Annotated in this window: 112 protein-coding genes, 1 tRNA gene, 1 other RNA gene, 1 pseudogene and 1 riboswitch (1 of these 116 only partly in view); of the genes and pseudogenes, 73 read left to right on the top strand and 42 right to left on the bottom strand. The window is 57.8% G+C overall.

Annotation, left to right across the window (positions count from 1 at the left end):
- A protein-coding gene (locus BN4575_RS02385) for a formate--tetrahydrofolate ligase (RefSeq protein WP_068976988.1) crosses the window boundary here: on the bottom strand, positions 1-457 show its beginning. Its footprint begins 1,274 nt before the window's first position; 457 of the gene's 1,731 nt are visible here — the first part of the coding sequence; its start codon is at positions 455-457; the stop codon falls past the left edge of the window.
- Between the two features lie 67 nt (positions 458-524).
- Between BN4575_RS02385 and BN4575_RS02380 the strand changes: the two genes are divergently transcribed.
- The gene (locus BN4575_RS02380) at positions 525-941 is read left to right on the top strand and encodes a hypothetical protein (protein ID WP_068976987.1); all 417 of its coding nucleotides are present in this window, start codon (positions 525-527) and stop codon (positions 939-941) included.
- A gap of 52 nt (positions 942-993) precedes the next feature.
- Here BN4575_RS02380 and BN4575_RS02375 read toward each other — a convergent pair.
- Positions 994-1,872: pseudogene (locus BN4575_RS02375) on the bottom strand (LysR family transcriptional regulator); the annotation flags it as partial.
- A gap of 109 nt (positions 1,873-1,981) precedes the next feature.
- Here BN4575_RS02375 and BN4575_RS02370 point away from each other — a divergent pair.
- The 4 genes from BN4575_RS02370 (at position 1,982) to BN4575_RS02355 (ending at position 4,985) form a co-directional block, all read left to right on the top strand.
- Complete coding sequence (locus tag BN4575_RS02370) at positions 1,982-2,542, top strand: YceI family protein (RefSeq protein ID WP_068976986.1); 561 nt, start codon at positions 1,982-1,984, stop codon at positions 2,540-2,542.
- Positions 2,542-3,279, top strand: a complete 738-nt coding sequence (locus BN4575_RS02365; protein WP_068976985.1) for a hypothetical protein — start codon at positions 2,542-2,544, stop codon at positions 3,277-3,279. The genes BN4575_RS02370 and BN4575_RS02365 overlap by 1 nt, the downstream gene beginning before the upstream one ends.
- A 195-nt stretch (positions 3,280-3,474) precedes the next feature.
- Entirely contained in the window at positions 3,475-4,599 is a 1,125-nt protein-coding gene (locus BN4575_RS02360; protein WP_068976984.1) for an adenosylhomocysteinase, read from the top strand.
- A gap of 77 nt (positions 4,600-4,676) precedes the next feature.
- Positions 4,677-4,985, top strand: coding sequence for a SelT/SelW/SelH family protein (locus BN4575_RS02355; RefSeq protein WP_068976983.1), 309 nt, complete (start codon positions 4,677-4,679; stop codon positions 4,983-4,985).
- Between the two features lie 138 nt (positions 4,986-5,123).
- Here the strand turns inward: BN4575_RS02355 and pepT are convergent, their stop codons facing one another.
- The gene (gene pepT / locus BN4575_RS02350) at positions 5,124-6,347 is read right to left on the bottom strand and encodes a peptidase T (protein ID WP_068976982.1); all 1,224 of its coding nucleotides are present in this window, start codon (positions 6,345-6,347) and stop codon (positions 5,124-5,126) included.
- 957 nt (positions 6,348-7,304) lie between these two features.
- Between pepT and speA the strand changes: the two genes are divergently transcribed.
- Positions 7,305-9,209, top strand: coding sequence for a biosynthetic arginine decarboxylase (speA, locus tag BN4575_RS02345; protein WP_068976981.1), 1,905 nt, complete (start codon positions 7,305-7,307; stop codon positions 9,207-9,209).
- Between the two features lie 123 nt (positions 9,210-9,332).
- On the opposite strand, the gene BN4575_RS02340 is transcribed toward speA, so the two are convergent.
- The 3 genes from BN4575_RS02340 to BN4575_RS02330 form a co-directional block, all read right to left on the bottom strand.
- Entirely contained in the window at positions 9,333-9,623 is a 291-nt protein-coding gene (locus BN4575_RS02340; RefSeq protein ID WP_068976980.1) for a hypothetical protein, read from the bottom strand.
- 262 nt (positions 9,624-9,885) lie between these two features.
- Positions 9,886-11,892, bottom strand: a complete 2,007-nt coding sequence (locus tag BN4575_RS02335; RefSeq protein WP_068976979.1) for a methyl-accepting chemotaxis protein — start codon at positions 11,890-11,892, stop codon at positions 9,886-9,888.
- A gap of 225 nt (positions 11,893-12,117) precedes the next feature.
- Positions 12,118-13,413, bottom strand: coding sequence for a hypothetical protein (locus tag BN4575_RS02330; protein WP_083220976.1), 1,296 nt, complete (start codon positions 13,411-13,413; stop codon positions 12,118-12,120).
- A gap of 251 nt (positions 13,414-13,664) precedes the next feature.
- Between BN4575_RS02330 and BN4575_RS02325 the strand changes: the two genes are divergently transcribed.
- From BN4575_RS02325 to BN4575_RS02310, 4 genes are all read left to right on the top strand, one after another.
- On the top strand, positions 13,665-14,048 hold the full coding sequence (locus tag BN4575_RS02325; RefSeq protein WP_042058012.1) for a Rid family detoxifying hydrolase: 384 nt from the start codon (positions 13,665-13,667) through the stop codon (positions 14,046-14,048).
- Positions 14,049-14,069: 21 nt separating this feature from the next.
- Positions 14,070-15,359, top strand: a complete 1,290-nt coding sequence (locus tag BN4575_RS02320; protein ID WP_068976978.1) for an L-cysteine desulfidase family protein — start codon at positions 14,070-14,072, stop codon at positions 15,357-15,359.
- A gap of 64 nt (positions 15,360-15,423) precedes the next feature.
- Entirely contained in the window at positions 15,424-16,077 is a 654-nt protein-coding gene (locus BN4575_RS02315; protein WP_042021179.1) for a helix-turn-helix transcriptional regulator, read from the top strand.
- A 154-nt stretch (positions 16,078-16,231) separates the two neighbouring features.
- On the top strand, positions 16,232-16,819 hold the full coding sequence (locus BN4575_RS02310; RefSeq protein ID WP_068976977.1) for a histidine phosphatase family protein: 588 nt from the start codon (positions 16,232-16,234) through the stop codon (positions 16,817-16,819).
- Between the two features lie 302 nt (positions 16,820-17,121).
- Here the strand turns inward: BN4575_RS02310 and BN4575_RS02305 are convergent, their stop codons facing one another.
- Positions 17,122-17,868, bottom strand: a complete 747-nt coding sequence (locus tag BN4575_RS02305) for a LexA family transcriptional regulator (RefSeq protein ID WP_083220975.1) — start codon at positions 17,866-17,868, stop codon at positions 17,122-17,124.
- A gap of 408 nt (positions 17,869-18,276) precedes the next feature.
- On the opposite strand from BN4575_RS02305, the gene BN4575_RS02300 reads away from it, so the two are divergent.
- The 12 genes from BN4575_RS02300 to BN4575_RS02245 all read left to right on the top strand — a co-directional run bounded on the left by BN4575_RS02300 (position 18,277) and on the right by BN4575_RS02245 (position 24,865).
- Complete coding sequence (locus BN4575_RS02300) at positions 18,277-20,490, top strand: DNA-binding protein (protein ID WP_068976975.1); 2,214 nt, start codon at positions 18,277-18,279, stop codon at positions 20,488-20,490.
- A 42-nt stretch (positions 20,491-20,532) separates the two neighbouring features.
- The gene (locus BN4575_RS02295; protein ID WP_058059563.1) at positions 20,533-21,255 is read left to right on the top strand and encodes an AAA family ATPase; all 723 of its coding nucleotides are present in this window, start codon (positions 20,533-20,535) and stop codon (positions 21,253-21,255) included.
- A 45-nt stretch (positions 21,256-21,300) separates the two neighbouring features.
- A complete protein-coding gene (locus BN4575_RS02290) occupies positions 21,301-21,903 on the top strand; it encodes a hypothetical protein (RefSeq protein ID WP_148610685.1) in 603 nt (200 codons plus the stop codon).
- Positions 21,887-22,438 (top strand): transcriptional regulator, encoded by a 552-nt coding sequence (locus tag BN4575_RS02285; RefSeq protein ID WP_068976974.1) that lies wholly within the window; start codon positions 21,887-21,889, stop codon positions 22,436-22,438. Before BN4575_RS02290 ends, BN4575_RS02285 begins: the two co-directional genes overlap by 17 nt.
- Positions 22,439-22,494: 56 nt before the next feature.
- Positions 22,495-22,743, top strand: coding sequence for a hypothetical protein (locus tag BN4575_RS02280; RefSeq protein WP_005353401.1), 249 nt, complete (start codon positions 22,495-22,497; stop codon positions 22,741-22,743).
- 19 nt (positions 22,744-22,762) lie between these two features.
- Positions 22,763-22,942: a hypothetical protein gene (locus tag BN4575_RS02275; RefSeq protein WP_068976973.1), complete on the top strand. Its 180-nt coding sequence runs from the start codon at positions 22,763-22,765 to the stop codon at positions 22,940-22,942.
- A gap of 10 nt (positions 22,943-22,952) precedes the next feature.
- On the top strand, positions 22,953-23,573 hold the full coding sequence (locus BN4575_RS02270; protein WP_068976972.1) for a DUF3164 family protein: 621 nt from the start codon (positions 22,953-22,955) through the stop codon (positions 23,571-23,573).
- Between the two features lie 12 nt (positions 23,574-23,585).
- Positions 23,586-23,780, top strand: a complete 195-nt coding sequence (locus tag BN4575_RS02265) for a hypothetical protein (RefSeq protein WP_068976971.1) — start codon at positions 23,586-23,588, stop codon at positions 23,778-23,780.
- Between the two features lie 7 nt (positions 23,781-23,787).
- Positions 23,788-23,857, top strand: an RNA gene (locus BN4575_RS02260) — hammerhead ribozyme type II.
- Between the two features lie 45 nt (positions 23,858-23,902).
- Entirely contained in the window at positions 23,903-24,160 is a 258-nt protein-coding gene (locus tag BN4575_RS02255; protein WP_068976970.1) for a hypothetical protein, read from the top strand.
- Positions 24,147-24,413: a hypothetical protein gene (locus tag BN4575_RS02250; protein ID WP_068976969.1), complete on the top strand. Its 267-nt coding sequence runs from the start codon at positions 24,147-24,149 to the stop codon at positions 24,411-24,413. The genes BN4575_RS02255 and BN4575_RS02250 overlap by 14 nt, the downstream gene beginning before the upstream one ends.
- Positions 24,413-24,865 (top strand): gp16 family protein, encoded by a 453-nt coding sequence (locus tag BN4575_RS02245; protein ID WP_068976968.1) that lies wholly within the window; start codon positions 24,413-24,415, stop codon positions 24,863-24,865. The genes BN4575_RS02250 and BN4575_RS02245 overlap by 1 nt, the downstream gene beginning before the upstream one ends.
- 12 nt (positions 24,866-24,877) lie before the next feature.
- Here BN4575_RS02245 and BN4575_RS02240 read toward each other — a convergent pair whose 3' ends face one another.
- The 4 genes from BN4575_RS02240 to BN4575_RS02225 all read right to left on the bottom strand — a co-directional run bounded on the left by BN4575_RS02240 (position 24,878) and on the right by BN4575_RS02225 (position 27,178).
- Entirely contained in the window at positions 24,878-25,363 is a 486-nt protein-coding gene (locus tag BN4575_RS02240; RefSeq protein WP_068976967.1) for a preprotein translocase subunit SecB, read from the bottom strand.
- The gene (locus BN4575_RS02235) at positions 25,356-25,883 is read right to left on the bottom strand and encodes a type II toxin-antitoxin system MqsA family antitoxin (protein ID WP_068976966.1); all 528 of its coding nucleotides are present in this window, start codon (positions 25,881-25,883) and stop codon (positions 25,356-25,358) included. The genes BN4575_RS02240 and BN4575_RS02235 overlap by 8 nt, the downstream gene beginning before the upstream one ends.
- A 578-nt stretch (positions 25,884-26,461) precedes the next feature.
- Positions 26,462-26,845: a hypothetical protein gene (locus BN4575_RS02230; RefSeq protein WP_068976965.1), complete on the bottom strand. Its 384-nt coding sequence runs from the start codon at positions 26,843-26,845 to the stop codon at positions 26,462-26,464.
- 27 nt (positions 26,846-26,872) lie between these two features.
- Positions 26,873-27,178 carry a hypothetical protein gene (locus BN4575_RS02225; RefSeq protein ID WP_068976964.1) on the bottom strand — a complete coding sequence of 102 codons (306 nt, stop codon included), beginning with the start codon at positions 27,176-27,178 and terminating at the stop codon, positions 26,873-26,875.
- A 113-nt stretch (positions 27,179-27,291) separates the two neighbouring features.
- Between BN4575_RS02225 and BN4575_RS02220 the strand changes: the two genes are divergently transcribed.
- The 11 genes from BN4575_RS02220 (at position 27,292) to BN4575_RS22400 (ending at position 34,155) form a co-directional block, all read left to right on the top strand.
- Positions 27,292-27,717, top strand: a complete 426-nt coding sequence (locus BN4575_RS02220; RefSeq protein WP_068976963.1) for a Mor transcription activator family protein — start codon at positions 27,292-27,294, stop codon at positions 27,715-27,717.
- 427 nt (positions 27,718-28,144) lie between these two features.
- Positions 28,145-28,720 carry a glycoside hydrolase family 108 protein gene (locus BN4575_RS02215; protein WP_068976962.1) on the top strand — a complete coding sequence of 192 codons (576 nt, stop codon included), beginning with the start codon at positions 28,145-28,147 and terminating at the stop codon, positions 28,718-28,720.
- A complete protein-coding gene (locus tag BN4575_RS02210) occupies positions 28,717-29,049 on the top strand; it encodes a hypothetical protein (RefSeq protein ID WP_068976961.1) in 333 nt (110 codons plus the stop codon). The genes BN4575_RS02215 and BN4575_RS02210 overlap by 4 nt, the downstream gene beginning before the upstream one ends.
- Complete coding sequence (locus BN4575_RS02205) at positions 29,042-29,263, top strand: hypothetical protein (RefSeq protein WP_005353373.1); 222 nt, start codon at positions 29,042-29,044, stop codon at positions 29,261-29,263. The genes BN4575_RS02210 and BN4575_RS02205 overlap by 8 nt, the downstream gene beginning before the upstream one ends.
- A gap of 167 nt (positions 29,264-29,430) precedes the next feature.
- A complete protein-coding gene (locus BN4575_RS02200) occupies positions 29,431-29,658 on the top strand; it encodes a TraR/DksA C4-type zinc finger protein (RefSeq protein WP_068976960.1) in 228 nt (75 codons plus the stop codon).
- A gap of 50 nt (positions 29,659-29,708) precedes the next feature.
- Complete coding sequence (locus BN4575_RS02195; protein WP_016350122.1) at positions 29,709-30,023, top strand: DUF2730 family protein; 315 nt, start codon at positions 29,709-29,711, stop codon at positions 30,021-30,023.
- Between the two features lie 79 nt (positions 30,024-30,102).
- On the top strand, positions 30,103-30,399 hold the full coding sequence (locus BN4575_RS02190; protein WP_058059547.1) for a VpaChn25_0724 family phage protein: 297 nt from the start codon (positions 30,103-30,105) through the stop codon (positions 30,397-30,399).
- 2 nt (positions 30,400-30,401) lie between these two features.
- Positions 30,402-30,977, top strand: a complete 576-nt coding sequence (locus BN4575_RS02185; protein ID WP_068976959.1) for a DUF3486 family protein — start codon at positions 30,402-30,404, stop codon at positions 30,975-30,977.
- Positions 30,977-32,536: a terminase large subunit domain-containing protein gene (locus BN4575_RS02180; RefSeq protein ID WP_068976958.1), complete on the top strand. Its 1,560-nt coding sequence runs from the start codon at positions 30,977-30,979 to the stop codon at positions 32,534-32,536. Before BN4575_RS02185 ends, BN4575_RS02180 begins: the two co-directional genes overlap by 1 nt.
- Positions 32,536-33,834, top strand: coding sequence for a DUF935 domain-containing protein (locus BN4575_RS02175; protein WP_068976957.1), 1,299 nt, complete (start codon positions 32,536-32,538; stop codon positions 33,832-33,834). The genes BN4575_RS02180 and BN4575_RS02175 overlap by 1 nt, the downstream gene beginning before the upstream one ends.
- Positions 33,835-33,975: 141 nt before the next feature.
- Complete coding sequence (locus tag BN4575_RS22400) at positions 33,976-34,155, top strand: hypothetical protein (RefSeq protein WP_256028861.1); 180 nt, start codon at positions 33,976-33,978, stop codon at positions 34,153-34,155.
- 290 nt (positions 34,156-34,445) lie between these two features.
- On the opposite strand, the gene BN4575_RS02170 is transcribed toward BN4575_RS22400, so the two are convergent.
- Both BN4575_RS02170 and BN4575_RS22030 read right to left on the bottom strand, forming a co-directional pair.
- The gene (locus tag BN4575_RS02170) at positions 34,446-35,111 is read right to left on the bottom strand and encodes a hypothetical protein (RefSeq protein WP_068976956.1); all 666 of its coding nucleotides are present in this window, start codon (positions 35,109-35,111) and stop codon (positions 34,446-34,448) included.
- A 43-nt stretch (positions 35,112-35,154) separates the two neighbouring features.
- Positions 35,155-35,298 (bottom strand): hypothetical protein, encoded by a 144-nt coding sequence (locus tag BN4575_RS22030; RefSeq protein ID WP_172953945.1) that lies wholly within the window; start codon positions 35,296-35,298, stop codon positions 35,155-35,157.
- 172 nt (positions 35,299-35,470) lie between these two features.
- On the opposite strand from BN4575_RS22030, the gene BN4575_RS02165 reads away from it, so the two are divergent.
- Positions 35,471-35,788, top strand: coding sequence for a phage virion morphogenesis protein (locus BN4575_RS02165; protein WP_068976955.1), 318 nt, complete (start codon positions 35,471-35,473; stop codon positions 35,786-35,788).
- A 198-nt stretch (positions 35,789-35,986) separates the two neighbouring features.
- Here BN4575_RS02165 and BN4575_RS21105 read toward each other — a convergent pair whose 3' ends face one another.
- Entirely contained in the window at positions 35,987-37,834 is a 1,848-nt protein-coding gene (locus BN4575_RS21105) for an ATP-dependent nuclease (protein ID WP_083220974.1), read from the bottom strand.
- A gap of 138 nt (positions 37,835-37,972) precedes the next feature.
- On the opposite strand from BN4575_RS21105, the gene BN4575_RS02155 reads away from it, so the two are divergent.
- The 6 genes from BN4575_RS02155 (at position 37,973) to BN4575_RS02130 (ending at position 42,438) form a co-directional block, all read left to right on the top strand.
- Positions 37,973-39,193 (top strand): phage protease, encoded by a 1,221-nt coding sequence (locus BN4575_RS02155; protein WP_068976953.1) that lies wholly within the window; start codon positions 37,973-37,975, stop codon positions 39,191-39,193.
- A gap of 167 nt (positions 39,194-39,360) precedes the next feature.
- A complete protein-coding gene (locus tag BN4575_RS02150) occupies positions 39,361-40,269 on the top strand; it encodes a Mu-like prophage major head subunit gpT family protein (protein WP_029300337.1) in 909 nt (302 codons plus the stop codon).
- 70 nt (positions 40,270-40,339) lie between these two features.
- Positions 40,340-40,819, top strand: a complete 480-nt coding sequence (locus tag BN4575_RS02145; protein WP_068976952.1) for a Rho termination factor N-terminal domain-containing protein — start codon at positions 40,340-40,342, stop codon at positions 40,817-40,819.
- Complete coding sequence (locus BN4575_RS02140; RefSeq protein ID WP_227274043.1) at positions 40,785-41,246, top strand: gp436 family protein; 462 nt, start codon at positions 40,785-40,787, stop codon at positions 41,244-41,246. The genes BN4575_RS02145 and BN4575_RS02140 overlap by 35 nt, the downstream gene beginning before the upstream one ends.
- A complete protein-coding gene (locus BN4575_RS02135) occupies positions 41,243-41,689 on the top strand; it encodes a phage tail terminator protein (protein ID WP_068976951.1) in 447 nt (148 codons plus the stop codon). Before BN4575_RS02140 ends, BN4575_RS02135 begins: the two co-directional genes overlap by 4 nt.
- Entirely contained in the window at positions 41,689-42,438 is a 750-nt protein-coding gene (locus BN4575_RS02130; RefSeq protein WP_068976950.1) for a phage tail tube protein, read from the top strand. Before BN4575_RS02135 ends, BN4575_RS02130 begins: the two co-directional genes overlap by 1 nt.
- Positions 42,439-42,918: 480 nt before the next feature.
- Here the strand turns inward: BN4575_RS02130 and BN4575_RS02125 are convergent, their stop codons facing one another.
- From BN4575_RS02125 to BN4575_RS02115, 3 genes are all read right to left on the bottom strand, one after another.
- Complete coding sequence (locus tag BN4575_RS02125; protein ID WP_068976949.1) at positions 42,919-43,359, bottom strand: hypothetical protein; 441 nt, start codon at positions 43,357-43,359, stop codon at positions 42,919-42,921.
- A gap of 185 nt (positions 43,360-43,544) precedes the next feature.
- A complete protein-coding gene (locus BN4575_RS02120; protein WP_068976948.1) occupies positions 43,545-43,829 on the bottom strand; it encodes a hypothetical protein in 285 nt (94 codons plus the stop codon).
- Positions 43,830-44,561: 732 nt separating this feature from the next.
- Positions 44,562-45,233 carry a hypothetical protein gene (locus tag BN4575_RS02115; RefSeq protein WP_068976947.1) on the bottom strand — a complete coding sequence of 224 codons (672 nt, stop codon included), beginning with the start codon at positions 45,231-45,233 and terminating at the stop codon, positions 44,562-44,564.
- An 86-nt stretch (positions 45,234-45,319) separates the two neighbouring features.
- On the opposite strand from BN4575_RS02115, the gene BN4575_RS22025 reads away from it, so the two are divergent.
- A complete protein-coding gene (locus tag BN4575_RS22025) occupies positions 45,320-45,463 on the top strand; it encodes a hypothetical protein (protein WP_176716410.1) in 144 nt (47 codons plus the stop codon).
- 120 nt (positions 45,464-45,583) lie between these two features.
- Here BN4575_RS22025 and BN4575_RS02110 read toward each other — a convergent pair whose 3' ends face one another.
- Complete coding sequence (locus BN4575_RS02110) at positions 45,584-46,279, bottom strand: hypothetical protein (protein ID WP_068976946.1); 696 nt, start codon at positions 46,277-46,279, stop codon at positions 45,584-45,586.
- 57 nt (positions 46,280-46,336) lie between these two features.
- The gene (locus BN4575_RS02105) at positions 46,337-46,666 is read right to left on the bottom strand and encodes a hypothetical protein (RefSeq protein WP_068976945.1); all 330 of its coding nucleotides are present in this window, start codon (positions 46,664-46,666) and stop codon (positions 46,337-46,339) included.
- Positions 46,667-46,875: 209 nt separating this feature from the next.
- Between BN4575_RS02105 and BN4575_RS02100 the strand changes: the two genes are divergently transcribed.
- From BN4575_RS02100 to fabV, 9 genes are all read left to right on the top strand, one after another.
- The gene (locus BN4575_RS02100; RefSeq protein ID WP_068976944.1) at positions 46,876-48,171 is read left to right on the top strand and encodes a hypothetical protein; all 1,296 of its coding nucleotides are present in this window, start codon (positions 46,876-46,878) and stop codon (positions 48,169-48,171) included.
- Positions 48,168-48,536: a hypothetical protein gene (locus BN4575_RS02095; RefSeq protein WP_068976943.1), complete on the top strand. Its 369-nt coding sequence runs from the start codon at positions 48,168-48,170 to the stop codon at positions 48,534-48,536. The genes BN4575_RS02100 and BN4575_RS02095 overlap by 4 nt, the downstream gene beginning before the upstream one ends.
- A complete protein-coding gene (locus tag BN4575_RS02090) occupies positions 48,533-52,126 on the top strand; it encodes a curculin (mannose-binding) lectin protein (RefSeq protein WP_068976942.1) in 3,594 nt (1,197 codons plus the stop codon). The genes BN4575_RS02095 and BN4575_RS02090 overlap by 4 nt, the downstream gene beginning before the upstream one ends.
- Before the next feature lie 39 nt (positions 52,127-52,165).
- Positions 52,166-53,371: a hypothetical protein gene (locus BN4575_RS02085; protein WP_068976941.1), complete on the top strand. Its 1,206-nt coding sequence runs from the start codon at positions 52,166-52,168 to the stop codon at positions 53,369-53,371.
- A 3-nt stretch (positions 53,372-53,374) separates the two neighbouring features.
- Positions 53,375-54,547 (top strand): hypothetical protein, encoded by a 1,173-nt coding sequence (locus BN4575_RS22395; RefSeq protein WP_052449366.1) that lies wholly within the window; start codon positions 53,375-53,377, stop codon positions 54,545-54,547.
- A 2-nt stretch (positions 54,548-54,549) separates the two neighbouring features.
- Entirely contained in the window at positions 54,550-54,954 is a 405-nt protein-coding gene (locus BN4575_RS02075; protein WP_068976940.1) for a hypothetical protein, read from the top strand.
- A gap of 12 nt (positions 54,955-54,966) precedes the next feature.
- Entirely contained in the window at positions 54,967-56,916 is a 1,950-nt protein-coding gene (locus tag BN4575_RS02070; RefSeq protein ID WP_068976939.1) for a hypothetical protein, read from the top strand.
- Positions 56,913-57,137 carry a hypothetical protein gene (locus tag BN4575_RS02065; RefSeq protein WP_068976938.1) on the top strand — a complete coding sequence of 75 codons (225 nt, stop codon included), beginning with the start codon at positions 56,913-56,915 and terminating at the stop codon, positions 57,135-57,137. Before BN4575_RS02070 ends, BN4575_RS02065 begins: the two co-directional genes overlap by 4 nt.
- Before the next feature lie 229 nt (positions 57,138-57,366).
- Positions 57,367-58,560, top strand: a complete 1,194-nt coding sequence (fabV, locus tag BN4575_RS02060) for an enoyl-ACP reductase FabV (protein ID WP_068976937.1) — start codon at positions 57,367-57,369, stop codon at positions 58,558-58,560.
- 195 nt (positions 58,561-58,755) lie between these two features.
- On the opposite strand, the gene BN4575_RS02055 is transcribed toward fabV, so the two are convergent.
- Positions 58,756-59,970 (bottom strand): pyridoxal phosphate-dependent aminotransferase, encoded by a 1,215-nt coding sequence (locus BN4575_RS02055; protein ID WP_068976936.1) that lies wholly within the window; start codon positions 59,968-59,970, stop codon positions 58,756-58,758.
- 393 nt (positions 59,971-60,363) lie between these two features.
- Here BN4575_RS02055 and BN4575_RS02050 point away from each other — a divergent pair, with 393 nt between their 5' ends.
- On the top strand, positions 60,364-60,585 hold the full coding sequence (locus BN4575_RS02050; protein ID WP_068976935.1) for a DUF1653 domain-containing protein: 222 nt from the start codon (positions 60,364-60,366) through the stop codon (positions 60,583-60,585).
- A 253-nt stretch (positions 60,586-60,838) separates the two neighbouring features.
- Positions 60,839-61,528 (top strand): aquaporin Z, encoded by a 690-nt coding sequence (aqpZ, locus tag BN4575_RS02045; protein ID WP_068977118.1) that lies wholly within the window; start codon positions 60,839-60,841, stop codon positions 61,526-61,528.
- A gap of 83 nt (positions 61,529-61,611) precedes the next feature.
- Here the strand turns inward: aqpZ and BN4575_RS02040 are convergent, their stop codons facing one another.
- Positions 61,612-62,349, bottom strand: a complete 738-nt coding sequence (locus BN4575_RS02040; RefSeq protein WP_068976934.1) for a lytic transglycosylase domain-containing protein — start codon at positions 62,347-62,349, stop codon at positions 61,612-61,614.
- Between the two features lie 340 nt (positions 62,350-62,689).
- Between BN4575_RS02040 and BN4575_RS02035 the strand changes: the two genes are divergently transcribed.
- Positions 62,690-63,130, top strand: coding sequence for a GNAT family N-acetyltransferase (locus BN4575_RS02035; RefSeq protein WP_042021371.1), 441 nt, complete (start codon positions 62,690-62,692; stop codon positions 63,128-63,130).
- A gap of 4 nt (positions 63,131-63,134) precedes the next feature.
- Here the strand turns inward: BN4575_RS02035 and BN4575_RS02030 are convergent, their stop codons facing one another.
- On the bottom strand, positions 63,135-63,677 hold the full coding sequence (locus BN4575_RS02030; RefSeq protein ID WP_042021372.1) for a DUF1439 domain-containing protein: 543 nt from the start codon (positions 63,675-63,677) through the stop codon (positions 63,135-63,137).
- 97 nt (positions 63,678-63,774) lie between these two features.
- Here BN4575_RS02030 and cls point away from each other — a divergent pair, with 97 nt between their 5' ends.
- Both cls and BN4575_RS02020 read left to right on the top strand, forming a co-directional pair.
- Positions 63,775-65,256 carry a cardiolipin synthase gene (cls, locus tag BN4575_RS02025; protein ID WP_042021374.1) on the top strand — a complete coding sequence of 494 codons (1,482 nt, stop codon included), beginning with the start codon at positions 63,775-63,777 and terminating at the stop codon, positions 65,254-65,256.
- A 107-nt stretch (positions 65,257-65,363) separates the two neighbouring features.
- Complete coding sequence (locus BN4575_RS02020) at positions 65,364-66,626, top strand: DUF945 family protein (RefSeq protein WP_068976933.1); 1,263 nt, start codon at positions 65,364-65,366, stop codon at positions 66,624-66,626.
- A gap of 79 nt (positions 66,627-66,705) precedes the next feature.
- Here BN4575_RS02020 and purU read toward each other — a convergent pair whose 3' ends face one another.
- The gene (purU, locus tag BN4575_RS02015) at positions 66,706-67,542 is read right to left on the bottom strand and encodes a formyltetrahydrofolate deformylase (RefSeq protein ID WP_068976932.1); all 837 of its coding nucleotides are present in this window, start codon (positions 67,540-67,542) and stop codon (positions 66,706-66,708) included.
- A 259-nt stretch (positions 67,543-67,801) separates the two neighbouring features.
- A riboswitch (FMN riboswitch) is annotated at positions 67,802-67,958 on the top strand.
- Between the two features lie 104 nt (positions 67,959-68,062).
- Here purU and ribB point away from each other — a divergent pair.
- A complete protein-coding gene (ribB, locus tag BN4575_RS02010; RefSeq protein ID WP_068977117.1) occupies positions 68,063-68,716 on the top strand; it encodes a 3,4-dihydroxy-2-butanone-4-phosphate synthase in 654 nt (217 codons plus the stop codon).
- Positions 68,717-68,941: 225 nt separating this feature from the next.
- A complete protein-coding gene (locus BN4575_RS02005) occupies positions 68,942-69,184 on the top strand; it encodes an Lpp/OprI family alanine-zipper lipoprotein (RefSeq protein WP_005334342.1) in 243 nt (80 codons plus the stop codon).
- Between the two features lie 153 nt (positions 69,185-69,337).
- On the opposite strand, the gene BN4575_RS02000 is transcribed toward BN4575_RS02005, so the two are convergent.
- Both BN4575_RS02000 and BN4575_RS01995 read right to left on the bottom strand, forming a co-directional pair.
- Positions 69,338-70,186: a tetratricopeptide repeat protein gene (locus tag BN4575_RS02000; protein WP_068976931.1), complete on the bottom strand. Its 849-nt coding sequence runs from the start codon at positions 70,184-70,186 to the stop codon at positions 69,338-69,340.
- Positions 70,183-70,905 (bottom strand): 4'-phosphopantetheinyl transferase family protein, encoded by a 723-nt coding sequence (locus BN4575_RS01995; protein ID WP_068976930.1) that lies wholly within the window; start codon positions 70,903-70,905, stop codon positions 70,183-70,185. The genes BN4575_RS02000 and BN4575_RS01995 overlap by 4 nt, the downstream gene beginning before the upstream one ends.
- Before the next feature lie 275 nt (positions 70,906-71,180).
- Between BN4575_RS01995 and BN4575_RS01990 the strand changes: the two genes are divergently transcribed.
- The 4 genes from BN4575_RS01990 (at position 71,181) to BN4575_RS01975 (ending at position 75,420) form a co-directional block, all read left to right on the top strand.
- Positions 71,181-71,669 (top strand): C40 family peptidase, encoded by a 489-nt coding sequence (locus BN4575_RS01990; RefSeq protein WP_042021200.1) that lies wholly within the window; start codon positions 71,181-71,183, stop codon positions 71,667-71,669.
- Positions 71,670-71,817: 148 nt separating this feature from the next.
- The gene (gene rlmF, locus BN4575_RS01985) at positions 71,818-72,789 is read left to right on the top strand and encodes a 23S rRNA (adenine(1618)-N(6))-methyltransferase RlmF (protein WP_068976929.1); all 972 of its coding nucleotides are present in this window, start codon (positions 71,818-71,820) and stop codon (positions 72,787-72,789) included.
- 244 nt (positions 72,790-73,033) lie between these two features.
- Complete coding sequence (locus BN4575_RS01980; RefSeq protein WP_068976928.1) at positions 73,034-73,759, top strand: MaoC family dehydratase; 726 nt, start codon at positions 73,034-73,036, stop codon at positions 73,757-73,759.
- 245 nt (positions 73,760-74,004) lie between these two features.
- Entirely contained in the window at positions 74,005-75,420 is a 1,416-nt protein-coding gene (locus tag BN4575_RS01975; RefSeq protein ID WP_068976927.1) for an SLC13 family permease, read from the top strand.
- A gap of 120 nt (positions 75,421-75,540) precedes the next feature.
- Here the strand turns inward: BN4575_RS01975 and BN4575_RS01970 are convergent, their stop codons facing one another.
- Together BN4575_RS01970 and BN4575_RS01965 are read right to left on the bottom strand one after the other, a co-directional pair.
- Positions 75,541-76,527 (bottom strand): DUF481 domain-containing protein, encoded by a 987-nt coding sequence (locus tag BN4575_RS01970; RefSeq protein ID WP_068976926.1) that lies wholly within the window; start codon positions 76,525-76,527, stop codon positions 75,541-75,543.
- Between the two features lie 69 nt (positions 76,528-76,596).
- Entirely contained in the window at positions 76,597-77,472 is an 876-nt protein-coding gene (locus BN4575_RS01965) for a L,D-transpeptidase family protein (protein WP_141689700.1), read from the bottom strand.
- A gap of 521 nt (positions 77,473-77,993) precedes the next feature.
- Between BN4575_RS01965 and BN4575_RS01960 the strand changes: the two genes are divergently transcribed.
- Positions 77,994-78,083 (top strand) — tRNA-Ser (locus BN4575_RS01960).
- A 211-nt stretch (positions 78,084-78,294) separates the two neighbouring features.
- Here the strand turns inward: BN4575_RS01960 and punR are convergent.
- Positions 78,295-79,212: a DNA-binding transcriptional activator PunR gene (gene punR, locus BN4575_RS01955; RefSeq protein ID WP_068976924.1), complete on the bottom strand. Its 918-nt coding sequence runs from the start codon at positions 79,210-79,212 to the stop codon at positions 78,295-78,297.
- Between the two features lie 120 nt (positions 79,213-79,332).
- Here punR and punC point away from each other — a divergent pair, with 120 nt between their 5' ends.
- The 4 genes from punC (at position 79,333) to BN4575_RS01935 (ending at position 87,376) form a co-directional block, all read left to right on the top strand.
- The gene (gene punC / locus BN4575_RS01950; protein ID WP_068976923.1) at positions 79,333-80,520 is read left to right on the top strand and encodes a purine nucleoside transporter PunC; all 1,188 of its coding nucleotides are present in this window, start codon (positions 79,333-79,335) and stop codon (positions 80,518-80,520) included.
- Positions 80,521-80,705: 185 nt separating this feature from the next.
- Positions 80,706-81,431 (top strand): CBS domain-containing protein, encoded by a 726-nt coding sequence (locus BN4575_RS01945; RefSeq protein WP_068976922.1) that lies wholly within the window; start codon positions 80,706-80,708, stop codon positions 81,429-81,431.
- Positions 81,432-82,063: 632 nt separating this feature from the next.
- Positions 82,064-82,918 carry a patatin-like phospholipase family protein gene (locus BN4575_RS01940; RefSeq protein WP_068976921.1) on the top strand — a complete coding sequence of 285 codons (855 nt, stop codon included), beginning with the start codon at positions 82,064-82,066 and terminating at the stop codon, positions 82,916-82,918.
- A 594-nt stretch (positions 82,919-83,512) separates the two neighbouring features.
- Positions 83,513-87,376 carry a DEAD/DEAH box helicase gene (locus BN4575_RS01935; protein ID WP_068976920.1) on the top strand — a complete coding sequence of 1,288 codons (3,864 nt, stop codon included), beginning with the start codon at positions 83,513-83,515 and terminating at the stop codon, positions 87,374-87,376.
- A gap of 142 nt (positions 87,377-87,518) precedes the next feature.
- Here the strand turns inward: BN4575_RS01935 and BN4575_RS01930 are convergent, their stop codons facing one another.
- Positions 87,519-88,412 carry a DNA replication terminus site-binding protein gene (locus tag BN4575_RS01930; RefSeq protein ID WP_068976919.1) on the bottom strand — a complete coding sequence of 298 codons (894 nt, stop codon included), beginning with the start codon at positions 88,410-88,412 and terminating at the stop codon, positions 87,519-87,521.
- Positions 88,413-88,934: 522 nt separating this feature from the next.
- On the opposite strand from BN4575_RS01930, the gene BN4575_RS01925 reads away from it, so the two are divergent.
- Both BN4575_RS01925 and astE read left to right on the top strand, forming a co-directional pair.
- A complete protein-coding gene (locus BN4575_RS01925) occupies positions 88,935-89,144 on the top strand; it encodes a DUF1127 domain-containing protein (protein WP_042021218.1) in 210 nt (69 codons plus the stop codon).
- Positions 89,145-89,437: 293 nt separating this feature from the next.
- Positions 89,438-90,463, top strand: coding sequence for a succinylglutamate desuccinylase (gene astE / locus BN4575_RS01920; protein ID WP_068976918.1), 1,026 nt, complete (start codon positions 89,438-89,440; stop codon positions 90,461-90,463).
- 158 nt (positions 90,464-90,621) lie between these two features.
- Here the strand turns inward: astE and BN4575_RS01915 are convergent, their stop codons facing one another.
- Positions 90,622-92,184 (bottom strand): lytic transglycosylase, encoded by a 1,563-nt coding sequence (locus BN4575_RS01915; protein ID WP_068976917.1) that lies wholly within the window; start codon positions 92,182-92,184, stop codon positions 90,622-90,624.
- Positions 92,185-92,254: 70 nt separating this feature from the next.
- On the bottom strand, positions 92,255-93,019 hold the full coding sequence (gene gloB / locus BN4575_RS01910) for a hydroxyacylglutathione hydrolase (RefSeq protein ID WP_068976916.1): 765 nt from the start codon (positions 93,017-93,019) through the stop codon (positions 92,255-92,257).
- A gap of 72 nt (positions 93,020-93,091) precedes the next feature.
- Between gloB and BN4575_RS01905 the strand changes: the two genes are divergently transcribed.
- A complete protein-coding gene (locus tag BN4575_RS01905) occupies positions 93,092-93,814 on the top strand; it encodes a methyltransferase domain-containing protein (protein WP_042021223.1) in 723 nt (240 codons plus the stop codon).
- On the opposite strand, the gene rnhA is transcribed toward BN4575_RS01905, so the two are convergent.
- The gene (gene rnhA / locus BN4575_RS01900; RefSeq protein ID WP_042021226.1) at positions 93,802-94,266 is read right to left on the bottom strand and encodes a ribonuclease HI; all 465 of its coding nucleotides are present in this window, start codon (positions 94,264-94,266) and stop codon (positions 93,802-93,804) included. The two genes, BN4575_RS01905 and rnhA, sit on opposite strands and share 13 nt — an antisense overlap.
- A 75-nt stretch (positions 94,267-94,341) precedes the next feature.
- On the opposite strand from rnhA, the gene dnaQ reads away from it, so the two are divergent.
- Together dnaQ and BN4575_RS01890 are read left to right on the top strand one after the other, a co-directional pair.
- The gene (dnaQ, locus tag BN4575_RS01895) at positions 94,342-95,076 is read left to right on the top strand and encodes a DNA polymerase III subunit epsilon (RefSeq protein WP_068976915.1); all 735 of its coding nucleotides are present in this window, start codon (positions 94,342-94,344) and stop codon (positions 95,074-95,076) included.
- Positions 95,073-96,344, top strand: a complete 1,272-nt coding sequence (locus BN4575_RS01890; protein ID WP_068976914.1) for a TIGR03503 family protein — start codon at positions 95,073-95,075, stop codon at positions 96,342-96,344. Before dnaQ ends, BN4575_RS01890 begins: the two co-directional genes overlap by 4 nt.
- A 149-nt stretch (positions 96,345-96,493) precedes the next feature.
- On the opposite strand, the gene mltB is transcribed toward BN4575_RS01890, so the two are convergent.
- The 10 genes from mltB to BN4575_RS01840 form a co-directional block, all read right to left on the bottom strand.
- Positions 96,494-97,576, bottom strand: a complete 1,083-nt coding sequence (mltB, locus tag BN4575_RS01885; protein WP_068977116.1) for a lytic murein transglycosylase B — start codon at positions 97,574-97,576, stop codon at positions 96,494-96,496.
- A gap of 143 nt (positions 97,577-97,719) precedes the next feature.
- The gene (locus BN4575_RS01880) at positions 97,720-98,334 is read right to left on the bottom strand and encodes a CDP-alcohol phosphatidyltransferase family protein (protein WP_068976913.1); all 615 of its coding nucleotides are present in this window, start codon (positions 98,332-98,334) and stop codon (positions 97,720-97,722) included.
- Positions 98,335-98,350: 16 nt separating this feature from the next.
- Positions 98,351-99,001, bottom strand: coding sequence for an ATP-binding cassette domain-containing protein (locus BN4575_RS01875; protein WP_068976912.1), 651 nt, complete (start codon positions 98,999-99,001; stop codon positions 98,351-98,353).
- A 26-nt stretch (positions 99,002-99,027) separates the two neighbouring features.
- Complete coding sequence (locus BN4575_RS01870) at positions 99,028-100,659, bottom strand: ABC transporter permease (protein ID WP_141689697.1); 1,632 nt, start codon at positions 100,657-100,659, stop codon at positions 99,028-99,030.
- A gap of 77 nt (positions 100,660-100,736) precedes the next feature.
- Positions 100,737-101,948 carry an ABC transporter substrate-binding protein gene (locus BN4575_RS01865; RefSeq protein ID WP_068976910.1) on the bottom strand — a complete coding sequence of 404 codons (1,212 nt, stop codon included), beginning with the start codon at positions 101,946-101,948 and terminating at the stop codon, positions 100,737-100,739.
- A 17-nt stretch (positions 101,949-101,965) separates the two neighbouring features.
- Complete coding sequence (locus BN4575_RS01860; protein WP_068976909.1) at positions 101,966-104,119, bottom strand: FAD-dependent oxidoreductase; 2,154 nt, start codon at positions 104,117-104,119, stop codon at positions 101,966-101,968.
- Positions 104,119-104,700, bottom strand: coding sequence for a carboxymuconolactone decarboxylase family protein (locus BN4575_RS01855; protein WP_068976908.1), 582 nt, complete (start codon positions 104,698-104,700; stop codon positions 104,119-104,121). Before BN4575_RS01855 ends, BN4575_RS01860 begins: the two co-directional genes overlap by 1 nt.
- A gap of 25 nt (positions 104,701-104,725) precedes the next feature.
- Entirely contained in the window at positions 104,726-105,400 is a 675-nt protein-coding gene (locus tag BN4575_RS01850; RefSeq protein ID WP_068976907.1) for a DUF1499 domain-containing protein, read from the bottom strand.
- A 179-nt stretch (positions 105,401-105,579) separates the two neighbouring features.
- On the bottom strand, positions 105,580-105,858 hold the full coding sequence (locus BN4575_RS01845) for a peptidylprolyl isomerase (protein WP_005334269.1): 279 nt from the start codon (positions 105,856-105,858) through the stop codon (positions 105,580-105,582).
- A 133-nt stretch (positions 105,859-105,991) separates the two neighbouring features.
- A complete protein-coding gene (locus tag BN4575_RS01840) occupies positions 105,992-106,366 on the bottom strand; it encodes a hypothetical protein (RefSeq protein ID WP_043818464.1) in 375 nt (124 codons plus the stop codon).
- Positions 106,367-106,880: 514 nt separating this feature from the next.
- Between BN4575_RS01840 and BN4575_RS01835 the strand changes: the two genes are divergently transcribed.
- Both BN4575_RS01835 and BN4575_RS01830 read left to right on the top strand, forming a co-directional pair.
- Positions 106,881-108,656 (top strand): autotransporter assembly complex protein TamA, encoded by a 1,776-nt coding sequence (locus tag BN4575_RS01835; protein WP_068976906.1) that lies wholly within the window; start codon positions 106,881-106,883, stop codon positions 108,654-108,656.
- Positions 108,657-108,717: 61 nt separating this feature from the next.
- Positions 108,718-112,542 (top strand): autotransporter assembly complex protein TamB, encoded by a 3,825-nt coding sequence (locus BN4575_RS01830; protein WP_068976905.1) that lies wholly within the window; start codon positions 108,718-108,720, stop codon positions 112,540-112,542.
- The last annotated feature ends 180 nt before the right edge of the window (positions 112,543-112,722 follow it).

The following is a 112,722-nucleotide window of genomic DNA, read 5'->3' as shown; positions in this document are numbered from 1 at the left end:
GTTTTTGCTCGTGGAACAGGCGGGCATCGAGGGCTGCCGCCGCCAGATTGTGGGCCGCCGTCAGGGCGTGGAAATCGCCGGTGAGGTGGAGGTTCATCTCCTCCATCGGCACCACCTGGGCGTGGCCGCCACCGGCTGCGCCCCCCTTGACCCCGAATACCGGCCCGAGGCTTGGCTGGCGGATAGTGGCGATGCTGGGTTGGCCGATATGGTTGAGCCCCATGGAGAGGCCAAGGGTGGTCACCGTCTTCCCTTCACCGAGCGGGGTGGGGGTGATGGCGCTTACCAGCACCAGCTTGCCTTTCTGTTTGGGCTGAGACTTGAGCAGGTCGAGGCTGAGTTTGCCTTTGTAGTGGCCGTGAGGGCTGAGCAGGTGCTGGGGGATGGCGAGGCGTTCGGCCAGCGCGTGAATGGAGAGACGGGGGGACTGGCGGGAGATCTCGATATCGCTTAGCATCAGCACCTCGTTGGCATATCGGGGTAAAATATGCGGCGCAGTCTAGTGGAATATAACGGGTAATCCAATGACGAAAACGATTTTATTTGGTGAGGGCGAGGTTAGCCAGAATCCTGTTCTGCTGGATCTCAACGAACTCTATCATCCCCCCAAGCAGCCGATGACGGCGCTGGGGATCGTCAGTGCGCTGGTGCCGCTGTTCGGTTTCGGCTGGCAGGCGATGACTCAGGATCCAGAAAGCCAGCTGCGCCACGAGATCAGCAAGCGGGTCAACAAGCACAGAACCGACGAGGCGAACCTCATCCTGATCCTGCAGTTGGCCGCGATGTTTGACTGCAACGAGCTGGAGGTGGCGCTCCCCTATGTCCTCAGTGAACAGCAGTTGTCGGTGATCCGCACCCGTCTGCCACGCTGGCAATTGATACTCGAACAACAGCAGTTGCTGGCGAAGTTCATCCCCGCCGCGGCCACCGGCAAAAGCTAGGGTTTAAGCCGAACAGTCCGCGCTGGCCATCAGGCGGGCGCATCCCACTTTGCGGGGCGAGATAGCGCTCCTGCACGAACTCGATAAAGCAGCGCACCTTGGCCGAAACGAAGCGGCGGTGCGGATAGACTGCATAGAGCCCCACCTCCCCCTTGTCCCACTCCGGCAGCAGGCTTACCAGTTGCCCTGCCCGCAGGGCTTCCCCCACGATAAAGGTGGGCTGCAATATGATGCCCTGATCATCACAAGCGGCGCGGGTCAGCGCCACCCCGTTGTTGGCCCGCAGCGGCCCCTGCGGCCGGATACTTTGCGCCTCGCCCCCCTGTTTGAAGTGCCACTCCGGCTGGGTCAGGGTATAGACCAGACAGTCGTGCTGCTTGAGATCCTCCGGGCTTTGCGGTGTGCCCTTGCGAGCCAGATAGGCGGGGCTGGCGCAGAGCGCCAGCTTGATGGTGGCCAGCTGGCGCGCCACCAGCGAAGAGTCACTGAGATGGCCGATACGCAGCGCCAGATCGAACCCCTCTTCCACCAGTGCCACCCGCCGATCGCTGTACTCGATGTCGAGTTTGAGATCGGGAAAGCGCTGGCGAAACAGCGGAAGGGCGGGGGAGAGATGCAGGTAGCCAAAATCCATTGGCACCGAGAGCTTGAGGGTGCCGTGGGGTTGCTGGTTGTGGTGGGTCAGCTGGCTGTGGGTCTCTTCCAGCTCTGCCAGCAGGGCGAGGGAGCGCTGGTAGTAGAACTGGCCCGCCTCGGTGGGATTGACCTGACGGGTGGTGCGCGACAGCAGCCGGGTGGCGAGGGACTCCTCCAGCTGCTGCATCAGTTTGGAGGCCATGGCGACCGAGATGCCGAGCTGGTTGGCGGCCTTGGTAAAGCTCTGGCACTCCACCACCTTGATAAAGGTGCGCATGGCGGCGATCTGGTCCATTTTCCATCCTCAGTAAATAATGAATTTAATAAATCACTGATTATTCATCTTCAGAACGAGGTTAGCATTTTGGCCACTGATGTGAACCCCAAGATGAAGGAACGAACGGATGAAAATGACCAAGGCTCTGCTGGCCTCCTGCCTGTTTATGGCAACCCCTCTGATGGCGGCGGATTACGATGTGGATGCGGCGCACACCACGGTGCAGTTCAAGGTGGGTCACCTGGGCTTCTCCGAGCTGGTGGGTCACTTCAACACCTTCAGCGGTACCTTCAGCATGGATGACGCCAACCCGGCGGCGGCCAAGGCGAGCTTTGAAGTGGATGCCGCCAGCGTCGATTCCAACCACGAGGCCCGCGACAAGCACCTGCGCAGCCCTGACTTCCTCGATGTGAAGCAGTATCCCAAGATGACCTTCGTCAGCTCCGCTTACGAGGGCACCAAGGATAAAGGCGTGCTGAAAGGGACCCTGACCCTGCACGGCGTTTCCAAGGAAGTGGCCTTCGATCTGGTCAAGATCGGTGAGGGCAAGGATCCCTGGGGCGGTTACCGCAGCGGCTTCAACGCCTCCACCACCATCAAGCGCAGTGACTTTGGCGTGAGCTACATGCTGCCCGGCATCCCGGACCAGATGAACATCAACCTGTTTGTCGAAGGCGTGCGCAAGTAATGGGCGCGGAACTTCTGCTGCAAACCCTGGCGGCTCCTCTGGGAGCCGCTTTGCTATCGTGGCGCTGGCCGCGACTGGGGTATCTGTGGGGGGCGCTGGCGCTCTGGCTGGTGGGATCCTTGCTCGGCGGCCTCTATGGCATCCCGGCCAAGGCGTGGCAGTGGCTGCCGCTGACCTTGCTGGTGCCTGCCATCGCGGCTCAGGTAAGCGACCTGCGCGGCTCGCTGCTGCTCTTTGCCGTTATCAGTGCGCTGGTGTGGTGGCAGGGATTGGCCTCGGTACTGGCCAGCGAGCCGATGATCTGGCTGGCGCTGCTGCCCGCCATCCTCTGGTTTGGCTGGAGCGGTCTGCGTGGTGACAGCCACGAGGGGCTTGGCTTTGCCCTCGGCTTTATCTGGCTGGCGCTGGTGATCGGCATCGATGGCAGCCTGCTGATTGCCCAGCTGGCCGGTGCGCTGGCGGCTTTCGCCGGTTTTCGCGTCCTGCTCGCCACCTTTGTTGGCATCAAGGTGGCCCCCGCCGGTCTGGCGCTGGCCCTCGCTTTTGTCCAGATGCTCGCCTGGCAATATGTGGAGGTGCCGCTGGTGGTGTTGCTGCCGGTCTGGCTGCTGCCGCTGCTGGAGTGGGCTTTGCGTGACAAGCGGTTGCCGCTGCGCTGGGGGGCACTGATCCTGCTCGCTGCCGCGGGAACCGGACTGAGCCTGTGGTGGGTGTGGCCTGCTGCTTCTTTGTACTGATTTTTGCATGAAAAACAGGCAATTACAGTCATTTTTGCATACCCGCTCATACTCTTGGCAGATAATGATTGAGCCCCCTATGTGTTTCAGATAAAAAGGATTTTCAATTTATTTGGACACACACAGAACCCGGTTATGCCGGGTTCTGTGTGTTTGCTTGCAGCACACTCTTTGCGGCACATAAGGAGGCCACAGTTGCGCAGTCAAGGATCTGAGCATCTGTTTTTTCGCCATTTCACCGGACAGGGACGCATCGACGGGCTCTGCATTCTGCTGGTCACTCATCTGCTGCCCGATCGCCCCCGTTTTATCGACGCCCTCGGTCAAATTGGACGGATCGGCGCCATTTTGCCCAAACCGAAATCGGTACATGGCCCGACCCTGGAGTGGGTATCCCAGCACTATCCGGTGCTGCCCCTCAACCGGCACTGGACCAATGATCCCGACAGCCTCATCCAGCAGATTGCCCCGCTGGTGGCCCCCCACGAGCGGTTGCTTATCCTCGATATCGGCGGTTACTTCGCCAGAACCCAGATGATCTTGAGCGAGTATTTCGGTCCCCGTTTCCTCGGGGTGGTAGAGATGACCGAGAACGGCCATCAGCGCTATGAGCAGGAGGTGCTGGCGACCCCGGTGGTGTCGGTGGCACGCAGCCCCCTCAAGCAGGCTGAGGATATCCAGATTGGTCTGAGCGTGGTCTACTCCGCCGAGTCGCTGGCGCGCACCCTCAACCGCACCTTCAACGTCTGCGAAGCCGTGCTGTTTGGCTATGGCAAGGTGGGGCGCAGCATTGCCCGCGACCTGCGTGGTCGCAACCTCCATCTCGGGCTGGTGGAGACCGATGTGCTGCGACAGGTCGAGGCGCTCTCCCACGGTTTTCGCTTGATCACCAAGGCCGAGGCCCTCGGCCGTGCCGAGCTGGTGATCTGCTCCACCGGCAACGGCTCGCTGGACTTGGCGGATCTGCAAGCGCTGCGCCCCGGCACCATGGTGGCCTCGGTCACCTCGGCTGACGACGAGTTTGCCTTCTCGCTGGCCCAACTGCCGTGGCCGAGCGAAGAGGTGTGCCCCCACGTGCTGGCCCTCAATCGGCCGGATGGCACCCAGATCTACCTGCTCAACCGGGGCGAGGCGGTCAACTTCGTCCATGGCGCCGTGATTGGTGAATATGTCTATCTGGTGCTGGCGGAGATCATGGAAGGGATCCGGATGCTAGCGGCAGGCCCCCTTGCCCCCGGCCTGTTCGAGCTGCCAGAATCGGCGATGCGTACCATTGCCCGCCATTGGCTGGCCGATTTTCATGGTGTTGACCAGCACTGATTTGACCAAACCGGGAGCGGCCATTGGGCGGCGGTACGCCACTTCCTGCCATTGGCCGATTTTTTATGGAGTCCCTCATGACCGAATCCGAAACCCTGATCAGCAAACCCCGCATCGAGATCCGCTACTGCACCCTCTGTCGCTGGATGTTGCGCGCCGCTTGGCTGGCGCAGGAGCTGCTTTCCACCTTCGACAGCGATCTGGGGGAGGTGGCGTTGGTGCCGGCCAGCAAGGGGGAGTTTCGCATTCTGGTCAACGGGGTGCAGGTGTGGGATCGGGTGGTGGATGATGGCTTCCCCGAGGCCAAGGAGATCAAACAGCGGGTGCGTGATGTCATCGCCCCTGATAGGGATCTCGGCCACTCGGATCGCAAGACGGCCGAGTAGCAGCTGACGCGTCGTCAGCAAAACAAAAACAGAAAAGGAGAGGGAGGCCATGGCCTCCCTCTCCTTTTTTAGTTTCCCGCCTGCGGGGATGGTCTATCCGGGCGGGTTGTCCGGCTCCGCCATTCTGTAGCCAAGGCGCTATGCGCGCCAAGCAGCGGTCAGGCGCACCAGCTCCACCAGAGTGGCGACCGATTTTTCCATGGATTGCAGCGGGATGAACTCGTGCTTGCCGTGGAAGTTGTGGCCACCGGTGAAGAGGTTGGGGCAGGGCAGACCCATAAAGGAGAGGCGGGCGCCATCGGTACCGCCGCGAATGGGCTTGATCTTCGGCACCACGTCGGCGGCCTCCATGGCCGCCTTGGCCAGCTGGACTATGTGCATGTGCGGCTCAATCTGGCTGCGCATGTTGCGATAGCTGTCGGTCAGGGTCAGCTCGATGCGGGCCTTGGGATACTCGGCCTGCATGGCGGCCACCCGGCTCTCCATTTCGGCCTTGCGCGCGGCGAACTGCTGGTCGTCGAAGTCACGGATGATGTAGTGCAGGGTGCTCTCCTCCACGGTGCCGCTCATCTGGGCCAGATGGAAGAAGCCCTCATACCCTTCGGTACACTCCGGGGTTTCGGCGGCGGGCATGGCGGCGTGGAAGCGGGCGGCCAGGGTCTGGCTGTTGATCATGCTGCCCTTGGCGGTGCCGGGGTGGACGTTGTTGCCGACAAAACGCAGGTTGGCGCTGGCGGCGTTGAAGTTCTCATACTCCAGCTCCCCCAGTTCGCCGCCATCCACGGTATAGGCCCACTTGGCCGGGAATCTGTCCAGCGGGAACAGGTTGGCGCCGCGGCCGATCTCTTCATCCGGAGTGAAGCCGACCCAGATATCGCCGCGCGGGATCTCGGGGTGAGCCTGCAGGTGGTCGATGGCGGTAAGGATCTCGGCAATGCCTGCCTTGTCGTCGGCGCCCAGCAGGGTGGTGCCGTCGGTGGTGATGAGATCCTGACCCAGATAGTTTTTCAGGAAGCGGTAGTCACGGATGGCGAGCACCTCGTCACCCTTGCCAAGGCAGATGTCGCCGCCCTGATAATTTTCAATGAGCTGGGGTACCACGTGCTCCGCCTCGTAGTCGGCGGTATCCATGTGGGCAATCAGGCCGATGGCGGGGGCATCTGGCTGGTTGCCTGGCAGGCAGCCGGTGAGGTAGCCGTGCTCATCCAAAGTGACTTGGGTCAGCCCCAGCGCTGTCATCTCCTCCTGCAGGGCACGGGCAAAGATCAGCTGGCCTTCGCTGCTGGGGCAGGCAGGATTGGTCTCATCGGAGCGGGTATGAAAAGTCACGTAACGCAGAAAACGCTCAAGCAGGGTATCCATTAGTCAGCCTCTAACCGATTGTGAGCGGTCATTGTGGCCAATCCGTGTCGGCCACTCATTGCGTCAGCGCAGGTTTTTCCCATTTTTTGACGCACAGCGCGGCGGTGCACCGAATGGCCGTCGGGTACCCGTGGCGTGCCGGTGCGCATAAAATGTGGCGTTATCGCGATATTTAGGCGCTTGGGGTGGGGGTGAAATTCCCCCCAGCCACCGCACGGCAAGGCGTCAGCCTTGCCGTGTCGTTTTAACACACTTTTCAAGGGGAAATAGCCGCATCGCATAACCAGTGCCACCCCAGAGCCCGCCTGCCCGCCAGCAAGATTTCATCCCTTGGTTAAAAGGGGATTTTGAGCACTCTTTTTTATTGTCACTGCCTGCGGTAAGTGTGTACACTCCGCGCCGATCCAAGGGCAACTCTGAAGCAGGCAGCGCCGCCAGATACCCGACCGATCATACGCCTATAGGGCGAGGCACGCAGAAACGACAGACACTGCTGGGCATGGTTTCTTTAATACCGGTTAGGCTCCGGTATCAGGGAGAGCAACAGACTCTCATCGTTCATTTGACCGAGTGGGCCAATGGCTCATCATCTTCCCTTGTCATGGGTGGTCACTTGATGTGAGCTGGGCTGTGGTTGTTGTCGTCTATCAACACGCATGCGTGCTGGCGTCTTCGCTTCTCTTCCTTGAAACCCTCTCCTTCTGTCGTGATGGCTGCCGAATGATGAACTGACGGCGTGGCTGATGTTGTCTGTCATCAAAGTACCGCGGCGCCCCGTTTCAGGTGGCACCGCATACCGTTGAGCTTGATGTAAAGCCACCAGCCCCACATCAAGACTCGTTACTTCCCAAAATCCACCAGACAGCGTTGGCTTGCCACGATGTAAAGAAAGAGGGTCTGGATGTGATAGAGGGTAACGAAGGCGACTTCTGGTCGCTCATTTGCGAGGCATAGCCCATGACTAACTGGTCCAGCAAGGACTCCTTGAAGGTCTACAACGTTCCCTACTGGGGTGCGGGTTTTTTCAATATCAATGACGCCGGTCAGGTGACCGTTGCTCCCGACAAGTCACGCCCTGATGCACATATTGTCATCTCTGATGCCATCGAACAGCTGCGTCAATCCGGGCTGACTACCCCCGTGTTGCTGCGTTTCCCCGACATCCTCAAGAGCCGGGTCGATGCACTGTTCAACGCCTTTGGTCAGGCCATCGAGAAGTCAGGCTATCAAGGGGAGTACCTCTGCGTTTACCCGATCAAGGTAAACCAGCAGCGTCGCGTCATCGAGACCATCAGCCAGTCCTACAGCGACAAGCCCCGGCTTGGCCTGGAAGCTGGGTCCAAACCGGAACTGCTGGCCGTGCTGTCCCATCACCATGATCAAGGATCGGTGATCGTCTGTAACGGTTACAAAGACCGCGAATATATTCGCCATGCCCTGCTCGGCAACCTGATGGGCCACAAGGTCTACATCGTGGTAGAGAAGCCCTCCGAGCTCGAGATGGTGCTGGACGAGTCAGCTCGCCTCAACATCAAGCCCAACATCGGGGTGCGCGCCAAGCTTGCCTCCACCGGCTCCGGCATGTGGGAATCGAGCGGCGGTTCCATGTCCAAATTCGGCCTCTCAGCCTCCCAGATCCTGGCGCTGGTCGAGCGTCTGCGCAGCCTGGACAAGCTGGATTGCCTGCAACTGCTGCACTTCCATCTGGGCTCCCAGATCGCCAACATCCGCGACATTCAGGGCGGGATCCGCGAGTGCGGCCGCTTCTATTCCGAATTGCGTCGTTTGGGTGTGCCCATCGATGTGGTCGACGTTGGCGGCGGTTTGGGTGTGGACTATGAGGGCACTCGCTCCCAGAGCCACTGCTCCGCCAACTACAGCCTCTCCGAGTACGCCAACAACGTGGTATGGGGCATCGGTGATGTCTGCCGTGAGTTCGACCTGCCGCACCCCACCATCATCAGCGAGTCTGGCCGTGCCCTGACCGCTCACCACGCCGTTCTGGTCACCAATCTGATTGGTGCCGAAGGGGTGGAGATGAGCGATATCAGCGCGCCGGACGAAGATGCCCCCACCATTTTGCAGAACATGTGGAAAGGTTGGCTGGATCTGCGCAGCGAAGATCCCTCCCTGCTGGAAATCTTCCACGACTCGGTGGCAGATCTGGGCGATGTGAACACCCAGTACACCATGGGCCTGCTCAACCTGGAGCAACGTGCCTGGGCCGAGATGCTGCACCAGAACACCTGTCTGGCACTCAAAGAGCTGCTCAACCCGGTCAACCGCAACCACCGTGCGCTGGCGGACGAGCTCTCCGAGAAGCTGGCGGACAAGTGCTTTGCCAACTTCTCCCTGTTCCAGTCCCTGCCAGATGCCTGGGGTATCGGTCAGGTGTTCCCGGTGATGCCGCTGACCGGGCTTGAGCGTCCGCTCACTCGTCGTGGCATCCTGATGGATATCACCTGCGACTCTGACGGTCAGGTGGAGCACTACGTCGACGGTCTGGGGGTCGAGAGCACCCTGCCGATGCCGGAGTATGCCGAGAACGAAGTGTGTCACGTCGGCTTCTTCCTGGTCGGTGCCTATCAGGAGATCCTCGGCGATCTGCACAACCTGTTCGGTGATACTCACTGCGCCGAAGTATGGTTGGATGACGAAGGCAAGATGGACATTCGCAACATAGTGCGCGGCGACACCGTCGACCAGCTGCTGCGTTACGTCAACATCGATCCGTCAGTGATCCGCGAGAGCTATCAGCGGATCTCCGCCCATCCGGCGCTGGACGAGGCCACCCGCAAAGCCCTGCTCGACGAGCTGGAGCTGGGTCTGCAAGGCTACGCCTATCTGGAAGACGAAGAGTAAAGTCTTTGGCTTGTGCTTCCGCAGTCGCGGGGATGAAAAAACGGCGCCTTCGGGCGCCGTTTTTGTTGGTGGCTATCGCCACAGGGAACAGGGTGATGCCAGTATTGTGACTACGGATTTTTGTCAACGGCGGGTCTTGCGGCCCCATAGCCCCTTACCGATCTCCAGCATTGCGACGGCTGCGGCGTAGGTGCTATCGGACTTGCCTATCTCATCCGCCACATAGAGAAAATTGGATTGGTACTTCTCGACGGCCTCTCGCGGGCTGGTTGCGTCAATAAAGTCCTCCTCCACCTCAAACCCTTGCGTCAGCAACGCCGCCTTTTCACTCAGAAAAGTCGGGGATGCCATGTCGATAAAGGTGTATTGCTGCCGATTGGATGCCGGAATGGTAAAAAACTGGTATCTGGCCATGGGTAAATCCTTGTCTGAAGCGGGTGATAGATGAAGTGACGCTGGTTTTATCTGTGGCTGGCAGGCGGCTTGCCTTGACATCGCAGACAGTCCGCGTCGGAAATGCCGCATTTTGTTTTCGTTCGAGACTACTTTCTCGATGTCTGCCGAGCAAGTGGGGCATAGGGATTTTCTGGATGACCTGTTCATCTGCAGCCGCGTGGGCAGGCGCGAGGCTGGGATGATGCCGGGCTCATATTGAGCCCAGCTTGTTAGCGCGGGGTTACAGCACGAAGCTCTGCACCATGGCGCGCAGCTGTTCGGTGAGCTGGTGGATCTGGCGGGCGGCATCACGGGCGGCGTTGGCCACTTGCAGTGCCTCGTCGCTGCCATCGGAGATGCGCACCACGTTGCGTTCGATCTCGTTGACCACGGCGCCTTGTTGCTCGATGGCGCTGGCGATGATGGCGTTGGTATCGACCATCTGATCCACCTTCTCGGTGATGGCGCCGAAGGCCTGTTTCGCCTCCTGCGCCAGACCGACTCCCTCCTGCGCTTCATGGCTGGCCGCCGACATGGCGGTGACCGAGGCACGGGCGCCGGATTGCAACTGTTCAATCATCTGTTGGATCTCGACGGTGGCCCCCTGGGTACGGTTGGCCAGGGAGCGCACCTCGTCGGCCACCACCGCAAAGCCGCGACCCTGCTCACCGGCCCGGGCCGCTTCGATGGCGGCATTGAGGGCCAGCAGGTTGGTCTGTTCGGCGATGCCGCGGATCACGCTGATGACGCCGCCAATCTGGCTGCACTGCTGCTCCAGCTGACCTATGGTGTCGGCGGTGCGCAACACCTCGCGGTTGATATGGTCGATAGCCTTGATGGTGCGCTCCACCACATCTTCACCCTGACCGACCACGTTCTGCGCCTCCTGCGTCATGCGGGCGGCTTGCAGGGCGTTACCCGCCATGTCCTGGGAGGTGGCGGCCAGCTCTTTGATGGCGGTGGCGACCTGATGGGTCTCCCCTTGCTGATCGGCAATCACCTCCTGCGAGCGGCAGGTGCGCGCTTCGATGTCGGTGGCGCTCTCCACCACGGTGACGCCATTCTCCCGCACCCGCAGCATCAGGGTGCGCAGGGTTTCCAGGGTTACGTTGTAATCCCGGCTGATGGCGGCCAGCTCGTCCTGACCGACGATCTCGATATGTTGGCTGAGATCTCGGGCGTTGACCCGGGCGGCAATATCACGCACCCGCCCCACGGTTTCGCGCAGGGAGAGATAGGCGCCGATCATCAGGTAGAGGTAGAGCAGCAAGCTGGCAGTCAGCGGCGCGGTGACCCACCAGAAGTGGCGTTGGTTGGCCTCCAGCCGCTGGTGCAGATCAGCCTCCAGCCGCTGGCGCACATGGCCTGCCAGTGCGGTGATAGCGCCATCCATGTTATCCCCCAGTGCCTGCACCTCCTTGGTGGAGAGCTGCACCAGCTGATCCTTCATCATCTTGTTTTCCATGGTCTCGACCCCCTGACGCACCAGTTGCATCAGGGCATCGGTCTGCTGGCCCAGTTCGGCGCGGTAGGCCGGTTCGATCTGATAGAGCAGGGTCAGGTCAGCTTCCAGTTCCTGCAGGGTAGCGTTGATAAGGTCGAGACGAAAACGCAGGCCGCTGTAGCCCTCTGCCTGAAACAGGCCGAAGTCGGCGATAGTGGCGGCGCGATCCCGCACCTGGGCCAGCAGGTCGCGCAGCTGTGGCAACCGCTCGCTGGTGAGGATCACCATGTAGTAGGTGCCGAGCGCCGGATCCTGAATAAGGCTGCTGGAGGCGGTGATGTGCTTGTAGAGGTGGCGCACCTCGGTCAGCAGCTTGTCGTGGCGCAGGTTGCTCTGCTCCACCTCCAGCTTGCCCGCTTCACTCTGCAGGGCGGCCCAGCCCTGCTGGAGCACCTCAAAGGAGGGGTTGTTCTGGCGAGTGTCAGCAAAGGCTTGCAAGCTCTGATCTACCGCTTGCGCGGCCGTCTTGACCTGATCGTCACCGACCGGATCCACCTCATAGGCGTGGCGGGTCACCAGATTGCGATGGGCGAGCAGGGCCTGTTCGATGGCGGGAACGGGGGCGAGATTGACCACCCCCGCCAGCTCCCGGTTGGCCTGCTCGCTGTCATCCTGCAGCCGCCCCAGCAGATTGGCCATGCTGTAGGCCAGCGGCAGCAGCATCAGGCAGGACCAGAGCAGGAATTTGTATTTGAAGGAGAGCTGATTGCCCAGCCGGATGGCGGGGTTGAAAATCCATTTCATGTTAAGCCTCGATACCTGAGTGCGGGCGTGATGGGTGCTGCCTGAATAGTACTCTGAGCGGCTCCCCCTTGGGTGAGGCCCGATTGCAAGTTGTGATCCCCTTGGCTTTTTGTCTCTGTGGGGGGAAGCAGCACGAGCCATCTGTTCCGCTATTGATAGCAATAAAAAAAACGGGCCACCCGAAGGTGACCCGTGGTCGATGAGGAGATATCCGGTTGCAACCGATCAGTTGAACGCCAGGAAGGGTGAGACGCAGAGCAGCAGGCCGGTGACGATGATGATGTAAAGGGAGGTGCCCTTGTACTTGTGCAGCGCCGGTACCTGATAGACCAGATAGGCCGGGATGAGGCAACCCACCATACCGAAGATGGGGCTGCAGATGGAGGTGAAGCTCAGCACCGGTGCGTTGAGCACGATGGCACCCCAGGAGAGCATGACGGTAAAGACCATGATGCCTTTGCCCACCAGATCCCGGTTGATGCGGTTTTCCGGCATTACGCGGCGCAGCAGGTTCATCGCCAGTCCCTGACAGGCTTCACGGAAACCGAGGTAAACGCCGAAGTAGGCGGTCATCACCGCGAAGATGTTGAGGGTCAGGCTGAGCAGCTTGAGGGTCTGGCCGGGCATCCCCTGGGCTACCATGGCCAGCGCGGAGATGTTCTCTTCAGAGGCTTTGACCGCCTGATCGTGGCCCATGGCCAGGGTGAAGGAGACTGCATAGAAGAACACCACCACAAACAGGATGCCGAAGGCGATGTTCATGGCGCGCATCGCCTTGAAGCGGGCCACTTCCAGTGACTTCTCCCGGGAGCGGTAAGAGATCACCATGGGGCTCAGGCTCTGGATAAAGAGGATGGAGGTGAGGGTGAAGGGCAGCATGATGATGGCATCCTTCATCCAGTCACCGGCAGCGGGCATGGCGGTGATGTTGGCCGCATCCCACTTGTCCACCATCATCAGGCCGAGCACGGCTACCACGCTGATCTTGGTCAGCACCATAAAGGTGGAGATCTTGAACAGCAGGTTCTCGCCGCGTGATGCCAGCGCCACCAGACCGCAGATCAGCACCAGACCATAGAAGGGATTGTCCGAGATCAGACCGTCGGTAACGCCGAAGCTTTGCAAGAAGGAGGCGCTGTCATTGGTGATGGCAGTGGAGTAGACAAAGACCCAGATCACCAGCATCACAAAGTAGAGGGCACCGAGCAGCATGCCCCAGTTCTTGCCGAGGTAGCCCGTAATCACGCTGGGGTAATCCTTGCACTCTGGCGAGGTGGCCAGGGTGTTGATAAAGAGGCGCTGGAACATATACATGGCCGGGTAGCCGATCACCGCCGACAGCAGAAATACCCACAACCCCATCAGACCTACCTGTACCGGCAAGAAGACGATCCCCGCGCCGATGGCCATGCCGATGCTCATGATGATCCAGCCCCAGTCGGTGCTGTCGAAGCGAACCGCTTCTTTCCATTCCAGCGTGCCCATCGCGGGGCTGGCGAGTGTAGTGCTATGCGCGTCCATTAAAACCTTCTTTTTTGTAGGGGTGTGGGAAATTTGCGCAAATATAGTTGAATGAAACTGTCATAAACAATGCCCATAAGAGTACTTTTGTTCAAATCAGGATGGCGATCACGGTTTATATTGAGGCCAAAAGGTGCCTTTAAACGCCATTTTTGTATCTTTTTGTTGAATGAATAAAATAAAAAGCAAATAATGTTGAAGTAAATTAGATTCACAACTGCAAAAAAAATTGCATGCATTGGAGTGGTAAAATGAAAAGCATCATCACAGCAGCAGCGGCACCTGACGCTATCGGCCCTTACAGCCACGGCACCGCTTATGGCGATCTTATCTTTACCTCCGGCCAACTGCCGGTCTGCAAACAGCAAGGTGGGGTGGTGGAAGGGGGCATTGCCGCCCAGACTCGCCAGTCGTTGGAAAACCTGAAATCCGTGCTGGAAGCCGCAGGCGGCTCGCTGGATACCGTGCTCAAAACCACCTGCTACCTCGCCGAGATCAGCGATTTTGCCGCGTTCAACGAGGTGTATAAAGCCTATTTCCAGAAAGATTGTCCGGCGCGCAGCTGCTTCGCAGTGAAGGATCTGCCGATGGGCGTCAAGGTTGAAGTGGAAGCGATCGCCCATATCGCTCGTTAATGCTGAAAAAAGGTTCCAGAGATGAAACAAGCGTGGCAGCAGTATCTGCAAATTATTCAACAGGTTGTCAAACCTGCGCTGGGTTGTACCGAACCAATCGCCGCTGCCTATGCTGCGGCTGTCGCCGCCCGGCAGTTGGGGTGTGAACCCCGCCGCCTCGAAGTCGTGGTGTCGGATAATCTCTACAAGAACTCGATGGGTGTCTATGTGCCGGGTACCGGCAAGATCGGTCTGGCCATAGCGGCCGCGGCCGGTGCCATCGGTGGTAACGCCGATGGCGGACTGGAGGTACTGGCTGCCATTGGGCCCGAGCAGGTGGACCGTGCCCAACTGTTGATCGATGCCGGCCACGTGCAGGTGAGCCGCACCGCCGCTCCCGAGTTTATTTTCTGCCGAGTGACCGTGTTTGGTGTTGATGAGCAAGGGGAAGAGCACAGCGCCGACGTGACTCTGTGCGGTGGTCATACCCGTATCGTTGAGCAGCGCCGCGATGGTGAAATAACCTTCGTCGCTGATCAGAACCAGGGCGGTGCCACCGGTGCCATCTGTGACGGGGTCGATATCAGCATCGCCGCCATCTATGAGTTCGCCACCCAGGTGGAGTTCGAGCAGATCAAGTTCATTCTCCAGGCCTCTGTGCTCAACGGCAAGCTCTCCGCCGAGGGGATGAACAATCCTTACGGTCTGCAGATTGGCCGTACCATGCAGCAGAATATTCAGGCTGGCCTTATTGGTGAGGATGTGATGAACCGCATCGTGATGATGACGGCCGCCGCTTCCGATGCCCGTATGGGGGGCGCCACCCTGCCTGCCATGAGCAACTTCGGCAGTGGCAACCAGGGCATTGCCGCCACCATCCCGGTGATGGTGATTGCCGAGCGTTACGGTGCCAGCGAAGAGCAGCTGGCTCGCGCGCTCATCATGAGCCATCTGGGCGCCATCTATATCAAGTCCCACTATCCGCCGCTGTCGGCCTTTTGTGGCAATACCGTGACCAGCGCGGCGGCCTCCATGGCCATGGTCTATCTGGCGGGCGGCAGCTTCGAGCAATCCAGCTTCGCCATCCAGAACGTGTTGAGCGACAGTGCCGGCATGGTGTGCGACGGGGCGAAAGCCTCCTGCGCCATGAAGGTGAGTACCTCCTCCGGTGCGGCGGTGCGCGGCTTCCTGATGGCCCTCAACAGCCACTCGGTATCGGGGCAAGGGATCGTCTCTGACAACGTGGATCAAACCATCCGCAACGTCGGTCAGATGGTCAAGGACGGCATGTCTGCCACAGATACCACCATTATTGATATCATGTCCGCCTGATGTCCCTGTCGGCTGCTGCATGGCCTTACCCCACGTGTAGCAGTCCTTGCAAGAAGGTCCCATTGTGAAGCTGCAAGAGTTGAGTCCGAGCGATTTTGAGATCCTCAAGTCGATGGAGAACATAGTGGACGGCATCGCCGCCATGTATGGCCAGCACACCGAGGTGCTGCTCCACAGTCTGGATGGGCGCAATCCCTCGATCATCAAGATTGCCAATGGTCATATCACTGGCCGCAGTGTCGGCGCCCCCATCACCAATTTGGCGATGATGAAGCTCAAGAGCGGGCAGGATATCTCCAGCCCCTACATGACCAAGTGTGCGACCGGCAAGACGCTGCGATCCCTGACCACCGTCATTCGCAATAGTGAGCATCAGGCAATCGGGCTGCTCTGCATCAATAGCGACATGGATGCCCCGTTGCAATCCGTGCTGCGGACCATGATGCCGGAGTGCATGCATCCCCACGAGAGCCATGCCACACCTGAGGTGTTCGCCCGTAACATCGACGAAGCGCTCAACAGCACCATCGACACCGTCAGTGCCGAGGTGCGTGGCAACGAGGCGGTGCCGCCGTCCCAGAAGACCCGGATCATCGTCAACCAGCTGCACGACATGGGGATCTTCGAGCTCAAAGACAGCGCCCAGATCGCCGCGCGCCAGCTCGGCATCTCGGTTCACTCCATCTACCGCTATCTGCGGGAGATCAAGAAGGGCTGAGCCGGTTCAATCTGGCCAAATTGACAGCAAACGGGTCAGCAGTGACCCGTTTTTTACGCCTGCTTCAACAGGCCTGTTTGCGTCATCTCCCGGGCTCATCTGCTATCATCGTCCCCCTTCATATTTCTATCTATCTGAACGTGCTGGAGAAACCATGTCTCGACTCATCTATCTGCTGCGCCACGGCCAGACCCGATTCAATGCCGAGCAGCGTCTGCAGGGGCGTTGCAACTCCGACCTGACCGACAAGGGTGAGGCGCAAGCCATCGCCATGGGGCGGCGGCTCGCCGACGAGCTGGCGGATCCCGCCCGCTGGACCGTCTATGCCAGCCCGCTCGGGCGAGCCCGTCAAACTGCGCTGCTGGTGTGCGAGCAACTGGGGTTGCCAGCGGATCGCATCGTCTGGGACGATCGGTTGATGGAGCTCGGCATGGGGGAGTGGGAGAGCTGCCAGATCCCGGCGCTGCGGCTTGCCCACCCCGAACTCGATACCGGCAAGGGGGATTGGTATCTGCAGGCACCGGGGGCAGAGAGTTTCGAGAGCATCCAGCGCCGTGCACACCAGTGGTTGCAGGACCCGGCGATCGCTGAACGTGCCATAGTCATCTCCCACGGCCTGCTCGGCGCCATGCTGCGTGGCGTCTATGCCGATCTCGACTATGAGGCGACCTGGTCACAGGAGTTGCCGCAAGATGCCTTCTATAAGCTGCAGGATGGCCATATCACCCGCATTGCCTGCTAGTTGCTGTGAGGTGGGCACCATGGCATGGAGTATGATGGCCACCTTCGTGTAACCCACCACCAAGAATGAAAAACCGGGAGCTGGTGAAAACAAGTGGGAGATGGCGGGATAAACTCAGGAATTGCGGGGCTTGTAGCGTGATGTGGTTAAACCAAGCCGTTTAACCGCAAAATGAAAACTTTCGAGTCAGGCAGCTAGTCGATGCACTGAAAATGAAAAACAGGCTGGCCGCCTGTTTTTTCTTTTGTGTGACAGCGAGTGGTTTAAATCCGGGTTTAAGCGACTGTCTGTAGCACCACCAGTTAAAAAAAGTCGTGCCCGGCCCAGACTACCTTGCCGATCACGGCCAAGTTCTCCAGCTGGTTGGCTGGCACGACCTGCAGGGGGTAATCATCGCGGTTGTCGCTGATGATGGTGATCCCGCCATCGAAGTTTTTCTGCAGGCGCTTGGCGTAGAGCTCTTCTCCCAGGCGCAGCACGAAGATGGATCCATCTTCGATCTGATTCTTGCTGATATCGACCAGGATAGAGTCCCCAGAGTGGATGGTGGGCTCCATGCTGTCGCCTTTGGCGAAGACCACCACCAGGTTATCCGGGTTTAACTTGCGAAACGTGAGCCACTTGCGGCGAAAGGCCAGCTTGCGTTTAACCTCATGATCATCATTAAACGCACCATGGCCGGTACTGACGGTGACATGGTAGCCATCGATCAGCGCGTACTCCTCATCAAACTCCTCACGTCGCACCGTCTGCTCGGCCGCTCCATCGGGATGTTTCGGGCCCTGACCGGTGGCCAGCCACTCCAGATTCACATTGAACGTCCGCGCGATGCGCAGCGCCTTGTCGATGGTGGGCAGTGAATTAAACGGAGGGAAGTATTTGCGTATCCCCGACTCACTCATCCCCACCAGTTCGGCAAATGCCTTGTAGCTCAGACTCCCGCGCAGCTCATCCAGACGGTCACTCAAACTATCCATTCCCGCCGTCAGAAAAGATACCTCACCGTCTTTTTGTACTGATTGTGGTTTTTCTTCATAACGCTCTGACATACAAGGAATTCTCGGCTAGTGGCTAATGCTGGGGAGTCGATAGACAAAAAATTCCGCACAAAAAGACTTGTCAATCTTTTTGGGGTGATCAATCATTCATATGTGACGCATTGCGACATAAAATCATTCTTTTATGAATGACAAAGATACGCGCTGCGACACTTGATGATACCGAAACGGGGTGAGTATGTCAGGGAAAACACCAGAGTGGATCAGGGCTGAGCTCATAAAATGCGGATATTCCCAAGCTGCTTGGGCCCGCGCTAAAGGGTTGCACCCCCGAGCCGTACAGCGTTGCATCAAACACTATGCTCCGGCCAGAGGGATTAGCCCCAAGCGTCGGGAAAGCCGCGCCATCATGGCCCTGCTGTCCGAATCGCTGGGGATCGACCTGCTGGGAGGTGACCAATGAGCACCTGGTACACCGCCCAGGCGCTGGCCGGATTGGTCGGCATGCCCGCTTACCCCGATGGTGTGCGCAAAAAGGCCGAGCGTGAAGAATGGCAAAGCCGCAAGCGCGAGAAAGGCAAAGGGGCCGAATACCACATTGGCTCAATGCCGATCGAAACTCGCCGTTACCTGGCAGAGCAAGCCGTGGCCGCACAAGGTCATGCGGTGACCGACCATGCAGCGGGTGGCAAGGCCATGGCCAAGTTGCTGGTGCGCGAGGTGCCAGTCAAACCGGAGGCTGGCCGCAAATTGCTGACTTTGGGGGAGGGGGCTCGCCAGAAGGTCGATGCCAGACTGCTCATCCTGCAGGCCGCCGATATCTTCCTGGCCCCCTATCACGCTTGCCAACAAGGGGAGGTGGGTCGCCGCGCCTTTATCGAGGCATACCGTGCCCGCACTCTCGCCCTGCCTGTCAGCGTTTATGAAAGGCAAAAGCCATTCAGTCTGATCACCCTGCGCCGCTGGCAAAGTGCGCTGGCGGATGAAGGCCCCGCAGCCCTGGCTGGCAACTATCAGCGGGAGCGGCCATCAACCGTCGAACAGAGCCCGGATCTGGCCCAGTTTCTCACCGCCCTGGTCACTACCAAACCCCATCTGGCCAACAAGTGGGGGGCGCTGCACGAACTGGCCAGCCAATACAGCGAAATGAACCAGCTGGGATGGCAGATCCCCAGCCAATCCTCCTTGCGCCGCTGGATGGTGAAATGGTTGGCAGAGAACAAGGTGGCGTTTACCTATACCACTAACCCGGATGCCTACAACAACAAATACCGCAGCGCGATCGAGGAGATGTATCCCTGGATGGCCCAGCCCAACGATGTGTGGGAGTTCGATAGCACCCCGGTCGATGCCATGCTGGTGGATGGTCGCCACAGCATCATTGCGGTGATCGACGTGTATACCCGTCGCGTTCGTCTGTTGGTGGCCAAGAGCTCATCGAGCGAGGGGATCTGCCTGCTGCTGCGCAAGACCCTGCTGGCCTGGGGCACGCTCAACGATAACGGCGTGATGCGCACTGATAACGGCTCTGATTACGTGAGCCAGCGGGTCATGTCCATCTGCACTTTGCTTGGCATGAACGTCAGCCGCTCCAACGCCTACTCGGGGTGGGAGAAACCCCATATCGAACGGTTTTTCCGCACCCTGAGCCACGGCCTGATCGAGCTGTTGCCCTCCTATATCGGCCACTGCGTGGCAGACCGTCAGGTGATCGAGGCGCGCAAGAGCTTTGCCCAGCGGCTGGAGGAGAAGCGCAAACCGGATGCGCAAAAAGAGATTTACGAGCTGGCCATGACGGCCGCCGAACTGCAAACCCTGCTCGATAACTGGCTCGATGCCCGTTACCACAACCGCAAGCACAGTGCCCTCGGGGTCAGCCCCAATGAAAAGTACCAGCTGGCCCGTTATCAGCGCCGCGCGATCCCTGATGAAGCTGCGCTGGATCTGCTGCTCAACCATATCGGTGAAGCGACCGTCTCCAAAGGCTTTATCAAGGCCGGTGGCCTCAAATACAGCGCCCCCGAACTGTTGGAGCACAACTGGAAGAGCCAGCGGGTCAGCGTCTTCCTCGATCCGAGCGATGTGGGGCGCGCCATCTTGTACCGCACCGGCGACTGGAACGAGCGGATCGAGGCCATCAACATCGACCTGCTGGGCAATGGCATCAGTCCTGATGCCTTCCGGGCGGCCAAAAAAGCCGATGCCAAGGCGCTGGCCAGCTTTCGCCGCGAGATGCGCAACCTTGCCAAGACCTTTGGCATCGACCAGCTCCATCAGGATGTGGTGCGCCACTTCGTCGATCAGGCCAAGGGTATTGAAGCGTTCAGTCGTCGCGATCTCACCCTTGATAACCCGGCATTGGCCGCGCTCACCGGGGTCTCAGCGCCCGCTGAACCCACCCGTTTCAATGCGGCAGAGCTGGCCGCCATAGAAGCCAGACGAGAAGCGAAAGCGCAGCGGGCGCAAGCCACCGCAGGGCAGGAATCGAGAGCACTCAAGACCGAGTACGAGCAAGCCATCTATCTGGCAGAGCGGGAGCTGGATACCCCGCTGACAGAGCGGGAGAAGGAGTGGCTGACCCGATACCTCTACAGCCACAAGCTGATGGCAAAACGCATTAACCGCCATCTGGATGAAGTTCGGGCCACCCGCCGCACCCAGGCAAAAGGTTAGCGAGTAGCCCGAAAAGGCCCAAAAACAAAGGACAAACCCACTATGAAACACAAGATCGTTGAAGTCAAAAACATGATCAAGACCGAGCAGCTGCTCGACAACTTGCTCAACCGCTCCAGCATCGTGCCAGGCATTGGTCTGATCCACGGCCCCTCCGGCTTTGGCAAGACTACTGCCGTGGAGTGGCTGTTCAACCAGGACGAAGTGAACGGCATCTATGTCCGCTGCTACAAGGCCGACACGGTGACCAGCCTGCTGGAGCAGATTGCCAAAGAGATCGGCATCCCCCAGCGCCACAACCTGCGCGCCCAGGTCGATAGCATTGTCGAAGCCGTGCGGGCCGAAGAGCTGGCCATCTTCGTGGATGAGGCCGATTACGTGGTCGGCAATGCCCGCATCATGGAGACCCTGCGTGATATCTACGATGCCACCGAACAACCCCTGATCTTGGTCGGGATGGAAGAGATTGCCCGCCGCATCAGCCAGCGCAAGCAGCTGTTTAACCGCATATCCCAATGGATTGAATTCAAACCGGCCGATCTCGATGACGTGTCCCTGATTGCCAGCGAAATGCTGGAGGTGGACGTGGAGATCGATGATGCACTGCTGGATCTGATCCGCAAGCGCTCCAACGGCGTGGTGCGCACCATCGTCTCGGCCCTCGACAAGATTGAAAAAATGGCGATGGCCTCTGATGCCCGGATTATCCGGCTGGAGGACGTTGACGCCAGCGAGTTGCTTCATGACGTGCGTCGCAGCCGCTAGCCGTCAGGCTACAGCCAATAAAAACAAAGCACGGGAGGGATTCCAGTGGTTGATACAAAAGCAACGCTAATGACGTTGCAAGCCTGGGAATGGATGTGCCAGCAAGAGACTTTTCTGATCAAGGACGTGATCGCCGTGACGGGAATGTCTGAGGCACATATCTACAAGGTCGTGCGTGACTGGTTGGCCGCTGGCCACCTCATTAAACACCCGGACGGCGTGGTATCCCGCCCGGCCTATTTCAAAGTGGTTAGCGCTCAATACATGCCACCGATTGGCAAAAGCAGTGGCCAGAAGCGGCCCAAATGCAGGAACAAGCGCAAAACCAATCAACAGAAAATGTGGAACACCATGAAGATCAGCCGCTTCTTCACCCTGACAGACCTGATGCTGACGGCAGAGACGGGTCAGAAACAAGCCTGGTTTTACACCGATAGGTTGGTAAAAGCCGGTTACGTCAAGGTGCTGTTCAAAGTTGACAGTTTGCTGCCTGTACCCGCCAGACACGGCCTGACAGGACGCTATCAGCTGGTCAGGGATACAGGCCGTTATGCCCCGCTGTGCCGTGACCATGGTTGCTGGGATCAAAACCAGCAGCAGTTATACCCGTTCCAACGGGAGGAGGAGACACATGGAAACGTGGCTTGAGGTGTTGCAGGCCGAAGTGGCGGCCAGTTCGCTGGCCCAGGTCGCCGAGAAGCTCGGGCTCTCTCGCACCACCATCAGCCAGGTCTGCAACGAAAAGTATCCCGGCGATATGGCAAGGGTACAGACCCTGGTGGAAGGGGCCCTGATGGGCAACAAGGTGAGGTGCCCCATCCTGGGGGATATCCCTGCTCATCAGTGTCTCGCTCACCAACGTCGTGGCCCGAGCGAAGTGGGTAGCAGTCCGATGGATATCAAGCTCTGGAAGGCATGCCGCAGCGGTTGTCCCCATAGCCAGCTGACGGAGGAGCAACAACTGCGCCGCCCGATGCGGTTATCGGTAGAGCAGGGCAAAGGGTCACAGAAAACGGCTCGCTATGACGCCGAGGCCACCCTCTCCAGATTGCGCCGTCAGGCCAAAAGCGATGGCGACAATGCCAGCAGCAGCCTGCGCATTCTGAGTGAGCTGCTGGCCGAAGAGCTGAAAATCATGGCCATCAAATACAACCGGCTGCTCGACAAGCAAGCAGGCAAATAACGGTTGGCGGGGCTCTTTCGCGGTGGGCCCAGTGACGAGATCACAAGGAGAACGGGATGAAAAAGCATCTGCACAGCAATTTGCAAAAAACCGCCGAGCAACTCAGCCACTGGCTGACGGCCAAGGGATATGACGTTCGCACCAGTCGGGTTTGCCATACCCCGCTGCTGGCTGTTACCGGGCCACTGCCCAAAGAGATGCAGGCGCGCGCCGTGTTAAGCCGTGAATGTCTGGCGGGCGTTGTGCGTGAAGTCGCCCTGGTGCGCTTTGGGGGTTGCTTGCTCCACTGGCGCCAGGAATCCTGAAACCAACAAGGGCGATGAGATGAGCAAAATCCAGCTTGAGATAGAAGACGAGGCGCTGGCGCGGGTGGTGCTGCGCCAGTTACCCAAGTTTCTCGAATTCTGCAGCGCGACCCACCAAGAGGAGCTGGCGAGCGCGACAACAGAGCAGTACAGCGCCGTGATGTGCCCTCCGGTGCCCGGCAGCAACAAGAGCCATTAAGGAGAAGCCCATGCAAGAAGCACAAACCAGCAGTACCACCCCGATGCGCCAGAACGCCCAGGGGCACTGGGTACCGGAAAACCTGATCGCCCCGGCAGACAAGCTGCGCGATGAAGTGGTGCTGGCCATTATCGCCGCTGCTCGCGAGCAGCGCGCACAGCTGGCCGCCTTCAAGATTGGCGCCATGCAACAGATCGCCGACTTTGTGGATCTCTCCGCCGAGCAGTACGGCGTGGCATGGGGCGGTACCAAGGGCAACGTGACCCTGCTCAGTTTTGATGGCCGTTACAAGCTCATTCGGGCAGTGGGGGAGCACCGTAAATTTGATGAACGGATCCAGGCCGCCAAAGCGCTGATCGACCAGTGCATCGAACGCTGGAGCGATGGCGCCAGCAGCGAGATCCGCGCCCTGGTAGACCATGCCTTTCGGGTATCCAAGAGCGGTCATATCGACGTGAATCAGGTGCTCTCCCTGCGCCAGCTCAATATCTATGACCCGGATTGGCTGTTGGCCATGCAAGCTGCTGTCGATGCCATCCAGGTGACCGGTACCAGCCAATATCTGCGGCTCTATGAGCGTGACGCCCACGGGCGTTACATCCAGATGAGCCTGGATCTGGCCAAGGTATAAGGAGGAAGCGTGATGGAAATCAACGTGGAAAAAGCCGAAGAGCAGCTGCTGCTCTGTGAGCAGATCACCGAAACTGAGGGTACCTGCTACCCCGACGATACCTATGAGGATGGCATCAAGGCAGCATTGCTCTGGGCGCTGGGGCTGGGGCCCGCGCCCCTCAATGTCGAGGAGTATCAAGGGGTGACGCCACTGCAGTTCGATTAATGACCCGATGCGAAACAGGGCGGCGATGCCGCTCTGTCTGCCCGGTGTGGTGGCCGGGTACTGATGAGCAACCAAACGATCTGGGCCCAGGTCTTCACCGTCTTGATACAAGGAGCACGGCGATGACCAAAACAGAGATGGATATTCGGCTTACCAAGATATTCAGCAGCGCAGCCATTGCACTGGTAGCTGCTGACAAGCGGGCTGTGTGCAAACAGCTCAAACAGTTTGATAAAGAGGCGCGCGCCCGTGGTTTTCACGCGCTGGCCGGAGAAGCCTGCCAGATGCGCTGGCAGCTGGTGGCCGAACTGCAGCAGGCCAAATCGGCCAGAGATTGTGGTGGGGTACACGGAACCGGGGATCGCCATGGCCATCTATAGCCCCCTGCTAGCTCCCCATATTCTGGCTCGCCGCCTGCAAAGCGGTCGGGCCTGTATCACCGAACTGGGGTTGGAGCAGCGCTGCCCCCGTTGTGGCGAGTTCTGGCCATGGGATACCGAGTTTTTCGGTTTGGCGAGTGATGCCACCCGGCTCTCCAGTTGGTGTCGGGGGTGCCTCAATGAGCACTACCAACAGCTGAGGGTTGCCGGGCAGCATTATGACAGCGATGCAGAACGGGGAGGGGATAGGTGATGGACAAGCGCAGCAGACTGATCCGGTTGGTACAGGTGGGGCGCCGTGCGTTGGCGCTCGATGACGAGTGTTACCGAGACCTGCTGGCCAGCCACACCGGCAAGCGCAGCGCCGCTCTGTTGAACGAACAGGAGTTGGAACAGGTGCTGACTGCCTTCAAGGCGGCGGGCTTTATTCCCAAACCTGCTCGCCATGCAGCCAACAAACGGTTGAGTCCAGCGGCCGGTAGCCACGTCAGGGTCAATGAAATTGCCAAGATCAGGGCCATCTGGTGCGAGATGGCCCGCCTTGGCATCGTCAGGGATGGTTCGGAAACCGCATTAAACCACTGGGTTCAACGGATGACCGTCCGTTTAAACGGTGGGGTAGGGGTGGCCGAGGTGGGCTGGCTGGATGCGCCTCTGGCCGTCAAAGTGCTGGAGGCGCTGAAAAAGTGGTCACAGCGTTGTTAATGGTGCGAGTGGTTACTTGTTTGATCGAGGAACTTGCAAAGTGGGTAAAACAACTCTGGGTAACCTCATCCGTTCACATTGGGAGCAGAGATATTCTCGCCAGTAAGGCCAGACATGATAGCTGGCGTTTTGCAAAGAAAACGCATCTATACACTCTTGCGATAGTGCCGTCTTGACTTGGTATTCTGCAACAAAGTCAGCTTCGATGATTGCCTTGATTTGAGGCTCATTTTCTTCGTCATGTTCACCCTCTGTAACAGGTTGGATCCAGCGAGTGCCCATACGGATAAAAATTCGCAGCAGTTCTTGCCCACCATCCAGTGTCAGTAACTGGCTTTGTTCAACAATGTGCATTTGCTGCACCTGCAATTGATCCATATCGCTAAAGTACTTTGGATCAAAATCATCAAGGCAAGCTGCATGTGAGGAATGCAAGTAGACGTCGTTGATAACAAGAGCATCAATGGCCTCTTGCAGTACCTTGTTGGCCTTAGCCATAACTAACCTCATGCTGGAAGTTACGTCTGGTCGTGATGACCGCTTGCTGACGTCCGGCGTTTGCCATATCGATAGCAACGATCTGCCATGGATCTTGCGCTTGATAGACGACCCCTGCATCTCGTCTCAGTCGTTGCAGAACCAAGGGCATCTCATCAGCAAGTCTCAATAACTTGTCCATGGCTTCAGACTGGATAACATCGTCCGCTTCATACTTGGAAAATGCGACAGGACCACCACCAAATACACGCGCAGCGGTTTCTTGGGTCATCCCCCAGCGTTGCCGTAATGCTCGTACTTGGGCTCCAGTGAGGAGACCCATCACCATTTTTCTAAACGCCAGTGTGTCTCGTTTGTTGTGCCGTAGGTCGGCAGCCGTTGCCTGCTCACTACCGCAAGCGTCACACACAGAGTAGTGGCTTGGGCGCATGGCAGTGTGACCCATGTATTCGACTTCGATATCTTCAATCTGATGATGCAGATGGCCCGATTCGCAAATCGGGCATACGGTTGCAGCCATCTTGAACCTCCTAGCGTGTAGGTACGTGGGCCGATACCAATAGTAGTATCTTGCCTGTTTTACCTATCGCGAACTTGATGTAGTACTCCACGCGCAAATCCCTGTACGCGTACTCATTCCACTCATCTCGGCCTAATTGGTATGCGTCACAAGCAGCCCAAGGGCCAGTTGGGCGTTGTACACACCATTGAGAATTGAGGTACCGCCCATGCTGCAGTGTGTCACGCAGCAACTGTTGAATATCAGCCTCGTCAAACGCCAATCCTTGCAAGTCACTCTTGCAATCTCTTGTCCATGGGATAGTGCTCCCGCTTGACAACACTGCCAGCACATCGGCTGGGTTATAAAGGGGACCAGCTAGACGACGCTCGGCATCAGATGCGCCCTCTGCGGGTGGTTGCCCTGTGTAGGCACTGACATTATTTACCATTATGGTAACTTTTTTCCACTTATTCTTTGATGAAAGGGTGTGCAGCTCACAAAACATACCCGTGCGAGGCTAGATGACAATACTATCATAATGGCTGGGGGACAGTGGGTTCTACCCCGGATGTCTGAACTACATCCGCCAGCTTTGTCTAGTCACTCCACCGCGCCAGCAAGCGAGCTAGAAAACCGAGCAGGCCGGGATGGTGGTAGTAGTTAGACAGATTTCCCAAAAAGAGCTTTAGTGCTGCGACGACTACCCCAAGCCAAAGTAGTATTTCACCCAATCTTTCAGCCCAGTGCAGACGGCGACCGAACACCTGATCCAGCAAGGGGGTCGGGTCAAAGGTGCCCGGTGATATGGCATGTTGTTGCGATGCCAGCAAGCTTTGCAAAAACCAGGGCACAAGCAGAGAGAAGATAATGAAACCGGCCACCCCGAGTATGAGTGCGCCTAGCCAGCTGATCCGCAGCATGGTGCTGGCAGTATCGCTGACCAGTGAGCCCCGTTTGCGCCGATAATAACGTCGTGCCATTTCCCATCCTTGGTGCAAGTCAGCAGGTCAATAGAAGCGATTTCTGAGAGTTTTCAGGCGAGTGTGGGTGAGATAGATGCCACTAACCATAATCATCAGGCCGATAAATGCCAGCGCAGCCCAGATCACACGAAAAACCGCAGTGGGTGCGATGTGAAGGTGCAACGTACCCTCCGCAAATTGCATCGGGTCTGGTTGAAAAAAGCCGGGGATGATCATCAGCAGCAAGCCAATCACAGTGCAAGCATAGGCAGGGAAGAAGGCTGCTGGTGCCATATCCAGCATGATCATCATATCGAGCAGCCACTCTTTAAAGCGTGCGTTCCATTTCATTCGTCTCAATCTCCATTTGATAACGAGGGACTCAGTATGCGCTAAAAAATGTGCGCATAAAATGGCCTGTGTTCTAATCGGCGCACCGCTTTTTCTGTTTTGCCGGGGGAGTCATGGAACAAAATCAGGATCTCTTTGCTGATGATCACGCCTCGCTGGGGCAGCTTGTCGATCGCCTTGACCAGATCCCGGCCTCCGAACTGACGGCCAAATGGCCCAAAGCCTTGAGCGAGCTGGTGGATGTGCTGGCCTGCGAGTTGGTCAGAGGGGGGATGGCACAAGAACAGGCCAAGGCTCAGGCCCGAAAGTTGGCGCTGGTACAGGCCCATTATATGGGTGGCCGTGCCTACTACATCCCCACCGGGGATCATCTCAAAGCGGCGCTACGTGATAGGGCCATCTGGGATGAGTTTAATGGCCGCAATATTGACCAGCTGGCCCGTAAGCATGGCCTTTCAGTGCCGCAGACTTATGCTGTGGTGGCGGAGCAACGAGAGCTGACTAGGCGCCGTCATCAACCGGACTTGTTCGGCTATTAATAGCGATACGACTCACATTAAAGAGAAACCCCGCTGCGGCGGGGTTTTTGCTTGTTAGGTTTTAATCGTCTTTGTTCGCTTGGTGGGCGCAATATGCGCACAGCCCTTGTTCATAATACGTTGTACGTTCGCTATAAATGATTCGTTGAGAACAGACATTACAGCGCAAAGATTCCGCTTGAGCTTTACGATCCCATGCGGCTTCGGTTTCTTCAAGCTGGCGCTTTTCCCTACCCATGTTATTACTCCTATATAGTTGTGGCTTTGATGGTTGTGCGTAAGATGGTAAAAATCTAACCATCATACTTATAACTACTGCAAATACGATGTGATCACGTTGGCAAGTTAGACTTCTAACCCACCATAAACCCATGCCATAGAGGCCCCTCGGTACGCTGCTGATAACGCAGTTCACCGAGGGGCCTTTATGTTATCACTCGCACTTCAATGGCTGCTTCGTCCCGATGTGGAAGGGGGCGAAGTCAACCATCCCGCCGACCGTGGTGGTCATACCAAGTACGGCATCGCCGATGCTGCCGATGGCAAGAAGGACGGCATGGCCGACCTCGATCGGGATGGGGTACCCGATATTGCTATCGGCGCTCTGACCCCGACCCATACCGAGCCCTTTTACCGCCAGAACTACTGGGCTCCCGCCCGCTGTGACCTGATCGCCAGCTTAAGCCCGGCACTCTCTATCGCCGTGTTTGATGCTGCGGTGCATCACGGGCCGAAACGCGCCATCCAACAGCTGCAGCAGGTCTTGGGGGTGATGGCAGATGGCCGCCTTGGCCCGGTGTCGATTGGCAGGCTCAAGCAGCAACTGGGCGCCAAGGGGGAGACCTCATTCCTGCTGGCGCTGATGATGCAGCGGGCCAGCTTCATGCACGGCATTGTGCGCAAAGACCCGAGCCAGTGGGCCAATGCCGATGGCTGGATCAACCGGCTGCTGCGTCTGCAGAGCTACCTCCTTTCTGACGTGGTTGGCGAGGTGGTGGTATGAGCGTGCTGACCATCAAGCAACAGAAGGCGGCGGCCGCGATCCAGGCTGCGGGCTGCTTTGGCATCCCTGAGCTCAAGAACCCCCGTTATCTCGCTTGCTTCAAGGATGGGCGCAAAGCCCATCTCAAGGCCGCTTTGGCCAATCAGATCGCTGACCCGGAGGCGATCCCGCTCTATAGCCACCACCAGACCCGTCAATCCCTCTTCGGCTCTTTGTTGACAAATAAGGGGTGGCGCTCGGTGACCGAACTGGATCGCCTGCGGGCCCGTGCCCGTCATTCCCAACCTCTGTTATTTCAACCCCAAAAGAAGGAAGTCCATCATGCCTGATTCCCTGTTACCTCAAGCGAAATCTGCCTTTAAAAGCCGCACCGTGATCGGTGGTGTGATTGCCGTGGGGGCCGGTATTGCGGGCCTGTTCGGTGTGCCGGTCGATGCGGGTACCCAAGCCAGCTTGGCATCCACCCTGGTGGATCTGGCCAGTGCGGTGGGTGGCCTGCTCGCCATCTGGGGCCGCATCAAGGCGACTCATACCGTCCGTTAGAACAATGTATGAGCCTGTTCCAGTGGGCGTGATTGGCGCAGCCAGTTTGGTCTCGGACAGCGCGCAGAAACCGCAGCGTACACGCAGTACGTGAGGCTTTCGAGCACTGTCCAGGGCCAAAATGGCAAGTGAAATAGCCTAATGGGATGGGCTCCGGGAGAGGTCATGTGACAGACCATATAGACCGCGCCCAGCAGGCCGATGCCGATCGGACTGGGCGCATTATCGAAGCCCACCAGAACAGGGCAAGGCCACACGGCGATGGTATCTGCTGCGATTGTGACGAAGCCATCCCGCCCTCCCGCCTTGCAGCCGAGCCTGGTGCCGAACGCTGTATCGAGTGCCAGACCCTGTATGAGCGCAAGGAGGCGACCCGTGTGGGATTTCATCGTTAAGGGGAACAGGAGGCCGCATTTATTGCCGTGCCAGAGCGAGGGGGTCACCCATGTGGGAATTCATCGTTAAGAACTGGGGCCCGCTCTATGCGTTGGCCAGCCTGGTGGGTCTGGTGGTCATCATCTTGCTCTCCAAAACCTACGCCAAGCGCGAAGACCTTACTGCCCTGGTGCAGAGAGTCCAGCGGGTGGAGCAGGTACTGGCTGATCTGCCAAGCGAGCGTGAGCTGCACAAGCTGCAGCTGGAGATCAGCGAGTTGCGGGGGGAGTTGCGGGAGGTGAAGCCGGAGCTGCGCCAAGCCCGCCGCCTTGCCGATCTGCTGTTGGAAAATGAGCTCGCCGCTGTACAGAAGGAGAAGCCATGAGCATTCAACAAATTCTGTTATGTGAGGCCCAGCAGTGTTTCATCAGGCTGCCGCGACCAGCCGCACTTAAGGAGAAGCCATGAGCATTCAAGCGATATTGGACGCCCAGCAGCGACTGGTGATCCTGCGCTCCCTGCTGGATATCGGTGGTGCCGCCAACGAGTCAATCCTCAATGACTGCCTCGACCAGTTGGGTACCGGCCGGGTGACGCGGGATCGGGTGAAGACCCTGCTGGCCTGGCTGGAAGAGCAGGGGCTGGTGCGCATCGAGCGACTGGCCACGGTGCAGGTGGCTCACCTGACCGGGCGGGGCCAGGACGCAGCAGAGGGCCGGGCAACGGTGCCCGGCGTCAAGAAACCCAGGGCGGAGGATTAAGCATGGCCGATAAACCGACCCGAGGCCGCGCCAGCAAGGTGTGGCTGCTGCCTGAGTCCATCCGCAACGCGCTCAATGAGATGCTGCGGGATAAGGGCAACAGTCAGGCTGCCATCCTGGATGAGATCAACGGCCTGATCGAGGAGGCGGGGTTGCCCGATGAGCTCAAGCTCTCCCGCTCCGGGTTAAGCCGTCATGCCAGCCAGGTTGAACAGGTCGGCCAGCACCTGCGGGATTTGCGTGAAACCACGGCCGCCTTGACCTCTCAGCTTGGCGATAAGCCGATGGGGGAGACCACCAAGCTCATTCTGGAGCTGGGTCGTTCCCAGCTGTTCAAGGCGATGCTGGCTCAGGTGCAGAACCCGGAGGAGGCGGTGGATATCGACATGCTGAAAAACGCCATGCTGGCGGCTCAGCGGCTCGAATCGACTGCAATGCAGAGTCACAAGCGGGAGAAAGAGATCCGCCAGGCATTTGCCGAAGAGATCGCCGCCAAGACCGAAGCCATTGTAACTCAGGCAGGCTTGAGTGGTGAAGCCGCCGCCGAGATACGCCGCGAAATCCTGGGGATTGCCTGATGACCGCCATTGCTCAGACCCCTATCGCCCAGCAGTTGGCCCAGACCCTGGGTACCGAATACAACCCCGACGAGGTGTTGCTGCCGTACCAGCGCATCTGGATTGCCGACGATAGCCCGCTCAAGATTGCCGAGAAGAGCCGCCGTACCGGTATCACCTGGGCAGAGGCCGCTGACGCGGCTCTGACGGCATCCAAGACCAAGACGGCCGGGGGTTGCCACCACTTCTATGTGGGCAGCAACAAGGAGATGGCCCGCGAGTTTATCGATGCGGTGGCGATGTGGGCCAAGGCTTACAACAAGGCGGCCGGAGAGATCCTGGAGGAGGTGTTCACCGACGACGAGGATAAGGCGATCCTCACCTTCGTGGTCTATTTCGCCTCTGGTTTCAAGGTGCAGGCGCTTTCCAGCAACCCCTCCAACCTGCGGGGGATGCAGGGCAATGTGACCATCGACGAGGCCGCTTTCCACGACCGACTGGCCGAGGTGTTGAAGGCCGCCATGGCGCTGACCATGTGGGGCGCCAAGGTGCGGTTGATCAGTACCCATAACGGCGTCGATAACCTGTTTAACCAGCTGATAAACGACAGCCGAGCGGGCCGTAAAGAGTATTCCATCCATACCATCAGCCTGGACGATGCTTGCCGCCAGGGGCTCTATCGCCGGATCTGCCAAGTCAAGGGCGGTCTTTGGACGCAGGAAGCAGAGGACGCCTGGAAAGCGGGGCTGCTCAAAGCCACCGCCACCGAAGAGGATGCCCTTGAGGAGTATTTCTGCGTACCCAAGCAGAGCAGCGGCGTCTATATCAAGCGCACCCTGATCGAGCGGGCGATGCAACCGGATATCCCCATTCTGCGCTTTACCGCCCCCAAAGACTTCGAGCTCTCGAGCGAGGAGACCCGCAAAGCAGTGGTGGATATCTGGTGCGAGGAGAACCTCAAGCCCTGCCTGGAAGCGCTCGATCGCAATTGTCGCCACGTGCTGGGAGAGGACTTCGCCCGCAAGGGGGATTTGTCGGTGTTTGTGCCGCTCTCCCTCTCCACCAACTTGCGCAAACGGGTGCCCTTTGTGGTGGAGCTGGTCAATGCCCCCTATGAGAGCCAGCGCCAGATCCTGTTTTATTTACTGATTGGGCTACACCGTTTCACGGCGGCGGCCTTCGATGCCACCGGTAACGGCGGCTATCTGGCAGAGGCTGCCAGACTGCGCTGGGGCGCCAGCATGATCGAGTGCGTGATGCTCAATGACCCTTGGTATCGGGAGTGGATGCCCAAGCTCAAGGCAGAATTTGAGGATGGCAACCTGGCTATCCCGCGCCATGCAGACGTACAGGATGACTTGGGGAAAATCCAGGTCATCAACGGCATCCCCAAGATCGACAAGGGCAAAAACACTGGTCAAGGGGGCCAACAGCGCCACGGTGACTTTGCGGTGGCCCTGGCCATGGCGGTGCGGGCCAGCTGGATGGAGGGAGGCGCTATCGAGTTCACCCCGCTGCCCAACAAGCGTGATGAAGCAAGGGGCGATAACCATCATTCGTTCGAGAGAGGGGCCTGGTAATGGGCAGGATCATCGATATCAACGGCAATCCCCTGCGGCTTGAAAAGGAGCCGCAGACCGAGAACTCGGCGGCGCTTGCCCAGTTGCGCCGTCACTACAGCGAACACCCCACGGTGGGGCTTACCCCGAGCAGGGCGGCTGCCGCATTGAGGGAGGCAGAACAGGGCAACCTGATCGCCCAGTGCGAGCTGGCCGAAGACATGGAAGAGAAAGACGCCCACCTGCAGAGTGAACTCGGCAAACGTCGCCGCGCTCTGCTGGGGGTCAGCTGGACAATCGAGCCGCCCCGCAATGCCACCCCTGCGGAAAAGCGCGACAGCGAGATGATCCGCGAGTTGATTGAGGACTTTACCTGGTTTGATGATGCCATCTTTGACGCCACCGATGCGGTACTCAAGGGGTTTTGTGCCCAGGAGTTCTGTGGCTGGGAGCTGGTGGAGGGGTTGCAGCTTCCCAAGGGCATCATCTGGCGCGATCCCGCTTGGTTTCAGACCCACCCGGACGATCGCAACCAGTTGCGGCTGCGGGATAACAGCCACGAAGGGGTTGCCCTCAACCCCTTTGGTTGGTTGCTGCACAAGGCCAAGTCCAAATCGGGATATCTGGCCCGCACCGGCCTTGTCCGTACCCTGATCTGGCCGTTTCTGTTCAAGAACTACAGCGTGCGCGATCTGGCGGAGTTTCTGGAGATCTACGGCCTGCCGGTGCGCCTTGGCAAATACCCGGAAGGAGCGACCGAGAAAGAGAAGGCCACCCTGCTGCAGGCGGTGCTCTCCATCGGGCATAACGCCGGGGGCATTATCCCGCGCGGGATGGAGATTGAGTTCCAGAACGCCGCTAGCGGTCAGGCCGATCCCTTTGTGGTGATGATGGAGTGGTGCGAGCGCTCCATGAGCAAGGCCATTCTGGGGGGCACCTTGACCTCACAGGCCGATGGTAAGAGCTCGACCAATGCTCTGGGCAATGTCCATAACGAGGTGCGCCAGGAGGTACGTGATGCCGACCTGCGCCAGCTGGCCGCCACCCTGACCCGCGATCTGGTTTATCCGCTCTATGCCCTGAATGGCAAGAGCTACCAGGGGCCGCGCCGCAGCCCCCGGTTGGAGTTTGATGTGACCGAGCCGGAGGATATCTGCCGTTATGCTGACAGCCTGCCCAAGCTGGCCGCCTGCGGCATGCGCATCCCGCTCGACTGGGCCCACAAGAAGATGCAGATCCCGCAGGCCGAGCCCGATGAGCCGCAACTGGTTGCCGCTACGTCGGCCAGCAAACCGCCAGCTGATAAAGGGGAGGGGTGATGGCGGCTGCTGTTTTTAGCGACCGCTCTTCTTTAGCCCCCGCTCTTCTTTAGCCCCCTCTCCCCTTGCGGGAGAGGGTTGGGGTGAGGGGGTGGTAACGTCAGTTTGTCGTTGGCACAACAAGCAGCAGGGGGTAATCAGATGGCAAATAACGAGAGTGCGCTGAATGTGGTGGGGTTGGTGGAGGCGAGCGACTATCTGGCTCCCTTGCTGGTGGGGCTGACCGATGCCGTTCAGGCGCTGATGCCGAGGAGCCACGTTTGCCGCAAGCCGCCCCTATCTCCCACTCTTTGTCGCAAAAAAGGGAGAGGGTTGGGGTGAGGGGGGAGGTTGCAGGGGGAAAATAAAAATACCCAAGCGGCCAGATACTGACGGCTTGGGTATCGCGCCCACCCCTATCCCTGTTGGTATACAGCCATTTCGGCTACTGGGAGACCTGTTCGCCTAGCTCTGTATGAGCCGCCTGCATACCCCTTGTCGATTTGAATCGCGCCGTGAGAGCAAAGGGCTGTTCACAGGGCTTAACTCGCAAGAGTGCTCAAATCTGTGGCGGTATTGCCGCCTTTCAGAGCGTTAAGGTGCTCTGACACCTGTTTGGGTGTCCGGTGAGGCTACCATTGTGCCGGGTACTCCTCAATCCCTTCCACCTGGAAGCCGTGTTGCAGCAGGGCTTGGCGGATCAGAAAGGGGAGGATAAGGGTATCCGAGAATTGATCAAACGGAGGCTCTTTCGACAAGTTATCGATAAATTGTATGAATCGTTTTGCGCTTACTAATGGGGTTATATCAGAGAACCATACAGCTTCTTCGTTGTGGCTATCGAGTAAGGTGTTGCCACTGTCCATGGGGATACGATTTTGCCATACAACAGTAAATGTATCGTACCCATGATGATGCACAATCAGGCGCCACTCAGGATAGTTTTTGCACAGTTTCCCGCTCTTGGTTTCGCGCCGCAGGTTGTAGAAGATGTGCTGGAAAATCACCTTGCCCTCAACCCGATAAAATTTCTTCGTCTTGGTTTCATCGTCGATAGACCAATAGAGGCGAAAGGATTGGCGGCGCAGCGTATGGCCATAGCGGGTCAGCAATTCGGTCAGTTGCCCCTCATTGGCCAGTTTCGTCCCTTTTGCCCACGCGCTGACAATAGATTGCTGGGTTCGGCAAAGCGCAGCGATCTCTTTTTGCGTAAGACCATCATTTAGGGCAAGCCGGATAAGGGCCCGAGTCTGTTTAAAGGGGCGCTTGGCGCCGGTGGATTGCTCGTTCTGTGTCATAGGGATCCAGATAAGGGGGGACGAGCCCCCCGGTGTCTCTTGCTTACTTTTTGCCGCTGCTTTTCGGGTTCTGCGGATTCAATTGCCAGCCACGGTGCCCCTGATTACGGTCATAGGTAGGGTTGGTACCGTTCGAGCCTTTGTTGGGGTTGCTGATATCGGCATTGTGGTTTGATTGCTTGGTCATAACATTCTCCCTTGTGTGTGTGATGACGAGAGAAATGTTAGCTAATTCATAATCTTATACCATTGATGATTTAATGATAAAAGTTGATAAACCGTGATATTTGACCTGGCTGCCCAATTTTCACTGGGCGCAGGATACGAGCACTGGCACAACAAGCAGCAGGGGGAATCAGATGGCAAATAACGAGAGTGCGCTCAATATGGTGGGGTTGGTGGAGGCTAGCGACTATCTGGCCAGCTTGCTGGCACGGCTCGCTGCACTGGAGCAGGGGAACGGCGTGGCTGCGGTCAGCGCTTTGCCAGAACTGCTGGCTGCCCAGCCCGATCCCCGCTCTCTCTACTTCGGTACCCCGCTTGAATATGGCGCGGCCCACCAGTTCGGGCGCCCAGAGATCAACCTGCCAGAGCGCCGCGCTCTGGGACTGTCAGAAGGGGATAAACAGAGCGTGCTGGAGACGCTGGAGGGGTATTTGACGACAGGCATTCCCTAAGCCTATTGGCATGCTTGTATGGAGGGGTTGGTACGATGGCATTGCCTGACAGCTGTTAGTTCAACGGGCTTGCGTTTAAACACTGTTAAACAGCATTGTATACCTTGGTTTTTACCATGAGCTAAGACCTACCGAAAACCCCAAGTGTAGTGAGGTGAGATCAAAAATTCGATATCACCCCACCAAATGCCTTTATTGTTAGGAGTTTATGCCCAATGCTCTATTGATAATGGATGGGACATTATCTGTTCGGCTAAGCCTCACTGGGAAATTAGCAACATTAAGGATGGCACTTTTAATCGAAACCACCAACATGTCATCTTGAACGGTTATATCGAAAATATCCGCGCGCTCTCTTAAAATTGTTCTAGCAATTGAATTAAAGTTAGTTGAGGTACGATCATATTTGAATGCCTCGTGAGCTGGTGAGACAATAGAAAGAATCAAGGTTCTGAGTGCCTCGGCCTCATTTATCTCTTGTGTCATAGCTGCATGTTGAATACACCTAACCACATCAGAGTATGAAGCTTTCAAATCGGATGGAGAAATGTCAGTAAATGCTTCTATTTCATCAATAGCTGCATTAGGTTTTCCTATGGACGTACTTTGATCTGAAGTTAAATAGTATGATTCTATAGATCCTTTCCTAAGGATAAAAAGGCCGCATTTTTCTAGTATATCCAGAATTGCCGTGAATCTGTTTTTTATGGACACGAACCTATGGTCAGATAATTGAGTTTCATTAGTAAATAGTACACAAAATGTTGATCTGCGTTTGGCAATGCTATCATTGCTGCCTTGATCTCTATTTATCCAATATGGGTGCCGTTCTGCTAGAAATGAGATACTTTCCCAATCATCGGCCACAAGTTGACAGAAGTCATTATAGATAGAGGTCGCCATACTCATTGCATTGGCGGCACCGGATGTACTTGCAAGACTATCAGCATATGTATTGCCTGCTAAGTAACTACTAATTAGTTCAGTCCCGTCTGCAATTCCATCAGCATCAACTAATGCTACTGGCGTTTTGCCCATTAGCCTAAACAATTTGGCAACAACTGGCATTTGTCCTTTACCGATGACAGGTAAAAGCTGAGATCCAGCGGCTTCAAGGTGAATATTAAATACATTTGATAAGGCGCTGCATACAAATGTATCAGATGGGCCTTCAACAAGAAGTGGCCGCTTTGAAAAAAGGGAAAGCTTATGTTCTTGTCCAAGTCGAGCAATAAGTTCTTTTACTTTTCTATTGCTTAACTCACCAGCATCTATAGGGATTTGTACTGGTGATTGTGATATACCGTGACAAAATATGATTGATGGTAGATCTGATGGTTTATTGATCTTAAACATTTCTGTAGAGTGGGTCGCAATTACTATGATTTTTTTATATCCACCTTCATTTGGATGTCCAGATGCATTAATTATTTCTTGCAGAAGGAATGATTGAAGTTGTGGATGGAGGGAGACTTCTGGTTCATCAATAAGTAATGCACCTACTTCATCATCATACAATGCAGATAATATCCCAACTAAATGAATTAAACCTGAGGCTTCTTTACCTGATGAATACTGACTATCAGGATTATCCAGATTAATGAATGATGCCTTGAGGCCGTTGGAGTCCCAATCGAGCATGATATCTTTGCTGAATAGCTTGCGTAACCGTTCTTGGATTTTAATTAGTATGTCTGCACGTTGGGATAAGGTTTGAAAATCACCGTTTAAAGTTTCAATTGAATGCCTTCTACTTGTATCAGATGAGTTACCTAGTCGAGCAAGATCAAAATCCGGATTTCCCCCATATCCACCGTAATCTGAGCGGTAGTGCTCAAGTGGGCTCATTCTGCCAGCAGACAAGAAACGGACCTTTTTGTTTTCTAAATGGGGTGGGAGGGCATATTTTAATGAACGTAAAAGATGTGTTTTCCCTGAGCCATTTGGGCCAATTAGAGTTGTCAGTCCCTTATGGAGAATTATCTCTCTGGTATTATTGGTTGTTTGGTTATCAATATGGGCAGTAACAGTAATAGGAAAACTCATTGATATCTCCATGTTATTTACAAAAGCATTATTTATATGCAATTAGCCTAATGCTAACCGAAGCGTAACCCCATTGGAATCATTTGAGATTCATTTACTTGTGCAATGACTAACCCACCATAAACCCCATCCCCCTTCATGCCGCCGCACTATGGCGGCATGAACATATCCAAGACCCCATACTCCGCGCCCTTCGTGGCCATCCTCCAAGCCAACCCCGTCAGCGGGGAGCGGCTGGCGGTGCTCGATGCGCAGCTCACCCCTCAAGGCGATGGCTGGTACCAGCTGCTGCCGGTCGGCCCGTTCAAGGCCCGTGATGGTCGTCCGTTCGATGTGGCGAGTGGTCACTGGCAACTGGACGGGCAGATCGCTGCTGCCCTGATTGCCCGAGCCAAAGCCCTTGGGCAAGACATCCTGATCGATTACGACCACCAGACCCTCAAGACTGACCAGAACGGCCAGCCAGCCCCTGCGGCCGGTTGGTACAACAGTGACGAGATTGCATGGCGCGAAGGGCAGGGGCTCTTTATCAAGCCACGCTGGACGGAGCGCGCTGCTGCCCTGGTGGCTGCCAAAGAGTATCGATTCCTTTCTGCCGTCTTTCCCTATGACGCCCAGGGCCGTCCGCTGGAACTGCGGATGACCGCCATTACCAATGATCCCGGTGTGGTAGGCATGCAGGCGCTTGCCGCTTTGAGTGCGTTACCAGCATCAAGCCTTATGTCTACCCAACCCGGCCAGCTGGCCATCTCATCCCATGTTGCACAACAGGAGAAATCCATGAACGAACACCTGATCGCGCTGCTCGGCAAACTCGGCATCCAGCCGAGTGCCGATGGCCAGTTCACCGCCGAGCAGGGTACTGCCGCTCTGGCTGCTCTGGATACCCTACAGGCCATTGCCAAAAAGGCGCCGGAGCTGGAGGCAGCGCTCACTGCTGAGCGCACCTCGCTGGCTGCGCTCAAGGCGACCGTCGCCACAGGGCAGGGTGGCCAGATTGACCTGGCCAAGTATGTACCGGTGGAGACCTATAACGCCCTAGTGACGGAAGTGGCCACCTTGAGCGCCAAGGTCGAGACCACGGATGCAGCGACCTTGCTCAAGGAAGCACGTACCCAGGGCAAGGTGGTGGCCGCAGAAGAAGAGTATCTGACCGCCTATGCCGCCCAGAAGGGGGTGGCTGCTCTCAAGGCGTTGCTGGAGCCCCGTCCGGCGATTGCGGCACTGGCCGCCAGCCAGACCACCCAGGTGATCCTGCCCGATCGAGCGGGTAATGCGGTGCTCTCGGCGGATGACAAGTATGCCGCCGATCAGCTCGGCATTTCCTATGAAGCGTTTGCGAAGGCAAAACTGGCCTGACTCGGCTGTATGCAGGGGACAAGTATGCCCCATCGATGCCAACTCGGTATCAGTTACGAAGAGTTTGCCAAGGCAAAAGGCCGGTAGGTTCGATTAGCCGCGCAGCGACGTAATCGGACGAACGCGACCGCCAGACCAACCTGTTTAACCAGAGAAGGAACACCCGTATGGCCATTGTTACTCCCGCGCTGTTGCAGGCCCTCTTCACCGGCTTCAAGAAGAACTTTGAAGACGCCAAGGGTGAAGCACCTGCCCAGTACACCAAGATCGCCACCGTGATCAAATCGACCACCAAGTCCAACACCTATGGCTGGCTGGGCAAGTTCCCCAGTCTGCGCAAGTGGGTTGGTGATCGGGTGATCGAATCGATGAAGGCGCACGGTTACCAGATCGTCAACGAAGACTTCGAGGCCACCGTGGCGGTCGATCGCAACGATATCGAAGATGACGAGCTGGGTATCTATGCCCCCCTGTTTCAAGAGATGGGTTTGGCGGCGGGTATCCACCCCGACGAGCTCTGCTTTGGCCTGCTGGGCGCAGGCTTCACCACGCCTTGCTATGACGGTCAGTATTTCTTCGACACCGATCACCCTGTCTATCCCAAGGCCGATGGCACGGGTACCCCTGTTCTGAGCGCCAACCTGGTGGTGGATGCCGGTTATCAGGGGGAGCCCTGGTTCCTGCTCGATACCAGCCGCGCCCTCAAGCCGGTCATCTTCCAGGATCGCAAGTCACCGCAGCTGATTGCCATGACCAAGGTCGATGACGAGGCGGTATTCACTCGCAAGGAGTTCCGTTACGGGGTCGATTGCCGCGATGCCGCAGGCTTTGGTTTCTGGCAGCTGGCCTTTGCCAACAAGCGGGCGCTGACCCCCGACAACCTGTGGGATTCCTTCTCCAAAATGCGGGAGTTTCAAGCCGATGGCGGCCGCAAGCTCGGGGTGAAGGCCACTCTGCTGGTGGTACCGCCCTCCCTTGAGAAGCTGGCGACTCAGATGCTGGAGCGAGAGCTGGCAAACAGCAGCAGTAACGAGCTGAAAGGCAAGCTGGAGCTGGTGGTGGCTGACTACCTCTAACCCTGTGTTGTGGCTGTTTAACCCTCGGTTTAAACAGCCTCTCTATCAGATTCGACGAGGAAAACATGAGATGGAACAAGAGATGGAACTGGCTATTCGGGTCGGCATTACATCGATGGTTCGTCAGAACTATTTCCGTGCGGGCCTGCCGATTGCACCGGGCAAGTCTGAGATGGTGGTGTCGCCTGAGCAGTGCGCGACCCTGGAGAACGACCCGCGTCTGGTGGTCGTCCGGTTGGCTGAAGACGCCAGCTTTCAGGCAGGTGATGCACCATCGGCGCCTGGGGATCTGGACGCAACACTGGGCGTCCTGACCGGTTCGGGCTATCTGGCCGGTGTTGCCACCCAGCATAGTGACGCCACCCAGGCTGGCAAGGTTACGCCGCTGGCCGAGATGAAGGTCGATGAGCTGCGCGAGCTGGCGCTGCAGATGGGTATCCCGGAGGCGGTCAAGCTCAAGAAGGCCGAACTGGTGACGGCGATCGCTGCGACCGACGTGCAATACCCGGTCAAGGATGAGCAGCCATCTGGCCAGAACGGAGAGCAGTGATATGTATGCCAGCGTCAATGACATGGTGATCCGCTTTGGCGAGGCTGAGTTGCTGCGTCTGGCCATGACGCCGACCGGTGAGCTGGATCAGGCGGCTATCACCATCGCCCTGCAGGATGCAGGCGCCTTGATCGATGGCTATCTGGCGGGTCGCTATCCCTTGCCGCTGGCTCATATCCCGAGTGCCCTGGTACCTATCTGCGCCGATATCGCCCGTCACCGTCTCTATGGTGAACAGGCACCAGAGCAGATAGCCAAGCGCAATGAGGCGGCTCTGGCTTTTCTGAAATCGGTTGGCAAGGGGGAGCTGGCGCTGGGGTTGGCATCCGATGGCGCCACCCTGGAGAGCCAGAATCTGGCTCAACTGCAGTCGGATGGGCGCGTCTTTGGCCGGAGTCAGGGGCGCGACAAGGGTGGCTTTCTATGAGCCAACCCGCCAACCCGTCTGGCACCGAACTTGACTACCTGCAGGCGGGCGAGCGGCTGCGTGAGCTGCTCGCCCCTCTGAAAACGAAAGGGCTCAAGGAGGTGTTTGTAGCCACCGATGTGGCGGCCATCGCCAATTTGGGCCAGCACAGTCCGGCGGTGCATGTGGTTTATCAGGGCGAACGTGAGAGCGAAGGCACCCAGTCAGGCCGGGCCAGCAGCTTTGATCAGCTCTGGTTGCTGGTGCTGGTGCATCGTGCCAGCCCCAGGGAGGTCAGTGCCGGAGTGTGGCTTGCCCGCATCCTGCAGGCCGTCAGTGGGCGAGCATGTGGTGACAGTACCTTTCGCCGCGAAACCCCACCGGTAAAACCCAGTTACAGCGGCGGTGCGGCTTATTTGCCGCTTGCCTTTACTACCCGAGTGAAATTCAAAGGAGAGCGATGATGAGCGAAACACTGCACCTGGAAGGGGATCTCTTTATCGAGACCTTTACCAACGGGGTCTCGGCTGGGGTGATTGGCCCCATCGATGTGGATAGCCTGGAAGTGAAACCCGACAGCCAGAAGATCTCGATTCCCAGCAAGCGCAAGGGGCAATACGGTCAGGCGCGGGAGAACTACCACATTCCCAAGCCTGCCATGGTCACCATCAAGACCACCGAGATCCCACCCGTGCTGCTGGCCGCCGCCTTTATGGGTCTGGAGAGCCCCATTAATCAGGGGGCTGGGACGCTGACTGATCTGCCGGTTGTTCTGCCCGCCTGGCCGAAATGGGCACCGCTCGGCAAAAGCAATATTGCTTCGACTGGCCTGGCCATCAAGGAAGGGGCCAAGGCGCTGGTGGTGGGTACCGATATCGAGGTCAACTATGCGCTCGGGCTGGTGCGGGCGGTGAAAGGTAGCTCGGTAGCCGATGGCGGCAGCTTGACGGTCAGCGCTACCTATAATGCGGTGACCGGTACCCGCATCGCGGGCAACATCCAGCCGGAGATCAAGGCGCGACTGCTGCTTGATGGCCGCAGTATCGTCAGCGGCGAGGCCATCAAACTGACGGTGCCCCGTGCCAGCTTGTCGCCCAAGAAGGCAGTGGACTTTATGAGCGACAAGCCCATCGAGATCGAGCTGGAGGGAGAACTGCTGGCCGTGGATGGCGAGACCGCCCCCTTCTATGTAGATCGGCCGGTGACTGTGTGAGGATTGGGGGGGGCAGGGGAATGAAATACGGCGGGGATACTCGCCGTTTTTCTGATGAGATTGAGTGCTTTTAGGTCAACAGGCTACCAGCCCAAACGCTCACAAGTGCGGCCCATGCGGTTTCGATTGCACAGCCAGTGATTTTTTTAAATGTTGTGAAAAAACGTTGAGTCATAGACACCTCTCTAAAATTATCTGGAGCTAAAGTTATATCGCTCAAAAAACACCCGAAAAAACGAATGGCAGATAGAAGTAAAAGAACCGCAACGTTGTAAAGCGCGAAGGATGTTAGCCCTTCTTGGGAGACCCCAACAGATGTTGGCCTAAAAACACTCAGCTGAACATTATGTCGATTAATTCTAGAGTTGTAAACACTTTCTATGCTGTGTTGCAGTGTAGTATCGGATTGAAGAACGGCGGAAAAACCGCCGTTTTGAACTCAATTGTGAATATCCGCTCACATTTTCTTGTGAGTTTAGCCTACAGCTCTGTTTCGACTTGAATGATTTTATCGTCCACAGTTCTTTCTACAGGCCCACAACCAGTGAATCGAATAATACGCCTTGTAACCCGTCGACCTTCACCACTTGCACCTAAAGAGATGGACTCTCCCTCAGTCTTCAGGCCTAGACTGCCTTTTCCAGAACCGTCATAAAATTCCTCAATTTGAACTTCGTGAGATGAGGCTATTCGTTCTGCGATAGCAAGCTCTTGGGCAACTCGAGCTTGATGAGCCTGGAACTCCATGACGATACGCTGCTTGTTCGCTTCCTCTGTTAGGGTATCGAGCCCCTTTGATTCCGCTGACTTTACTTCATCTTGAGAGTCTGATAGTGCGGAATAGATTGCTTTGACATAGCCAGGGACTATCGTGGCAAAAGCAACTTTTCCCGCAATTGTTGCCATTTTAATTGTATCCAAACGATGATTCCTATTTTTGAGGTATAAGGATGTAATCAGAGATGTATACAAATGAATCGTAATTAAATATTTATCGTTTTCCTGTGATGAGCCTCTGAAAATATTAAAAATCCGTCATCTAGTCATCACTTGATCATGTGCTACACCATATCGCTGGCGCAGCATACCAGTTTGGGAACTTGGTTTTAACGCAATGCCAGTCGCTTAATCATGACCAGTGGTTGGGATGAGGCTGAAAGGGGCAGGATGGATTGCTCTAGCCACTGCCAGTCCAGCGGTGGAGTACCCTCTTTGAACTTCTGGTAGGGCACGCCATCTTTGATGGTCAGGAACAGAGTGCAAGGCGTATCGGCACGACAAACATAGCGCACCATCACATCGCCATGGAGTGTACGCAATAGATGTTTCAGGATCGGCAGCCCTTGTATGGTGTGGTGCCCCCCTTCATGCCAGACGCCAAATTGATGCATTCATGTTGTACCTTTGCTCAAGTGAATCTGAGTATCGATCGCTTGTGCCCACTCGCCACTGTCAGAAATGACAGGCGATAGTATCTTTAGCTGTGAGATTCACGGTGCTAGGTTTGCCCAAAAAAGGGGTTATGGTCGATAAACCCATCTAGAGCAAGCTGGAACGAAAATCACCACGGCCACAATCCTTGACGCTCAAGGAAATCACCTTCTACGACCAGCGTTATTTCGGTTAACTGTGTAATAAGCGAGTTGTGATGGACTCGAACGTTGTCAAATGTGTGGAGCGCGGGACGGCCTTTATAAGATGTCAGAGTTATTGATCTTGTTGGGTCTGGCACAAATAGAATGCGTTTCTCTTGATCCTTCCGTGGTGTCACGTCGATGAGCCGTCCATCTGGTGACTCCCATACAGAGTGGAAAATTGCCTCTGCAAAACATTGTTGCTTGTCTTGAGCGAAGATCCAGCCTGACAGTGGCTTACCCTCGGAGTGTCGAGTTTGGAGCCATACATTGAAGTGGCAATAGTCAGGCTCTGGTACGAATGCCGTAGGTCGTGAGAATTTTAGGTGAACGGCATCATTAACATTAAGCCCAAGGTAGTCCACGAGGCTATGAATAGTTCTATCGATTTTCTTAGGTGATTGTGGTCGAAGTTGAGACAATAACATTGTGATACCTGTTATTTTAATAAGCGTGGATTAGAATTTAACTTTTGGTGTAGAGAATCATTTAGTCATAGTTAGGGAAGAATTTTACAATGAGTGCATTTTCATGAATCCATCCACAAACTCTAGAGATACTTATTGTCCGACCTAACTTAATTACATAGTATTCAATAATTTTTTCAGAACCACCAGTTTTAACAAACTCATCCATACACCATGCTATTTCATCAATGTATCGATTGTACTGTGGCATGAAAGAGTTATGTTCCCCACTATCTAAGTATGTAAACATTGGATCAGGTATAGGAAGAGGATTGCCTACTAATGCACAAGCATGCTCTAAGGCATCTTTCCTAGTGAAATTAACATTTTCTAGATGAATTCCTATTGGCTGATTTAGAAAATCTTCAAAAGATTCAACTGTGGTAGCAAGCAGCCTTTGTAATTCGTCAACGGTTGCTCTACTTTTTGCAAATTCCAGCTGTTCCTTTTGGGCTTGTAGCTGATTTTGCATCTCCTGATAAGTGAGCAAAACGCCGATGAAGGCAAGGCCAGAAAATAAAGTGCCAATTGTGCCGCCAATAAAAGAGCCAAAGTTTGCCCATGCTTGATCATTTTGAGCGAGGCTATATCCTGATAACGGACCAAAAATAGAAAAGTAGAATATGAATGGGGTTGATACTAGCCCACCAAGAATGCATTTCGTTATAAATGACATATTGTTTATTAATTTCATGATTGCCTCTCAGTAATCCGTCATAAACTCTCCTATTCTGCCATTTCTTCACAATAGGGCATATCTGAATCTGATCGGAATGCCCCATGTCCACCTCTACCACCCTCAAACTCGCCCTGGAGCTGGCGGCCAAGGTCACTGGCCGGGAAGAGCTGGCCGCCTTGGCGGGTGAGGTTTGGCGGATGTCCGATTACGCCTGCCGGCTAATCGCACCTACGCCCACTCTCTGACAAAACTACCGCCGAAACGGCGCAGCTGCTGGCCACCGTTAACGGTAGCCAGCGGCTTACAAGAGGGGAATAAACAAGCAGAGGGGTTTGCCGCTATCGATGGTCGCGGCAACATAGGGGTCAGCGTAAAAGAAACACGATATGGCGTCTATCTTCGTCTCCAGCATAATCGACGACATCAAACTTGCGGCTGCTCTCTTTGGTGATTTGCTGGTGGTCTAATCCGGTCAGGCACCAGGGTTTGAAGCTGCCCGGTTTGATAGGATAGTCGAGGTGGCCAGTGATACGTTGTTGCTGGAAATCATATAATTCGATGCGTTGTTGGCTTATTTGATTGATACCAATCAACCAAAGCAGAGCGCCAGAGATGGTCTGCATATCATCGCTGATCACACAGCTATACTGTTCCCGCAGTCGTTGATAAACCATCCTTGCTAAGCCACTACGGTAATCCGGGTCGATAAAGGCGCCCCTGATTTGGATAGCATCTTGTCGTGCGCCTGCGATGGTTAGTGATAGGTGGTTGTATACAAAACGGCCAATTATTATGTCATCCCCTGTGAGACCATTCTCGACATAGGCATAAATATCCTCCCCAGCTTCGATGGCATTGGTTATCCACTCATCAACCCCAATCTCCTCGACTACCAAGCAACGATGGAAGTCGGCACCGGCTGCCATCTCGTACTCGGTCAGTCGTAGTACTGCCAGATTAGGCTGATGGATCAGGAGCGTCTGAAAAGAGATCTTGTCTGTCATGCCATCGGGGGAGGTGTCGAGTTGTTTGCGGTAGGTTTGAACCAGATTGGGTGCCATGTTATCCCTGAAATAAAAAAAGCCTGATGCGGCGATCAGGCTCTTATTAAAAAATTGTTATGCCAAGAGCTGGTGTTGACCCTGATCCAGAATATCGCTGACCAGATTTTTCAATATCACATCGATATTCATGCTTGCAAAGGGTTTACGGACATAGCGTAGATGAGCATTTTTGACGATCAACTCGGCAACAGGCTCAATATAGTAACTATCCGCGGCGTTAGATTTACACTTGGTTTCAAACTCATCCTGCCAGAGTACTATGTATCTTGTCTGATTGAGTCTGCTGGTATCACGGCGAATTTGGATAGGGCGCGGGAAGTAGCTATTGCAGACCTCTTTCGCCACTTCAGTTTTTTGCAGTAAAGAGTGCATCGAGATTGTCATGTTGCACCTCCTTCGTTGCCGTGCCTGACAGTAGGTTAGCCACTTCGCCTTTTCTTGAAGCTTGGACTAGATGGCAAAGTATCATATGTCCTCCCTCTCATTCTAGCGTTTCGCCTCCCAGTGGCGTTTTTTTAATCCACCATAACCCCTTGGCATCGCCTTGCATGGGCAGAATGAGCATGTCTGTTCACTGATTGGTAAGGCTGCCCATGTCAGACCCCCGAACCCTCAAACTCGCGCTGGAGCTGGTTGCCCGTGTTGTTGGCCGCGAAGAGCTGCAAGGGCTACTGACCGAGCTGGAGGCCCTTGGCCCCGGCAGTGCACAGGCGGCCACGGCAACGGCCACCTTGACCGACGCGCAGGAGGCATTGCAGCAGAGCCTGCCCGAGAGTAGCGAACTGCTGGCCCAATCCACCCCCCAGTGGCAGGGCTGGGGCCAGCAGTTGGCTGCGGTGGTCGAGACCCTGTTGCTACTGGACAGTCGCTCCACCCAGGCAGCGCAGCGCATGGTGAGCGAGCAGCAGTTGATGGGGCAAGCCACCCGCCAAAGCGTCGATGGGGCGGCAGAACTGGCCAAGGCCTTTGCTGTGTTGGGGCTGGACTTTGAACGGGCCAATGGCCGTATCGGTGCGGGCTTTCAGAAGACCATCGGCGCCCTGGATGTATTGGTGGCGCACACGGGGGCCAGTAGTGCCGCCATCGAGGAGGCGCTGGCCGCCGCCTACAACAGCGCCAAGACCACCGCCGAGATCGATGCGGTGATCGCGCGTCAGAAGCAACTGGCCGCCCAGGGCAAGATCACCGGGGATGCGCTGGCCCGCTCCATGGCCATCGCCGCCGATGCCATGGCCAAGGTGAAAGGGGGGAGTGGCGATACCGCGCGGTCAGTCGCGGCCATTGGTGATGGTTTTGACGAGGCCGCCGCACGGGCTAAAGGCGCCACCGATGGGATGCGGGCAGGGCTTAAAGGGGTACAGGATGAAGCCAAGCAGACAAATGCCAGCCTCACCAGTAGCGGCGGGGGCGGTGGTCGAGGCGATATCACCCGTACCGTGAACGCCGATTCTTTCTACTACAAGAGCGTGGATATCAATAGCTTGCGCGGCAATGCCGAGGGGCTGGCCAATACCCTGGCCGGGGTGGAGGATGAGCTGGCCCGCTACAGCCAGAAGGTCAAGGACATTCCGGCCTACAGCGAGTGGAGCAAGTATTACGGCGAGAAGTTCCAAAAAGAGATGGAGGCGATGCAGTCCCGCCTCAAAGAGGAGCTCAACAACGCGTTGGCCAAAGAGAGTGCCAAAACCAACCAAACCGCCACCCAGCCACCAGTCCCAATTGCAGAGCCATCTACCCCCAGCACCAACACCCCAGGGACGCGCAGGCCCTTGTCCGAACGGATCACCATCGAGCTCAAAGGGGCAGGGGGCTTGGCCGAACTGCAGGCCGATGAGGCCAATGCGAATGCCCTGATTTCCCTTCTTAAACAGCAAGGACTGCGCCAATGAACGTGACCTTAAACAGCGTGCTGCTGCCAGATGATCTGGTCTGGCGCGACGAGTTCGAGTGGGCGCCGGTCGAGCAGGTGGTGACCCCGACCCTGAGCGGCGCCCTGTTGGTGGAGGAGACCGCCAAGCCCGAGGGGCGGCCGCTGACCCTGAGCGGGCATTGCTCCCGCGCCAAGGTGCAGGAGCTCAAGGTGCTGGAGGCGCAGGTGGCCCAGTTGATGACGTTGACCCTGCTCGATGGAGTGTCTCGCACCGTAGTGTGGCGCCGTCCAGGTGTGGTGGCCACGCCATTGATTGAGATGGCCGACCCGGAAGGGGGCGACCCCTATGCCTTGACCCTGAATTTCACAGAGGTAATCCCATGAGCATTCTCTCTGGCGATATCGTGCTGTTGGCCAGCCAGCGCCTGGTTGATACCGATGACGGCGGTGGTCGCATCACTGGCCGCGAGATCATCAGCGGCAACCATAACAGCCTGTTCCCTGACGTAAGCGATATGGATCGGGCCTATGGCACTGTGAATATGCGCAAGGCGTTTCTGGCGGTGCAGACGGACGACACCGACACCTACTATGGCGCCAATGCCATGGTGTTGCTGCCGCCCAGTAACCCCAGCGTAAACCTGACGCTGATGACCACCAAAGACCACAACGACACCCGCGACAACGCCCGCAACACCCTGGAGCGCTATCAGGCCAGAGGCCCAAAGTGGCAGGGGGTGCTCTACGATACCCAGCTGGAAGGGCAGCGGGCGATCCGCATCCTGCAACGGGTCGAGGTGCGGTTGCCGGAGGTCGGGGAGGTGCTGGTGCTGGTCGGCAACGAAGGGAAGGGGAACGAGGTTGAGCAGTATGTGCGGGTTGACCGGGTAACCGCCGAGCTGCGCAAGTTCGGGGTAGCAGGCTACCAGGGCGAGTTCACCCGCAACGTGGTCACTTGCGTGATCACTGACCCGCTGCGCCACACCTTTGAAGGGGAGCAGCCCAGCCCCTATGACCAGGCGACTACCAAGACCACCCTGCGGGAAACCGTGGTGGCCGATGCCGCCAACTACTTTTCGACCACCAAGCTGGTCGCGGATGCGGCGCTGGGGGCAATGCGGGTGCAGGCCAAGACCATTTTCACCCAGCTGGTACCCAGTGCCCGCAGTGAAACCCCGGTGGTGGATCTGACCGCTGCCGGTGAGCTTGGCGCCCTGCTGGAATCCGGGGTGGGCAGTCCCCACACCTTCACCACCACCTCACCGGTCAGCCCCAGTCAGGGGTTGTTCCTGGGGATTGGTGCCATGCCGGGCAGCGTATCGGTCACCATCGGAGCGGCAGTGATCTCCGACAAGGGCGGAGAGCTGTTCCTGGTCGGTACCGTGGTGGGGGCTATCGACTACGGGCGCGGCCTGCTGACCTTCAACAGCCAGTGCCCGAACTATGGCGCAGCCAGCAAAACAGTGAGCTTTCGCCCGGCAGTGATGCCATCGCGTATCGCTGACACGGCCCAGATCCAGATCGCCGCCAACAACCGGGGCTATGCCTACACCGCGACCCTGCTGCCCACCCCTTGCCCCGGTTCGCTGACCGTCAGCTATCTGGCCCAGGGCAAATGGTACGACCTCAAAGATAACGGGCACGGGGAGTTGTTTGGCCAGGACAAATCCTATGGCTCTGGGCTGCTCAACTTCACCACCGGTTCTGTGGTGCTGACCCTGGGGGCGCTGCCGGATGTGAATAGCGCGATCATGTTCAGCTGGGGCACCAAGGTCTCTTACCTCAACCGCGCCAGCATGGTGCTGGATCCGGTGCAGCTGAGCCATAAGCTGGCCCATGAGGGGATTACCCCCAACAGCCTGACCCTGACATGGCAAGCCGGTGGCGCGACCAAAACAGCCATCGACAACGGGGCTGGCCAGCTGACCGGCGATGCCACCGGCACCATCAATTATGTGACCGGCGATCTGGCCCTGCGGGTAGCGACCCTGCCCGATGGCGGCCAGGAGTACCAGGTTGTTTACCAGTACGGCGACCCGGACACTCAACGCTTTGACTACCCGGCCCGCAACCCGGACGGGACTATCACCCTGCAGCTGACCAAGCAGAACCTGACCCCCAGAATGGTCTCGCTGCGCTGGAATGCCCTTTATGAGGATGTGAAGGACGACACCGAACTGGTGATTGCTACAAGCGACCCGATCATCAGTGTGCGCGATAACGGCGCGGGCAAGCTGCTGGATGCGGCAGGGGTGGAGCGGGGCAGCGTCAACTACACCAACGGCAAGATCACCATCACGCCGGATGGTCAGGGCGGCATTCCGAAAACCCGCTATGAGTGGCGCACCATCGGCACCTATGGCGATGGCCACGGCAACACCATTGCCCGCCAGCGCTGGACGTTGGTTGAAATCTACTACGTGCAGGCCGCCTACCTGTTCCCGGTGGACGACAGTGGTTGGGTCGAGGTGGAGTACCGCAGCAACAATGCAAGCCAAGCGGGCCAGGACACAGTGACAGCCACCCCGCTGGTGCTGGATATCACCCCGCGCAACGGCGAGGCGATTCTGGCCAACTCAGTGCGCTTTGCCCTGGGCGGGTCTGTCTATGTGGACAGGCAGGGGATCCTCTATCGCAACATCGACCCCGCCACCGGAGCCGGTGAGCAGGCCGGGACGCTGGATTACGCCACCGGCAAGGCGACCGTCACGGTCTGGAACCCTGGCGCGCCGCCCGTACCATCCCTGAGTTCGCTGGTCACCAGCCTGGTGGCCCAGACGGTGGACGAGGTGACATTCAGGACGCCGGGGGCACCCATTGCGCCATCCAGCCTCTACCTGAGTGGCAACACCGCAGACGGTCGCCGGTTTGAGGTGACTGCCAACGGCGATGGCACCATCACCAGCCAGGATGTAACTGGCAAGGTGGACTATCAGACCGGGGTGGTATCGGTGCGCTTTGGCCGCCTGGTGACGGCAGCGGGCAACGAGAGTAAACCCTGGTTTGACCCCGATATGGTGGTTGATGGCAAGATCTGGCGCCCCTTGTCGGTGGTGGCTGACACCATCCGGTTTAATGCGGTGGTCTATAGCTATCTGCCGCTCGATGCGGATCTGATCAAGCTGGATCCGGTGCGCCTGCCATCCGATGGCCGGGTGCCCTTCATTCGCAAGGGGTACATAGTGGTGGTGCATTCCACCAAGCGAAGCGCCTTCCCCATGGGAGTGCAGGCGGGGCAACAGCTCAACACCGGGCGCGAACGGCTGGCCTATTGCCGGGTGGAGGATAAGAACGGCAAGGAGCTGGCGCCGCAGCTCTACAGCGTCAACATGAACAGCGGGATGGTGACCTTGGCCAGCCCGCTGAGTCTGACCGGCTATGTGGAGCCGCTGGCCGTGGTTCACCGGGTCGAGGATATGAGCCTGGCCACTGATGTGGAGATCTCGGGCCGCATCACCTTGGCACGACCCCTCAGTCACAACTATGAGGCGGCGGATACCCTGGTCTCCAGCGCCCTGATCATCGGTGACCTCTGGGCTCGCTATGGGGCGCTGTTCGACCAGCGCACCTGGACAAATAACTGGTCTGATTTTCTGATTGGCGACCCCTGCACGGCGGAATACAACGATACGGATTTCCCGATCGTGGTGACCAACCGGGCGACCCTGCAAGAGCGCTGGGCCATCATCTTCCAGACCACCACCACGTTTATTTTGGTCGGCGAGCATGTGGGCCAAATTGCGGTGGGGGACGTGAATACCGACTTTGCCCCCATCAACCCCAACAACGGCCAGCCCTATTTCAGGCTTGACCGGCGTGGCTGGGGGGCCGGTTGGGCTGCGGGCAATGTGCTGCGGTTCAACACCTACGCCGCCAATTACCCGATCTGGTTTATCCGCACCATCTTGCAGTCGGTGGCAGCGGTAGATACCGATCGTTTCGAGGCCCAGCTCAGGGGCAACGTCAACCGTTAACCGGTGAGGCGTTGCGCCTTGCCCGTGGAGAGAAAAGTGATGGCTGAATACAAGGTCAAATGGTTTGCAAGCGAGATGCAGGGCGCCCCGAGTCTGGGCGATACCGCAGAGGGCGCCCTGGCGGCGCTGCTCAAGGCGGTGCTGGTCACCGGCTTTGGCACCCTGACCATCAACTCGCTGGCTTTCGATGTCGCCAAGGGGTGGGCGGCGGCGACCTTTACCGGTGGTCATGCCTATCTGCAAGACTCAGTTGTCCAGGTCGAGGGGGTATCGCCTGCTGCCTACAACGGCGAGCATAGGGTGATGCAGGTCACCGCCACTCAGGTCTGGTTTGAGCTGGACGGCGGCAACCCAGGGGCTCCAGGAACGGGCGCGGCCATGACCATAAAGGTGGCGCCGCTGGGCTGGACGATCACCCACGAAAGCGGGGATGGAAAGACCATCATCGTGCGCCCCTCCAATGTCAGCGAGTCGGGGAATGTCAGCCTGCGCATCGACAATAGCCCGTATAGCGGATGGGTTGGTGCATCTAACCCTGCATACCTCGCCAAGGTAGCGATGGTTGAGGATGTAGTGGATATCAATACCTACACTACGATTTTTGAGCACCGTTGGCCGTGTACCGGGCGCTACTCAAATAAGCGATGGGATGTGATTGGTGATAGTCAGCTGTTCTACTTTATTCCTGCGTATGCAGCTAGGAGTTATCAATTCATTTACTGCTTTGGCTATATCCGCTCGGTTCGACCAGGTGATCGCTATCATGCCATTTTGAATCATTACTCAACGACCAATGCTGCTGATCAGGGCAAGGCTTGGTCAAGTGGCCTTGGTGCGTACTATGGGGCATCTTGGGGGCAAGACTTCGCAAAATTTGATAGCGCAGGATACCGCGTTATTGCCAGGCCGTATCATCAATTGTTCGGTGCAACCAACTGGTTTTTAAAAGGACTTTTTACCAGGTTTGGGAATGGGTTAAACACACCGAATGGCCCAGATAATGGGTTCTATCTTTCAACAGACCCGATCATGGTATTAGAAAGCGGCAGCCATTTGAGAGGGTATTTGCCGGGTTTAGTTTGTCCATATGCGACTGTACCAGCTTGGGATAGAAAGAATTTCAAAGACCTCCCGGCACTGCCAAATAAACTGCTTCGCTTCATTCGAGCAGGGTATGAAGAACAGTGCTCCAGTGGAGACCCCATCACCATGGTCGGGTTTGACCTTACCGGCCCATGGAGATAAGTCATGGCAAGCGATCAAGCATTGCGAGATCTGATCATGGCCAGCAATCCGGTGGGGTATCACCCACTGGACACCATCGCCAATCTTGGCCGGGATATATCTGTCATCGCCAATCATGGCAGCCAGAACGGCAGCTTTCGCCAGCAGGTGTTGACGTTAGCCGACATGGATATTGTGGCGACGAGTGGCGTTTCCTCTCCTTTGGTCGCTATTCCTGACCGGGTGGAGTATCGCGGTAGAACCTTCACTATGGAGTGCATCATCAGTCATAACGAGGATGCCAACCTGGTGATTGCCGAGCGCGGTGGGGATAACCAAAACTGGTCGCTGCAAAGCATTGGGTCGGCAGCGGGGATGAGCACCCCCTCATATCAATTCGTGCTGGGGGCGAGTACGGCACCTGCAAATGGACGAGCAAGCCCCGTCCTGGCTGGCCATATGGTGTTTACCAGCGTGAACGGGGTCACCAAGATTTACCTGAACGGTGTTCCCTTGATGATAGGAGGCCCCGCAACGGGCAACGGGATCCAAGGCAATCAGGGTAATTTGCCAGTTCACCTATTTTCCCGTAACGGCTTATATGCCACCTCTGCGGCGCTGGCCCACGTTGCTTTTTATAACCGGGAGCTGACGGCAGTAGAGCTTTCAGCCCGCCGAGATCTGTTAAATAAGCCGGTTAACTTCAAGCTGCAACCGATGACAGCCATAGCTGCCAACCAGGAGTCGCGCAGCCAATTCCAGCTGCAAGATGTGACATGGCGCGGCGCCCCGTCGATGTATGCGGGGCCGGTCAACCTCCAGCAACAGACCCAGTACCCGCTCTGTAAGGGACGGGACTATTTCTGGATCCGTGATGGGGGGCGCAATGTGGAGCAGGGGTTTATTGAAAGCACGGTGACCATCAGCGGGGTGGGAGTGCGGCGCCGGGTGCTCTGCTTCACCCAGGATGGCGAGCTGGTTGGCGAGACCTACAGCCGCGCATCGGATGGGGTCTATCGGTTCGATCTGCTGTGGCTGAACAAGCGTTATATGTTGGTCGCTCAGGACGACCCCGCCTTTGGCCCCGCCGACTACAACGCCGTGGCCGCCGACTATCAGGCACCGAAACCCTACCCGCCTGGCGGAGGCGTGGCGCCTGCGCCGTTCCCCATGATTGCCCCGCTCAAGAGGAAATAACCATGATCTCCTATGCCGAAGGGCTGCGCACCAGTCGCGCCCAGTTATTGGCCACGGCCATTGATACGGGTACTGGGGCCAGCGCCAAGCTGACCATCTACACAGGCACCAAACCGGCACCAGGGGCTGCCACGACGGACCAGCTGGCTCTGGTGGTGCTCACGTTCAGCCACCCTTGCGCCAAGACGATCGCTGGTGGGGTGCTGACCTTGAAGCCCTTGGCCGAACAGATGGCCACTGCCAGCGGCGCCCCCACCTGGGGGCGCATTGTTGACCGGGATGGGGCCTTTGTGGCGGATCTCGATGTCGGGGTGCCGGGCAGCGGTGCCGATCTGGAGCTGCCCGCAGCGGAGTTTTTTGCCGGTGCGCTGATCCGCATCAATACCGCCACCATCACCGAACCGTAACCGGGGGGCCATATGGCCAGAAAGGATGCCAGCCTAGCGCTGCGTAAGGCCCGCAGCATAAATGGCCAGCTGGAGCTGAACCAGTCCGCAGTGGTGCGCCTGGTCGGCATCCTGAATAGTACCAACTTGCCGCCGCGCCTGAGTGCGTCACCTGGGCTGGTGCTGGCATCGGTACTGGCTGGCGCTCCGAATCGCTCCCGCGCGATGCTTTGCGGCTCAGTGGTGCTTGATGCGGTGCTTGCCAGCCACACCCATAGTCGGGGTGAGCTGGTCGGTGAGTTCATCATTGAATGCGCCATGGCCAGCACATCCCGCGCCCCGGTACCGGTGATCGCCGGGGTGTATGACCAGAACGTATTCCGGGGCCCTGCCAGTGCAATGGGGGATGCTTGGGATCGGGCGGATAGCCATTTCCAGCCCCTCAGTAGCGAATGGCAGAAGGCAGGCACCGAGCGGGCAACCAGCCGGGCTCTGTGGCAACAAGCCGCCGCGAATCAGCAGCTGGTGGCTGAGCTGGGCGAGCAGATGCCCCAGACGTTCATGGCCAATCAGCAGCGCTTTGCCGAGGGGCTGCCGGTCAGCCAGCAGAACCGCCAGGGCTATGACAGCCTGGCCGCTGGCCATGTGGCGAATCAGTCCCTGTGGGTTGAGGCGGCGCCGGTTGGCAGCTGGCGCCTGGTCGGGTTCACCAACCCGCCGCGCTTTGACAAGGTCTGGCAGGCTGACCAGTGGCAAGAAGGCATCCCCATCGGTAAGGGGGTGGCTGCTCAAGCCTGGCACCACGGCAAGCCGCTGATAGAGGGCTGGCGTGATGGCTGGGATGAGGCCATCACGCCCACCTGGGGCAAGACGCCGCCGCCAGAACCACCCAAGCCACCCATTCGCCCAGATAAGCGGGTGCTGCGCCTGGCGTTCGGGCGCAAGCGCGACACGGCAGAGCTGGAGTTTGTCTGGCAGGGCAGTGATGCGGCAATCGTCATTCCAACCCGGAGGGTTTATCTGGTGAGCAATACAGCGGAGATTGTGCGGGTACGCGATGGGCTCGATATCCCTGCCACGGCAGTAAGTATCGAGCTCGATACCGACTCCTGGGCATGGCAGTTCAGTGCTCAAATCCCCCGCATTGCGGCGGCTGGGCTGACTGATGAGGAAGAGGTCAGCATTCATATCAACGGTCAGCAATGGAACTGCGTGTGCGATGGCTGGCAATCGAGCCAGAGCTTTGGCCGCGAGTCGGCAACGCTGACGGGACGCTCTCGCACCGCTTACTTGTCGCCGACCCATGTATTGGCGCAGGCGGTGGGTGAGCGTGCTGCCGCGACCATGGCCCAGCTGGCGGCCGCCGTCTTGCCTGTTGGTTGGACGCTGGATTGGCAAGCGGCTGACTGGTTGGTGCCTGCCGGGTTCTTTAGCCTGGATAACCAGACCCCGATCGAGGTGGTCAGGTACCTGGCCGAGGCGGCCGGTGGCTTTGTGCTGCCACACCAGCGCAACCGTCATCTGGTCATCAAGCCACGTTATCCCACCGTGCCATGGCAGCTTGATACTGCTCAGGCCGATGTGGCGATCCCCCGCGCCATCATCACCACCCTGGGTAGTGACTTCCAGCCGGGTCATGCCGCCAACGGGATCTGGGTCAGCGGTGGTCACCAGGGCATCAGTGCGCGGGTGGTGCGCCAGGGGACGGCTGGCGAGCAACAAGCGCCGACTATCACCCACCCGCTGGTATGTGATGTGACGGCAGCTCGTGCCCAAGGTGTGGTGGGGCTGGCCAAGACCATGCCCAGGCGCACTCAGACCATCGAGCTGCCGTTGTCTGCTGATACCGGTTTGATCTTACCGGGCGCTCTGCTCGCCGTGGACGGTTGGAAGGGTTACAACCGGGGCATCAGGGTCTCTGCTGCGCTGCAGAACAGGGCCATGACGGTACGCCAGCAGCTGAGTGTGGAGCGATTTGTATGAACCTGTTTAAGCGATTCCTTGATCTGGTGCCCGGCGCTGATCCCTTGTTGGTTGGAACCGTGACCGCAGCAGGTACTACGACGACCACTCTCAGTACGTTGGCGGGCGGGACAGTCACAGTACGGGGCACCGGTGTAGCCATCGGCAAGAAGGCATTTTACCGGGGAGGGGAGCTAGCAGGAGAGGCGCCGGATTTACCGACCTATGAAATAGAGGTTTAATGCCGGTTTAACGGGGTTATCAAACTCAGTGATTCCGGTGCCATCAAGTTTGATAAACTACTGGGCCGGTAGCTTTTCATTTTCCCCGTAACTCTTTTTCATTTTCGGCGGCGGGCTACACTTCGGATGGCCATTTTTGCCGCAGTTCAACACATCAGAGCACCTTATCGCGGCAAGATGAGGTATCTTATGCCCCGATTTCATCCATTAAACGGATCCGAGACCCCATATGATCATCAAACCCAAGGTTCGCGGCTTTATCTGCACCACCACTCATCCGGTCGGTTGTGAAGCCAATGTTCGTCGCCAGATCGCTTATACCAAGGCCAAAGGCACCATCGAGAATGGTCCCAAGAAGGTGCTGGTGATCGGCGCTTCCACCGGTTATGGCCTGGCCTCCCGGATTGCGGCTGCCTTCGGTAGCGGCGCCGCCACCCTCGGCGTCTTCTTTGAAAAAGCGGGCACCGAGTCCAAGACCGGCACGGCTGGCTGGTACAACTCCGCCGCCTTCGACAAGGCCGCCAAAGAGGCGGGTCTCTACGCCAAGAGCGTCAACGGTGATGCCTTCTCCAACGAATGCCGTGCCAAGGTGATCGAGCTTATCAAGCAGGATCTGGGTCAAATTGATCTGGTGGTCTACTCCCTTGCCTCTCCGGTGCGCAAGATGCCGGAGACCGGTGAAGTGGTGCGCTCAGCCCTGAAACCCATCGGCGAGACCTACACCACCACCGCCATCGATACCAACAAGGATCAAATCATCACCGCCACCGTCGAGCCGGCGAATGAGGAAGAGATCCAGAACACCATTACCGTGATGGGCGGTCAGGATTGGGAGCTGTGGATGGCTGCCCTGCGTGATGCAGGCGTGCTGGCTGACGGTGCCAAGTCCGTGGCCTACTCCTACATCGGCACCGATCTGACCTGGCCAATCTACTGGCACGGTACTCTGGGCCGCGCCAAGGAAGATCTGGACCGAGCCGCCACCGCCATCCGTGGCGATCTGGCAGCCAAGGGTGGCACTGCTCACGTGGCCGTGCTGAAATCCGTGGTGACCCAGGCTTCTTCTGCCATTCCGGTGATGCCGCTCTATATCTCCATGGCCTTCAAGATCATGAAGGAGAAGGGCATTCACGAGGGCTGCATGGAGCAGGTGGACCGTATGATGCGCACCCGTCTCTACGCCTCTGACATGGCGCTGGACGATCAGGCTCGCATCCGCATGGATGACTGGGAACTGCGCGAAGATGTGCAGCAGACCTGCCGTGACCTGTGGCCCTCCATCACCAGCGAGAATCTTTCCGATCTGACCGACTACACCGGCTACAAGCAGACCTTCCTCGGCCTGTTCGGTTTCGGGCTGGATGAGGTTGATTACGATGCGGATGTCAATCCGGACGTGAAATTCGACGTGGTCGAGCTCTGATCCTGACGCAAGCGAAAAAAAGCCCCCTCTTTGTAAAAAGAGGGGGCTTTTTTTATCAATGCAATGGTGTTGCGGTTCCGTGGTTTCCTCGCACTATGGTCGTGAGGGGGAGATCGCTACATTGGTTGCCAGCATCATGGCGCGTAAAAAGACAAAAAGGCTCCGAAGGAGCCTTTTTGTTGCGATGCGTTGTGCTTACTGCTTGTAACCCTTTAGGAAGCGGGCGAGGCGGCCAATGGCCTCTTCCAGCTCCTCTTCACGGGGCAGAAACACCAGCCGGAAGTGATCCGGTGCCGGCCAGTTGAAGCCGGTGCCCTGCACCAGCAGCAGTTTCTCTTGCTGCAGCAGGTCGAACACCATCTTCTGGTCATCACGAATGTCATACACCTTGGGATCAAGGCGCGGGAACATGTAGAGCGCCCCCTTGGGTTTGACGCAGGAGACCCCCGGAATATCGTTGAGCAGCTCCCATGCCTTGTCCCGCTGCTTGCGCAGGCGACCGCCCGGCAGGATCAGCTCGTTGATGCTCTGGTAGCCGCCGAGCGCAGTCTGGATGGCGTGCTGCATTGGCACGTTGGCACACAGCCGCATGGAGGCCAGCATCTCCAGCCCCTCGATGTACCCTTTGGCACGGCCCTTGGGGCCGGTGAGGACCATCCAGCCCTGACGAAAGCCACAGGCACGGTAGGCTTTGGAGAGGCCGTTGAAGGTCACTACCATCACATCGTCACACAGGGTGCAGACGCTGGTGTGGGAGATGTCGTCGTAGAGGATCTTGTCGTAGATTTCGTCGGCGAAAATGATGAGGTTGTGCTGGCGGGCGATCTCGATCACTTCCAGCAGGAACTCGCTGCCGTAGACGGCGCCGGTCGGGTTGTTGGGGTTGATCAGTACCAGGCCGCGGGTGCGCGAGGTGATGCGGGCGCGGATGTCGTCGAGATCCGGATACCAGTCAGCCCCTTCGTCACAGCGGTAATGCACCGCATGGCCACCAGAGAGGGTGACGGCAGCAGTCCAGAGCGGGTAGTCGGGGGAGGGCACCAGCATCTCGTCGCCGTTGTTGAGCAGCGCCTGCATCGCCATCACGATCAGCTCGCTGGCGCCATTGCCGATATAGATGTCGTCAATATCGACCTTGCGCATCCCTTTTTGCTGGTAATACTGCATCACCGCCTTGCGGGCAGAAAACAGCCCCTTGGAGTCGCAGTAGCCCTGGCTCAGCGGCATGTTGAGGATCACATCCTTGATGATCTCTTCCGGGGCATCAAAACCAAACGGGGCCGGGTTGCCGATGTTGAGCTTGAGAATGCGGTGGCCTTCGTCTTCGAGACGGCGGGCTTCTTTATGCACCGGGCCGCGGATGTCGTAGCAGACATCGTCGAGCTTGTGCGACTTGTCGATAGTGAACATGGTGACTGTGATTCCTTCCCCATGGGGACGCGTTGGCGAAAAAGGCGATTTTTAGTATCAAATTTCTTTTCCCCTATTCTTCACAGAATTGAATGCTAGAACAATCCTCTTTTTAGAAGAATTCCCTGATTTTTAGCCCTGAAACAGGGTTGCCAGAACGTTAAATTCAGCACGATCGTTTGTGTGACTAGAGGTTACCAGTGAAAGATGGTGGGCTGATTAACAAAGATACCCGACTGTGTTGAAATATTGGTATCCGCTGGCACGATGAGCTTGTTTACAAAAATGTCTTATCCCCTTTGTTCTTTGAGGCAAGCTGGTACCGGGTGATTGGGTTAGCCATACTCGGCGAGCCATGTCATCGCATCGACCCACCCATATTGAGGCATTCCCATGCATGCACCCGTTCCTGGCCGTTATCGCCACTTCAAGGGGGGTTACTATCAAGTGCTCACCCTCGCCCTGCATACCGAAACCCAGGAGCAGCTGGTGATCTATCAATCCGAGCAGGATGGTCAGGTCTATGCTCGCCCTGTCGCTATGTTCATGGAGTGGATCGAGCATCAAGGGCAGGTTGTCAGCCGCTTCACGCCCGCAGGGCATATGGCACCTTAGCTGAGCGATATACGCGCGCCCCTGATGTGCGGCGTCAATTTTTGTCGCACCATGTGTGCAGTGACAGCACCATATGCCACCCCTCCATAGTGATAAAAATCTCATTTAATCAATTGTTTGTGATGGGCGTCACAAAAAGTGACCCGCGTCTGTAAGGTTCGTATTCTCGAGTGACACTCCCATAATGCTGCGCTTATTAAATCTGAGGCTTTTTTTGAGTCTTTTTTGCTGTTATCTCATTGGGAGAATGAATGTGAAACCTGTTGCTGCTGAGTTTATGGGTACTTTCTGGCTGGTATTGGGCGGGTGCGGCAGTGCTGTGCTGGCAGCGGCCTTTCCGCATGTGGGGATCGGTCTGTTGGGGGTTTCGCTGGCCTTTGGCCTGACCGTGTTGACCATGGCCTATGCCATCGGCCATATCTCCGGTTGCCACCTCAATCCGGCCGTTACCGTTGGTCTGTGGGCGGGTGGTCGTTTCCCTGCATCCGGTGTGCTGCCTTACATAGTGGCGCAAGTGCTGGGTGGTATCGCCGCTGCAGCCGTGCTCTATGTGATTGCCAGTGGTCAGGCCGGGTTTGATCTCTCCGCCGGTTTTGCCTCCAACGGCTACGGTGAGCACTCTCCGGGTGGTTACAGCCTGACTGCGGCACTGGTGTGTGAAATGGTGATGACCGGCTTCTTCCTGTTCGTCATTATGGGTGCCACCGATAGCCGCGCCCCTGCCGGTTTCGCGCCGATCGCCATCGGCCTGTGCCTGACCCTGATCCACCTCGTCAGCATTCCGGTGACCAATACCTCGGTCAACCCGGCTCGCAGTACCGGTGTCGCGTTGTTTGTCGGTGACTGGGCTGTCAGCCAGCTGTGGCTGTTCTGGGTTGCCCCGATTGTCGGTGCCATTCTGGGTGCGCTGGCTTATCGCCTGGTGGCGACTGAGCAGAAGTAATCGTTCAAACAAAAGTGTGGTATCGACACGCCTGCGGGCGTGTTTTTTGTTTCTGGTGGGTGCTGGTAGTGCTTGCCGAGCGACTAGAGCCCCTTGGCCTGCAGCATATCTTTGTAGCGTTGGTGCAGTAGCTGGACGCGTTCCACATAGGCGCGTGTTTCTGCATAGGGCGGGACACCGCCATGTTTTTGTACGGCTCCCGGACCGGCATTATAGGCAGCGGTTGCCAGCGTCACATTGCCGCCATACTGCCTGAGCAAGCCTGCCAGGTATTTTACCCCGCCGAAGATGTTCTGCTCCGCCAACAGGGCATTGCCGACCCCCAGCTCTTGCGCAGTGGCAGGCATCAGCTGGGTCAGGCCCATCGCCCCCTTGCGGGAAACCGCCAACGGATTAAACGCTGACTCGGCATGGATCAGGGCCCGGATCAACGCCGGTTCAACCTGATAGGTTTTGGCGGCAGCCTTGATGGTGCTGGCATAGTCATAGAGGAACAGCCCTGTGGTCTGCCAGTTGACGCTGGATTTGGGATCGCAAGCGAAGCAGTCGTTGAACAGCAGCAGCTCGTAGTGGCCCTGTTCGGGAGCCATGTCGGAGTAGCGTACCACCCCGTTCTGCTGCACCGATTTATAAACCTGGATCTGCTTCTTGCCGTTAGTCGCGACTGCTGCCGTTTGAGCGATTTCGGGTTGCGGGGCGGGCGCTGCATCATTGGCCGGACGCAAGGGGGAGGGGGCTACGGTCAGGAAGACCACCTCCGCGGGCGGGGGAGTTTGGCTCCATCCGCTTAGGGGGATCAACAACATATGGCCTGCCAGCATCCATGCTTTCAACCCTAATACTCCTTCCTGTGATGACCATGTTGAGTAAAGCATCATGACGAGGGCAGAACAAGCGGCCAACAGGATGCAAATGATCCGATTCGGTGACCGGGATCAAAGTATCCACCGCAATAAAGGGGAGTCATCATGAAGCCCTGTTTTGGTCGTCAGGCGGTGGGTCATGGCCTCTTCCACCGGGTAAGCAAGGTGTCCATGATGCCCGCTTTTTTGTTGACGAAAGGCATGCTATCGTGCTGGCGTCATCTGGTCGGATTAGCACACCGTATCTGGCACTAATAATTGATTATCAAAGGATTTGTCTGTGACAAGCAAGCTGGCGATGGAACTCACTTTCGAAGAGTACTGCGACGCCGACCTCTCTCTCATCAGGGACTATTACGAGACGACATTTTCCCACTATGTGCCGGATTTGGCCGAGCGGATCTTTGTCGTACGTGACGCGCACTGGTTGGTAGGGGCGGTGCGGTTGCGGGACGAAGAGGAGTTCTATCACTTGTGCGGCTTTCGCCTGTTGCCCCACTATCAGTCGTTGGGGCTGGGTTCTTGCCTGTTGCAACATGCCTGCCGCGATTTGCTCGAAAAGCCGGTGGTCTGCCAGGCGCTGCCTTTCGAGAAGCCGTTTTATCTCAAGGCCGGTTTTGCCGATATGCCGCTCAACCGATTGAGTGGGTCACTCTTCTCACTGTATGAGCGGCAGCAGCAGCAAGGCTATCAGGTTGAGCTACTGATACGAGAAAGCACCCAGCTCCTCCCGAATTAAGTGGTTAACGAGGCTTGGTCAGCAGGTGGATCTTGCCCGGTGACAGCTCCAGTCCCAGCAGATTTTCCTTCAGCCAGGCCTGATCCGGATCCTTGTCATTGAGTTTGTAGACAGGTTTGCTCTCCAGCCGTTTCTCCATGCTTTGCAGCAGCATACCGAGCATGAGCCCGAACTTCTTCTCGGCCGCTTCCGGTTCCAGCTTGTACTCCACCAGTTTCATGTTATCGAGAAACAGTGCGCTCTGGGCCTTGTCGTAGCGGGGTCTCGCTTCATAGGTCATCTGCAGGCGGGCGTCATATTCGGTATTGTCTGGCAGGGCTATTTTGAGCTTGCCCTTGCCATAGACCCGGGCGGTATCGGGGCGCTGGCGACCAATTTGCACATCGCTCTGCTCCAGTTGCACATGGGCCTTGATGATGCCCGGCAGCTCCAGCTGTTTGTCGACTTGTACCTGGGATTGCAGGTACTGGTTTATCTGTTGCTCATTGATGTCATATGAGCCCTGGCTTAGCATGGCCAGACTCAGCAGCATAGATTGCAGGATCATGGGGGCGACCTGATAGAATGGATTTGTCTTACAGCATACCATTTTGGCCATGTTGGGTCTGCCCAGCGCACAGTTTGTCGATCACAAGGAGTCCCCGTTGCTCAACGGTCTGGAATACGATCTCCACCTGCTTTTCTCCCGTTTTTTGGGCTGGCTGCTACTGCTTTTTCATACCGTGATCGTCACCGGGGTGTCGTTTCGGGTGATCATGAAGCGGCGTCCTATCGGGGTATCGCTGGCCTGGCTGGCCCTTATCTATGCTATTCCGTTTGCCGGGGTAGGCTTCTACATCTTGTTTGGCGAGATCAAACTGGGTCGCCGCCGCGCTGAGCGTGCCCAAGCCATGTACCGCCCTTATGCTATCTGGACGCGTCAGTTGGCCCGTCTGTTTCCCCAGCACTGTTGTGAGGTGGGTGCCAAGGCGCTGCCTTTGCACGATTTGATCCAGAGTCGCTTGGGGATGCCGATGCTGTCTGGCAATCGCATGACGCTGCTGAACAAACCCGAATCGATATTACGCGAAATAGTGCGCGATATTCGTCAATCCTCCCAGTCTTGTTATCTGGAGTTCTACATCTGGCACCCGGGTGGCGATGCTGACCAGGTATGCGAGGCGTTGATTGAGGTGGCGATGCGCGGCGTGGATTGTCGTTTGTTGCTCGATTCGGTGGGCAGCAAACAGTTCTTCCGCTCTCCATGGCCGAAAAAGCTGCGCAAGGCGGGGGTCAAACTGGTGGAGGTGCTGCCGGTCGGCGCCTGGCGCATTCTGTTCCAGCGCCAGGATCTGCGAATGCACCGCAAGCTGGTGGTGATCGATGACAGAGTGGGTTACACCGGCTCGATGAACATGGTGGATCCCCGTTTCTTCAAACAGGATGCCGGCGTCGGCCAGTGGGTCGATATCATGATCCGGGTACAGGGCCCCATGGTACCGCTGATGTGGTCCATCTTCGTCTGGGATTGGGAGATGGAGACCGGCGAGCGGTTGCTCGACAGTTTGCAGCATGATCCTGAGGTCTGGCCCCAGACCAACTACCGTGCCCAGCTTATCCCTTCGGGTCCTTTCGTTGGTGGCGATTGTATTCAGCAGAGCCTGCTGCTGGCCATCTATCAAGCCCGTAGCCATCTGGTGTTAACCACCCCCTACTTCGTGCCTGATGATCCACTGGCGGCAGCGCTCAGCTCGGCGGCCGCCCGCGGGGTGCAGGTGCAACTGGTATTGCCCGAACGCAACGACTCCATCATGGCTAACTATGCCTGTAATGCCTTTATGGAGGAGCTGCTGGCGGCCGGGGTGGAGATCTATCGCTATGATGCCGGTTTGCTCCATACCAAGAGCGTGCTGGTAGACGATGACTTCGCGCTGGTGGGCACGGTTAACTTGGATCGTCGCAGCCTCTGGCTCAATTTCGAAGTGACGCTACTGGTCGATAATCCGGCCTTCGTGGCCCAGATGACTCGCCTGGTGCAGGGTTATATGATGGAAGCGACCCCGATGACCTTGGCCAAATGGCAGGCGCGCCCCTGGTACAAAAAGGCGATGGAGAACATTTTCTATCTCTTCAGTCCCTTGTTGTGACGCTGTGGCGAGCCGGCAGAATATTGGCTTGCCATCTGATTGGACTTGCCTCGTCCCGAGTCCGCCCCGTAGAGTGCAGTGACAACTCCCTGGAGACACATGGATTTATGAAAAAGATAGTGGCCCTCGCCGTGGGTGCGGCATTGGTAGGTGGTGGTTTGGCTGCCTGTTGGTACACCGGAAACAGCTTCGATAACATAGTGGCGGAGCAGATTGCCAAGGTGAAGAACGAGACGGGCCTGGAACTGCAGTGGCTGCCGGGCAACAGCAATCTATTCGCGCGCGACGGGGTGTTGAAGCTGGTGGTCAGCCCGCAGGAGATGGCGGCACTCGATAGCAATCTGCAAGGGGATCAACCACTGGATCTGCAGTTTGTCGTGACCAGCAGGATCCTGCCGCTCTATATCAAAAGCAACGTGCTGCTTGATACCAAACAAGGCTCTCTGGCGCCGGTGTTTGCCACGTTGGGGATGGAGCAGTGGCAATTAGGTGTGGAGTCAGTGAGCAGCCTCTGGACCCAAGCTAACAGCAGCCGCTTTTGGGCTAACGAGTTCAAGGTCAAACAGGGGCTGGACGAGTTTAATTTTTTGCCACTTAGCGGAGAGTTCCACGGCGATCTGGAGGGGAGTGGTCACCTCACCATGACCTGGCAGGGAATGACGGTCCACGAAGAGCAGAGCAAGATGGATCTGGTGCTGGCCGACCTGAAGGGCAGCGCCGACATCGCCGAGATCAGCGGTGTCATGCTCTCTCCCCAGAGTGAAATGGCACTGGCGGCGCTGACCTTGCAACTGCCCGATAGCGTCAAGGTATCGTTGCAGGGGCTGACCACCGCGACCCAACTGACAGGGGACAATGCCCAAACCCTCTCCAGCAGTTATCAGATGAAGATTGCCAAACTCGATCTGGAGAGTGAAACCGATACCTTGGCATTAACTGACAGCAAGCTGGCGCTTAACCTCAAGGGGCTGGATCTGGAAGGGTATCAGGGTCTGCAGGCTGCCAGCGGTCAGGGGATTGAGGATAGCGCCATCCAGCAGGCGCTGGACAAGATGCTCAAACGTGGCGCAACCCTGGAGCTGGCCGACCTCAGTGCCAAGCTCAACGGTGAAGCTGTCGCCATGAAAGGGGATGTGGCGCTGGCCTCCACCTCGCTGGAGCAGCTGTTCAATAGCGAAGCGGGGATGCAGGCACTGAGTGGCCAACTGCATGCCAGCCTCAGCGACAAGCTGGGCAAGGCGGTGCCGCAGCTGGCCCCGATGCTCGATCAGTTGATCTTGATGGGTTATCTGAAGGCCGATCAGCAAAAACTGATCTCCGAGCTGAAGCTGGTGAAGGGTGCCGTGACGGTGAATAATTTGCCGCTTTGATAGATGGTGTGTAAACAACAACGGCTCCCGCGGGAGCCGTTGTTGTTTCTGGCATTTGCATACGTGCCGCGTTGGCGGATTACTTGAACACCACCGTCTTGTTGCCGCAGACGAATACCCGCTCGTTCAACACCAGCTCCAGCGCGCGGCTCAGCACCGATTTCTCAACATCCCGGCCCGCTTTGGCCATGTCGTCCGCACTGAAGGCGTGACCGACATGGATCACGTCCTGTTCGACGATGGGGCCCTCATCCAGATCGTCGGTCACGAAGTGGGCGGTGGCGCCGATCAGCTTGACCCCGCGATCGAACGCCTGCCGGTAGGGGCGGGCACCGATGAAGGCGGGCAGGAAGGAGTGGTGGATGTTGAGGATCTTGCGCGGGTAAGCTTCGACGAAGCTGGGGGTCAGCACTCGCATGTACTTGGCCAGGATCACATAGTCAGGCTCATAGCTGTCGATGATGGCGCGTACCTGCTCTTCATGCTCGGTACGGCTCAGCTCGTCGTGGCTGACGGTGTGGAACGGAATATTGAACTTGCCGGTGAGCTCGGCCAGGGTGTCGTAGTTGCCGATCACCGCGACGATATCCATATCCAGCGCGCCCGCGTAGTTCTTCATCAGAATATCGCCGAGGCAGTGGGTCTCTTTGGTCACCAGGATGACGATCCGCTTTTTACCCGCCTTGACCAGCCGACGCTGGGCGCCAGCGGGCAGGGCATCGTCCAGATCCGCCAGCAGGGTCTCGTCGTTGAAACGCCCCTCCAGCTCGGTACGCATAAAGAAGCGGCCATTCTCGTGATCCACAAACTCATCGTTCTTGATGATGTTGAGCTGGTGCTTGTAGCAGATGTTGGTGATCTTGGCGATGAGCCCTTTGGCATCCGGGCAGTCCGTGAGCAGTATTTTCTTTTCCATCTCTGTCATTTTCCGTTTGTGGTGTTGGCGCCGTTGTCTGCGCAGGCAACGCGTTTTTCCGGCTCTTTTTTTGGCACTGTTTTTTGTTTCGGGAACTATGCCATAAACCGATCCGCGCCATAAAGAAATTCGCCAGTCATGGCACCTCGCGCTGGCGAGCAGGCTGAAGAGCGCGATCTTGGGCCCAATCTTGAAACGCTTTTCAGCCAACGGGGGATTTTGGCTGGTATCTGCAACCGTTTTTCTTTAGGCTGTCTGCGCTTATTCTCAGGGCGGGGTGCAATTCCCCACCGGCGGTATCCCGATTGACTCGGGGAGCCCGCGAGCGCCCGACTTGGCTGATTGCCAGGTCGGGGTCAGCAGATCCGGTGAGATGCCGGAGCCGACGGTCATAGTCCGGATGAAAGAGGATAAGACAGACATTGCCGCGTTGGCCCTTGTGGGCTGGCCGCTGCATGCCCATCTCTGTCTGCCTTTCCATGCCCTGATTCTGGTCCTTGTCTTGTTTAGGAGTTTTACCATGAATCAGTCTCTACTCAGTGAATTCGGTGATCCCGTTGCCCGTGTCGAAGCGGCCCTGTCTGCCTTGCGTGCCGGAGGTGGCGTGCTGGTGGCCGACGATGAAGATCGGGAGAACGAGGGCGACCTCATTTTCGCCGCTCAATCCATGACCAATGAACAGATGGCGCTGATGATCCGCGAGTGCTCCGGCATCGTCTGCCTTTGTCTGCCCGACGAGCGGGTTCGCCAGCTGGCACTGCCAATGATGGTGGAAGCTAACTCCAGCCACTACCAGACCGCCTTCACCGTGACCATCGAAGCGGCGCAGGGCGTCACTACCGGTGTCTCGGCGGCTGATCGCATCACCACCATCCGTGCAGCCATCGCCGATGGCGCCAAACCGGGTGATCTTCACCGCCCGGGACATGTCTTTCCGCTGCGTGCGCGAACCGGTGGTGTGCTTACCCGTCGTGGTCATACCGAAGCGACCGTCGATCTGATGCAGCTCGCTGGTCTCAAACCGTTCGGAGTACTGTGTGAATTGACCAAGGAAGATGGCTCAATGGCACGTCTGCCAGACCTGGTTGCGTTCGGTCGCAAGCACCGGATGCCGGTGTTGACCATCGAAGATTTGGTGCAATATCGTCAGTTGCTGTCAGAACGAACAGCCTGAGCCTCATACGAAATTGTAATAAGGCAAAAATTTGGTTAACCTTTGTCCGTGCCCTCACCACGCGGCACTCATTTTTTAGACGAATCTGAACAAAAACTGTTCATTCAAAAAAAAATGAGGGTTTTAATGCATTTATCTGTGGTGGGGACTATGCAAAGTATGATTTTTTTGTGCCATAATCACGCCGCTTGCTAAACGTCTGGCGAGTTCAAGGGAGCTTTAAAAATGAAAAAATTGTTGTTGGTAGGTGTTGTTGGTCTGTCCGCTCTGCTGGGCGGTTGTGCAAACACCAGCGAACTGGAAACTTCCGTTCAGAATCTGTCTAACAAAGTTGACCAACTGGCTCAAGATGTTAGCGCAGTTCGTGCTGATCAGTCCAAAATCGCTGCTGATGTTGCCGAAGCCAAGCAAGAAGCTATGCGTGCTAACCAGCGCATCGACAACATGGCTACTTCTTACAAGAAGTAATCCATGCGAAAAAAATGGCGCAGTTATGCGCCATTTTTTTTTGCCTGGAATTTACTGTTTCCCCGTCAGCACATCCCTATCTTTACTTGTGACCCATGAGGTCATGCCGGTCTCCCGGCACTCCCCCATCATTACCAGCCAGTTCGACTCCGATCAGTAGAGCAGACTGTAAAGTTTGCGACGGTAGCTCTGCGCCGCCGGCGTGCTACCCATGGTCGCCAGAATGTCGAGATAGGTCTTTCTGGCATCGCCAAATGCCAAATCCCGCTTGAGGATCTCCAGCAGCAGCCCCAACGCCTCTTCCTGACGGCCAGCCTGGTTGTATTGCACCGCCAGCTCCTGAGTCAGGGTAAAATCATCAGGCTGTTCTGCATGACGGGCTTCCAGCGCGCGCAGCTCCGGGCTGTCTGCTGCTTGCAGGGCCAGCGCGAGCCGTGAGCTCAGGGTATGGAAGTGACCATCTTGCGCCGCCATCGGGATGGCGCCGAGGCGCTCCTGTGCTTCATCCAGCAGATTGAGATCGAGCGCAGCCTGAATCAGCCACAGGCTGATGTCGTGACGTTCCGGGGCAAGCTGGAGTGCTTTGGTCAGATAGGCATAGGCGATGCTGGGCTGCTCGTCAGCCAGTGCCTGTTGCCCCTTGGCCAGCAGCTCTTCTTCTTCTTTGGGGGCGAAGGCAGCGAAATACTGGCGCAGGGTGGCTTCATCCTGCGGCCCTTCGATGATCCCCTGTTCGTCAGGGCGACCCTGATGGAACAGCACCAGCGCGGGAATGGCGCGCAGACCGAGCTGGCTGGCCAGCGGCTGCAGCTGGGGATCGTTCATATCCACCTTGGCCAGGGTGACCTGTTCATTGGCGGGTCCAACCAGTGATTCGATCAGCGGTGTCATCCCCTGACACTCCGGCATCTGCGGAGCATGGAAATAGATGACGACCGGCTTCTTCATGGACGCATCGATAAGTTCAGCGTGAAAATTCTGGGGAGTAATGTCGACGATCATGAGTGGGACTCTTCAGAAAGGGTGTTGAGTAACATGGGGTTGAGCGACTGGCAATTCAAGCGCTCATCCAGCTGGTAAAACGTCACGGGTGTTGCCGCCGCGGCGAGACTGAGCCAGCCGCTGGCAAAGGGCCAATCCTGAACCTGATAAGGGGTGTCATCCAGCCGGTTGTCGAGTTGCCACCCTTGCGCCGGGACAAAGCGCACTTTCTCGAGCCCGGCGGCTATGCCGCCACCGTGGGCTTTCAGCACAGCCTCCTTGCGCGACCAGAGCCGGTAGAAGGCACTTTCTTGCTCTTGAACGGGCAGCGTGCAGAGCCACTCATATTCACTCTGTGCATAAAACCGGCGGGCCAGAGGGAGGGGATTATGGCGCCGTTTGCCCAGTTCGATATCTACCCCGAGCGGGCTTTGCGGACAGAGAGCCAATACCAGCCAGCTGCCACTGTGGCTCAAATTGAAGTGCCAGGCATCATCGTGCAGTCGGGGCTTACCATGGAGTCCGTTGCAAAATTGCAAGCTGGCAGCTGGTTGCTGCAGCCGCTCGGCCAATAGCTGGCGCAGCAGGGCGCGGCTCACCAGATATTCCTGACGCCGTTCAGGATGGGTCATGGTTTGCCAGATATGCTGCTCATCGGTTGACAGCCATTCAGGCAATTGAGCAAGCAGTTCCTGGCATACCCTGGCCGGTTTTAACAAAAAAAGATCGGTTTCGACCATGTTTTTTCACTTTAAAAAGGTACTGAAGCAGGGATAAAAGACAGTTATCTATGAGGCCCAAGGCCTTTTTTGCGATTGTATATTGTTTGGGCATGATCACATTAATTATGAAAAATCGTGCATTTCCTTGCAAAAATGTGAGCTCGATAGGGATTTTCACTTGCCTCGATAGAATTCTTGGATATAGTCGGGTGCTGTTGCCTTATAAATTGCCCTTTGGGGCCGTATTTTAACAAGATTTACTATTTTGCGGGGAGAAAGGATTGCGCCACCTGATGCTACTGCTGGTCGCGCTCGGAATGGTGGGTTGTGCCTCGGCACCCCAGACCGAGGTCGCGAGCAAGATCGAAGTTTCCATGGTTGAACCTGTCATTGAACCAGAAGCTTCCCAGACACCTGATGTGAATGAAATCCTGACTGTATATAAAGAGTGGCGTGGCGTTCCGTACCGGATGGGTGGCAGTAGCCAGCGCGGTATCGATTGTTCCGCCTTTGCCCGTGAAGTGTTCCGCAATGCCGTCGGTGTCGAATTACCCCGTGATACCCGCTCCCAAGTCCACGAAGGGACGCGCGTTTCCAAGCAGGATCTGGTCGAGGGTGACTTGGTCTTCTTCAAAATCAATCGTCGTCTCAACCACGTTGGTATCTACGTCGGCAATGGTGAATTTATCCATGCCTCTACCCGCGCCGGGGTGACGCGCTCCAAGCTGGACAGCCAATACTGGCGCAGCAAGTTCTGGCAAGCTCGCCGGATAGACATCTGAGTCAGGCTGGACAAACGGCTCGCAGTACGGACTGTTTTTCCAACCTCACTTGAACCGGGCTCGATAGCCCGGTTTTTTATTGCCGTCGTTTAGACTTTCCCGAGTCAAATCACTATAGTGTGGGCCCGTTTTCTTCGGCAGGCTCAGCATGAAACCCCGCATCCCATCAGCCGGTGGCCCCCAGTCGGGCGACCGCAAATCCGGACTTCACTCCCGTAATCGCCATCAGGCGGGCTACGACTTTGCGGCGCTCTGCCTGCGAACCCCCGAGTTGGCCGCTCACGTCTTTACCAATGACTACGGCACCCGCACTATCGATTTTGCCAATCCCGATGGGGTGAAGACTCTCAATCGCGCCCTGCTCGCCCATCACTACGGGATTGCCCACTGGGATCTGCCTGCCGGTTACCTTTGCCCTCCCATTCCGGGACGGGTCGACTATCTGCATTGGGCGGCCGACCTGCTGGCCGAGAGCGCGGGCCAGGTCCCTACCGGCAAGGGGGTGAGGGTGCTGGATATCGGGGTGGGGGCAAACTGTATCTATCCGCTGCTCGGGTGCCGCGAATATGGCTGGCGCTTCGTGGGGTCTGATATTGATCCGGTGTCGGTCAAGGCGGCGACCTTGCTGACCAAGAGCAACGGGCTGGGTAATCAGATTGAGTGCCGCTTGCAGGGCAATGCCAACCATGTGTTTCGCGGCATCATAGGGCCGAAGGAGCGCTTTGCCCTGACCCTTTGCAATCCACCGTTCCATGCATCGTTGGAAGAGGCGAGCAAAGGCTCTGAGCGCAAGCTGCGCAATCTGGGGAAAGAGGTCACCGGGACACCGGTGCTCAACTTCGGTGGTCAGAAGGCCGAGCTCTGGTGTGAAGGGGGCGAGGCAGCGTTTCTGGCCAACATGATTGCCCAGAGCAAGGAGTTTGCCACTCAGTGCCTCTGGTTCAGCTCGCTGGTGTCAAAAAAAGAGAACCTGCCGGGGGCGAAAAAGGCGCTGGCAAGGGTAGGGGCCTGTCAGGTGCGGGTGATCGACATGGCGCAGGGCAACAAGGTGAGTCGGATCCTCGCCTGGTCCTTTCTGGATGAAGAGGGATTGCGTAACGGCTGGTCGAGCGCGCGCTGAACCCCCACCACAAGGCCCGACGAGGGCCTTTTTTCATGATGAACCCGCGAATTTCCCCTGCTGGTGGCATCTCTGGTAATCGATTTCCTCATTGGCATATCGTGCTGGTTTACATGGTGTAAGTAGTTACTTCCGCCTTGGTACACGTGTACGCCGAGATTTTTTTGCACTTACCGCTGAAACTTTAATAAAATAGGACTGGTTAGACCTCTTATTCGGCATTGAATCAAATAGGGATCGGTAAATGAAAGTTGTCGATTTTCTGAAGCGCAAGCGCGAAATTTTGGCGCAGCACCCCTTTGAGCTCAAGGATTGGCTCTCTCCGGCGATCCGCGACTACTGGCGTGAGTTTCAGCAAAAGGCACATCTTCACCCTTTGTTGGGACGTGTACTGGACTTGCAGAGTGAGTCTCAGAGCGAACAGCAACAGGATGCAGCAACCGTGGCACAAGTGGCCAACGGTCAGCCGATCATGGCCCAAGAGCCCGCGATGGCGTTGTCAGGCGAGATTGGCGAGCTCTATGGGGTTCTGCAGGCTCGGGTTGGCGAAGAGACCCATGTGGGTGAGTGGCTTCATATCAGCCAACAGATGATCGATCAGTTTGCTGCGGCAACCGGCGATAACCAATGGATCCACACCAATCCTGAGCGGGCGGCCGCCGAGTCGCCCTTCAAGACCACCATTGCTCACGGGTTCCTGACCCTGTCGCTGCTGCCGCAATTGACCGGTTCGGTCGATGAGGCCACCCCCGAGTTCCCGACCGCCCGTATGGTGGTGAACTTCGGGCTGGATCAGGTGCGTTTCCCGTACCCCATCAAGGTGGACAGCAACATCCGCGCTCGTACCAAGTTGGCACGGGTGACCCCGATAAAGGGTGGATTGGAGCTGCTCAAGGAGATCAAGGTGGAGATCGAAGGGATCCGCCGCCCGGGTTGCGTGATCGAGTCAGTGACCCGCATCTACTTCTAAGCGTCCTGATTGGCATGAATGATGAAACGGGCCCACTGTAGTGTTCAACTAACAGTGGGCCCGTTTTTTTGCCTGTTTGTTGCCAGTTGTGAGGTGTCAGCCATTGCGCGCCGACCCCAGCTTGATATGACTCACAAAACCGGACCCACAGCAGTTATCCCGCTCCCATTTTGGCCACATTGAGGTCTGACGAAATAGCATATTGTGCGACTATTGGCGCCTGATTCCCTATTCTGGTGACAATAGTGCCCATCAATCACAAGATTATTCTGCCACTACTGCTTAGCCTTGCTATCTTGCTGATCCCGACCCAGTGGATCCCGCTGGAGGGGATAACGGTGGTCGAGCAGCGAGTTGTGGCTATTTTCGTGCTGGCCGCCCTCTGCTGGATCCTGGAGCCTATCCCCATCTTCGCCACCTCGGTGCTGATCATAGTGCTGGAGTTGCTGCTGCTCTCTGACAAGGGGCTCTGGTTTATGACCGCCGGCAAGAGTGAGCCGGGATTTGGTGAGCTGCTCAAATCGACCGAAGTGATGGCGACCTTTGCCTCGCCGGTCATCATGCTGTTTCTCGGCGGTTTTTTCCTCGCTATCGCCGCCACCAAATATCAGCTGGACCTCAATCTGGCACGAGTGCTGCTGCGCCCCTTTGGCCGGGATCCCAAGATTGTCATGCTGGGATTGATGTTGATCACTGCCACCTTCTCCATGTTCATGAGCAATACCGCCACCACCGCCATGATGCTGGCTATTCTCTCACCGGTGCTGGCGGTCTTTCCCGACAAGGACCCCGCTAAAATCGGCTTCGTACTGGCCATTCCGCTGGCCGCTAACCTGGGTGGGATCGGTACCCCCATCGGCACTCCGCCCAACGCGGTGGCGCTCAAATACCTGACTGGCGAGCATGCTATCTCGTTCGGTCAGTGGATGGGGTTTGCGGTGCCCTTTGTCGCTGTACTGTTGTTGCTCGGCTGGTTTCTGCTGGGGCGCTTCTTCCCGAGTACCCTCAAGCGTATTGATCTCAAGATCGAGGGGCGCTTTATGCAGACCCCCCGTGCCTGGGTGGTCTACCTCACCTTCATCACCACCATAGTGCTCTGGCTGCTGGGGGACCTTCATGGCATGAGCTCCTATGTGGTTGCCCTGATCCCGGTAGCGGTGTTCCTGACCACCGGCATCATCACCAAAGATGATTTGCACAAGATCTCTCTCGACGTGCTCTGGCTGGTGTCAGGCGGTATCGCGTTGGGGCTGGCACTGGAGGACTCCGGTCTGGCGGAGCGACTCATCACCCATATTCCGTTCCATGAGTACTCCACGCTGGCGGTGCTGGTCGGCGCATGTCTGCTGGCGGTGGTGATGGCCAACTTCATGTCCAATACCGCAACCGCTAACTTGCTGTTGCCACTGGTCGCGGTGCTGGCGGTCAGCATGCCGGAGCTGGCGGAGTGGGGTGGCAGCCATACCCTGATCCTGGCGGTGACCATTTCGGTCTCGCTCGGAATGTCGCTGCCCATCAGTACCCCGCCCAATGCGCTGGCACACGCCACCGGCCTGGTGGAGAGCCGCCAGATGGTGCGGATCGGCGTCATCATGGGACTGGTCGGTACCCTGCTGGCGATGGTATGGATCTACCAGATTGCGGCTTGGGGGCTGATCTGACCATAGATCTTGCTTGTCATGCCATGGCCCTGCGTAGGTAAGGCAACACAGCATCGTGCACGCGAATGACAAGAGGAGCCAAATGGGCTCCTCTTGTTTGTGCTCGACTTTGTGATCGACTTAGAAACTGGCACCCAAACTGAGCAGATGCTTGAACTCGGTCTCTTTGTATTCTTGCTCGATGCCGAAGAAATTCACTTCCCCATCTTCCCACTCCATCTCACTTGACCAGGAAAGGCGCAGGTGATCGTTGAAGTAGTAGCGCAGGCCCACGCTGCCGGACACATCTCGATCCAGTGTGATATAGGGAGAGGGTTGATCCAGATAGACCAGATAGCGCCCCTGACTGAACAGCTCCAGTTTCTCCCGCCACAGCGGGATAGGTTGGCGATAATCCCAGTTCATGCTGGCAAAGGGATAATCAATGATCCGGTTGCCTTTAAAGAGCACCCCAATCCCGCTCTCTTCCCTGAAGTAGGCTTTGCGCAGGCCCCCTTGTGCCACGAACTCCAGCCGACGGCGCTTCTCGTTCCAGAAGCGGTAGCCCGGGCCTGTACCATAGTCGAGGCTGAGGTAGCTGCTCTCCAGCATGTCATATTCGGCATTGAGCGAGCTGCGTACAAACCACTGATGATCGAAAAAGTAGTCAAGGGTCGGGTTCAGCTTGTAGTCGTGGCTATTGGTGACGCTGTCAGAGGTTTCGTAGGAGTATTCACCGGAGAGGCTGTAGCGCCAGTCCAGATTGGCCAGCTCGGTTTTGCCCTTGAAGTTGACGTTGTTGGTGTGTTTGTCTTTGTTTTTGAGTTTGACGTTGAGATCGCCATTACCGGTCCAGAGCCAGGCATTGCGCTCATTCTGCTCATCCTTGAACAGCTTGATCCCCCCTTTGGCGGTCGCCTTGGGTTTATCCTGCTTCTCCAGTCGCCAGCGCTTGATGGCATCCCGCTGGACGGTAACTGCGCCGGTATAGGGCAGGGCGATACGCACCGACTCCTCGCCGATCTCTTCAATGGTGCCGGTCAGGCGATCGCCGTTGTTCATCCAGAGAATGTCCTTTGCCCACAAGCAGTGGCTGGTCAGGATGAGCACGAGGGGCAGGTATTTCATGGCGTATGACAACTCCGGTATGACTCAGGCTCTGATGGCGTAGCCACTGCTGATCTAGCCGCTGGATAGCTAGCTACTGATAGGCCGGGGCAGGCCATTTTTACTGTCCAGCGCAGCGGAGACTTCATCCTGTGCGACTTCAGGGGCCGCGATAAAGTGCTCTATGGCCGGTGATAGCACCAAAGGGGCCCCATTTTCAAGCTCCTCTTCGGTACGGGAGAGCGGGGAGTGCACCTCCAGCCAGCGCCGCCCATCCGGTTCGATGGCGACCTTGACCGGTTGGTTGATAACCCGCACCGGCGTGCCGATAGGCACCATCTTGAACAGTGCCTCGATATCGTCCGGCCGCAAGCGGATGCAGCCTGCGCTCACCCTCAGACCTACGCCAAAATCCTTGTTGGTGCCGTGGATCAGGTAGTCGCGCTTGCCATAGCCAAGGCGCATGGCGAACTTGCCGAGGGGGTTTTCCGGGCCGGGGGGCACCACGGCGGGCAGGGTGATCCCTTTTTGCTCCAGCCAGGATTTACGCACCATGGGGCCGGGCACCCAGGTCGGGTCGGGATTTTTCTCGATGACGGTGGTGGTCATCTCCGGCGTTTCGCGGCCGATATCACCGATCCCGATGGGCAGCACAATCACTTCGCTCTTGCCTTTGGGGAAGTAGTAGAGACGCAGCTCGGGCAGATTGATGACGATCCCTTCGCGCGGTACATCGGGCAGCAGCATCTGGGTTGGTAGCGTCAAGCGGGTGCCTGGCTTGGGTAAATAGGGGTCTACGCCGGGATTTGCCTCAAGCAACGCCAAAAAACCAATCTGGGTATGTTTGCCAACCAGCTCCAGATGCTCATCCTGCTGGATGATGTAATCCTCCAGCTCGCCCACGAGGCGGCTATCTGCCGGCGGCAACGGGTAGCGTTTGGCCTGCACCGGTGCGGCGCAGAGCATGGTCGCAGCCAGCAGCAGGGATAGCGCAGGCTTTATGGAGAGGGTCATGAGTATCGGCAATCGCATAGGGAGATCCATCAGTTCAATCGGGGCGGAAAATAATCAAAACAGCTGCCAGGATGGCGCGATTGTTCCTCAATCAGGCCATGATTACCAGCTTGCCGCTAACCCGCAACGGTTTAGGGATACATAGGAAACCTGCCAAAATCGGCTTCTTCTACATGTTTGAATGCCAAGTGGGAAAAACAGATACAAGATTGCGACCTGATGAATAAGTGCGGCGAAAGAGCGGTATGTTGAGGGACGGCCCCTGAACCCGGTCAGGTGGGCGAGGAAGTTGCCAGCGATCATTCACTTTGAATGGAAAAAGGTGCCCGGCACATGGGAAGGGAGATCATGGCTATTGAGGGTGGTTAGCGCGGTCGCATTGTGAGCCTGCTCCCAGATATCTTATTTAGCTATTTGATATATATCATATTTTGTTGCTATCCCGTCCAGGCTTGAGTCAAAATCTGCGCCATGGAGAGATGCCGGAGTGGCCGAACGGGATTGACTCGAAATCAATTGTGGCAGCAATGCCACCCAGGGTTCGAATCCCTGTCTCTCCGCCATATACCAAGCCCAGCCTTTTGATTAGGTTGGGCTTTTTCATTTTTTGTTTTTTTGGTATGCCATCCAGCATGCCATTAGGTATTGGCTGGTAGGGTATGCAGATGAACGGCCACCGATGCGATCCGTTCGCCCCCTCTTTTGATCAACTGGCGCTCGAATTCAGCCTGCGAAGCGAACAGGTTGAACGCGAGACGACCTTGGACGTGAGTATTAAACGATAACCTCTCCATTTAACCACTCCTGATTCATCGTCTCGGTATCTCCCAGGTAATCGAGTACCCAGGCCATGGCAAGCGAATGCTTGTCCTGGTTCCAGGCAATGTAGGATGGGCTGGAGATGAACTGTCGTTGTAGATCCAGGGCAACCAGGTCGCCTTGTTTGATAAATGGCTGTACCAGATGTGTCGGTGTCATACCCACGCATAAGCTTTCTCGCAAACAATCCAAGGCCGAGGCCCAGTTTGGCACCACCAACCGGCGCTGGTTGTCCAGGGTCCATGTGTCGCGAGTGGGAAGATTACGCGAGGTGTCGCGTATGCACAATGAAGGGTAGAACCGCAGTTGGTCGTCGTTTAGCGGACTACTCAAAGATGCTAGCGGGTGTCGGGCGCTGACGACACACAACCAGTTCAGCTGACCCATGTCGCGGAAGCTGTAGCGACTGGCCACCGGCACGGCACTATTGGCACCGATGACAATGTCGGCAGTCTCATCCGCGATAGCGTCCCATACACCGTTGAATTCTTCATACCCAAGCAGCAATTCCACATCGGGAAACTGCCGATAAAAATCCAGCACCAGTTGTTGGCAACGTTCTTGTTTGACGATGGCGTTGACCGTTACTTTTAACTGACCGCTCCATCCGTTGGCTACTTGCTGACACAGGCGGCGGGTGTCGAGCATATTTTTCATCACCTCCCGCGTTTGCTCAATGAAAAGCTTGCCAGCGGGTGTCAGCACCACGTCGCGATGGCGCCGGACGAACAGTGGCACAGCCAGCCATTGTTCTAGTTGGCGCACGGTGTAGCTGACCGCCGAAGGCACGCGGTGCAGTTCCTGAGCCGCGGCGCTGAAACTGCCGTGTCGTGCCACGGAGCTGACTACATCCAATGAATATTCAGACCACATTTACTTGCATTCAAAAATATTGATACATGTCATCATTTATTACCGCTTCACACCAAAAAATCAATAAATATAATGGCCGCTGCTAACAAAATATTTGTTTTTAATTTTTTGGAGTGTTGAATGAACAAATCCTTTGGCTTCACTGGCTACCTGATTGGGCTGAGTATGCTCGGCTATTTGGGCATGGATATGTACTTGCCTGCGTTTGGGGTCATGGGTCAGCAGTTGCAGATTTCGGCTGGCGCCGTAGGCATCAGCTTGAGCATTTTCCTCGCAGGCTTTGCCGTGGGACAGTTGCTATGGGGGCCGCTTTCGGATCGCATTGGGCGCAAGCCAGTTCTGCTCATGGGCTTGAGTTTGTTTGTGCTCGGTTGTCTGGGCATGTTTTGGGTCGAGAGCGCACCTCAGTTATGGGCGCTGCGGTTTATCCAGGCGATTGGCGTGTGTTCCGCAGCAGTCAGTTGGCAAGCGCTGGTGATCGACCGTTATTCGGCGGACAAAGCCCATCGAATGTTTGCCGGTATCATACCCCTGATGTCCCTATCACCTGCGCTGGCACCATTACTCGGTGCCTACGTATCGGATCAGTGGGGTTGGCGGGCAATCTTCGCGGTGTTGTTGGGTATTTCTCTGCTATTGCTGTTACTGACATTCGGTCTTAAATCGCAGCCAAAACGTCTGATCACCGACAAAGCCCCATCCCGGCTTGGTTATGGACATTTGCTCACGTCGCGGGTATTCACTGGTAACGTGATGATTTATGCTGCCAGTTCTGCCAGTTTCTTCGCTTGGCTGACCGCTTCGCCTTTTATCCTTGGTGATATGGGTTATAGCCCCAGTGATATTGGTTTGAGTTATGTGCCGCCTACACTCGCATTTTTAGTCGGTGGTTTCAGTTGCCGTAGCGCCTTGCAACATTTCCATGGCAAGACCTTGTTGCCTTGGTTACTGGTGGCGTATTGCCTCTGTATGGTGGTGTTGTATGTTGTTGCCACGTTCACCGAGCCAACCCTCTTTAGCTTACTGATCCCATTCAGCCTGATGGCGCTGGTTAATGCCGCCAGTTATCCGATCGTTATGACCAATGCGCTGATGCCATTTGTGGAAAACTCCGGCAAGGCTGCTGCGTTGCAAAATACGCTGCAATTGGGATTGTGCTTTCTTAGCAGCCTGCTGGTGTCATCCATGATCGAGCAGCCGCTGCAGATCACCGTGATCGTAATGCTGGCGAGCGCACCGTTGGCGCTGTTGGGCTATTGGTTAGCGCGTTCGAAACGTAATGGTCAATTAAAGTTGGCCACGGTTTAGTGAGCAAATTAGTCGCAGTACCAAAATTTGTAGGGAGTTAACCGATATTTCGCGCGCTGGTTGTGCAGTCTTGGCATTGACCTTGTCGGTAGTGGGTTACATGGCTGAGCGTACCTGCTCACAGTCATAGTTTAATGAGACACAGATAATTTAACGGTCAACAACCCAAACGTCAGGAGATAACCATGATAGCTGCTAATGTGATGACTAATACCCCCATTACCGTCAACGAAAACACCCCTGTATTTGAGGTTGTAGACTTGCTGCTCGATTTAAAAATAAGTGGATTACCGGTACTCGACAGTAACGGGATAATGGTAGGTATTATCACTGAGGGAGATTTGCTGCGCCGAAGTGAACTGGGTACGGAAATAAAACGCCCGCACTGGCAAGAACTCTTTTTAGGCCCAGACAGGCTTGCCAAGGACTACGTCCAAAGCCATGGCTGTTATGCAGGGGCGATTATGACCGCCAGACCGTTAACGGTCAGTCCAGAGGCGCCACTGGATGAGGTCATCGGTTTGATGGAAAACAATAATATCAAGCGAGTTCCCGTTGTGAAGGCAGACAAGTTAGTCGGTATTATCACCCGGGTTGACATTTTAAAGGCGCTTCGCACCATATTGCAACGCGACCGCACCCCAGAGAGGGCACATGAAAAAACTACCGATGACAACTCGATGCAAAAAGAAATAATAGACCGAATACATAGTCAGCCTTGGGCGCCCAAAAGCAATATCAGGATTAATGTCAAAAATGGTGTTGTAGATATCAGCGGTGCTATTTGGGATGAAAATATAAGAGCGGCCTTGATTACGTTGATAGAAGAGGTGACAGGCAATGGCGATATCTGTGATCATCTTGTTTTCATCGAGCCAACAACAGGATTTTGTATCGCCAGAGATGATTGATACATCTCCTCTGTTGATGGTGAATCTTGTCGATAATGGCGCCGCTTATAACGTGATGATTAATAGCCAATGGTTAATAACTTGAGTTTCAATAGTGCAGGAATTTAAAACGTCCCCTTTCCAATAAATCCCCTTCCTTAATGGCTGCCTACCCTCTATTTCACAGGCTTCAATGTTTAGTGAAAGGCCATCGCGGGGTGGATGGCATAATTTGGCAATGTATTAATGTCGTCATTTGGTGGGGTGCTGGAAAATGTTGTTTAACGTTAGTCGTATCTATACAGGAAATACTATAGCCAGTGTTATTTGATTCTTGGTTATTACTTGCTTGCACGAGAGCCTTTCTTACAACACATATTTAGCTCCAGCAATTTATGCCGAGCCAGAAGGAAAGTGAGATACAGAGTCAGGATGCCTCCGACAACGAGGCCTCTGTTATCTGAACAAAACACCAATACAAGCCATATGAAAATAGCTTACCGCTATGGTCTGCGAACCCCCATGGCCGCCTAGTAACATAGCCAATCTACCGACGGATGATATCAATGACCTACCCAGAAAAATGGCCGCCCGCGATCCAAACTCGTGCAGTGTCTTATATCCAGCCAGGGATTTCATCTTGGGGGCCAGCGATGACCGACGGCGCCCTGTCGGCCCTCATCGTCGAGGGCGGGGCCATGCGCAGCATTTTTGCCAGCGGAGTCCTCGATGCTTTCATCGAGAGTGGCTATTTCCCCTTTGATTTTGCCATCGGTGTCTCGGCCGGCGCGACGACCCTGCTCTCCTACCTGAGTGGGCAGACCCGTCGTAGCCACCACATCATTACCGAACTTGCCTGCAGCTCGGATTTCCTCGACCCGTTACGTTTCGTCAAGGGTGGCAATCTGGTAGACATTGGGTGGCTGTGGCGCACCAGCTGTCACCGTTTTCCACTCGATTTCGACACCTTTCGTGAGCGGGCAATCACTTTCTATGCGGTGACCACTGACGTGGAGACGGGCTGTGCCGCCTACTTGCCGGTACGTCATGACAATATGGCTGAGGTGCTGACGGCCACTTGCTCCTTACCCGTGGTGCAGCATGAAACACCCTGTGTCGAAGGTCGTCCCATGGCGGACGGCGGTCTCAGTGACTCCATCCCGGTGATCGAAGCCTATCGCCGTGGAGCCCGCCAGCTGATGGTCATCCTGTCCGAGCCATGGGGATATAGAAAGAAGCCAGCACGCTTCTGCTGGATGGTGAAGACATTGCTAAAGACCCAGCCCGCGCTGGCCAACGCCATGCTGATGCGTGCGTATCACTACAACCGAGCCCTCGATTTCATCGCCAATCCCCCTGCTGATTGCAAGATTGAGGTGATAGCACCGCCCGGTGACTTTGCGGTATCTCGTTTCACCAAAGATCCAGCCAAGCTCGACGCCGGTTACCTGCAGGGCTACTGGCAGGGATGCCAGAGCCTGTTGCAGGCCAGAGAAGAGATAGCCTGAGCGATTAGGCGGCAGAGACGAGTCAATGGCGGTTCATGAGCATTCATCAGGGCCCCGGATGTCCGCCACGCCCTGTTTTTTTCATACCTGTGAGCGTTAGTCGGGTCTCTGTGCCGCCGCGCTTTACTGGCCATTGCATCGGGATACCACTCCCCGAATATGGGGATCATTGGCTAGATCGCGGGGCGATATTCCGCGTGCGTCATGCACCGAATAAATGACGATGTAACCATCACTCATCATAAAAATTGAGTGCAGTCAGTGGTTGATCACTCGTTTGCCGGTTTAGGGGGCATTCGCCACATTGTTGTCATTTTTGCAGTTGAACTTGAAATCGCTTTCAGAAATCCTTTTCAACTGTGATCTGCTTCATAGCTTTTTCCGTCGCCAGGCTCTAGCATGACGGCACGAATTTGGGGCTCACGCCCTCGATTTTCCCGCTGTGGGAAGTACCGGACAATCCGGCTATTTCCTTCGTTACTTTCGACGGTCATCACGGATGGCCGTTTTTTTTTGAGTTATTTCGCAGTTAAGGGTCGAGCCGCTGACGCTTTACCGTTAAAATTCCGCTTTTGCACCTGCCCGTGAGTCTTGATGTCTGCGTCCACCCTCTCTTCGGATAGTTATGCCCTGCTCAGCACCCTGCAATTGCAGCGCGTCGCCAGTACCCGTTTGCTGCAAGATCAACTGGCGGTTGGCCATGCGCTGATCGATAAACTGACTCCGCTGCAAGAGGCCGGGTTGGTGAGATTGCGCGGAGAGCAGCAGTGGAGCTTGACTGCCGAAGGCACCCTGGCCTTGATCCTCGGGGTGCGTGCCGGACTCTGCCCAGCACCGGACTGGAGCCGGGTGCCCTCGTTGACCGGGCAGGACCTCACCCATGCGGTGGTGCGCGAGCTATGTCGCGGCAAGGCGGGTGAGATCCCGACCTATTTTTCCGCCAGCGATCTGCTGACCCTGCTCGATACCCCGGATGCATACCAACTGTTGGCAGGCTCCAGCCCCGCCTGGCAGCAACTGCTGCTGGAGCACTTCTCGCTGCAACTGCTGCTCGATGCCCCTTATGAAGAGCGCTGGCCGCTGGCCAATGCCCTGGTGCGCTGTACTCCCGAGGTACAGACCCGGGCCAAAGAGTGTGAGGCCGAGTGGCACTGGCTTTGCGGTGATGGTGAGCTGGAGAGCAACAAGGATGCCGCCACCTGCTGGCCTGCGCTGCAGGCGCTGGCCCAGCAGAGCCAGAGTGGCCCGCTCGATGAGCATTTGCTGACGGCGCTGGGTCAGTGGCAGGGCGGTGATGAAGGTAATGCCGGGCAGTGGCCCCGTTCGTTCAGCGCCCTGCTCTGGCTTGGCTGGTTGCAGCAGGCCGATCCGGTCATTGCCAGCGAACAGCGCAAGAAGTGGCAGCGCAGCCTGACCGGCCAGTTCCCGCTGCTTTCTGATCTGCTCAGCCAGTGGGCAGGCGATCGCCACGGTCAGGCGGTCGGTCTGTTCGACACCCTGCAACTGCCGGTGGAGGAGCTTCACTGGGGTTATCTCTGGCTCGATCTCTGCGCGTTGGCCCGTCACGGTGCCCAGAGCCCACAGGTGGCGATGCTGCACAAGTGGGATCTTACCCATCTGCTCGATGCCGAGCCCCATCATCGCCTGATGGCGTTTTGTCAGGATCTGCTGCGTATTCTGCTGGGGGAGGGTGCCAAAGGGGCGCCGCTTTGCCAGCTGCGCAGCAGTCATGGCACGGCGGATAGTCAAGCTGATGAGCAAGAAGAGGAGGCCGACGAAGATAACAGTGCGGCCTCTGCCAGCTGGCTCAACTGGTTGCAGGGGTTGGGTCGCTCCAGCGGGGTGCGCAAGCCCCAGGAGCGGTTGGTGTGGCTGCTCCATGCCGAGGGCCCGGAGCTGGAGTGCAAGATCCAGAAACTGAGTACCAAGGGGGAGTGGACCGCTGGGCGTCGGGTCGATCCGGCGCTGCTCTCCACCCAATATGCGGCCATGCTCGATGAGCACGACTGGGCGCTGGTGCGCCCCCTGCCACGGGTGATGGGACAGTTGCCGCGGGATGTCTGGCCACCGCTGGCCGATCATCCGCGGTTGTTCAATGCCAAGGGGCAAAAGCTGCAACTGGCTATCAGTGCCCCTCTGCTGCAGGTAGTCGCCACCGAGCAGGGGATGAGTGCGGCGCTCTGCCCGGATGCCGCGGCGCGCGGGGCTCATATAGTGCCGTTGGCGCAAGACTTGTGGCAGTTGATCCTCACCCCGCAGCCGCTGCTCGACCGGCTGCCTGCGCTCGAATCTATCCCGCTGCTGCCCGCCGAAGGGCTCGCCGAGCTGCAACGGACCCTGGATGGTATTGCTGAACTCCCTTGGCACAGTCAGGTCGAGGGGCTTAGCGGCAATGCCGAACTGGCCCCCTGGCCGGGTATTCCGTCAGTGCAACTGGATTGGCAGGATGGCCAACTGTCGGTCAAGCTGGTCACCCGCTTTGACGAGCTGCCACCCCAGCCCCTTGGTAAGGGGGAGCCCATCGTACGGCAGGGGATCAAGGCGTATCACTACTGGCTGCGTGATCTCGCGGCAGAGAAGGTACAGGCCCAGTTGCTGCGTAATCAATTGCCCATCGGCCTGCCCGGCAGCGAGTGGTTGCTGCAAGGGGAGCAGGCACTGGCGCTGGTCAATGCCCTGCCCGAGCTGGTGGATGCCGGCGTGGTGATTCACTGGCATCAGGACAGCGCCCGCCTCAAGAGCCTTGATGAAGCGGCCCTGAGCCTGCGCATCGAGCGGCGGCAGGACTGGTTCCAGGTCGAAGGGGCGCTGGCGCTCGATGAGCATCAGATCCTCGATCTGCGCCTTATTTTGCGCCAGATGACCCCGGGCCAGCGCACCGTTCAGCTCGACGAGAAGACCAGCCTGATGTTGAGCGACAAGCTGGTGGAGCGGCTTACCATGCTGGGGGCCATGCTCGATGAAGAGCAGCGCATCAACAACAAGCTGGCCTATCCGCTCACGCGCCTGCTCTCGGTCATCACCACCGAGGGGGATACGGCGTGGCAATCCCTACAGCAGGAGTGGCAGCAGGAGGTCGCGTGCCCAGACGAGCTGCTCACCGCGCTGCGAGACTACCAGAAGGATGGGGTGCGCTGGCTGGCGACCCTGGCCCATCATGGTTTTGGTGCCTGTCTGGCCGATGACATGGGTCTGGGCAAGACACTGCAGGCGCTGATCGTACTGCGGATGCGCCAGCACTTGGGCCCGGCGCTGGTGGTGGTGCCCAAGTCAGTGGTCACCAACTGGCAGGAAGAGGTGGCTCGCTTCGCCCCCGAACTGGAGGTGGTGGTGTTTGAACATGCGTCCGGGCGCGAAGCGATTATTCGCGAGGCCAAGGCCGGTCAGTTGATCCTCATCAACTACGGCATGCTCGGCAGTCTGGCGGAGGCACTCAAATCCCGCCGCTGGTCGAGCATGGTGCTCGATGAGGCGCAGCAGATCAAAAATGCCGGCACCCAGCGCGCCAAGCTGCTGTTCCAGCTCGACGGTGATTTTCGCCTCGCCCTCTCCGGCACCCCCATCGAGAACCATCTGGGGGAGCTGTGGAGCCTGTTTACCTTTATCAACCCGGGGCTGCTCGGTAGCCTCGGTGAGTTCAAGCGCCGCTTTGGCAAGGCGGTCAAGGATCCCCAGCACATGGCGCTGCTGCGTGCGGTGATCAGCCCCTTCATCCTGCGCCGTCTCAAGCAGCAGGTGCTGACCGAGTTGCCGGACAAGACCGAGATCATCCACCACATCAGCCTCTCCCCCGAAGAGCGTCAGCTCTACGAAGCGACCCGGCGCGAGGTGGTGCAGCAGGTGCAAAGTGCCGATGGCCGCGCCCTGATGCATGTGCTGAGTGGCCTGACCCGGCTACGTCGGCTCTGTTGTTCGCCGGAGCTGGTGATGCCCGAGTGGTCGCAAACCAGCAGCAAGCTGGACGAGGCGATGGCGCTGCTGGAAGAGGCCATCGATAACGGTCATCGGGTATTGGTGTTCAGCCAGTTTGTCGATCTGCTGAGCCTGCTGCGCGCCCGTATCGAGCAAAAATCGTGGGATTACTGCTATCTGGATGGCGCCTGCTCGGCCAAATCCCGCCAGGAGTCCATCCTGCGTTTTCGCCATGAAGCGGTGCCGCTGTTTCTGATCAGCCTCAAGGCGGGGGGCACCGGCCTCAACCTGACTCAGGCCGATACCGTGCTGCACCTCGATCCCTGGTGGAACCCGGCGGTGGAAGATCAGGCGAGCGATCGGGCCCACCGGATGGGACAGACCCAGCCGGTGACAGTGTACCGGCTGGTGTGCGAGCAGACGGTGGAGGAGAAGATCGTCGCCCTGCACGACGAGAAGCGGGCGCTGGCCGATGGCTTGCTAAGCGGCCAGTCGGAGGTGCGCGGGTTGGACGTAGAGAGCCTGCGGGCCCTGTTGATGGGCTGATTGGCTTAACCGCTTATCCACACCGCCTATTCATACAGAAAAGGGGAGAACATCCAAAGATGTTCTCCCCTTTCTCATTTGGGATGCTGATGTGGGATGTGCCGTTTATCGCGGCAAGGCGGCCCAGTTATCCCTGCTCCAGTCACCCCTGATAGAGATAGAGGTGCAGCCGCTCGATGATGGGCTCGCCGCCAATTTTACGATCTCGCCGCGCCTGTCGGCTCTTGGGGGGATAGTTGCCCAGATGGGTGACCGCAGGCGGGGTATCGGAGCAGAGCAGCAGCGGCAGGCTGGCCTTGATCTGCTGCTTGCGCGGGGTGCGCTCCAGCCAGAGCAGGTTGATCATCGGGTGGGTCTTGACCGGGCGGCGGATCCGCAACTCGGCATCGGCGGGCAGGCGGCGAATGTCATACACCTCCTGATCCACCATCTTGCTCCACTCCTCGTTGTTGGAGAGGGCCGGAATGTAGCGGCGGCTGCGCTCCAGCATCTCCAGCACCTGCTCGCGACTGAGGCGATTGATGGTCTGCTTGTCGGCCCAGGTAAAGCCGAGGGACTGCAGCTCCCCGGCCAGCAGGGTCAGTTTGCGATAGACCTGCAAGGTGATCACCCCGGGCAGGGCGGTGTGCACCAGATCAAACTTCTCGTCCCGTCCGCCCGCCTGCTGCACCAGTGCCTTGAAATCGAGCTTGTGCTGGTTGATTTGGTCGATCAGCGGTTGCAGCAAGGGGGCGGCGGCAGCAGGAAAGCGCAACCAGCCGGGCAGCCGATGAGTCGCCTTGGTGGAGCAGCCGGGGCGGGCACTGTGATCCCGATAGGCGGCGAGGGTGGCCGCCAGCGCCGCTTCACCGTTGAGGTAACCCACCTCAATCTGTTCGATCGGGTCGTGCTCTTCCCCTTGCGGCACCGGAGGAAGGGGGTAGACATGGGCCTCTTGCAGCGTGAGCTGGCCGAGCAGGTCAGTCAGCTGGTGCAAGGAGGCTTCAATGGCTTCCATCTGTTGGCGCAGGGCCGCGGTCGGGGTAAAGGTATCCATCGATGATCCTGTGGTTTCATCCGCCGTTGACGGCATAAGCGATGGCGTCAGGGCGGGCGACTAAACTACTGTATAAATAACCATATCATTGTGTCGGTTGCGCGCCAAGGGGCTCGTTTGCAGGTTGCTGTTCAGCAGGATGTGAGTGAATGACCTGAAGTTTGTTTTATGTATCATTGTGTTAAATGGAGATCACCAAAAGATCGCCTGATTAACAACTGAATGTAATGGTGGGGTTGCCAGCGCTTGGGGGCATATTGGCGAGTGCATAGGCAGGGCGGTAAATTGCATATGTAAGGTGGTGTCATGCAGCACAATATGCTGTGGGCAGTGGATGGCCGAATGGTGATTTAATTACTCTTTATAAATCAAATGATTAAAATTGTATCAGTCAGATTTATGCCATTAGTTTTACTAATGTAATGTATCAAAATTCGTCAATTGAGTCGGATGCTCTCCCTGACTAAGCTTTGCGCATCAAATAAAGCCCAGTGCGCAAACATAATCCAGAGGAGCCACAACATGGCCAACATGACTTATACCGAAACCGGTTACCAGCAGTCCAGCCAATTGAATCTGGTTGCCCGGGTGAAAATGGCCGTTCTGACCTGGCTGGAGCGTAGCCGCAGCCGTCGCCAGCTCTCCGAGCTGCCCGAGTACCTGCTCAAAGACATCGGCCTGAACGAAGCTGACCGTTATCAAGAGACCACCAAGCCGTTCTGGCGTGGTTGATCAGCCGGGCATGGATGCCTTGTTTTTCTGTTGACTCGTTTACTGCTCCGCCCCTGTAGCGCCCTGCTATCAGTCTGGCAATAGTCTGTTTTATCTCCCCTGCTTTCCTCTTGTTGTTCGTTGATCCTCTTTCCTCTCCTCTTTATTTCACATCGCTACTGTCATTGCTGTCATCGTTCGATTGTTATCACAATTGTGTCGTTAATGTTTGAATTTGTTTAAAAAACGATTTTAAGCCGCGATGCCTTGCGTATAATCCGGCCATAGTGATCCAGAGCAAGAGGGTGAGACGGATGATTCCCCAGCACGATTTTTTGGCCCTGACCCGCAGTAATGAGTGGCAGCTTGAGCCCTTTGATTTTGCCTTGCCCGACGGCGCGCGGGTCAGCGTCTGGGATACGGGAGTGCTCTGTCTGGAGCCTGCCAAAGGCGCAGGCGAATTGCCGGGCGGGCGCAAGGATATCGTGCTCTCTTGCGGCATTCACGGCAACGAGACCGCCCCCATCGAAATCTGCAACCAGCTGCTGAGCCGCCTGCTCTCTGGCGAGCTGAGCGCCCGCCATCGGCTGTTGTTCCTGTTTGGCAATCCGGCGGCGATGAATCTGGGGCTGCGGGAGGTAGAAGAGAACATGAACCGGCTCTTCTCTGGCGCCCACAGCAAGGGGGAGGGGCTCTGCAATCGGGAGCGGATCCGCGCCATGCGCCTCGAACAGTATGTGAGCCGCTTCTTTGCCGATCCGGCCCGGCCCCGTTATCACTACGATCTGCACACCGCCATTCGCGGCTCCCGCCACGAGAAGTTTGCCGTCTACCCCTTCCCCCACGAGCGGCGCCACTGCCGCGAGCAGGTGCAGTTCCTTGGCGCCTGCGGGGTGCGCACCCTATTGCTGTCTAATGCCCCCACCACCACCTTCAGCTACTACAGCTCCCGCCAGCATGGGGCCCATGCCTTCACGGTGGAGCTGGGCAAGGTTCGGCCGTTTGGTGAGAACGACATGACACGCTTTATCGAGACCCGGCAAGCGCTGCAAGAGTTGGTGAGTCAGGATGAAGTTGTGCTGGAGCCCTGGCGGGCGGAGGATTTCACCCTGTTTGCCATCGATCGGGTGATCACTAAAAAATCGGCGGACTTTCGCTTCCTGTTTGCCAGCGATGTGGACAACTTCACCGAATTTCCCCAAGGGTTCGTGTTGGCCGAGGATGGCGAGCTGCGCTACACGGTTGAGCAGCCGCGAGAAGCCGTCGTCTTTCCCAATGCCAACGTGGCGGTAGGCCAGCGCACCGTGCTGCTGGTGGTGCCAACAAGGCTCTGGGAATAGCGCTGAGCTCTTTGCCGGCAGAGTGGTGAGGCGTTCGCAGGCAGCGCCAAGCCATCGCTTGGGTTGGCAGCTGAGACACAGCGTTTTGCCGCAGGAATAAAAAAACGGGGCCAGTCATCTGACTGGCCCCGTTTTGTATCGGGTTCAAGGGGGGGCGCTTAGCTGTTGTTCTTCACAAACAGGGTCAGCTCCTGACCGGGCTTGAGGTACTCCCCTTTATCCAGCTGGTTCCAGCGCATCACATCGTTGATGGCAACCTGGAAGCGGGCTGCGATTGAGGAGACAGAGTCACCGCGGCGTACCTGATACACCATCGATTTACCGCTCTTCTTTCCTGGCTTGGTATAGACCACCAACTTCATGCCCGGCTTGAGTGCCGACTTGGCATTCAGACCGTTCCATTTGGCCAGTTCGCTATGGGAGACACCATGGGTCTGGCTGATGCTCCACAAGTTGTCACCTGAGCGGACTTTATAGTTGATCTTGTTTTGGCTGCTGCCACGGCTGGCAAGCTGCTGAGGCTTGCTGGCAGGAGTGGCTTTGCTGCTGACCCGACCGTTGCCCGGGATCTCCAGTCGCTGACCACGACGCAGGTTATTGCTGCGCAGATTGTTGGCCAGCTTCAGTTCACTGACGCTGACGCCGTGATTCTGGGCGATCCGTGACAGGGTGTCGCCACTGGTGACCAGATAGGAGCCAGAGCCGGTGGTGGTGCGAGTGCGCTCACTTTGGGGCAGATCGGCCAGCGCCAGCTCCAGGGTATCGGCATACTCTACCGGTACCAGCAGACGGTAAGGGCCACGGGGGGACATCACGCCACGGCTCAAGGCCGGATTGACCTCCTTGAGCTGTGAGGTGCGCAGGCCCGCCAGTTGTGCCGCCACGTTCAGATCGATCCGGCTACCGGTATCTACCACCCGCAGCTGCGGCTGGTTGGCGAGCACCGGCAATTGGACGTTGTACTTGTCGGCATTGCTGATCATGTCCGCCATGGCCAAGATCTTGGGGACATACATCCGGGTTTCGCGGGGCAGGTCCAGCGACCAGTAATCGGTCGGTCGACCGGCGCGCTGGTTGCGTTGAATGGCACTGCGCACCCGACCTTCACCGGCATTGTAGGCGGCCAGGGTTTGCAGCCAGTCGCCATCAAAGAAGCGGTTGAGGTATTCCAGATAATCGAGCGCCGCATTGGTGGAGGCCATCACATCGCGGCGACCGTCATACCAGTTGTCATGGCGCAGACCGAAGTTCTTACCCGTGGCGGGCACAAACTGCCACAGACCTACCGCATTGCTGCGGGATCGGGCATGGGGATCAAACATGCTTTCGATCATCGGGACAGTAATAAGCTCCATTGGCAGCTCACGCCGTTCAATCTCCGCCACCATCAAATAGAGGTAGGGTTCAGCCCGGCTGGCAATGGTCGCCAGATGCATATCATTACGCAACAGCAATGCACGTTGTTGACGCACGCGATCATTCTCTGGGGTATCAAGCTGCATGTCATTGCTGATACGTACCCACAGATTGTCGGTATCTTCCATTTCGTCTAGCTGTTCATCGCCAAACAGAAAACCGGAAGCGTGCTTTTTGTGCGCTTTTTTGTTGACTTGGGGGGACTTGATCGACTCGATTGCCGTTAGCGCCCGGTCATCCTGATGGCTCAGGTTTTGGCAGCCGCTGAGCAACAGCGCCGCCAATAAGGCCGTTCGTACCTTCATCTCGCTCCGGTCATTTTTAGGAAAAACAGCGGGCATCATAAGGGGCAATGCCCCTTTGATCAAGGTTTGTTCAAAAAACGTCCTTCCACTGGCGCAGTATGGTGAAGGTATCTACCGGATTTTCCACGCATTTTAGCCCATGCTTTTCAGCAGAAAATTTTACCGAATCCTGCTCGCAGCGCAGAAAAATGTTGAAAGTGCGCTCGTCTGCCAGTCGGGTCGGCAGGCTTGGCAGCCCTTGCTGGCGCAGTTTGCTGATCAGACCGATCTGACGCTGGATCGCCGGGTTGCCCGGTTCGACCGCATAGGCAAACCGCAGGTTGGAGAGGGTGTATTCGTGGGCACAATAAATGAGGGTCTCATCGGGCAGGGCGGCGAGCCGTTGCAGCGAGTGGTACATCTGCTCCGGCGTCCCTTCAAACAGGCGGCCACAACCGGCCGAGAAGAGGGTGTCGCCACAAAACAGCATGCCGTTGCCATGGTAGGCGATGTGGCCACGGGTGTGGCCGGGCACATGGAGCACCTCGAGGGCGAGGCCGTGCCAGGTGATCTGATCGCCGTCGTCCAGCCACTGGCCGTGGTGATCCGGCATGGGGTCAAGTTTGGGGCCATAGAGTCTGGCATGGGGGAAGTGGGCGAGCAGTTCAGTGACGCCGCCCACATGATCATGATGATGATGGGTCAGCAAAATGGCATCGAGTTGCAACCCCAGCACTGCGAGCCGCTCCAGCACCGGCGCGGCCTCGCCAGGATCGACCACCAGGCAGTGATTTTCGTGGCGGATCAACCAGATATAGTTGTCATTAAAGGCAGGAACTGTGATGACGGTATACATGAGTTTGCTTCTCTTTAGGGAGGGTATCTTATATAACAGGATGGCGTTCGAAACCCCGAGTTGAGCTCTATTATGCAGGTGGCACATACCGAACAACAAATCGAGATACCGACCAGCTGGTCTGCCCTCCCTATGGGAGATTGGGTAGCCGCAGAAATCCAGGATCGGCTCGACAACTGGTGTCCCAATCTGTTTGGTTATCATCTGCTGAAAATTGGCGCCCTGAGTGCCGAACTCTCCTGTAAACGCTCATCCATTCGCCATCAAATAGGGGTGGCACCCAGCGGGCGCTTGCTCGATATGTATGGCGATCCGCTGGATCTGCCAGTACGTACCGGTAGCGTCGATGCCTGCCTGCTGGCCCACTGCCTCGACTTCTCTGCCGATCCCCATCAGGTATTGCGTGAAGCCGAACGGGTGCTGACCGACGATGGCTGGTTGATCATCAGTGGCTACAACCCCTTGAGTCTGGTCGGGATAGGTCATTGTGTGCCGTTCTTGCGGCGAAAACTGCCCTGGTCGGCACGGATGTTCACCCCGGGACGAGTCACGGACTGGCTCCATCTATTGGGCTGTGAAGTGATGTTTGATGATCGTTTTGGCTACTCGCTCATGGGCAAGCAGAGCTGGCATAGCTGGTGGCGAGAGAGTGTCGGGCGGGATTACTGCAGGGCGTTTGCTTCGGTATACGTGATCGCGGCCCGTAAACGGCGCTTTCCATTGCTCCCGGTGCGGCGGCGCTGGCAGTTGCCAAAGTCACTTGCCACACCGGGAATGGCACGTCAGGGCTGGTAGCCGGTATCCTCGGCCAGATCCTTGCCGCAGGCGGCGTCACGGGCCAGTTCGTCACAGCGCTCGTTTTCGGGGTGACCCGAATGGCCTTTCACCCAGAGCCATTCGATCTGATGGCGAGCCACTTCCGCATCCAGCTCCTTCCAGAGATCGACATTTTTGACCGGCTGACGGCTGGCGGTGATCCACCCTTTTTTCTTCCAGCCGATGATCCACTGGGTGATCCCCTGGCGCACATACTGGCTGTCGGTGGTGAGACGTACCTTGCACGGTTCGTTGAGGGTGCGCAGGCCCATGATGGCGGCCATCAGCTCCATCCGGTTATTGGTGGTCAGGGTAAAGCCTGCGGAAATCTCTTTACGATGGGTACCGTAGACCATGACGGCGCCGTAACCACCGGGGCCGGGATTACCGAGGCAGGAGCCATCGGTATAGACATCAATGTGTTTTAACATGAGCAATCAATCTGTTTTAGCATGAGGCTTGGGGTAAACTAGCGAGTAAAACCGAAGTTTGACATAGATTGGATCATGAACACACCCCAACTGAATCGCCAGATCATCCTGGATACTGAAACCACGGGTATGAACACCAGTGGCGGCCCTATCTATATGGGTCACCGCATCATCGAAATCGGCTGTGTGGAGGTGATCAACCGCAAGCTGACCGGTAATCACTACCACGTCTATATCAAGCCGGATCGGCTGGTTGACCCGGAAGCCATCCAGGTGCACGGCATTACGGATGCGTATCTGGCTGACAAGCCTCCCTTCAGACAGATAGCTGATGACTTCATCGAGTTTATTCGTGGCGCAGAGCTTATCGCTCACAACGCTCCGTTTGACGTCAGCTTTATGGATTATGAGTTCAGCAAGCTCGGACTCGACTTCAAGACGGCAGATATCTGCAGCATCACAGATACCCTGGCGATGGCCCGGGATATCTTTCCCGGCAAGCGTAACAACCTGGATGTGCTGTGTGATCGCTACGGCATAGACAACTCTCACCGGACCTTGCACGGGGCTTTGCTCGATGCGGAGATCCTGGCGGATGTCTATCTGCTGATGACCGGTGGCCAGACCAAGCTGAATCTGGCGAGCGAAAACAGCGAAAATGAAAACAATCAGGACACCAGTATTCGGCGGCTGGAGAGCAACCGTCCCGCGCTCAACATTGTGCGCGCCACTGCCGAGGATCTGGCACTGCACGAGGCCCGACTCGATTTGGTGCAGAAAAAAGGAGGTAGTTGCCTGTGGCGAGAGTGAGCAAGTGGTGGGGCTGCCTGCTGCTGTTAGCCTCGTTGGGCGCAACAGCGACCGAGACTGAGGTGTTTGCACCCTCTGATATTCCGTTGCTGGATAACCGTTTTCGTATTGATTACGGGGTGAAGGAGATCACCTTTATCGTCAAGCGCAAGCCACAAACTCCTTCGGTGATCTTGGTGCGGCCCGATGGTAGCAAGCTCTATGTGGGCAAGGTCAAACCCGATGAGGTTGGCTGGCTGGCACTCCCTGAACATGACCTTATCACCCTGCGCAATCCCATGCCCGGTCCCTGGCAGGCCATTGGCGAGGTCGACCCCGATAATCGGGTGCGCATCCTCTCCGATATCCGGCTCGATATCGCGGCGCTACCGATGCAGCTCTATCAGGGGGAGCTGATCAAGCTCAAGTCATGGCTGTTGATTAATGGTCAGCCGCCAAAGGATAAATATTACCTCTCTGATCTGGGGATGACCGTCAAGCTGCAATCCTTCAGCGATGCCAGCCAGCAAAGAGTGGTGCTGGATGAGGTACTTGGCCACTATCGCGATGATGGCAAGGGGCTCGATGAAGTGCCGGGCGATGGCATCATGACCGCTGAAGTGAGCCTGCAGGATATTCCCGGCGGTAAGTACCGCGCCATGTTCAGCACCGGTAATCAGGTGTTCGTGCGGGCCCGTTATCAGGATATCCTGCTCTATCCCTCTCCGTTTACCTATAGCCTTGCGCCGCCTTCAGAAGAGTTGGGCGCCAAACTTTCACTTCTTATAGATCGTGATGAACTGGATCCTGCCTCTGTGGTGGTTAAAGGCCGTGTGACCAGTAATGCGGGGGGGGATTACGCTTTTAGCGAGATGGCCATTGAGCCCAAATTGGACATTGATCTCTCCATGATCACCGCTGTCGGGCAACATGTGGTGAATGCCACCCTTTATGGCACCACCCTGCAGGGCCGTGAGCTGAAAATCACCTTACCGGCCAAAACCTTCAACATCTTTCCGCCACCACCACCTCCTGAGCCTGTGGTGGTAGCGCCAGTGGCCTCCAGTGCTGCAGCGACTGATGAAGTAGCAGAAAAGCAAGGTATAAGCTGGTTAGTCTGGGTGCTGGCCGGTGGCGGGGTGTTATTGGCCGTTATTCTGGGTGGGGTCGGATTTGTGGTGGTGCAAAAACGGCGGGCCCTCAAGCGTGCCCTGGCTGCCGCGCAGGCTGAAAATCAGCAATCGGCGCAACCTGCCGCCAAGCTGGATCTTAACTTGCCAGAGCAGTGATGGATGAGTTGCCGCATCGGTGCGCAACCATCCTGAACCACAAACGGTGACCCACAATAGAACACGGGAGGCAGGTTCGACTGGTTTATCGCCAGCAGATCCTGCCTCCCGTTTGTTGATATGAGGCGCCATGGCGCCTCATGGTGTTGCTAGCGTGCCGCTTTGACCGCCAAGCCCAGCTGCCACACCGCCATGGCGTAGTGGGTGCTGTGGTTGTAGCGAGTGATGGCGTAGAAGTTGGGCAGGCCGTACCAGTATTGGTAGCCGGTGCCCACATCGAGGCGCAGCAGGCTCGACTCGCTGTGGTTGCCCAGGCTGCTGGTGGGGGTCAAACCGGCGCTGCGCAAGGTGGCAACCGGGTAGCGGGTCTGGAAGCCGTGCTCATAGCCGGGCAGTTGCCCCTGGCCGCGCACCGCCACCGGTTGGCCTTTCTCCCAGCCGTGGGCTTTAAAGTAGTTGGCGACGCTGCCGATGGCATCCACCGGATCCCACAAGTTGGTGTGGCCGTTACCGTCAAAGTCCACCGCATAGCGCTGGAAGCTGGAGGGCATGAACTGGCCATAACCCATGGCGCCGGCGTAGGAGCCCTTGGGTTCTGCCGGATCCATCCCCTCGTCACGGGTCATCACCAGGAAGGCTTCCAGCTCGCTCGTGAAGAACTCGGCGCGGCGCGGGTAATCAAACGCCAGGGTGGCCAGCGCATCCAGAATCCGGGTCTTGCCCATTACCCGGCCCCAGCGGGTCTCGACCCCGATAATGCCGACGATGATCTCCGGCGGTACCCCATAGATCTGTTCTGCCCGATTGAGCTCGCTCGCGTATTCACGCCAGAAGTTGACGCCGTTTTGCACGTTGTCGGGGGTGATGAACTTGGCGCGATAGCGGTTCCAGGCACCGGTCGGGCCGGTGGGCTTGGCGGTAGTCGGCGCCTGTGCATCCATCAGGCGGATGATCCAGTCGTAACGCTCTGCCTGTGCCAGCACCTGATGCAGTTGTGTGTTATCAAAACCGTGCTTCTCGACCATCTTCTGGACGAATCTGTCCACATTGGCGCGATTGGCGAAATCCCCTTTGCTAACCCCTTGTGTGTAAACGGGTTTGTTCGAGGGTGCCTGATTGATAAAGGCGCTGTTGGGCTGGGGGATGACCACGGGCTTGGGGGCCGGGGCGCTGCTGCAGCCACCGAGCAGGGGGAATAACGACAGAGTGAGAAGAGAGGCAAGGCGACGCATAGGGTTCTCAAAGAGACTGAAAAAAGTGCCGTCATGGTAAAACATTGTCATCCGCGTGCAAGTGTTCCGTGTGCCTTGTTGGCCGTCAATTCATCGAGCGATGGATTAGCCCTCCGGTGAGGGCTGCACTGTTCAGCGAGGGGTCAGCGCGGGGTGTAACGTAGAGTGTGATAACCGCTCCAGAGCCGGGTCAGGGTAGTGATGAGGCAGAGCAGGGCAAAGCCGTAGGCGAGCGGGGCGAAGGCGGCGGGCCACAGGCACATCAGTACAAAGAGGGCGATGGTCTCGCTCCCCTCGGTGAGGCCGCCCAGATAGTAGAGGGATTTGTGGTGGTAGACCGGATTGTCGATCCCCCGCTTGCCCGCCATGATGGCAAATGCCAGAAAGCTCGAGCCGGTGCCCATAAAGGCAAACAGCAGGGTGGCGGCGGGCAGCGCATTGGCAGGGGCGGCGAAGGCAAAGCCCAGCACCACGGCGGCGTAGAAAATAAAGTCGAGCGTGATGTCGAGAAAGCCGCCGCAGTCGGTGATGCCGGTTTCCCGCGCTACGGCGCCATCGAGCCCGTCCAGCAAGCGGTTGAGCAGGATGGCCGCGAGCGCCCACTGATAGCAGCCAAAGGCCAGCAGCGGCAGCGCCAGCATGCCGATGGCAAATCCGGTGAGGCTTATCTGGTTTGCACTGATCCCGGCACGGCAGAGCGGTTTGGCAAGCTGGGTGAGAGGGCTGCGGATCACGGGGATCAGATGGCGATCAAACAAGGTGAACACTCCTCGGTTAACAGTGGCATTCGGTGAGGTTGAGTATGGTGCCCGGCGCGTCTTCCGCATCGTGGGTCACCAGAATAGCGGGGATGGCCAGCGCCTTGATCTGCGCGAACACCAGCTCGCGAAAGGCGGCCCGCAGCGGCTTGTCGAGGCGGGAGAAGGGCTCGTCCAGCAGCAGGGCGTCGGGTTCGGCCAACAGTGCCCGCAGCAGGCTGACCCGCGCCCGCTGACCCCCTGACAGCAGTTGCGGTAGCTTGTCAGCCTGATCCGCCAGTGCGACCTGCGCCAACGCGGTCAGCGCCTTTTCCTGCCGCGTGCGTTTTCCCTTGATAGTTGCAGGCATGCCGAACATCAGGTTCTCCGCCACCGTCAGATGGTCAAACAGCAGATCATCCTGAAACAGCATACCGATGCGCCGCGCCTGTGCGGGCAAGGGGGTGAGTAGTCGCTCGCTGAGCCTTACCTCCCCCTCCAGCCGGATCGGGCCGCTATCTGTCTGCGCGCCCGGCAGTACCCCCGCCAGCCCTGCCAGCAGCGAGCTCTTGCCACAGCCACTGGGGCCCATCAGGGTCAACACCTCGCCTGGCGCAACCTGCAGGGCGGGCAGTGAGAACAGCAGGTTCTCCTCCAGATAGAGGCGAAGAGGCGTGGTGCTCAGCATATGGCCATTTCCATCATGAGAGTTCATCATTGGCCGCTCCCCTTGAGCGCCGGATTGATCCGCGCCGGCAGCCAGAGCGCCAGCAGATAGATAACGAGCGGCAGCAGCAGTTGCAGCAGACCGTATAGCCCCGCCAGCCGCCGATTGAGTCCGCTGCCGATGGCCACCGCTTCCGTGGTGATGGTGACCACTCTGCCAGCCCCAAACAGCAGGGTCGGCAGGTATTGGGCCAAACTCACCGCCGCCCCGACGCCGAAGGCAAACAGCAGCGGGCGCGCCAGCAGCGGCGCTTTCACTTGCCACCAGGCTCGCCATGGCGTTGCCCCCAGCAGCAGGGCGCTCTGGGTGATCCGTGGATCGAACTGGCGATAGGGGCCGTGCAGGCAGAGATAGACATAGGGAAAGACAAACAGCAGCTGGCTCCAGAGCACCCAGCCCCAACCAATGCCGCTGCTTATCGAGTCATGTGCAAGCCAGTCCAGCCCGAGCCGGATACCAAACAGCAGGCTCGCTTGCGGCAGCAACAGCGGCAGGCAGATAAGCCAGAGCGGCCAGGGGCGGCGCCCGGCTTGCGCCTCCAGACTGCACACCGCCATCATCAGTGCCAACAAGCCGCTCACCAGGGCCAGCAGTGCGCTGGTTGCCAGCAGTGGCAGCAGGGTTGGCAGCAGATCCAGCCAGTAGTGACTGCTCCACTGGCTGGGCCAGAGGGCGGGAAAGGGCCAGCGGCGCGCCAGTGACCAGAGCAGCAGGGCCGCCAGCACCGCCAGATTGAGGGTGATCAGGGTTAAGGCAAAGCCTGCTGCGAGGCGGTTGGCAAGGGGATGGGACGCCGCCCGTTTGCCATCGAGCCAGCGGCCTTTGCCCAGCTCTTGATGAAGCCACTCCAGTAATCTGAGCAGGGCGATGAGCAGCGCCGTGATGGCGAGCAGCAGCAGGGCGCCGCTGGCGGTGGCACCGCGCCAGAGCAGATCCGGGTCCTGATACCAGAGCCACAAGCGCACCGCCAGCGGGGCGGGCGCATCGGGCCCGAGCAGCTGGGCTAGATCCACCACCGCGACTCCGTAGGCCGCCACCGCATAGATGGGCAGGCGCAGGGCAGGCCACAGCGCTGGCAGCAGCAGGCGCCACCAGATCTGGGGGGCGCTGAAACCGAGGCTCGCCCCCAGCCACTGCTGGCGTGCCAGCAGGATGGGTTGCTGCGCGGCCATCGCCATCAGCAGCAAAAAGGGGGTCTCCTTGAAAACGAGCAGTGCAATCAGCCCGAGCCCCCAAGGATCCCGAATGGTCTGCCAATCGGGGGGCAGTTCAAGCCCGGTCAGAGCTGGCGAGACGAGCCGCAGCAGCCAGCCGGAGGGGGCGAGCAGAAAGGCAAAACCGATGGCAAAGGCGACGTGGGGCATGGCCAGCATGGGCGAGAGCAGACGGTGGAGCAGCCCGAAAGCCCGACTGTCGCTGTGGGCCAGCAGCAGGGCGGTCAACAGCAGACTACCGAGGGTCGAGGCGGCGCCAATCCACAGGCTCAGCGCTGCTGAGTGCCAAAGACCGGGTTGGGCTAGCAGCAAGGCGAGATGAGAGGCGGTCATCCCCTCCGCCAGCAGTTGCCATAGCCCTGCCAGCAGAGGGATGACGAAGAGCGCCAGATAAATGACCGCCATCCCCGTACTCATACTGGGGTGGCGTGTCAACCGACGCCACGGTCGGGAGCAGGAATGCGGGTGACCAGCAGCACTCATCAGTGACCGTAACGCTCGGCCCAGGCCGCTTCCAGCTTGAGCTGCCAGCTGGGGTGAGGCTCGGCCACCGCTTTGAAGCGCAGTGCCGGTTGCCCTTTGGCGGAGTCAGGCAGCGCATCGGCCCGTAGCACGCTGGGATCACCCCAGAAGGCCGGATTGGCTTTACGTGCCTGCGCCGCTGGGCTCAGCAGGAAGTTGGCCACCACCTTGGCCCCCGCACGGGCGTTGGCGTTGAAGGGGATGGCGAGAAAATGGCTGTTGGTGAGCGCGCCTTTCTCCATGGCGACCGCAGCCACGCTGGGGGGCAGGGCGCCAATCTGGGCGGCACTTTGCGCCTCCTGCGGGTTGAAGCTGATGGCCATCGCCAGTTCGCCATCATCAAGCAGCTGGCGGGTTTCGGCGGCGCTGGTGGGGAACAGCTTGCCCTTGCGCCAGAGTGCCGGGTGCAGCTCATCGAGCCAGGCCCAGAGCGGGGCGGTGAGCTTGGTAAAGTCGCTTTCGGTCGCCTCCCGATAGAGGGGGGCGGGGTTTGGCGTCAACTCCAGCAGGATCTGCTTGAGAAAACTGGAGCCATGAAACTGGGGCGGCTTGGGATAGGTGAAGCGGCCGGGATGGGCCTTGGCCCATGCAAGCAGGGCCGCTGCCGAGGTGGGCAGGCTGGTGACCTCTTCGGTATCGACCATCAGATTGAGCTGGCCGATGCCCCAGGGGGCTTCCAGCCCTTCCACCGGCAGGGTGAAGTCCTCACTCACCGGCAGGCTGCTGTCTACCAGCACCATGTTGGGCAGCTCCTGAGTAAAGGGTGCGCCAAGCAGCCCTTGCTCCTTGAGCGCCTTGAAGTTCTCGCCGTTGACCCAGAGCAGATCGATGGGGCCGCCCGCTTGCTTGCCCGCCTGTTTGTTGGCCAGCAGCTGGCTGACGCTCTGGGCGATGTCATCCACCTTCACTTGCACCAGCTTGACCTGATAGTCGCGCGCCAGCTCCTGCCCGGCCCATACCAGATAGGCGTTGATCTCCGGGCTGCCGCCCCAGGCGTTGAAGTAGACGGTCTCTCCTTTCGCCTCCTTAAGGGTCTGTTGCCAGTTGCCGTTTGGGGTGGCCGCCAGCAGGGGGCCGCTGGCCAGCAGTGGCAGGGCGCACAGCAGGGCGTTTAGCCGCTGCTTGAGTTGAGAGTTCAGGCGTGAGCTGATCTGTGAGAATGGCTTGAGCATGAAAGTTTCTCTGGTTGTCAGGCGCCACGGCGCCAGCGGTGATAACGGGCCAGCAACGCCAGTACCCGGGTGGGCTGGTGGGCCCGTTTCCATTCACCCGCCACGTATTTGTTCCCCTCCATCAGGGTGGGATAGGCGTGAATGGTGCCGAGGATCTTGCCAAGGCCGAGGCGGTGACGCATGGCGAGCACGAACTCGGCGATCCGTTCACCGGCGTGAGTGCCCACTATGGTGGCGCCAAGGATAGTATCCTTGCCCGGCACGGTCAGCACCTCGACAAAACCGTGGCGCTCCCCATCGGCGATGGCGCGATCCAGCTCGGCCAGCTCGAAGCGGGTCGCCTCGAAGGGAATCCCCTGCGCCTCGGCCTCCTGGCGATTGAGCCCGACCCGGGCAATCTCTGGCATGGTGTAGGTGGCCGCCGGAATGACCCGATAGTCGGCCCGAAAGCGCTTGAACTGGCCAAACAGGGCATTGACCGCCGCATACCAGGCCTGATGGGCGGCGAAGTGGGTGAACTGGTAAGGGCCCGCTACGTCTCCTACCGCCAGTATGCTGGGGAAGTTGGTGGCAAGGAAGCCATCGACCGCTATGGTGCCGCGGGGGGCAAGCTCGACCCCCAACGCTTCGAGCCCGAAGCCGCTTACATTGGCGGTCCGACCCAGTGCCAGCAGCAGTTGATCACCTTCCACCACTTGTGTCTCATCGCCTCGGCGCAGTTGCAGCCGGATGGGGAGATCCCCCTCGGCTGCGGGCAGATAGTCGGCTCGTTCGGCGCGCCAGCCGGTGAGTAGCTGCACGCCATCGCGGCTCATCTGCCCGGCCAGCGCATCGGCGACCTCTCTCTCTTCGCGGGGCAGCAGTTGCTCCGAGAGTTCCACCAAGGTCACGGGAATGCCGAGCAGGGCGAAGCTCTGGGCCAGCTCGCAGCCGATGGGGCCGCCGCCCAGCACCAGCAGGCGGCGCGGCGGGGTGCGCAGCTGCCAGAGGCTATCCGAGGTGAGGTAAGGCACCTGATCCAGCCCCGGCAGCTTGGGCACCAGCGGCCGGGCGCCGGTGGCGATGACGATATGGCGGCTGGCAAGGCGCTGGCCGTTAACCTCCACCTCCCAGGGAGAGATCAGCCGCGCCTCTCCTTCGATGCACTCCACTCCAAGCCCCTGATAGCGCTTGATGGAGTCGTGGGGCTCGACCTCCTTGATAACCTCAGCCACCCGCTCCATCACGGCGGCAAAATCGGCGCGGGAGTGGCTTGGGCTAAAGCCCAGCTCGTCGGCTTTACGCTGCTCTGCGGCAAAGCGGGCGCTTCGGATCAGCGCCTTGGAGGGGACGCAGCCGCTGTTGAGGCAATCGCCCCCCATCTTGTGTTTCTCGATGAGCGCCACCTTGGCCTTCACCGCCGCCGCGATATAGCTGGTGACCAGCCCACCTGCACCGGCACCTATCACCAGCAGGTTGTAGTCATAGCGAGCGGGCTTGCGGTAGGGGGTGAGCAGGCGCTGCTGCGCAAGGTGTGCGGTCAATTTTTTGACCAGCCAGGGCATCAGCCCCAGCAGGGTCAACGCCACCATCAGGCCGGGGGAGAGGATATTGCCGGTGCTGGTCAACTGGCCAAGCTCGCTGCCCGCCAGTACGTAGACGAAGGTGCCGGGCAGCATGCCAAGCTGGCTCACCCAGTAGTAGGTGCTGACTCTGATGGGGGTGAGCCCCATCAGCAGATTGACCAGAAAGAAGGGGAAGATGGGGATGAGGCGCAGGCTCAGCAGATAGAAGGCCCCCTCCTTCGCCATGCCGGACTGAAAGGTGGCCAGCTTGTCGCCAAAGCGGGCGGTGACCCAGTCGCGCAGCAGAAAGCGGGCGCTGAGAAAAGCCAGGGTCGCGCCTATGGTGCTGGCGAAGGAGACAAGCAGCAATCCCCAGGCGACGCCGAACACTGCGCTGCCACCCAGGGTGAGCAAGCTGGCGCCGGGCAGGGAGAGAGCGGTGCTCAGCACATAGATAAGCACGAACAGCAGGCTGGCCGAGACAAAGTGGCTGTCAACCCATTGCGCCACTGCCGCCTGCTGGGCCTGCAAGGCCTCCAGACTGAGGTAACGGCCAAGATCGAGGGCAAAAAAGGCGCCGATAAGGCCCCCCATCACCAGTGCAAGCAGCAGGCGTGTCCGGTTCATCAGGCGTCCTTGCTGTCAGGCTTGGCAGGGCGTTCCGGCTGCACCGGCAGCTGACAGAAGCCCTGCGGCGCGATATCGAGGGCGGCGTTGAACTTGGCCGACATGTTCTGAAAGGCGATAAGACCGGTCAGTTCCACCATGGCGTCGTCATCGAACCAGGGTTTGAGGCGGGCCGCCTGCTCATCGCTCACCCCATCGAGGCCAGTCATCGCTTCGGTGTAGTCGAGCACCGCTTTTTCCCGCTCGTCAAACAAGGGGCTTTCGCGCCAGTTGGCCAGCGCCTCCACCTTCTCGCTGGAACCGGCTCTCTTTACCAGGGTCATGGCGTTGATGTCGACGCAAAAACGACACCAGTTGAGCTGGGAGACCCGCACCGTCACCAGCGAGCGCAGCACGGGATCGATGGGGGAGCGCTTGCGGTTGATGACCCCGTAGAGGGTGGCGACGGCGGCAAAGAGGCGCGGCGAGCGGCCCCAGCATTTGCCCGGAATAAGCACCTGACCATAGTTGCGCTTTTGCAGCCAGAAAAAGGGGCGGATGAACCAGGCATATTCCCGGTCGGGTTTGACCTCAACGCGCATCAGTTACCTTCTTGTTGTTTCACACTTACGGTTTCAAATTGGGTTTGTAGGCCTGACCGAGGCGCTCGTTCAGGCGGGTCAGGAAATCCTCGATCCGCGCCCGGTTGGTGCTCAGATCGCTTTGCCCCTGACGGGAGGCTGATCGCATATCGATGCGGGTCTCTTTGGGGCCAGCAAAGACCCGCAGCGCCACATCATCCTGAAAGCCGAACCAGCCGGTGGTAACCACCGCATCCAGACCGTCGGGGCTGGGTCGTACCTGCCAGCCCAGCTCCTGCATCAGTTCGTTGGCTTCAATCACCACTTCGGCAGGAGAGGCCCTGGTAAAGAGAGGACCGGGTTTTGCCTCAACTGCTTTCAGCGGTGCGCTATTTATTGGCAGATCCTGCGCCGTTCTGAGCTCTGCCGCCCAGCGCAGTTGGGGGGGATTGTAGGGATCTGTGCTCACATCGTTGATCAGCGGCATGCGCAGCGCCTGTGCCACAAAGGTCAGCGGTAGCAGCAGTGGCAAGGCGCCAAGGCCGCTGGCATAGCGGTTACGGCTCCAGGGCAGACGCACCAGCAAGATCAGGGAGACAAGGGCTCCGATGAGACAGATCGCAAAACCGATCCACCAGGGCCAGAGATGAAAGCGGCTGCCGAGGGCGCCAGCGAGCGGGAGTAACCAGGCCAGTATGGGCCACAAGCAAGAACGGGGCATAGCACGGGATCCATCGTCGAATGTGGACAATGCCGAGAAGGATAAACTTAATTACCTGATAACGTTAGTAAATTGATGAGAGTTTGGCGTGGTTTTGGTCAGTTTTGCGAGGGGGATGCAGAGGGAGGTGAAGCCCGCCTGACGGGAGCTTCACCGAGAGAATGGTCAGTTGCGATGACTTAGTTGCGATAGAGCACTTTGATCAGATGGAAGCCGAACTTGGTGCGCACCGGCCCCAGTACCTTGAGCAGCTCGCCCTTGAATACCGCATCGTCAAAGGGCTTGACCATATCCCCTTTATTGAACTCCCCCAGATCGCCGCTGCGTTTTGCAGAAGCGCAGGTGGAAAAGCGCTTGGCCATCTGGCCGAAGTCGGCTCCCTTCTCGATCTTCTCCTTGATCTCCAGACACTGTTTTTCGGTCTTGACCAGAATGTGCTGGGCACAGGCTTTTTTCATCGGGGCGCTCCTGGGAGTGATGGCGAAGGTTGTTAACGCCAAGGGTGGTAGCAAATCGGGGCGCAAGAGTACCCCAATTTGCCACCGGCGTCAGCCATCACAGCCCGCCATTTACTGGCGCACGCCAGCCCTGTTACTGGCGAGCACGGGTGGCCAGCACGGCGCGGGGACGCGCTTGCCAGATGATCTCCAACCCGAGCAGGGCGTAGAGGCTCCAGATGGCCAGCGGATTGAGCCACTCTCCTCCCAGTTGCAGGGTCATCAGGGCGCAACCTGCCAGCAGCAAGGTGATACCCGGCAGCCGCCAGTGGACGGGCAGGGGGGCCAGCAGCGCCATCGCCAGCAGAATGCCGAGGCCAAACGGCAGGTTCAGGGCGGTAAAGGCCAGCGCCTGCTGACCACTCATGCCGGTTAGCAGGGCCAGCAGGGCGCTGCAACAGGCGAGAAAGGTGATGAACTCGAGACGATCGGCAATATAGTCAGCCATCTGTTCGCTACGTGCATGCATGATGTGTCTCCTTCAGTTGATGGTTCAAGTGTGAGGGAGGGACGTCTGCAAAGGCAGCGGGATAATTCGATTGCGCTGAACGAGCAATTCTTAATCACCCGCTACGGCGGGCTTTAGGGTGTGCCGGGCCTGTTAAACGGTGATGGTGGGGTGATGCCGACAAACTCTGTCGTGGTGGGTTTCTGGTGGTAAAGAGAGGGGGAGAGGTGACAAATGGTGTCTGACGACGAAGTGAACCTTGTTCAGGGCAGGTCAATTCGCTTCCATCGGGAAAGTGGGCGTCGTCATTGTCACCAAAATGTATGATTTGTGGTCAACCTCTTAAAAGATATGGCGAATTTGCCAATGGCGCCGCGCTGTCGCTGGCCGATGCCTATGTTAGGATAAGGTTCGCCATTTTTCTGGCGCGCATTTTTGTGTCACGGCCATGCACGGCATGGAGTGCTGCGCCGCATTCGGGGTTGGCCCGAAAGGGCGCTGGTTTCCTTCACCACAGATTCAGGAATATTGACCTTTGACAGGATGCATTTCATCCCTGCTGGCAGGGAGTTTACTGTCCGGCCCTGCGTTTCGCCGCGGCCTGCGGGTACTGGGGGTGGGCCTGTTGCTGTCGCTGCTGGCTTCGCCCGCGTTTGCCGCCAAGCTCACCTATCAGGTCAAGGGGTTGAAAGGGGAGAACAAGGATAACGTTGAAGCCTACCTCAATGCCCTGCCGGTCTATCAGGAGCGGCAATACCGCCCGGCTCGAGCCAAAATCACCGAGAGCGTGCAAAAGGCGCTGCAGGTTTATGGCTACTACCAGCCGAAAATCACCCTGAGTCGCGACAAGAAGACTCCGTCCAAAGTGGTGATTGAGGTAGACAAGGGGGAGCCGGTCATCGTCTCCCGCCTCGATATTCTGCTGGAGGGGGATGCGGGCAGCGACGAGCTCTACAGCGCCCTGCTGGACAAGTTGCCCCTCAAAGAGGGGGGGCCTCTCAATCACGCGAAATATGAATCCATCAAGGCGGATCTGGGCAGCCTCGGGCTGGCCCGCGGTTACTTTGATGCCAAGCTGAGCAAGAGTCAGGTCAAGGTGTTCCCGGACAAGGGGACGGCAGAGATATTCATTCTGTTCGAATCGGGCCATCGTTACCGTTTTGGCGAGATCCGCTACGATGCTACCCCCGAAGCGCTTCACCTTATTCGCCCGCTTATCAACATCAAGAGCGGCGACCCCTATCTCGCCATCCGTCTGGCCGAGATGTCGCAGGATGTCTCCTCCACCAAGCTGTTCCGTCAGGTCGATATCAAGCCGGTATTGAGCGAGGCGAGCAACTATCGGGTGCCCATCGCGGTGACGCTGGATAACCGGGTCGATCACGAAATCGAGACCGGTATCGGTTATGCCACCGACGTAGGGCCGCGGATGAGTGCCACCTGGGAGAAGCCCTGGGTCAACCGCTACGGTCACCGCCTGTTTGCCACCGCCAAGGTGTCGGCGCCGGAGGCCGAGCTCAGCTTCGACTACCAGATCCCGGTGGGTAACCCGCTGCGCGACTACTACTCCATCCAGACCGGCTACCAGTACAAGGACAACAACGATACCCGCTCCGATCTCACCACTATCGGTGTGCACCGCTGGACGCGACGGCCGGAGAGCTGGGATCGGGACGTCTTTATTCGGCTGGAGAACGAGATCTATACCCAGGGCGCCGACGAGGGGAACAGCTTGCTGCTGATCCCCGGGGTCTCCTGGTCCCGACTGCGGGTGCGCGGCACCCTTGTGCCCGACTGGGGGGATCGCCAGCAGATGACGCTGGAGTTCTCAGACCCCAGATGGGGCTCCGACATCAGCTTTATGCGGGTGTGGGGGCGCAGCAAGTGGTTGCGAACTCTTGGCGATAACCACAGATTCCTGATGCGGGCCGAGCAGGGGGCCATCATAGGTGACAGCTTCTCGCTGGTGCCGCCGTCCTTGCGTTTCTTTACCGGTGGCGATCAGACGGTGCGCGGCTTTGATTACGAGACCATCTCTCCCACTGGGCCGGATGGCAAGCTGACCGGTGGCCGCTACACCAGCGTGGCCAGTCTGGAATACAACTATCGCTTCAGCGAGAAGTGGCTGGGGGCCATGTTTGTGGATGGCGGTACCTCCACCACCGATTACAGCGAGCCTTGGAAAATAGGTACCGGCGTCGGTGTGCGCTGGGTCACCCCCATCGGTCAGGTCAGGCTGGATCTGGCGGTCGGGGTATCGGAGGAGGACAAGCCCTTGCGGCTGCATTTCGCATTGGGGCCTGAATTATGATGTTGTCTAAACGCTTTTTTCTTTGGCCGCTGCGGCTGTATCTTGCGCGGGGGTCTGCATTGTGATCTGGCTAAAACGCATTTTTCTCTGGCTGATGGGGCTGGTGTTCCTGCTGCTCATCGGCGTCAGCCTGCTGGGCTTCACCCATCAGGGCAACAAGTGGTTGTGGCAACAGGCCAAGGGGGCGCTGCCTTCCCTCAAGGGGGAGCTGGTGGCGGGTCAGCTTGGCTATGGCTGGACTCTGGAAGGGGTCGGCTGGCAGGATGAGCTGGTGGATGTCACGGTGGATCGCGCCGTGCTCGACTGGGATCTGGGCAAGTTGCTGCAGGGCAAGCTTTGGATCAAATCCCTGGCGGTGACCCATCCGGTGGTCAAGGTAGCCGACTCCGAGCCGGTACCGGAAGCGCCCTCCGAACCCTTTGTCTGGCGCCCGTTGCCGCTCAAAATTCAGGTCGACAGCCTCAAGGTGGCCGATCTCGATCTGGCAGTGCCCGGTGTGGCCGTGACACTGGGGTCGCTCGATATCGGCGCCACCCTCAACCGCAAGGGGCTGATTGTACGCGGCCCGGTGCTCGATAACCTCAAGGTGACGCTGGACGACGCGGCCCCCGCCTCCAAGCAGCCAGCCACAGCGAACGTCAATCCCGTTAACGAGAAGACTGTTAACGGGAAGACCGCGAACGAGAAACAAGCCGGGGCTGCGGTGGCTCGCACCGACAAGGCCAGCGCCGAGACCGCCAAACAGGGTAAAGGGGCACCAACTGCAAAGGCAGCCCCCATTCTCCTGCCCGCCATTCACCTTCCTTTCCCCATCCAGCTGGAAGGGGTTAGCGCGACCCGGGTGCAATACCAGCAGGGCGAGCTGATCGAAGGGCTCGACAAGTTGCTGCTCTCTGCCACTGCTGCAGACGATCGCATCGAGGTGCGTGAGCTCTCGCTGCGTCACGCCATGGCCGATCTGGCGCTTAAGGGCCATATCCAGCTCAGTGATGACTACCCGCTGGCGGTGACGCTGGATGCCAAGGCCCGCAAGGGGCTGCTGGATGGTGAGCTGCAAGGGCAGCAGTCCAAGCTGACGCTGAGCGGTTCGGTCGGCAAGCTGGGGCTGGCGTTGTCGGCCAAGGGACCGGTCGCCGCCAATCTCAAGGGCTCTCTGGCCTCGCTCGACCCGGATCTGCCTTTTGATTTGGCCCTCGACTGGAAGAGCCTAGGCTGGCCATTGCATAAGCCTGCCAAAGATGAGCCGAGTTATCGGCTGGATAAAGGGAGCCTGACCGCCAAGGGCAAGCTCTCCGGCTACCAGTTTGCCCTCAATACCTCCGGCAAGGGGACCGATGTGCCTCCTTTCAAGCTTGCGCTGGACGGCAAGGGGGATCTGGAGCGGCTCAGCAAGATCGCCTTGCAGCTCAACGCCCTCAAGGGGGAGCTGAAGCTCGATGGCAAGCTGGCCTGGAACAAGGGGATCGAGTGGCAGGGGACCACCCTGTTCAAGGGGATCAATCCGGCCGAGCTGGTGCCTGAGCTGAAAGGGACGCTGGCCGGCGAGCTGGAGAGCCGTTTCGTGATGAACGAGGCGGGCCACTGGGAGCTGAAACTGCCCAAGCTCAAGGTGGATGGCAAGCTCAATCAGTACCCGCTGGCCCTAAAAGGGGAGCTCAGCGGCAACGACAAGATGGAGTGGCAGATCCCGGCGCTTTCGCTGCAAAGTGGCCCCAACCAACTGCAGGCCAAGGGCAGTATCAGCAGCGCCCAGTGGAAGCTTGATGCCAACCTGCAGGCTCCCCAGCTGGGGGGCATCTATCCCGGCCTGAAAGGGGATATCAAAGGGCAGGTGAAGGTGAGCGGCAATCAGCAGACGCCAAAAATCGATGCAGATTTGGCCTCCGACCGGCTCTACTATGCCGGTACTGACCTGAAGGGAATTAGCCTCAAGGGCAATGCCGCGATCGGTGCCAAACCGGCCGGTGAGCTCTCGCTGTTGGTGGCGCAGCTGAAACAGGGTGAGACCAAGCTTAGTCAGCTGGCCCTGAACCTCAGCGGCGATATCAGTCAGCATCTGTTGACCCTGACCATGAAGGGGGACCCGCTGGCGGCCAACCTCAAGCTGGGTGGCGGCGTGCGCGGGGATCACTGGCGCGGGGCGCTCTCCGAGTTGCAGCTGAAAACCCCGCTGCGGCGTTGGGACTTGAGCTCCCCCTGGGCGCTGGATCTCGATCTGCCGCGTCAGCGGCTGGCGATGGGGGATCTCTGCCTCGGCTCCCAAGGTGCCAGCCTCTGCGTCAAGGGGAGTCAGGTCTCCGCTGCGCAAGGCACCCTGGAGTTTGCCCTGAGCGAATTTGATCTCAAGCGGCTGCGCCCCTGGTTGCCGGACAACTTCCGTTGGCAGGCGATGCTCTCGGCCGACGGCCGTGCCAGCTGGCACGGCAATCAGCCGACCTTGCATGCGGTGGTGCGCACCACGCCGGGCACCTTTGTCGCCGATGGCCTCAAGACTGACTATCAGCAGCTGGCTCTGGCCCTGGATTTCGAGCGGCAGCAGGCAGCAATTCGCCTCGATTTTGCCTCCAAGCAGATCGGCAATATCGATACCGACCTGCTGATCAAGGAGCCTGCCGGTCGCGGTCTGCTCGGCGGTCAGCTCAAGTTTGACGATCTCAAGCTCAATACCTTCGCGCCACTGATCCCTGAGGTGCGCTCCTTGCAAGGGATCATCTCCGCCGATGCCCGTTTCGACGGCACTCTGGCGGCCCCCCTGCTGTTTGGTCAGCTCAACCTGCGTGACGGTGAAGTGCAGACCCACTCCGACATGGTGACCCTGACCAAGCTGGTGACCCGCCTCAAGATCGAGGGCAACCGTGCCGAGCTTGATGGCTCCATGCTGGTGGGAAAGGGACCGCTGGCGTTGGGCGGCTGGCTCAGCTGGGCCAAGATGCCGGTCAGCGGCAGCCTCACCATTCAGGGCAAGGATCTGGAAGCGCAATATCCGGGCATGGGTCGGGTCAGAGTCTCTCCCGATATCGCCGTGTCGCTCGGTGAGGAGACCCGCATTACCGGTCAGGTGGATATTCCCTGGGCGCGCATTCTGGTCAAGAGCCTGCCGGATTCGGCGGTGGCGGTCTCTGACGATGTGACTGTGGTCTATGACGATCTGCCTCCCGCGCCCCAGCAGGCCAGTTTACCGCTGGCGATGAAGGTGGCGATCCGGTTGGGCAGTGATGTGAAGATCGATGCCATGGGGCTGAAGACCGATGTCTCCGGCGGGATCAATCTTCGGCAGGATCCTGAGAAGCCACTGGCAGGCAATGGCCAGCTGGTGCTGACCAATGGTCGCTTCAAAGCCTACGGTCAGAACCTCATCATCAAGGAGGGGCGGATCCTCTTCTCCGGTCCGCTGGATCGGCCGTTCCTCAACATCGAGGCTAACCGTGACCCTGCCACCATCGAGGGTCAGGTAACGGTCGGGGTGCGGGTGACCGGCCCTGCCAGCAAGCCGGAGATCAATGTCTACTCAGAGCCGCAGATGGCGCAGTCGGAACAGCTCTCCTATTTGCTGCGTGGCAAAGGGTTGCAGACCGGCGGTGAGGATGGCGGTTTCAACGGCCTGCTGGTGGCCGGTGCGGTGAGTCAGGCCAACGGCGTGGTGTCGAGCATTGGCGAGTCGCTGGGGATGAGCGATGTTTCCCTCGATACCGCGGGCAGTGGTGACAACACTCAAGTGACCCTGTCGGCCTATCTGCTGCCGGGCTTGCAGTTCCAGTACGGGGTCGGGGTATTCAGCCCTATCGCCGAATTCAAACTGCGCTACGAGGTATTGCCACGGCTCTATCTGCAGGCGATGAGCGGGGTAGCCCAGGCGGTCGATATCTTCTATCGCTTTACCCTGTAACGCTTCGCCCTGTAACAGGGCAGAGATGAGAGTAAACGGGAGGCGCATGCCTCTAATGCCGATCAGTTAAGGATCCATTGACCGATCCTTCTGATGTGTGAAAATCCGAAACCTGTTGATTGGTTTCGGATTTTTTATGCGTATCGCTCAAGCTCTCGACTTCCTCCACGCCAGCAAGGC

Origin of the sequence: Aeromonas sp. EERV15, assembly GCF_900079845.1 — a bacterium.
GTDB classification, from domain to species: Bacteria; Pseudomonadota; Gammaproteobacteria; order Enterobacterales; family Aeromonadaceae; genus Aeromonas; species Aeromonas sobria.
This window is presented reverse-complemented; position numbering and strand designations above follow the sequence as displayed.

Excerpts from the sequence above, each read along its gene's own strand:
- BN4575_RS02380 (WP_068976987.1), top strand. The coding sequence starts at position 525 with ATGACGAAAACGATTTTATTTGGTGAGGGCGAGGTTAGCCAGAATCCT.
- BN4575_RS02370 (WP_068976986.1), top strand. The coding sequence starts at position 1,982 with ATGAAAATGACCAAGGCTCTGCTGGCCTCCTGCCTGTTTATGGCAACC.
- BN4575_RS02365 (WP_068976985.1), top strand. The coding sequence starts at position 2,542 with ATGGGCGCGGAACTTCTGCTGCAAACCCTGGCGGCTCCTCTGGGAGCC.
- BN4575_RS02355 (WP_068976983.1), top strand. The coding sequence starts at position 4,677 with ATGACCGAATCCGAAACCCTGATCAGCAAACCCCGCATCGAGATCCGC.
- pepT (WP_068976982.1), bottom strand. The coding sequence starts at position 6,347 with ATGGATACCCTGCTTGAGCGTTTTCTGCGTTACGTGACTTTTCATACC.
- speA (WP_068976981.1), top strand. The coding sequence starts at position 7,305 with ATGACTAACTGGTCCAGCAAGGACTCCTTGAAGGTCTACAACGTTCCC.
- BN4575_RS02340 (WP_068976980.1), bottom strand. The coding sequence starts at position 9,623 with ATGGCCAGATACCAGTTTTTTACCATTCCGGCATCCAATCGGCAGCAA.
- BN4575_RS02335 (WP_068976979.1), bottom strand. The coding sequence starts at position 11,892 with ATGAAATGGATTTTCAACCCCGCCATCCGGCTGGGCAATCAGCTCTCC.
- BN4575_RS02330 (WP_083220976.1), bottom strand. The coding sequence starts at position 13,413 with ATGGACGCGCATAGCACTACACTCGCCAGCCCCGCGATGGGCACGCTG.
- BN4575_RS02325 (WP_042058012.1), top strand. The coding sequence starts at position 13,665 with ATGAAAAGCATCATCACAGCAGCAGCGGCACCTGACGCTATCGGCCCT.
- BN4575_RS02320 (WP_068976978.1), top strand. The coding sequence starts at position 14,070 with ATGAAACAAGCGTGGCAGCAGTATCTGCAAATTATTCAACAGGTTGTC.
- BN4575_RS02310 (WP_068976977.1), top strand. The coding sequence starts at position 16,232 with ATGTCTCGACTCATCTATCTGCTGCGCCACGGCCAGACCCGATTCAAT.
- BN4575_RS02305 (WP_083220975.1), bottom strand. The coding sequence starts at position 17,868 with ATGTCAGAGCGTTATGAAGAAAAACCACAATCAGTACAAAAAGACGGT.
- BN4575_RS02300 (WP_068976975.1), top strand. The coding sequence starts at position 18,277 with ATGAGCACCTGGTACACCGCCCAGGCGCTGGCCGGATTGGTCGGCATG.
- BN4575_RS02295 (WP_058059563.1), top strand. The coding sequence starts at position 20,533 with ATGAAACACAAGATCGTTGAAGTCAAAAACATGATCAAGACCGAGCAG.
- BN4575_RS02285 (WP_068976974.1), top strand. The coding sequence starts at position 21,887 with ATGGAAACGTGGCTTGAGGTGTTGCAGGCCGAAGTGGCGGCCAGTTCG.
- BN4575_RS02280 (WP_005353401.1), top strand. The coding sequence starts at position 22,495 with ATGAAAAAGCATCTGCACAGCAATTTGCAAAAAACCGCCGAGCAACTC.
- BN4575_RS02275 (WP_068976973.1), top strand. The coding sequence starts at position 22,763 with ATGAGCAAAATCCAGCTTGAGATAGAAGACGAGGCGCTGGCGCGGGTG.
- BN4575_RS02270 (WP_068976972.1), top strand. The coding sequence starts at position 22,953 with ATGCAAGAAGCACAAACCAGCAGTACCACCCCGATGCGCCAGAACGCC.
- BN4575_RS02265 (WP_068976971.1), top strand. The coding sequence starts at position 23,586 with ATGGAAATCAACGTGGAAAAAGCCGAAGAGCAGCTGCTGCTCTGTGAG.
- BN4575_RS02255 (WP_068976970.1), top strand. The coding sequence starts at position 23,903 with ATGACCAAAACAGAGATGGATATTCGGCTTACCAAGATATTCAGCAGC.
- BN4575_RS02250 (WP_068976969.1), top strand. The coding sequence starts at position 24,147 with ATGGCCATCTATAGCCCCCTGCTAGCTCCCCATATTCTGGCTCGCCGC.
- BN4575_RS02245 (WP_068976968.1), top strand. The coding sequence starts at position 24,413 with ATGGACAAGCGCAGCAGACTGATCCGGTTGGTACAGGTGGGGCGCCGT.
- BN4575_RS02240 (WP_068976967.1), bottom strand. The coding sequence starts at position 25,363 with ATGGCTAAGGCCAACAAGGTACTGCAAGAGGCCATTGATGCTCTTGTT.
- BN4575_RS02235 (WP_068976966.1), bottom strand. The coding sequence starts at position 25,883 with ATGGCTGCAACCGTATGCCCGATTTGCGAATCGGGCCATCTGCATCAT.
- BN4575_RS02230 (WP_068976965.1), bottom strand. The coding sequence starts at position 26,845 with ATGGCACGACGTTATTATCGGCGCAAACGGGGCTCACTGGTCAGCGAT.
- BN4575_RS02225 (WP_068976964.1), bottom strand. The coding sequence starts at position 27,178 with ATGAAATGGAACGCACGCTTTAAAGAGTGGCTGCTCGATATGATGATC.
- BN4575_RS02220 (WP_068976963.1), top strand. The coding sequence starts at position 27,292 with ATGGAACAAAATCAGGATCTCTTTGCTGATGATCACGCCTCGCTGGGG.
- BN4575_RS02215 (WP_068976962.1), top strand. The coding sequence starts at position 28,145 with ATGTTATCACTCGCACTTCAATGGCTGCTTCGTCCCGATGTGGAAGGG.
- BN4575_RS02210 (WP_068976961.1), top strand. The coding sequence starts at position 28,717 with ATGAGCGTGCTGACCATCAAGCAACAGAAGGCGGCGGCCGCGATCCAG.
- BN4575_RS02205 (WP_005353373.1), top strand. The coding sequence starts at position 29,042 with ATGCCTGATTCCCTGTTACCTCAAGCGAAATCTGCCTTTAAAAGCCGC.
- BN4575_RS02195 (WP_016350122.1), top strand. The coding sequence starts at position 29,709 with ATGTGGGAATTCATCGTTAAGAACTGGGGCCCGCTCTATGCGTTGGCC.
- BN4575_RS02190 (WP_058059547.1), top strand. The coding sequence starts at position 30,103 with ATGAGCATTCAAGCGATATTGGACGCCCAGCAGCGACTGGTGATCCTG.
- BN4575_RS02185 (WP_068976959.1), top strand. The coding sequence starts at position 30,402 with ATGGCCGATAAACCGACCCGAGGCCGCGCCAGCAAGGTGTGGCTGCTG.
- BN4575_RS02180 (WP_068976958.1), top strand. The coding sequence starts at position 30,977 with ATGACCGCCATTGCTCAGACCCCTATCGCCCAGCAGTTGGCCCAGACC.
- BN4575_RS02175 (WP_068976957.1), top strand. The coding sequence starts at position 32,536 with ATGGGCAGGATCATCGATATCAACGGCAATCCCCTGCGGCTTGAAAAG.
- BN4575_RS22400 (WP_256028861.1), top strand. The coding sequence starts at position 33,976 with ATGGCAAATAACGAGAGTGCGCTGAATGTGGTGGGGTTGGTGGAGGCG.
- BN4575_RS02170 (WP_068976956.1), bottom strand. The coding sequence starts at position 35,111 with ATGACACAGAACGAGCAATCCACCGGCGCCAAGCGCCCCTTTAAACAG.
- BN4575_RS22030 (WP_172953945.1), bottom strand. The coding sequence starts at position 35,298 with ATGACCAAGCAATCAAACCACAATGCCGATATCAGCAACCCCAACAAA.
- BN4575_RS02165 (WP_068976955.1), top strand. The coding sequence starts at position 35,471 with ATGGCAAATAACGAGAGTGCGCTCAATATGGTGGGGTTGGTGGAGGCT.
- BN4575_RS21105 (WP_083220974.1), bottom strand. The coding sequence starts at position 37,834 with ATGAGTTTTCCTATTACTGTTACTGCCCATATTGATAACCAAACAACC.
- BN4575_RS02155 (WP_068976953.1), top strand. The coding sequence starts at position 37,973 with ATGCCGCCGCACTATGGCGGCATGAACATATCCAAGACCCCATACTCC.
- BN4575_RS02150 (WP_029300337.1), top strand. The coding sequence starts at position 39,361 with ATGGCCATTGTTACTCCCGCGCTGTTGCAGGCCCTCTTCACCGGCTTC.
- BN4575_RS02145 (WP_068976952.1), top strand. The coding sequence starts at position 40,340 with ATGGAACAAGAGATGGAACTGGCTATTCGGGTCGGCATTACATCGATG.
- BN4575_RS02140 (WP_227274043.1), top strand. The coding sequence starts at position 40,785 with ATGAGCAGCCATCTGGCCAGAACGGAGAGCAGTGATATGTATGCCAGC.
- BN4575_RS02135 (WP_068976951.1), top strand. The coding sequence starts at position 41,243 with ATGAGCCAACCCGCCAACCCGTCTGGCACCGAACTTGACTACCTGCAG.
- BN4575_RS02130 (WP_068976950.1), top strand. The coding sequence starts at position 41,689 with ATGAGCGAAACACTGCACCTGGAAGGGGATCTCTTTATCGAGACCTTT.
- BN4575_RS02120 (WP_068976948.1), bottom strand. The coding sequence starts at position 43,829 with ATGCATCAATTTGGCGTCTGGCATGAAGGGGGGCACCACACCATACAA.
- BN4575_RS02115 (WP_068976947.1), bottom strand. The coding sequence starts at position 45,233 with ATGAAATTAATAAACAATATGTCATTTATAACGAAATGCATTCTTGGT.
- BN4575_RS22025 (WP_176716410.1), top strand. The coding sequence starts at position 45,320 with ATGTCCACCTCTACCACCCTCAAACTCGCCCTGGAGCTGGCGGCCAAG.
- BN4575_RS02110 (WP_068976946.1), bottom strand. The coding sequence starts at position 46,279 with ATGGCACCCAATCTGGTTCAAACCTACCGCAAACAACTCGACACCTCC.
- BN4575_RS02105 (WP_068976945.1), bottom strand. The coding sequence starts at position 46,666 with ATGACAATCTCGATGCACTCTTTACTGCAAAAAACTGAAGTGGCGAAA.
- BN4575_RS02100 (WP_068976944.1), top strand. The coding sequence starts at position 46,876 with ATGTCAGACCCCCGAACCCTCAAACTCGCGCTGGAGCTGGTTGCCCGT.
- BN4575_RS02095 (WP_068976943.1), top strand. The coding sequence starts at position 48,168 with ATGAACGTGACCTTAAACAGCGTGCTGCTGCCAGATGATCTGGTCTGG.
- BN4575_RS02090 (WP_068976942.1), top strand. The coding sequence starts at position 48,533 with ATGAGCATTCTCTCTGGCGATATCGTGCTGTTGGCCAGCCAGCGCCTG.
- BN4575_RS02085 (WP_068976941.1), top strand. The coding sequence starts at position 52,166 with ATGGCTGAATACAAGGTCAAATGGTTTGCAAGCGAGATGCAGGGCGCC.
- BN4575_RS22395 (WP_052449366.1), top strand. The coding sequence starts at position 53,375 with ATGGCAAGCGATCAAGCATTGCGAGATCTGATCATGGCCAGCAATCCG.
- BN4575_RS02075 (WP_068976940.1), top strand. The coding sequence starts at position 54,550 with ATGATCTCCTATGCCGAAGGGCTGCGCACCAGTCGCGCCCAGTTATTG.
- BN4575_RS02070 (WP_068976939.1), top strand. The coding sequence starts at position 54,967 with ATGGCCAGAAAGGATGCCAGCCTAGCGCTGCGTAAGGCCCGCAGCATA.
- BN4575_RS02065 (WP_068976938.1), top strand. The coding sequence starts at position 56,913 with ATGAACCTGTTTAAGCGATTCCTTGATCTGGTGCCCGGCGCTGATCCC.
- fabV (WP_068976937.1), top strand. The coding sequence starts at position 57,367 with ATGATCATCAAACCCAAGGTTCGCGGCTTTATCTGCACCACCACTCAT.
- BN4575_RS02055 (WP_068976936.1), bottom strand. The coding sequence starts at position 59,970 with ATGTTCACTATCGACAAGTCGCACAAGCTCGACGATGTCTGCTACGAC.
- BN4575_RS02050 (WP_068976935.1), top strand. The coding sequence starts at position 60,364 with ATGCATGCACCCGTTCCTGGCCGTTATCGCCACTTCAAGGGGGGTTAC.
- BN4575_RS02040 (WP_068976934.1), bottom strand. The coding sequence starts at position 62,349 with ATGCTGGCAGGCCATATGTTGTTGATCCCCCTAAGCGGATGGAGCCAA.
- BN4575_RS02035 (WP_042021371.1), top strand. The coding sequence starts at position 62,690 with ATGGAACTCACTTTCGAAGAGTACTGCGACGCCGACCTCTCTCTCATC.
- BN4575_RS02030 (WP_042021372.1), bottom strand. The coding sequence starts at position 63,677 with ATGATCCTGCAATCTATGCTGCTGAGTCTGGCCATGCTAAGCCAGGGC.
- BN4575_RS02020 (WP_068976933.1), top strand. The coding sequence starts at position 65,364 with ATGAAAAAGATAGTGGCCCTCGCCGTGGGTGCGGCATTGGTAGGTGGT.
- purU (WP_068976932.1), bottom strand. The coding sequence starts at position 67,542 with ATGGAAAAGAAAATACTGCTCACGGACTGCCCGGATGCCAAAGGGCTC.
- ribB (WP_068977117.1), top strand. The coding sequence starts at position 68,063 with ATGAATCAGTCTCTACTCAGTGAATTCGGTGATCCCGTTGCCCGTGTC.
- BN4575_RS02005 (WP_005334342.1), top strand. The coding sequence starts at position 68,942 with ATGAAAAAATTGTTGTTGGTAGGTGTTGTTGGTCTGTCCGCTCTGCTG.
- BN4575_RS02000 (WP_068976931.1), bottom strand. The coding sequence starts at position 70,186 with ATGATCGTCGACATTACTCCCCAGAATTTTCACGCTGAACTTATCGAT.
- BN4575_RS01995 (WP_068976930.1), bottom strand. The coding sequence starts at position 70,905 with ATGGTCGAAACCGATCTTTTTTTGTTAAAACCGGCCAGGGTATGCCAG.
- BN4575_RS01990 (WP_042021200.1), top strand. The coding sequence starts at position 71,181 with ATGCTACTGCTGGTCGCGCTCGGAATGGTGGGTTGTGCCTCGGCACCC.
- rlmF (WP_068976929.1), top strand. The coding sequence starts at position 71,818 with ATGAAACCCCGCATCCCATCAGCCGGTGGCCCCCAGTCGGGCGACCGC.
- BN4575_RS01980 (WP_068976928.1), top strand. The coding sequence starts at position 73,034 with ATGAAAGTTGTCGATTTTCTGAAGCGCAAGCGCGAAATTTTGGCGCAG.
- BN4575_RS01970 (WP_068976926.1), bottom strand. The coding sequence starts at position 76,527 with ATGAAATACCTGCCCCTCGTGCTCATCCTGACCAGCCACTGCTTGTGG.
- BN4575_RS01965 (WP_141689700.1), bottom strand. The coding sequence starts at position 77,472 with ATGCTCTGCGCCGCACCGGTGCAGGCCAAACGCTACCCGTTGCCGCCG.
- punR (WP_068976924.1), bottom strand. The coding sequence starts at position 79,212 with ATGTGGTCTGAATATTCATTGGATGTAGTCAGCTCCGTGGCACGACAC.
- punC (WP_068976923.1), top strand. The coding sequence starts at position 79,333 with ATGAACAAATCCTTTGGCTTCACTGGCTACCTGATTGGGCTGAGTATG.
- BN4575_RS01945 (WP_068976922.1), top strand. The coding sequence starts at position 80,706 with ATGATAGCTGCTAATGTGATGACTAATACCCCCATTACCGTCAACGAA.
- BN4575_RS01940 (WP_068976921.1), top strand. The coding sequence starts at position 82,064 with ATGACCGACGGCGCCCTGTCGGCCCTCATCGTCGAGGGCGGGGCCATG.
- BN4575_RS01935 (WP_068976920.1), top strand. The coding sequence starts at position 83,513 with ATGTCTGCGTCCACCCTCTCTTCGGATAGTTATGCCCTGCTCAGCACC.
- BN4575_RS01930 (WP_068976919.1), bottom strand. The coding sequence starts at position 88,412 with ATGGATACCTTTACCCCGACCGCGGCCCTGCGCCAACAGATGGAAGCC.
- BN4575_RS01925 (WP_042021218.1), top strand. The coding sequence starts at position 88,935 with ATGGCCAACATGACTTATACCGAAACCGGTTACCAGCAGTCCAGCCAA.
- astE (WP_068976918.1), top strand. The coding sequence starts at position 89,438 with ATGATTCCCCAGCACGATTTTTTGGCCCTGACCCGCAGTAATGAGTGG.
- BN4575_RS01915 (WP_068976917.1), bottom strand. The coding sequence starts at position 92,184 with ATGAAGGTACGAACGGCCTTATTGGCGGCGCTGTTGCTCAGCGGCTGC.
- gloB (WP_068976916.1), bottom strand. The coding sequence starts at position 93,019 with ATGTATACCGTCATCACAGTTCCTGCCTTTAATGACAACTATATCTGG.
- BN4575_RS01905 (WP_042021223.1), top strand. The coding sequence starts at position 93,092 with ATGCAGGTGGCACATACCGAACAACAAATCGAGATACCGACCAGCTGG.
- rnhA (WP_042021226.1), bottom strand. The coding sequence starts at position 94,266 with ATGTTAAAACACATTGATGTCTATACCGATGGCTCCTGCCTCGGTAAT.
- dnaQ (WP_068976915.1), top strand. The coding sequence starts at position 94,342 with ATGAACACACCCCAACTGAATCGCCAGATCATCCTGGATACTGAAACC.
- mltB (WP_068977116.1), bottom strand. The coding sequence starts at position 97,576 with ATGCGTCGCCTTGCCTCTCTTCTCACTCTGTCGTTATTCCCCCTGCTC.
- BN4575_RS01875 (WP_068976912.1), bottom strand. The coding sequence starts at position 99,001 with ATGCTGAGCACCACGCCTCTTCGCCTCTATCTGGAGGAGAACCTGCTG.
- BN4575_RS01870 (WP_141689697.1), bottom strand. The coding sequence starts at position 100,659 with ATGGCGGTCATTTATCTGGCGCTCTTCGTCATCCCTCTGCTGGCAGGG.
- BN4575_RS01865 (WP_068976910.1), bottom strand. The coding sequence starts at position 101,948 with ATGCTCAAGCCATTCTCACAGATCAGCTCACGCCTGAACTCTCAACTC.
- BN4575_RS01860 (WP_068976909.1), bottom strand. The coding sequence starts at position 104,119 with ATGAACCGGACACGCCTGCTGCTTGCACTGGTGATGGGGGGCCTTATC.
- BN4575_RS01855 (WP_068976908.1), bottom strand. The coding sequence starts at position 104,700 with ATGCGCGTTGAGGTCAAACCCGACCGGGAATATGCCTGGTTCATCCGC.
- BN4575_RS01850 (WP_068976907.1), bottom strand. The coding sequence starts at position 105,400 with ATGCCCCGTTCTTGCTTGTGGCCCATACTGGCCTGGTTACTCCCGCTC.
- BN4575_RS01845 (WP_005334269.1), bottom strand. The coding sequence starts at position 105,858 with ATGAAAAAAGCCTGTGCCCAGCACATTCTGGTCAAGACCGAAAAACAG.
- BN4575_RS01840 (WP_043818464.1), bottom strand. The coding sequence starts at position 106,366 with ATGCATGCACGTAGCGAACAGATGGCTGACTATATTGCCGATCGTCTC.